This window comes from Streptococcus mitis, assembly GCF_002005545.1.
In the GTDB taxonomy this organism is placed as follows: domain Bacteria; phylum Bacillota; class Bacilli; order Lactobacillales; family Streptococcaceae; genus Streptococcus; species Streptococcus mitis_I.
Genome location: NZ_LBMT01000001.1, coordinates 463,951 through 579,293, shown reverse-complemented (window position 1 = coordinate 579,293; position 115,343 = coordinate 463,951). Strand labels below are relative to the sequence as shown.

Sequence of the window (115,343 nt, the reverse complement as noted above, 5' to 3'; positions counted from 1 at the left end):
CTTATGTTCTTTAAAGTGTTCGTCTTCCGTCGCAATGATAGCCTTCTTCAGATTTTCCGAAATTTGCTCAGATGAGATAGAAGTGCGCAACAAATCACTCTCTATGGAAGCAATCACCGTCCCATCCGCATAGGTAATCTCTGAAATAGAAGAGATGTCCTTGACCTGATGTACCAATTCTTCTGTCTGAGGCACCCGTACCTTGTCAAACAAGGCCACCCCGTACCCCAAAGCAATCCCAGCTCCCAACATTCCTCCTAGAAAACCGAGCACAAAGAGTAAGTTAAATAGGGCTTTTATACTCAATAAAATAGCTGGAAAAATGGCTGGCCTATCTAGGGATTTAGATTTTTGGGCACTTGAACCTTTCTTGCCAGGGCTAGCTGATTTTTTATTTTTTTGTTTTTGCTGGAAAAATTCCAGCATTTTTCGTTTTAATTCATTTAATTGATTTTGCATGGATTTCCTCACTCTATCTATTATACCACAAAAGGGAAACTTTCAATAAAATAGCCACTTTCTTCCCTATTCTGCTAGGCTATTGCCCAAGTTTGTGATACAATAGTTAGAAACAATAATTTTAAAAAGGAGAAAAGACACATGCACATTTTTGATGAGCTAAAAGAGCGTGGTTTGATATTTCAAACGACTGATGAAGAAGCTTTGCGTAAAGCCCTAGAAGAAGGTCAAGTTTCTTATTATACTGGCTACGATCCAACTGCTGACAGCCTTCACCTAGGCCACCTTGTCGCAATCTTGACAAGTCGTCGCTTGCAACTAGCAGGTCACAAACCTTATGCGCTCGTTGGCGGTGCTACAGGTCTCATCGGAGATCCGTCCTTCAAAGATGCTGAACGTAGTCTCCAAACAAAAGACACAGTAGATGGCTGGGTCAAGTCTATCCAAGGACAACTTTCTCGTTTTCTTGACTTTGAAAATGGCGAAAATAAAGCTGTCATGGTCAACAACTACGACTGGTTTGGCAGCATCAGCTTCATTGACTTCCTCCGTGATATTGGAAAATACTTCACGGTCAACTACATGATGAGCAAGGAATCTGTGAAAAAACGGATCGAAACAGGAATTTCATACACTGAGTTTGCTTACCAAATCATGCAAGGTTACGACTTCTTCGTTCTTAACCAAGACCACAACGTAACGCTACAAATCGGTGGTTCTGACCAGTGGGGAAATATGACAGCTGGTACTGAATTGCTTCGTCGTAAGGCTGACAAGACTGGCCACGTTATCACTGTTCCATTGATCACAGATGCAACTGGTAAGAAATTTGGTAAATCAGAAGGAAACGCAGTCTGGCTCAATCCTGAAAAGACTTCTCCATACGAAATGTACCAATTCTGGATGAACGTGATGGACGCTGACGCTGTTCGCTTCTTGAAGATCTTTACTTTCTTGTCACTTGATGAGATTGAAGACATCCGCAAACAGTTTGAAGCAGCTCCACACGAACGCTTGGCTCAAAAAGTCTTGGCTCGTGAAGTCGTAACACTTGTTCACGGAGAAGAAGCTTACAAAGAAGCCCTCAACATCACTGAACAACTCTTTGCAGGAAACATCAAAAATCTTTCTGTAAAAGAGCTCAAACAAGGACTTCGTGGTGTACCAAACTACCAAGTTCAAGCAGATGAAAACCACAATATCGTGGAACTGCTCGTCTCATCTGGTGTAGTTAACTCAAAACGCCAAGCCCGTGAAGACGTCCAAAACGGAGCTATCTACGTCAACGGCGACCGCATCCAAGACCTTGACTATGTCTTGAGTGACGCAGATAAGTTAGAGAACGAACTGACTGTTATCCGTCGTGGGAAGAAAAAATACTTTGTATTGACTTACTAAACTGTTCAACATTGATCTATAAATAAAGGAGTTAACCTCGAGAAAGGTAACTCCTTTTTGTTGTTGATAAGCACATCTATCTAGGCTTAATAGACAGGCTACGCAGTACAATACGTAAGGTTGTTAGATTATGTAAGATAGAGAGATTTGAAGGACTGAGCCAATTAAACAAGCCAAAGCCAATCAAACTACTATTTACGACAACGGTATCTTGAATATTCTTCTTAATGAGTGTTTGCAAAGATGATGATAGCGAATCCAACTCTTGGAAGAAATCCAAGCGATTATCTAACAATAAGATATCGCTCATCTGCTTAGAAATATCTGCACTCTCATTCATCACCACACCGATATCTGATAGGGTTAGAGCCGCTGAGTCATTCAATCCATCTCCAACCATCAAAATAGTGTGACCTGCTTTCTGCAGTTCCTCTACTAGCTCAAATTTCCCATCAGGTTTCAAGTCTGTATAGACCTGATCAAAGGGCAAATCCTTGACTAATTCCTCTGTTCTAACCAAGGTGTCCCCTGTTGCCAGAATCAATTTTTTCCCTTGTGCCTTAAGTTTCTCCAAGGCTGCTTTTGCTTCTTTTCTCAAAGGAGTATGGATGCAGAACATTCCAATCAATTCATTCTGATAAGCCAAGAACAAGAGATTGTAGTGACTCTTGTACTCTTCAATTAAAGCATTTTGTTCTGAACTGATATGAATCTGCTCATCCTGCATCAAAACATAATTCCCAATAAAAACTGGTTGCCCATCTATATGAGATTTGATCCCCTTGCTTGCAATATATTGGAGTTTCCCATGCATTTCCTCATGTTCAATCCCCTCTATCTCAGCTTGCTTGACGATGGCATTAGCAATAGGATGATAAATGTGTTCCTCAAGACAGGCACTGATTCTGAGAATATCTTCCTCACTATAGTCCCCAAAAGGTAACACCTTTTCAACTATAGGATAACTAGTTGTGATTGTTCCTGTCTTATCAAACAAGAAAGTATCAACTTCCAGATATTTCTCCAGAACATCTCCATCCTTAATTACCATTTCACGATTCAACCCCTCCTTGATAGCTGCCAAATAAGCTACAGGAGTAGAGATTTTCAAAGCGCAGGAGAAATCGACTAATAGAAAAGAAATAGCCTTAGAAAAAGAGCCTGTTAATAGGTAAGTCAACCCCGCCCCCAAGAAATTATATTTGACGACCTTGTCCGCCATCTTGATGAAATAGCGTTGTTTCGTTTTCTTGTTTTCTTCAGATTTCTTCATTAACTCAATCAGTTGTAAAATCCGGCTGTTCATCTGATTATCGGTTACACGAATGCGCAACTCTCCAGTTTCTAATACTGTATTTGCACAAACCAAATCAGACTCTCTTTTTTCAACTGGAAAACTCTCTCCCGTCAAGGAACTTTCGTTGACCATACCTAAACCTGAAACTACTTGTCCATCAAACAGAATTTCATTTCCTTGAGATAGGACCAAAACATCTCCTATTTGAACATCGGAACTCTTGATACTAACAATCGTATCCCCCTGTACTAAGAATACGTCGCTCTCTTTTGCAAGAAGGCTTTGTTCTAAATCTGTTGCCGTTTTTTTCAAGGACCACTGATCTAAATGATTCCCCAAATCAAGCATAAACATGATATTGCTAGCCGTCTTGGATTGGTTCATAAACAAGGACAATAAAATCGCCGAACAGTCCAAGACCTCCATCGTTAGTTCCTTACGCGCTAGTGTTTGATAGGCTTCTCTAATATAACCCAAAGCCTGATAACAAGTCCATATATAACGAATAGGATACGGCACAAAACTACGAAAAAGTATACGCTTAATCGCTGCACCTGAAACAATAGAATAAGCACTCTCTTCTCTACGAATGGGAAGAGTCATCAACTCAGAAACTTTCCCTTTATCAATTCTTTTTAAAAAGGCTTCTGCATTATCTAATACAGAAAAGCCTTCTTTTATGCGTAGAGTAAAGTGCTGTTGATCCATGTAAAACTGGATAGACTCAATCCCCTTTTCATCTCTCGCCAAGGAACGAAGATAGTCTTGAATATCCAAGGTGAGTGAAAAAGAAGATGATAGTCGGATATGTTGGTATCCTCTATGTAGCACTTTAAAAGACATATTATTCTCCTATAAGGCTATCTAATTGCTCTTCTTTTTTCTCTTGCTCGTACAAATATTTGGCATCTTGCAAGACATCGTCTCCATGTTGCTTCACGACAGAAACAGATGCATCTAGCCCGTCTTTCAACTTGTAAGCCTTAGCCAAAGCTTTAGAATAACCTTTTTTAGCTTCCTTACTTGCCAAGATTTTCAAACCAAGGGTACCAAATGCGACACCACCCAAAAAGAGTGATGATTTTTTCGCAACTTTTGCAACGGTTAGTACTTCTTTTAACATACTTATTTCCTCCTTATCATTATTATATAGCAATTTAGATATAAAAGCAATTTCATTCTATAAATTGGAGTATTAGTTTTATTTCTACTGAATCTCCCATCTACTTACTCCTAAAGTTGCTTTCATTTGCCTCTTTTGATACACTTAAACTATGAATACAAATCTCAAACCTAAACTCCAGCGTTTTGCTTCTGCGACTGCCTTTGCCTGTCCTATCTGCCAAGAAAATCTGACTCTGGTAGAGAGCAGTCTCAAATGCAACAATCGCCATTCTTTTGACTTGGCTAAATTTGGCTATGTCAATCTGGCACCTCAAATTAAGCAATCTGCCAACTACGACAAGGAAAATTTTCAAAACCGCCAACAAATCCTAGAAGCCGGCTTTTACCAAGCTATCTTAGAGGCCATCTCTGATTTACTTTCAAACTCAAAAAATGCCAAAACAATTTTAGATATCGGTTGTGGCGAAGGTTTCTATTCTCGTAAGCTCCAAGAAAGTCACTCTGAAAAAACTTTCTATGCCTTTGACATCTCCAAAGATTCAGTCCAAATCGCTGCCAAGAGCGAACCCAACTGGGCAGTCAATTGGTTCGTTGGCGACCTGGCTCGTCTCCCTATAAAAGACGCTAGCATGGATATCCTGCTTGATATCTTTTCACCTGCCAACTATGGAGAATTTCGTCGCGTTTTATCCAAAGACGGTATCTTGATCAAGGTCATCCCAACCGAAAATCACCTCAAGGAAATCCGTCAGAAGGTACAAAACCAGCTGACAAAGAAGGATTATTCTAATCAAGATATCAAGGAGCATTTCCAGGGACACTTTACCATCCTATCTAACCAAACGGCCTCTCTGACTAAGACTATCACACCAGATCAGCTCCAAGCCCTACTCAGTATGACTCCTCTCCTCTTTCATATCGACCAGAGCAAGATTGACTGGAGCCAACTGACAGAGATTACCATTGAGGCTGAGATTCTGGTTGGGAAAGCATTCTAAACTAGACTTCCCAAAGGTAGACAACTTACCGAAAATCTTCAATATTACAAAAACGCATAAGAACAGGTACTCACAAAAACCTTAATCTTATGCGTTTTATTATAGTTTCCATACATATTAAGTGGAAATATTTGAAATCAGTTCTCTTAATAACCATTGAATACCATATAGTACATTTACCCCAAATATGATATAGGCCGTATAAATCAAGTATTTCGATTTCTCCCGCCTCAAAGAATAGATCTTGTACAAAATAGATAAATTTAAAATAATGAATAACAGAGACAAAATCTTCCCTCCAAAATCAATCATAAAAGTAGGCAGTCAAGCATAGTTCTAATCTTTATTTTCGATTCGAAATAACAAACTTATCAATGAACAGTAAGTGATATAAGGCCAGTACCAACCCCCACAAGCTACCACGAAAAGAGATTTCTTGATGATTGAGAGGAAACAAATCATGGTTACCTATATAGAGGCAGGTCAAAATGATAAATAAAATCCAAAATAAATCAGTCCATCTATATTTTGAAAAATATTTTTTCCACATAAAAACACCTTCTTTCCTATAATCATATTATAATACTTTATGTAAGCGAATACAAGGAATACGAGGTAATCAACTAAGAAGAAACATGAGGTTGAAGACAGTAAAAACCAGTATTTAAATCCTTCACTGTATCTAGGATTTCCCTATTTTTAGACAAGATTGACCCAAATCCACAGCATTCAAAAAAGCGAATTTCAATCGAAACTCGCTTTTTTACAAAATGTATTAGTATAAATTTGTATCTTAGTTCAAGTGCCAGATATCTTCGTTATACTGAGCGATTGTACGGTCAGATGAGAAGAATCCTGCTTTAGAAATGTTAACGATAACTTTATCCAACCATGCGTCACGGTCTTCGTAGTCAGCCAACATTTGCTCTTTGACTTTGATGTAATCTTCTAAGTCAAGAAGAGTCATGAACCAGTCTTTGTTAATCAATTCATTGTAAAGACGTTCCAAACGCTCTTTGTTTCCAGCTGCAAGAACTGCATCGCTAACGATGAAATCAACCAATGGTTTGATAGCTTTACGAGCGTAGAATTCGCTTGATTTGTAAGCTGCTTTTGCGTAAAGATCGATAACAGTTTCTGAATCTTCACCAAAGATGTAGATGTTTTCGTCACCAACCAACTCAGCGATTTCCACGTTAGCTCCGTCCATAGTACCAAGAGTCAAAGCTCCGTTCAACATGAATTTCATGTTACCAGTACCTGAAGCTTCTTTAGAAGCAAGTGAGATTTGTTCTGAGATGTCACATGCTGGGATAAGGAAGCTTGCTGCAGTAACGTTGTAGTTTTCAACCATAACTACTTGCAAGTGTGGAGCTACTGCTGGATCGTTAGCAATCACTTCTGACATACAAAGGATCAAGTGGATGATGTCTTGAGCGATTGTGTAGGCTGGAGCTGCTTTACCACCAAAGAAGATTGTGATTGGGCGAGCAGGGATGTTCCCAGCTTTGATGTCAAGGTATTTGTGGATCACGTACAAAGCGTTCATTTGTTGGCGTTTGTACTCGTGAAGACGTTTGATTTGGATATCAAAGATAGAGTTTGGATTGATTTCCACACCTTGGTGTTCTTTCAAGTGACGAGCCAATTTACGTTTGTTGTGAGCCTTGATACTTTCCAATTTTTCTTTGACAGCTGCTTTGTCTTCATAAGACAAAAGTTTTTCAAGCTCATCTGCTTCATGGTGCCAACCTTCTCCAATAATCTCATCCAAGTAGTGAGATAGTCTTGGGTTAGCATGCATGAGCCAACGACGGAAAGTGATACCGTTTGTTTTGTTGTTGAATTTTTCTGGGTAAAGGTCGTAGAAGGCTTTCAATTCAGAGTTCTTCAAGATTTCAGTGTGGAGTGCTGCTACCCCGTTAACACTGTATCCGTAGTGGATATCCATGTGAGCCATGTGAACACGTCCGCTCTCATCGATGATTTGAACAGCTGGATCTTTGTATTCTGCTTTCACGCGACGGTCCAATTCTTCGATGATTGGAACCAAGTGAGGAACCACTTCTTGCAAGAATTCAAGAGGCCATTTTTCAAGGGCTTCAGCAAGGATTGTGTGGTTAGTATAGGCAGTCATGCTACGAACGATTGAGATTGCTTCGTCAAGTTCGATACCACGAGCAGTCAAAAGACGGATCAATTCAGGAATAACCATTGATGGGTGAGTATCGTTGATTTGTACAACTGCGTAATCAGCAAGGTCATGCAAGTTGCTTCCTTTTTCGATTGCTTCGTCGATAATCAATTGCGCACCGTTTGAAACCATGAAGTATTGTTGGAAGATACGGAGCAATTCACCTTGACGGTCACTATCATCTGGGTAAAGGAAGAGAGTCAAGTTGCGAGCGATATCTGTCTTGTCAAAGTTGATACCATCTTTAATAATAGAAGAATCAACTGAATCCAAGTCAAACAAACGCAAGCGATTTTTAGTTGCTGTTTCATAACCAGTAACATCAATATCGTAAAGAGTTGATGTCAAAGTAAAGTCTGCAAATGGTACTTGGTAGCTACGGCTTGAACGAACCAACCAGTTTTGCTCTGTCAACCATGCATTTGGAATTGTTTCTTGTTGGTTGTTTTTAAGAACTTGTTGGAAAAGACCAAAGTGGTAGTTAAGACCAACACCGTCACCGTTCAAACCAAGAGTCGCAATTGAGTCGATAAAGCAGGCAGCCAAACGTCCCAAACCACCATTACCAAGAGATGGTTCCAATTCAACTTCTTCAACTTCGATCAAGTCTTTACCTGCAGCAGCAAGTTCTTTTTTGACATCGTCGTAAAGACCAAGGTTGATCAAGTTGTTTGACAAGAGTTTACCAATCAAGAACTCAGCTGAGATATAGTAAACTTTCTTTTTACCAGTGTTGACTGGTTTTTGGCTGCTTGCAAGCTTGCTGTAGTTAAGAAGAGCAAGGTAAAGCTCTTCATTGCTACATTCTGCAATGGTTTTATTGTAACGATTTTGTACAAATTCTTGTAGTGATAACATGTTTAAGGTGTCTCCTGATATTGTATTATTTCTTTAATTCTACCAAATTTTCATTAATTCGTCGATAGATTGTTGTCAAGTCAAGTAAGCCTTCCTCGACGGCTGGTGTCAATTGATCTTCAGTCATACGCCAAGACCAGTTTCCACCAAGGGTAGATGGGAAGTTCATACGAGCTGTCTCATCCAATTCTAGCAAATCTTGCATAGTTGCAATTGCCATGAAGCTAACTGATGAAAAGACTGTACGAAGCATAGCGTGTGGAACTGTTTCGTATTCTTTACGGTTAGTATAGCGAGCCATGTACTCACGAGTCGCATCATCAATCTCGTTACGGTACCAACCAAGGACCGTGTTGTTATCGTGTGTTCCTGTGTACATAACTGAGTTAGCAGGTGCCAAGTGTGGGCTATCGATACTTTCGTCTTCTGGATTGAAAGCAAATTGAAGAATCTTCATTCCTGGGAAGCCAGTACGTTCACGCAACTCAATAACTTCATCTGTCATGAAGCCAAGGTCTTCTGCGATGATGTTTAGCTCACCAAGTTCTTCCTTAACGGCTGCAAAAAGCTTGTAGCCCGGACCTTTCACCCACTCACCAGGTGCTGCTGTATCGGAACCAGCAGGGATTTCCCAGTAAGATTCGAAACCACGGAAGTGGTCGATACGAACGATATCGTAGATTTTGAAGCTTTCACGCAAGCGTTCAATCCACCATTTGTATCCGTCTTTATCCATTGCTTCCCAGTCATAGATTGGGTTCCCCCAAAGCTGACCAGTTGCAGAAAACTCATCGGGTGGGCATCCTGCGATACAAGTTGCCTTACCGTTGACATCTGTCTTGAAGAGATGTGGATTTGCCCACATATCGCTTGAATCTTCCGCTACGTAGATTGGCATGTCCCCAACGATTTCGATGTGGTTGTCGTTAGCGTAAGCTTTCAATTTCAACCATTGTTGGAAGAAGAAGTACTGAGTCACACGGTGGTAAACCAACTTGTCTGCCAATTGCTCACGATAGTTTTCAAGTGCTGAAGCTTTACGAGCACGAGCATCAGCATCTGGCCATTCAGTCCAAGCAAGATTTTCAAAATGCTCTTTGATAGCCATATACTCAGCAAAGAGCTCAAGCCATGATTGGTTGTCTTGAGCAAATTTCTCAAAATCTTTAACATCTCCGACTTCAAAGAAACGTTTCACCGCTTTTTCTAAAAGAGGACGACGTGCATAGTAAATCTTAGCATAATCAACTTCAGACGCATCGCTACCAAAGTCAACTCCTTCAAGGTCACTTGCTTCCAATAAACCTTGTTCCACCAAGATATCTAAATCGATAAAATGAGTATTCCCTGCGAAGGCTGAGAAAGATTGGTAAGGAGAGTCTCCGTAACTAGTTGTTCCTAGTGGAAGGATTTGCCAGTAACGTTGTTTTGTGCGAACCAAGAAATCAACGAAGTCGTAAGCACTTTGACCAAATGATCCGATTCCGTAGGCTCCTGGGAGAGAAGAGATGTGCATCAACACACCACTTTGACGTTTTTTCATAAACAACACCTCGTGTATTTGTAGTTTAATTTTTCATTTTTGGGCGCAAACGTTTGCGTTAATATAAGTATACTTCATTTTTGGAATAATTGCAAGCGGTTTTAAAAAAACTTTTTGATTATTTTTTAAAAAAACTTGTCCTTATTTATGTATACATATACATTTTTTCTTTTCTATTTGCAAAATCTTCTTCAACTACAAATAGAAGGGGCAACTTAGTCTACTTTTGGTCTAGAGCAATTTATTTTTTGTTCAAAATTTAGGCAATCGTTTCCCTAAATAATTTCAGTAAAATCGTGAAAATATATTTTCTGACTTTTCTTCTATTATAAATAAATAAAACGCTTACCATTCCCGTGAAATTTTTTTAAAATTTTTACAAAAAACACTTGCAACCGTTTTCTATTTGTGCTATACTAGTCCCATAAAGGAAAACGTTTGCGTTTCCTCATTATAAAATTTGTTATTCTTTAGGAGGAATACACTATGTCATCTAAATTCATGAAGAGCACTGCTGTGCTTGGAACTGTTACACTTGCTAGCTTGCTTTTGGTAGCTTGCGGAAGCAAAACTGCTGATAAGCCTGCTGATTCTGGTTCATCTGAAGCAAAAGAACTCACTGTATATGTAGACGAGGGATATAAGAGCTATATTGAAGAGGTTGCTAAAGCTTATGAAAAAGAAGCTGGAGTAAAAATCACTCTTAAAACTGGTGATGCTCTAGGAGGTCTTGATAAACTTTCTCTTGACAACCAATCTGGTAATGTCCCTGATATTATGATGGCTCCATACGACCGTGTAGGTAGCCTTGGTTCTGACGGACAACTTTCAGAAGTGAAATTGAGCGATGGTGCTAAAACAGACGACACAACTAAATCTCTTGTAACAGCTGCTAATGGTAAAGTTTACGGTGCTCCTGCCGTTATCGAGTCACTTGTTATGTACTACAACAAAGACTTGATAAAAGAAGCTCCAAAAACTTTTGCTGACTTAGAAAACCTTGCTAAAGATAGCAAATATGCCTTCGCTGGAGAAGATGGAAAAACTTCTGCTTTCCTAGCTGACTGGACAAACTTCTACTATGCATACGGACTTCTTGCTGGTAACGGCGCTTACGTATTCGGTCAAAACGGTAAAGACGCTAAAGACATCGGTCTTGCCAACGACGGCGCTATCAAAGGTATAGAGTACGCTAAATCTTGGTATGAAAAATGGCCTAAAGGTATGCAAGATACTGAAGGTGCTGGTAACTTAATCCAAACTCATTTCCAAGAAGGTAAAACAGCCGCTATCATCGACGGACCTTGGAAAGCTCAAGCCTTCAAAGATGCTAAAGTAAACTACGGTGTTGCGACTATCCCAACTCTTCCAAACGGAAAAGAATATGCTGCATTTGGTGGTGGTAAAGCTTGGGTCATCCCTCAAGCCACTAAGAACCTTGAAGCTTCTCAAAAATTTGTAGACTTCCTTGTTTCAACTGAACAACAAAAAGTATTATACGATAAGACTAACGAAATCCCAGCTAACACTGAGGCTCGTTCATACGCTGAAGGTAAAAACGATGAGTTGACAACTGCTGTTATCAAACAGTTCAAGAACGCTCAACCAATGCCAAACATCTCTCAAATGTCTGCGGTTTGGGATCCAGCGAAAAATATGCTCTTTGATGCTGTAAGTGGCAAGAAAGATGCTAAAACAGCAGCTAACGATGCTGTAACATTGATCAAAGAAACAATCAAACAAAAATTTGGTGAATAAGAAATTTGTTCAAGGGGGGTGGAAATCAAATCCCCCTTTGAATTTATCAACGAAAACACAAATAGTTTAGGTTTTATCTAGAAACCAGTATCCTATGAAAGGAGTTATTATGGAAAAGCAACAACCTAGTAAAGCAGCCCTGCTGTCTATCATTCCTGGGTTAGGACAGATTTACAATAAACAAAAAGCCAAAGGTTTTATCTTCCTTGGTGTAACCCTTGTATTTGTCCTCTACTTCCTAGCACTTGCAGCCCCTGAATTGAGCAATCTCATCACTCTTGGTGACAAACCAGGTCGTGACAATTCCCTCTTTATGTTGATTCGCGGTGCCTTCCATTTAATCTTTGTAGTTGTTTATGTACTCTTTTATTTCGCAAATATCAAAGATGCACATACAACTGCCAAACACATTAACAATGGCATACCAGTAGCACTTACCTTTAAAGAAATGGTCAAAGGAATCTATGAAAATGGCTTCCCTTACCTCTTGATTATTCCATCTTATGTTGCCATGACTTTTGCGATTATCTTCCCAGTTATCGTAACCTTGATGATCGCCTTTACCAACTACGACTTCCAACACTTGCCACCAAACAAATTGTTGGACTGGGTTGGTTTGACCAACTTTACGAACATCTGGAGTTTGAGTACCTTCCGTTCTGCCTTCGGTTCCGTTCTTTCTTGGACTATCATCTGGGCTTTGGCTGCCTCAACTTTACAAATCGTAATCGGTATCTTCACAGCTATCATTGCTAACCAACCATTTATCAAAGGAAAACGTATCTTTGGTGTTATTTTCCTTCTTCCTTGGGCTGTCCCAGCCTTCATCACTATCTTGACATTCTCAAATATGTTTAATGATAGTGTCGGTGCTATCAACACTCAAGTCTTGCCAATCTTGGCTAAATTCCTTCCTTTCCTTGATGGTGCTCTTATTCCTTGGAAAACAGATCCAACTTGGACAAAGGTTGCCTTGATTATGATGCAAGGTTGGCTTGGATTCCCATACATCTACGTTTTGACTTTAGGTATCTTACAATCTATCCCTAACGACCTTTACGAAGCAGCTTATATTGACGGTGCCAATGCTTGGCAAAAATTCCGCAACATCACTTTCCCAATGATCTTGGCCGTTGCGGCACCTACTTTGATCAGCCAATACACTTTCAACTTTAACAACTTCTCTATCATGTACCTCTTCAATGGTGGAGGACCTGGTAGTGTCGGAGGTGGAGCTGGTTCAACCGATATCTTGATCTCATGGATCTACCGTTTGACAACAGGTACATCTCCTCAATACTCAATGGCGGCAGCTGTTACCTTGATTATCTCTATCATTGTCATCTCAATCTCTATGATCGCATTCAAGAAACTACACGCATTTGATATGGAGGACGTCTAAGATGAATAACTCAATTAAACTCAAACGTAGACTGACTCAAACCCTTACTTACCTCTACTTAATTGGCCTATCAATCGTGATTATCTATCCACTTTTGATTACCATCATGTCAGCCTTTAAAGCAGGTAACGTCTCAGCCTTTAAACTAGATACTAATATCGACCTCAATTTTGATAACTTTAAAGGCCTCTTCACTGAAACCTTGTACGGTACTTGGTACCTCAACACTTTGATTATCGCCTTAATTACTATGGCTGTTCAAACAAGTATTATCGTACTTGCTGGTTATGCTTACAGCCGTTACAACTTCTTGGCTCGTAAACAAAGTTTGGTCTTCTTCTTGATTATCCAAATGGTGCCAACCATGGCCGCTTTGACAGCCTTCTTCGTTATGGCACTTATGTTGAACGCCCTTAACCACAGCTGGTTCCTCATCTTCCTCTACGTTGGTGGTGGTATCCCGATGAATGCTTGGCTCATGAAGGGCTACTTCGATACAGTGCCAATGTCTCTAGACGAATCTGCAAAACTAGACGGTGCAGGACACTTCCGCCGCTTCTGGCAAATTGTTCTTCCACTTGTTCGCCCAATGGTTGCCGTACAAGCTCTCTGGGCCTTCATGGGACCTTTTGGAGACTATATCCTCTCTAGTTTCTTGCTTCGTGAGAAAGAATACTTTACTGTTGCCGTAGGTCTCCAAACCTTCGTTAGCAATGTGAAAAACTTGAAGATTGCCTACTTCTCAGCAGGTGCTATCCTCATTGCCCTTCCAATCTGTATTCTCTTCTTCTTCCTACAAAAGAACTTTGTTTCAGGACTTACAAGTGGTGGCGACAAGGGATAATATATCCCCGCCACCCTTTTTCATTTTATACTCTTCGAAAACCTCTTCAAACCACGTCAGCTTCACCTTGCCGTAGTACGGTTACTGACTTCGTCAGTTCTATCCACAACCTCAAAACAGTGTTTTGAACAACCTGCGGCTAGCTTCCTAGTTTGCTCTTTGATTTTCATTGAGTATTAGCGATTGCTACTGTAAATAATATTCTTGCAACAAGCAATTTTTCTCCTAGACTTGAAATAAAGCGCATTTCTCTATATAATAATACTCATATAGAAAACACCTTTTAGAAAGATACCTATGCTTCCATATCCATTTTCCTATTTTTCAAGTATTTGGGGATTTCGTAAGCCCCTGTCCAAACGTTTCGGACTCAACTGGTTTCAACTTCTCTTTACCAGTATCTTCCTTATCAGCTTGTCTATGGTACCCATTGCCATTCAAAACAGCTCTCAGGAGACTTATCCGCTAGAAACCTTTATCGATAATGTCTATGAACCATTGACAGATGAGGTTGTCCAGGATCTCTCTGAGCATGCTGCAATTGTTGATGGTAAATTAACTTATACAGGAACAGCTAGTCAAGCCCCTTCTCTTTTAATCGGTCCAAGTCAAAGCAAGGAATTGCCTAAGGACTTGCAACTGCATTTCGATACGAATGAGCTAGTCATCAGTAAGGAAGGTAAGGAACTGACCCGCATTTCTTACCGAGCCATTCAGACCGAGAGTTTCAAAAGCAAAGACAGCTTGACCCAAGCGATTTCTAAAGACTGGTACCAACAAAATCGTGTCTATATCAGTCTCTTCCTAGTTCTCGGTGCAAGCTTCCTCTTTGGTTTGAATTTCTTTATCGTCTCTCTAGGAGCTAGTCTTCTCCTTTATATCACTAAGAAATCACGCCTCTTTTCATTTAGGACCTTTAAAGAGTGCTACCATTTTATCTTGAACTGTTTAGGATTGCCGACTCTGATTACGCTTATTTTGGGATTGTTTGGCCAAAATATGTCAAACCTCATCACTATACAAAACATTCTTTTTGTCCTTTATCTGGTCACTATCTTTTATAAAACGCATTTCCGTGATCCAGATTACCATAAATAGGAGATTTTTATGCCCGTTACGATTAAAGATGTGGCCAAGGCTGCTGGTGTTTCGCCTTCAACCGTAACCCGTGTTATTCAAAATAAATCAACCATTAGCGACGAAACTAAAAAACGCGTTCGCAAGGCTATGAAGGAACTCAATTACCACCCCAACCTCAATGCTCGCAGTTTGGTAAGCAGTTATACGCAAGTTATCGGCTTAGTTCTTCCTGATGATTCAGATGCCTTCTACCAGAATCCTTTCTTTCCATCAGTCCTACGCGGCATCTCTCAAGTCGCATCTGAAAACCACTATGCCATTCAGATAGCAACAGGGAAAGATGAGAAGGAGCGTCTTACTGCCATCTCACAAATGGTCTATGGTAAACGTGTAGACGGTTTAATTTTCCTTTATGCCGAAGAGGAAGATCCTTTAGTCAAACTGGTGGCTGATGAGCAGTTCCCCTTCCTCATCCTCGGAAAATCTCTGTCCCCCTTCATTCCACTTGTCGATAATGACAACGTTCAAGCTGGCTTTGATGCGACTGAATATTTCATCAAAAAAGGCTGCAAACGAATTGCCTTTATTGGAGGGACTAAGAGACTCTTCGTAACACAAGACCGTTTAACAGGCTATGAGTCAGCACTCAAACAGTACCAACTGCCTCTTGATAGTAACTTGACCTATTTTGCGAACGAATTCCTAGAAGAAAAAGGTTATCAATTCAGTAAGCGTTTGTTTAAACACGATCCTATGATTGATGCTATCATCACAACTGATAGCCTCCTAGCTGAAGGGGTCTGTGACTACATCGCTAAGCACCAGCTAGATGTCCCTGTTCTCAGCTTCGACTCAGTCAATCCCAAGCTCAACTTGGCAGCCTATGTCGATATCAATAGCCTAGAACTTGGTCAAACATCATTTGAAACGATTCTTCAGATTATCAACGACGCTAAGAGCAATAAACAAATTTGTTACCGTCAGTTAATCGCCCACAAAATTATCGAAAAATAAAAACCAGCTCGCGCTGGTTTTTTTAGTCACTAATTTTCTGTTTCAACGAATCGTCCCAGAATATGAACATTCTCCGATACAGAGACAAAGGCGCCTGGGTCCACCTGTTTCATAATCTGTTTAAATTCATTAAACTCTGCACGTGTAATGACAGTAATTAAAACTGCCTTTCTCTCGTGATTATAGGTTCCTTCTGCATCGTGGATCATGGTTGCTCCGCGGTGCAATTTTTTATGGATTTTCTCAATTACTTTATCTGGATGATTGGTCACAATCATAGCCTGCATCCGTTTTTGCTTGGTAAAGACAGCGTCTGTCACACGGCTAGAGACAAAGATGGTAATCATAGAGTAGAGAGCGTATTTCCAACCAAAGGTCAAACCTGCTATCAGCATGATGGTCCCATTTACCAAGAAAGAAATACTACCGACATTCTTACCTGTTTTCTTGCGAATGGTCAGACTGACAATATCCGTCCCACCACTGGAGATATTGTTGCGAAGAGCAAAACCAATCCCCAAGCCCATGACAACACCCCCAAAAAGGGCATTGATAATGGGATCCTCCGTCAAGGTCGCCACAGGGACAAACTGGATAAAGAAGGAACTCATAGATACCGTGATAAAGGTAAAGACGGTGAACTTATGGCCAATCTGATACCAAGCCAAGACCATCAAAGGAAAATTAATGGCATAGAAGGTCAGCGAAATCGGAATATGAAAACCAAACCAGTGATTACTCAAGGCAGAGATAATCTGTGCCAGACCTGTCGCACCACTCGAATACACATGACCTGGTTGGAAAAAGAAATTGACCGCTACTGCTGATAAAAAACCATAGACCAGAGAAGCCGAAATCTTCTCATCGTATTTTTCACGAGAGATGCTTTGTAAGACACGTAAAATTTTTATCTGATGAGCAAAGCGGCGCAGATAATAGCGCCACCGCTTAATTCGTTTTGCTTGTTTCATCTTCTTCTACTTGTAAGCTGAGTTCCTCTAGTTGTTTGAGAGCTACTGTTGAAGGAGCTTGTGTCATTGGGTCACTTGCCTTGTTGTTCTTAGGAAAGGCAATGACTTCACGGATATTTTCTTCTCCTGCTAAGAGCATGACAAATCGGTCAAGCCCGATAGCCAAGCCACCGTGTGGTGGGAAACCATAGTCCATGGCTTCAAGAAGGAAGCCAAACTGGTCATTTGCTTCTTCAGCTGAGAAACCAAGAGCCTTAAACATACGTTCTTGAAGGTCTTTTTGGTTGATACGAAGGCTACCACCACCAAGCTCATAACCGTTCAAGACAATATCGTAAGCAATGGCACGAACCTTAGCCAAATCACCTTCTAATTCGTGAGCTGTTTCTTCCTGTGGAAGGGTGAACGGATGGTGGGCGCTCATGTAGCGACCTTCTTCTTCAGACCATTCAAACATTGGCCAATCAACCACCCAAAGGAAGTTGAATTTATCATTGTCAATCAAACCAAGCTCTTTGGCAATACGTCCACGAAGGGCACCAAGAGTTGCATTGGCCACTTCAAGCGTATCCGCCACAAAGAGAACGAGGTCCTTATCTTCAAGTGCAAGCGCTGTTGTCAATTCTGCTTGGATGCCTGTCAAGAACTTGGCAACTGGTCCGTTTAGTTCTCCATCAACTACCTTGACCCAAGCAAGACCTTTGGCACCGTACTGTTTGGCTACTTCCGTCATCTTGTCGATGTCTTTACGTGAATAGTTGTCCGCAGCGCCTTTGACCACAATGGCTTTTACAGCAGGTGCTTCTGAAAAGACTTTAAAGTCTACACCTTTGACCACTTCTGTCAAGTCCTGAAGCAACATGTCAAAACGAGTATCTGGCTTGTCAGAACCGTAAAGAGCCATAGCGTCATCGTATTTCATACGAGGGAATGGAAGAGTTACCTCAATTCCTTTTGTTTCCTTCATCACGCGCGCAATCAAGCCTTCTGTGATATCTTGGATTTCTTGCTCAGTAAGGAAGGACGTTTCCAAGTCGACCTGAGTAAACTCAGGCTGGCGGTCACCACGCAAGTCCTCGTCACGGAAACATTTAACAATTTGGTAGTAACGGTCAAAACCAGCATTCATCAAGAGCTGTTTCGTGATTTGTGGACTTTGAGGAAGAGCGTAAAAATGCCCTTTATTAACACGAGACGGCACCAAATAGTCACGCGCCCCTTCAGGAGTTGACTTAGAAAGGAATGGTGTCTCCACGTCGATAAACTCCAACTCATCCAAGTAGTTGTGGATAGAGTGGGTCACCTTAGCACGAAGTTTAAGATTTTCCAACATTTCTGGACGACGCAGGTCAAGGTAACGGTAACGCAAACGTGTATCGTCATTGGCCTCAATGCCATCTTTAATCTCAAATGGTGTTGTTTTAGCTGTATTAAGCACTGTCAGAGTTGTCACGTTTAACTCAACTGCACCAGTTGGCAACTTATCATTGGCTTGCTCACGCGCAGCGACCTGTCCAGTCACCTCGATAACAAATTCGCTACGAAGGCTTTCAGCTGTTGCCATAACCTCTGCAGATACTTTTTCAGGATTGATAACCAACTGCATGATTCCTTCACGGTCACGAAGATCGATAAAGATTAAACCACCAAGGTCACGACGACGGCCAACCCATCCTTTCAAGGTCATTTCTTGTCCGATGTGTTCCTCACGAACACGACCAGCATACATACTACGTTTCATGTTTTCTCTCCTCTTTTATTCTGTTACTATTTTACCATAAAAGCGCAGGCTCTTCATGAAAATCATCAGAAAAGTTTGCCTGACTTTAAAAATCAGGTAAAGTCCCTAAAAATTAACGCACATACAAAAATCCGATGAACTTCACCGGACTCTTTTATTTTGAATTTTTGCCTGCTTTACGCTTTTCAGCAATTTCAGCTGCCTTTCGAGGCAAGACAATCTCCGTTGTGTAAGCTGTCCCAAAACGCCAGATACCAGCAATAGGGGCAAAGACCACTGCTAGGTGGCTATAGAAGAAATCACCTTTGAAGGCATAAGCTAATCCCCCAATGATGAAAAATAGAACGACTGCTTGAATCACTGCTAATAAAATTACTCGTTTCATGTGACCTCCTGACTCTATTATAGCATGAGTATCATCAAAAAGCCGACTAAATTATTCAAAGCGTGGAGAGAAATACTGTAGACCAGACCTTTTCTGCTAATATAGGCCAATCCCAAACTAAAACCAAGGCTAAAATAGACAAAAAATTGTTGCACATCACCTGGGAAATGAATCAAGGTAAACAGAACACTGGATACCAGAAGAAAAATCAGAGTTTGTTTACTATTGTCCTGCTTAGGAAAGAGATAGCGTGCCAGCATCCCTCTAAAGATAAGTTCTTCCGTCAAAGGAGCAAAAATAACGACCGCAAAGAATGAGAAAAGTGGTTGAGACAAGGTCAAGTCTATCGCTATTTGCTGATTTACTGAAGGATCATTTGGCAAGAAAAACTGGACAACCAGAGATAAGAACCAAACCAAGGCAGGAAGCCAAATAAATCGGTTGAAGCCACTCTTCTCAATACGAACAGGACCTTTCTGATACCATTTGTAAATGCCGTACACATAAACTCCAGCCAAGGCCACATAGAGCAAGGTCACAGCATAGGGTGAAGCGCCTAAGGCAAGCGACGTAGTCGCGAGCACCTGAATGAAGCCATAGATGAATAAAAAGGATAGAATGGCTAGAAGAAACCAGCCAAGGTTTTTAAGTAGTTTCATAAAGTTCTCCTATCTTGCTTTATAGCTATTTTTCAATACAAAGAGGTTCGCTATTCCTAACACAAGTACCCAGGCAAGTAACATACCGATGTTAGAAAAAGATATTTCCCCACCTTTTTTATTTAAAAGATTTACAATAGGACCAACGAACGAGTAATCCAACACTTTTTGAACCGTATCATTTTGAGAAGCAATCATAGGTAAAAAAGAGACAATTAATATAGGGAAGATACTATAAACTTGCGCTTTAGATTGAGTATCTGACACCGCACCAATTAGAAGGTTGAGAAAAATAATACTAATAGTTGCTAGGAGCAAATAGATAACGTAGGCAACTAAATAACCTGATAGATCTACTTTAAGATAGATGGGAAGCACAATCATAGCAAGTAACATTATCAGAATAGGGAGAACGAGCATACTGAAAGTATATTCTGTTGCTGTCACACCACTTAGGAGGAGTGATTTAAGATTTCGTTTTTCCTTATCTTCTGCCATCATAATCGATACCATATAACCACTTCCCATGCTCAAGACCATCGTCAAGCTAGCAGATAGAAAAAATAGGCTCAATTGTCCATTCTTATTTAAAAATTCATTATATAAAACAGTCAGTCCAAAAGGAAACAATAGAGTCGCCAACAAAGATGAATTGCTAATAAGGACTTGTAATCTTAACCATAGTAGGGCATTTAATTTTCTAAACATCTAACTTTTCTCCTGTCAATCTGATAAAGATATCTTCTAAAGTCGGCTCACAAGAGTGAACCACCATCAAATCTGTCGTGTCTAAATGTGGCAATTCTTCAAATGGAACTATCTGTTCTCGTCCATCATTATAAACCACACGTACTTTCTTATCCACATGGTACTTCTGGATAATATCTTGCGGACTTCCATACTCTATTAAGTTTCCCTTATTCAAAAGAGATAAGCGATCACAAAGCAGAGTTGCTTCATGCATATCATGCGTGGTCAAAAAGATAGTTGTCCCCGCATGCTTTAATTCTTGTAGTAGGGTATGAATCATCTTAGATGTTGTAGGGTCTAAGCCACTGGTTGGCTCATCTAGAAAGAGAATCTTAGGAGCATTCAGAAGGGCACGAGCCAAGAACATTCGTTGTTTCATTCCTGTAGATAGTTTTTCTGCGATAATATCTTTAGCATCTGCCAATCCAACCTGTTGGAGCACCTGATTTACTCTGTCTGACTTGAGACCATATAACTTAGCATAGATGAGAAGATTTTTGTAAAGACTCATCTTTTCATAAAAACCACTGCCATCACTAACTATACCGATTTGTTCCAAATCATTTGAAGTTAAATCTTGAGAGTTCTTGCCTAACAAAACTGTGTTACCTTGATCTGCAGCCAACTGACCTGTTAAGACATTGATCATGGTTGTTTTACCTGAACCAGAAGGCCCAAGAAAACCAAAGATCTCACCTTCCTTAATCTCAAAAGAAATCTGGTGAAGAGCTTTTTTGCTCCCAAAACTTTTGCTTACATTTTCAACACGAATCATAGAAACTCCTTTATTTGAAATAGCGTTTTACCATAGGTAACTGCATCACATTGATATAAACATGGATTGCTCCTACAAGCAAGAAGGCTAGTAGCTGAATCTCTCCTGTCAAGACAGAAATGATAAAAAGAAAAATATATAAGCCTGGTAAGACATACTGATTTAATTGGAATAAAATCCGAAAACTCTGTTCCAAATTAGCCTGACGCTCGCCTTCATCGTAAGAATTGATATAGTCCAATACATCCTTTGGTGTAGCGAAAAGTTCCAAATCAAACTGACGAACAATCGCAATTGTTTTAGAAAGATATTTTTGACTCTGCAAGAACAGCACTAATTCCAAAAAGGAAAGGGAAAATGTTATACGACTTACATCGAGTACAATTACTTCACTACCTGAGATGACAAGAGCCAATAAAATCGCTACACTTGTAATGTTAGAAGTAATGTTTCCAAACTCAAGATCACGATACATTTGCACATAATAGGTTTCATTCAGATCATCATCCATTTCCTCTTGATACAAGGAGTGAAATTTTCTGCTTTTCTTTAAGAAATTGAACGTCAAAACAATGCCAACGAAACCTAATAGTAAACAAATGGCTGATAGCCATGGTATCAAGACTTTTACATCTAAAATAATTCCATGGGATTCGGCACCAGCCTTCAACATATCTACAAACATATACAAGAAAGCTCCTAAGACAACAGGAATTAAAAATAACAAGACACGTTTATTTTTCTTTTTCATATTCATTCTCCTTTTTCACTTGCTAGATTTTTGGATTTCTTTTCAATCCAGTCAACGACTGGGATAAGAGCAAAGTAGGCCCAAATAAATTGGTCACTTTGATAGGGATTAAACCAGCCTAAGTCCATCCCAATCAATAGAAATACGCTGACTAATAAAGCTATGGCAACTACATAATAAACCACTTTATACTTGTTCATCATTTTTCTCCTTTTTCTTCAACCGATTGAAAATGGACACGAGGGCTAAATTAAGCCAAAACAAATACTTACTTTCAACAAAATAGAACCACCCCAGTAATGTTCCAATCATAGCGAAAGCATTCACAATGAGGGCAAGAACACTCATGTAATAAATCACTTTAAACTTATTCATCACTCGTCCTCCTCCAAACGAAATACCGATTCGACTGTTTCGTTGAAAATTTGAGATATTTTCAGGGCAATGATAATGGATGGGGTGTACTCATCCCGTTCTAGTAGACTAATGGTCTGTCTGGAAACCCCTGCTAGCTTAGCTAGGTCGGTTTGATTGAGGCCATCGCGAGCCCGCAGCTCTTTTAGACGATTTTTTAGTTGCATGTTACACACCTACTCTCCGTCAAATTCAACGGTTTGGATATCCTCAATGCGTTGTAGTTTGAATTTTTCTTTTCCCTTTTTATCAACACGACGTAGCTTGACCCATTCCTCATCTACATCTACAACTTCCCAGTTGTCTGTTCCAAAAACTTGTCCAACGATTGTCGGTGTTTTCCCAATCAATTCTTTTAAAATTCTTGACATTTCTTTATTTCCTTTCTGTTTTTGCTCAATTCTTTTGATTTTATTCTCTAGTTTCTTGACCTTTTGGGAATGGTAGATATAATACATAATCACAAGAGGTACAAATCCTAATGCCCACATAATCGTTCCTTTCTCCTTTTCTCTTAACTTGCTTATATTGTAACACATCTTTTTCTTTTTGACAAGCATATTTGTCAAAAAGTTTATTATTTTTGTCATTTTGCAAAAGAAAAAGGTCAGGATTGGGTTCCTGACCAGTCTTTCTGTTATTAAAATCCTAGTTTTTCAAAGATTTCTGAGAAGTTTTGGCTGATTGTCTCAAGTGACACTTGCAATTCTTCTCGGGTTTGGTTGTTCTTGACCGTTACTTGTCCGCTTTCGACTTCGCTCTCTCCTAGGGTGATGAGGGTCTTAGCCGCAAAGACATCGGCTGACTTGAATTGAGCTTTGAGCTTACGGTTGAGGTAATCACGCTCTGCTTTGAAGCCTTGTTGGCGAAGAGCTTGTACCAACTCCAAGGCCTTGACATTTGCTCCATCACCCAAGACTGCGATATAGACATCTAGGGCGTTTTCGATAGGGAGAGCCACACCTTGCTTTTCAAGAATGAGAAGCAGGCGCTCTACACCAAGTCCAAAACCAAAGCCAGCAGTTTCAGGGCCACCAAAGTAAGCAACCAAACCATCGTAACGACCACCTGCACAGACTGTCAAGTCATTGCCCTCAATCTCTGTGATAAACTCGAAAATGGTGTGGTTGTAATAGTCCAGACCACGCACCATATTGGTATCGATGATATAGTCTACTCCAAGATTTTCCAACATCTGACGGACAGCATCAAAATGAGCTTGACTTTCTTCATCAAGGAAATCCAAGATAGACGGCGCATTCTCTACTGCTACCTTGTCTTCTTTTTCTTTAGAGTCCAAGACACGGAGAGGATTTTCCTCCAAACGACGTTGGCTATCCTTAGACAAGGTCTCCTTGAGCGGTGTCAAATAGTCAATTAAGGCTTGACGGTAGGCCGCACGGCTCTCAGGATTTCCAAGAGTGTTGAGGTGCAATTTGACACCTTGGATGCCGATTTCTTTCAAGAAATGGGCTGCCATCGCGATTGTTTCCACATCGGTAGCTGGATTGCTAGAGCCAAAACACTCAACACCAATCTGGTGGAACTGGCGCAAACGCCCTGCCTGTGGACGCTCATAGCGGAACATAGGGCCCATGTAGTAGAACTTACTTGGCTTTTGCACTTCTGGGGCGAAAAGTTTATTTTCCACATAGGAACGGACAACGGGCGCTGTTCCTTCTGGACGGAGGGTAATATGACGGTCACCCTTGTCATAAAAGTCGTACATTTCCTTGGTTACGATATCCGTTGTATCTCCGACAGAGCGACTGATAACCTCGTAATGCTCAAAAATAGGCGTGCGCACTTCTGCATAGTTATAGCGCTTGAAAATTTCACGGGCAAAGCCCTCAACGTACTGCCACTTGGCAGATTCAGCAGGTAAAATATCCTGCGTTCCTTTTGGTTTTTGTAATTTCATAGGGAATCCTCTTTAAACTTAATAGTCTTATTTTACCATAAATAGAGGGATTAAAACAGTGAGAATAAAATTAGGATTTAGATATCATTTTTGAGATTAATAACTGTCAAAAGAATAGCTAGCAAGGAAAGACCAACAAATAGCATCCAAGTCAACTGTATATTCCATACGGCTACAAGTGAAAAACAGGCTGTTCCCACAGGTATGGATAAGGTAAACAAGAGACCTAAAAAATTACTGGTACGAGCTAGAACCTCTGGAGCTAGATTTTTCATGAGCATGGCACTAATCTTTGGTTGAACTTTACCAGACACATATAGAGTTGAAAAGAGAAATAGCAAACCAAGTACGACTTGATTGAATACGTTAGCCAGACCAATTAGAGTGAGCCCTACGGTAGCCCACATCATCAATCTAGGCAGGGACTGCTTCCCAAAATAATCATTGCCCGTAAGGCTACTGATGATGACTGCTACTAAAGCACCGACTTGACTGATAAATAACGCCTCTGTGTAAGAAAAATTCAAGGGAGAATGGCTCAAAAAGAAGATATTGTAGATGCCTCCTAAGGAACCACCCAAGGCATTGATAAGCAAGACAGCAAAGATCATGAATCCAAAGTTTTTCTGTCCACCTTTAAGAAAAACAAGGCGTAAATTTCGGTAAATTGTTAGGAACTGGTCTTTGATAGAAAGCTTCTCATTTTTTAGGTTTTCACCATCAGCAGCTGACATTGACAGGCTTAATTTACTTCTTCCTAGAAAGAGAACAAAGGCTGATACGAGGAAAAAACAGGCATTGATTCCCGCAACGAGGGAAAAATTGTTGACCGATAAACCTAAGAGCCATACTCCAAAAGCTTGACCACCAATAGCTGAAATATAGGTGATGAACTGGGAAAAAGAATAAGCCTCCATCAAATCCTCTTCAGCTACTTTTTCCTTAATAAGAGGCATGCGCAAGCCACCTGCAAAATCACTGATGACATCACTAATGACATTGATTAAACACAAGCTAGAAAAGGCAAATAGACTAGCTTGCTGGACAACTAGGGCTGCCAGAAAAAATAAAACCGCCTGAAACAAACCGCTATAGACCATCCATTTGACCTTGGCTCTCGTGTAATCTGCCCGAATCCCTACAAAAACTGTAAAGAGAGTCGGAAGAAGCATGACAATATTCGCCATAGCAACAGCAAAGGAGGCTTGTGGTAAGGTCGATGCATAGACGATAAATACCAGGTTAAAAATCGAAGCACCAAAAGCATTGAAGAAGCGTGACAAAGTCAAGAGTCGATAAGCTTGATTTCTAAACAATAGTTTCATTGGTAATCTCCCTTCTTGTTAGAAGTTTTATGTGAAGTATGACTATAGTATAGCACTTAGAAATTCTAGAGAAAAAACTTTTGAATATATGCAACAAATGAAATGAGCAAAAAGAAACGATAGAATTTCTTTGATGACCTGAGAGAACTCAACAATTCTATCACTTAAAATTTCAAATAATTTTCTTAGTTTGCAGATATTCAACAATCGGTCGTTTTTCTATAGTATTCGGCAGATTTATTACAGCCAAGCATCTCAAAAATACGGACAGCATCCTCCATCTTTTTCTGACCTTCCTTGACTCTACCCTGCTTGCTATCAAGAAGACCTTCCGCCCACAAATAGACAATTCGGAAATAGGTTTCATTTTCATTGTAGAAATGCTCTTCGATGACACGTTTAAAATAAGAGGCATTGGTAAATTCTTCACACTCAATGCTAGCTAAAAAGCCATTCAATAGTATAGTGTGAAACAGGTTTCGATTGCCAGACACTTCCATTAGAAAATCAGATTTACGTACCATTTCTCTAACATACCTAGTGAAAAGAGAAACAGATAAAAATGGTGAACTGACTGAAAATAAATTGAGTTCATAGATTCCCCAAATCTCGGTAGAAAACAAGTACTCATGAAGGACTTTCCCTTCCTCTGCTGTTAACTCTACCCTTTCATCCATGCTCTTCATGTAAGACTTGATAAGAATGGCATTTAGGATATGTTTCTGTTTGTTGTGAGAATGGGCATGCTTTTGATACTCCCTGCGATACAAGTCCTCAAGCGGAGCTATGTTCTTTGGATCCAAGACATCTTTGATTTCTTTTCTCAACTCAGAATCTGTATCATACTGAAAACCTCTCGCTAGAAAGAGGATTTCCTCCACACTAGCAGATATATTTTCTAGGGCAAATAAAAACTTTTCCACCGAAAGCTCACTCTGACCTGTTTCAAAGCGAGATAACATAGACGGCGAAAATTGTCCCCCAGTTGCTTGTCTCAGCGAGATATTTCTTGACTCTCGTAATTGTCTAAAGACTTTTCCAATCTTCTCCATAGGCTTCCCCTTGATTCAGCATTTTCTTTATATTATCATATTTTTTCGGAAAATTCATCAAAAACTTGCCAAATTGTCAGAATTATGAGAAAATAGAGGATATTTATCACGTGGAGGGACTGTAATGAGAGAGGATATCAAAATCAATGACCGTGCTTTGGCCTTACAAGACCAAATTATCGAAAAACTAGAGAAGGTTTTTGATACAGATGTGGAATTGGATGTTTACAATCTAGGGCTGATTTATGAAATTAATCTAGACGAAACAGGCCTCTGTAAGATTGTCATGACCTTCACCGATACTGCCTGCGATTGCGCCGAAAGCCTGCCTATCGAAATCGTTGCAGGTCTCAAACAAATCGAGGGTATCCAAGATGTCAAGGTTGAAGTTACCTGGTCGCCTGCCTGGAAGATTACACGAATCAGTCGCTATGGCCGTATTGCCCTTGGACTGCCACCTCGTTAAGCAGGCAAATCACTTTTGAAGATGAAAAGAAGCAAGCCGAGATTGGCTTGCTTTTTAAGTTTATTTTTTACCTGACTTGTCCATATTCCAGAAGTCTGTCACGGCTCCGCGTGAAGCAGATGATACGATATGGGCATATTTACCAAGGACACCACGGCTATAAAGTGGTGGCAAGGTAGTTTCTGCCTTACGTTTTTCAAGTTCTTCTTCGGATACGGCCATGGAAATTTCTTTGGTATCTTGGTCAACCGTAACGATATCGCCTGTACGAAGGTAGGCAATTGGTCCACCATCCTGAGCTTCAGGAGCGATATGTCCAACAACCAGACCATAAGTACCACCAGAGAAACGTCCGTCTGTCAAGAGGGCAACCTTGTCTCCTTGACCTTTACCAACAATCATTGATGAAAGTGAGAGCATCTCAGGCATACCAGGACCACCCTTAGGTCCAACAAACCGAACAACGACAACATCGCCATCAACGATTTCATCTGTCAGAACGGCCTGAATCGCATCTTCTTCTGAGTCAAAGACCTTAGCTGGTCCAACGTGACGACGAACTTTAACACCTGATACCTTGGCAACTGCACCGTCAGGAGCAAGGTTCCCGTTCAAGATGATAAGCGGACCGTCCGCACGTTTTGGATTTTCAAGTGGCATGATGACTTTTTGACCTGGTGTGAGGTCTGCAAAGTCAGCCAAGTTCTCAGCTACAGTCTTACCAGTACATGTGATGCGGTCTCCATGAAGGAATCCATTTGCCAAGAGGTATCTCATAACCGCAGGCACACCACCGACTTCGTAAAGGTCTTGGAAGACATACTGACCAGATGGTTTCAAGTCAGCCAAGTGAGGCACACGTTCTTGAATTGTATTGAAGTCCTCAAGTGACAAGTCAACATTTGCGGCATGGGCAATGGCAAGCAAGTGAAGAGTGGCATTTGTAGAACCACCGAGAGCCATAGTTACAGTGATAGCATCTTCAAAGGCTTCACGAGTCAAGATATCTGATGGTTTGAGACCAAGTTCCAACATCTTAACAACAGCACGTCCTGCTGCTTCGATATCTTCTTTCTTATCAGCTGATTCAGCTGGGTGAGAGGATGAACCTGGCAAACTCATACCCAAAACTTCGATAGCGGTCGCCATGGTATTAGCAGTATACATACCACCACAGCCACCAGGGCCAGGGCAGGCATTACATTCAAGACGTTTTACGTCCTCAGCTGTCATGTCACCGTGGTTCCATTTTCCGATACCTTCAAACACAGAAACCAGGTCAATGTCTTTTCCATCAAGATTTCCCGGTGCAATGGTTCCACCATAGGCGAAAATTGCTGGAATATCCATATTAGCAATGGCAATCATAGATCCAGGCATGTTCTTGTCACAGCCACCGATAGCGACGAAGGCATCGACGTTATGACCACCCATAGCCGCCTCGATTGAGTCCGCAATGATATCACGAGATGTCAAAGAGAAACGCATACCAGGCGTTCCCATGGCAATCCCGTCCGCTACAGTGATAGTCCCAAACTGCACAGGCCAAGCGCCTGCAGATTTGACACCTTCTTTAGCTAATTTCCCAAAATCATGCAAGTGGATGTTACATGGTGTGTTTTCCGCCCAAGTCGAAATCACTCCCACAATCGGTGTTTCAAAGTCCTTATCTGTCATACCGGTCGCACGAAGCATGGCACGGTTTGGTGATTTAACCATGCTATCATAAATGCTACTGCGATGACGTTTATCTAATTCAGTCATTTGTTCCCTCCCATTTCAGTTTTTACTATTATAGCACATTTTAAAAGCAATGAACAGAAGAAAATTCTTGAATTTTCAGAAAATTCTATACGCATATAAACATTTTAAATTAAAAACAACAAAGCGGATCAGGGCACTTTCTGATTACCAGAATATGCTTTTAATCCGCTTACTTTAAATAACGTAATGTAATTTTTACAGAAGTTCTTTCAGATAAGTGTATTTAACATCTATCTTGCATTATAAAACGCTAAAACTTTCTCTTTTATATTCGATTCACTCAAACCATACTCATTAAGAAGATAATCCATTTTCCCTACTTGACCGAATCTTTCTTGAACACCCATCCGATGAATTTTTGTTATTCCATCATCAGAGAATAATTCACATAAAGCACTGCCAATTCCACCTATCTGATTGTGGTTTTCTACAGTAAATATAGTTTTTCCACTTAACATTGTTTTTATCTGTTCTGGTATCGGTTTGATTCTAAATAAATCTATCACACCTACTGAATAACCTAATTTAGACAGTTCATCCGCAACTCGAATACTTGGAGCAACCATTATGCCAGAAGCAACTATTACAACATCTTCACCGTGTCTTAACTCAATGTAGCCTTTAGAAAAATCTTCTCCACCTTGATATACAGCCTCTGGAGCTTTTCTAATTGTTCGAATATATTTTAATCCTTTTAATTCTAATGTCTGGTTCAAGATTTCACGAAATTGGATATCATCAGTTGCTTCAAAAATGATCGATTTAGGAATTAAACGTAACAATCCAATTTCTTCAAATGGCATATGTGTTCCACCATTCATCTCTGCCGTTACTCCTGCATCTGATCCAATCACAGTGGCATCCAATTGTGCGTATCCAAGAGAAATAAATAATTGATCAAATACTCTTCGTGAAGCAAAAGGGCCAAATGTATGAAGATAAGGTCTAAACCCCTGAATTGATAAACCTGCTGCAAGCCCGACCATTTCTGCTTCCATGATTCCAACATTCACATAACGGTCTCCAAAGTCCTTTTCAAGATTATTAGTAGCCATCGAACTTGACAAATCTGCTTCTAAAACTACTATATCAGAATAACTTTGGTTAGCCTCTAAAAGGAAGTCTCTATATACATGCCGTAATTCCTTCGTACTTCTCATCATTCTGTTTCCTCCAATTCCTGACTTAATCTTTCTACAACTGAAGTTAACATTTGTTTCTCCTCTACAGTAGGGCGAAGATGATGATTGGATTTCATTTCTTCCAGCTCTTGAACCCCTTGACCTTTAATAGTATCTAATACAATGCACTTAGGTGATGAATTATTTGACTGTTTTAATTGGACAATCCCTTCATAAATTTCTCTAATATCTGAACCCTTGACCCTAATGGATTCAAATCCAAATGCTGAAAATTTTTCTACGAAATCACCTGGATTACAAATATCCTTTGTAAAACCATCTAATTGTTTTTTGTTATCATCAACAAATACAATTAAGTTGGATAACTGTTGATGAGAAGCAAACTGTATAGCCTCCCAACATTGTCCCTCATTTAACTCACCATCTCCAACAATGGCATATGTATAAAAGGGACTTTTTCTTATTCTCTGACCATATGCAAGTCCGGTTGCAACACTAATTCCCTGTCCTAAAGAGCCAGTTGTCATATCTATGCCCGGCGTTAGATTTCTATCAGGATGAGACGGTAATTTGGTTCCATTTGTATTTAAAGAATGTAAGAATTCTTTGTCAAAGAAACCATTCAAATAGAGTGTGCTGTACAAAGCAGGTCCAGCATGTCCCTTGGATAAAACAAAATAATCTCTATCTCGTGATGCAAATATTTCTGGAGTCATCGGCATTATTTCACCATAAAGCACTGCTAAAACTTCTACTATAGACAGACTCCCTCCATAATGGCCGAATCCAAGATGATTTAATGTTCTAAGAGTATTTAATCGGATTTTTGTTGCAAATTTTCTTAACTCATCTTCTCTGTTTTCACTTAAAATCATCCCTTATTCCTCCTTTGCAGATGGCTTTTTAATAAAGGATACTCCAAACATAACTGCTAGAATAAGAACAAGACCAATAACAATGCCTGCTTGTGAGCCAAATTGATTCAACATTCCTAAAATAATTCCTGATAGACCAAAATCTGCATCTGAGAAAGTTGATCCTTGGAAACCAAGTCCTCCCAAAACTGGCATTAAAAAGACTGGAAGAAAACTAATTAAAATACCTTGTAAAAATGCTCCAATAGTGGCTCCACGAACACCACCAGATGCATTCCCAATAACACCTGCAGTCGCTCCACAGAAGAAATGAGGCACAACACCTGGTAAAATAACAACCGTTCCTGAAGCAATCATAATTGCCATACTCACTAAACCACCAACAAAACTAGAGATAAATCCAATTAGAACTGCATTGGGTGCATAAGTATAAACAATCGGACAATCCAAAGCAGGTTTTGAATTAGGTACAAGACGCTCTGAAATACCTTTAAAGGCTGGAACAATTTCACCCAAAATAAGGCGAACACCTGCTAAAATAACAAATACCCCTGCTGCAAATTGACCTGCTAATTGTAAAGCATAAACTAGACCACTTGTACCATTACTGATTTCTTTTTCTATATATTCTGACCCTGCAAAGATAGCTACAATAATGTAAATAACTGCCATAGATAAAGTAATGCTAACAGTACTATCACGTAAAAAAGCTAAACTCTTTGGAAATTTAATGTCCTCTGTTGATTTTGATTTGTCACCGATAAGGCTACCAGTAAAACCACTCAACCAATATCCCAAAGAACTGAAATGACCTAAAGCCACCTTGTCATTTCCAGTTAATTGAACCATATATTTTTGCACAAATGCTGGGGAAATACTCATAATAATACCGAGCGCTAATCCTCCTAGTAAGATAAGAGGCAAACTTGTAAAGCCAGCAACTGATAAAATGACCGCAATCATACACGCCATATATAGAGTGTGGTGCCCTGTTAAAAAGATATATTTGAATCGAGTAAAACGAGCAATTAAGATATTGAATACCATACCTGCAAACATAATCATTGCAGTAGCTGAGCCATATGTTGTTAAAGCTACAGCTACAATTGCTTCATTATTCGGTACAACTCCAGATAAATGAAAAGCATGTTCAAACATGGTACCAAATGGATTCAAAGAATTTTGTACAATTCCTGCACCACCAGATACAACTAAGAAACCAACAAAAGTCTTAATTCCACCTTTAATAATATCAGGTAATTTCTTCTTCTGAAGAACTAATCCTAAGATTGCAATTAAAGCTACTAAAATAGCTGGTGTACTAACAATATCCAATATGAACTTCATCATGACGCTAGCCTCCTAAATAAGTCCTTTTTCTTCACAAAGTTTAGTAATTAATTCTCGTAGTTCATCCATATCAATAATACTATTTAAGATACGAACATCTCCAAGATGACTAGCTGAATCAGCTAAATCACGACCAACAATCCAAATATCAGCTGCATTTGGATCTGCTCCACCTAAATCATAGTGTTCAACTTCTACATCTGAAACATTCAAATCACTCAATACAGATTCAATATTCATCTGTACCATAAAACTTGAACCTAATCCTGAACCACAAGCTGTACCAATTTTTAACATTATCTAATCCTCCTGTTTAATTATCATTTCAATATCATCATAGTTTTTTGATGATATTAAAGTTTGAACATGATTTTTATCTCTTAAAATTGTTGTTAAATGTGACAAAGCCTTTAAATGACTCTCATTATCAATGGCTGCAATACAAATCAACAATCTTACCTCTTGTTCTGGATTATCCAATAAATAAATCGGTTCTTCCAAAACTAACATTGACATTCCTATTTCATTCACACCTTCATCTGGCCGAGCGTGAGGAATTGCTACTCCCTTCCCTAAATTAATAAAAGGCCCAAACTCTTCTACTTTTTGAATCATTGCCTCAGGGTAGTTCTCAGTTATCTTATGTTGATCCAAAAGCGGTTTAGCTGCTAAACGAATTGCCTCCTTCCATCCTAATTTTTCCGAACTAACCTGATAAGTTTCTTTTGTAATTAATTCTTCTAACAATGGTAACACTTCCTTTCTGTTCATTTCTTGATAGAGATACCTCTTTAATGCTAATTTTAACTCTAATTCTTGTGTGATTACACTATATCGTCTTACTATGCTAATTATCTGATTAAGCTCAATATCTCGATAACCTGTATCTGGGAAATCTTTTGATACCAATTCAACTAACTGTGTTGTTTGTTCTTCCGTCATCATAACAGAAACTAGATAATTTGGCTTCTCTGTATCCACCTTTATAGTAGAAAAAACCATATCATAGTCACTACTAGTTTTCGCGTATAAATCATCAATCTTTGAGGTTCCTATAAACTCAATTTGAGGGAATAATGCTAATAGATTCTCTTTTATCATCAATGAAGAACTAATTCCATTAGGACAGATAATTGCTGCTTTATAACATTTTTGAGGCAAATTGTCTGCTTTCTTTAAATATCCTCCAAAATGGATAACAAAATATGCTGTTTCACTATCAGGTATGGGCTTGTCAATAGCGTCCATCAAGGGAGTCAAAGAATCTTTTACTAGTTCAAATAAATCAGGATACTGTTCTTTAACATGCAACACATATTCATTTGAACTAGGTAAGCCGAACTTTAATCTATAGTAAGCCGGTATAAGGTGGCGGCGAAGATTTTCTCTCAATACTTCTCTTTGTTTAAAATGTAACAAAGAAATATCTTCCATTCTACTTATAATAGCCTCTGTTAATTGATTAAAGTAAACCGGAGCAACATCTACTTCACCTTCAAAGCAACTTGATAATAAAACTGTGATATAGCGATAATCATCCTCTGAAAATACCGTATCTATAATTCCCAAATCAACTACTGTATCCAATAAAATAGTCGTTATATCTTCAATAATAGGAGATACTAATGTCTCTGAAAGACATACTCTTTCAACATCCCTTTGATACCTACATATAATGAATACTAAACCGAAAAGGCAAACTTTTAATTGATTAACAATAGGTACTATCTGTAGCTTTTCATAATAATCTTTAACTACCTGATCAATCAAATCATAAGTTAATGAATACCCCCAACTGGATAAAACATAATCCAACCCCCAAATCCCTATGGAGGATTCCAGCAACTCACTAACCATTTGAAAAGCTAAACGGTGCTTATTCCACTCTGAACCGTGTAAAGTATAACCTTTTGCTCTACTGTACCCTAGCTCCAAATCATTATCTAACATAATCTTTCTTAATGATTGAATATCAGATAAGGTTGTATTCTTACTTACTTTCAAAAAGTCTTGGTAATGATTATTCGATATAAAATCTAATCGGCAAAAAGTGTAAAGATAGATTAATGCTAAGCGAGTCGACTTTGGTAAAACCAATTCATCCGACTTAATAATATCTGTCAAAGACTGCTTCGTACGATTTGATAAACTATAGCGACCTTGTTTTTTATCCAGCACTATCCCTTTATTAGCTAGATAAGGCACTAAATAATCTATTCCTTCTTTGACTTCCTTTATAGGTAAGCTCACCTTAACAGATAATTCATATAATGATAGCTCACAATGATCCATCAAAGTCATCAAAATAACTAGTGCTCTATAATCAAACATTTCTCTTCCTTTCTAACTACAATTATAGTGTAAAAGTTATAAGAATAAAAGAGTATTTCAGCACAATATAATCTCACTTCCTACAAGTAATTATTGGGCTGAAACTTTTTAGTGATTATTTGTCAACTTTCTATTAATTTTTAAAAACAAAATGATATCATTTAGATATCAAATAACAGAGATCATTCTTATGACTGAAAAACTAATCAATTCAAAACCAAATGGTGTATTAGCATTGATTCTCATTGAGTTGACAATCGTACTTGGTATCTTTATATTTATAATGGGTGTTGGTTCGGAAAACATTTTTGGAATTATTATCGGACCTTTACTAATCGTAATTGCAGCACTAACTCATGCTGGTTTAAAAGTTGTCAAACCTCAGGAGGCTATGGTTCTGACACTCTTTGGTAACTATACAGGTACCATCAAAGAACCTGACTTTTACTTTGTCAATCCCTTCAGCGTAGCAGTCACCCCTGCAAACCACACTCGACTTGGACAAAGTGGTGACGTTAGCACGAAATCTCCTTTTTTAGGAGCTAAATCATCAAATGACAATGATGTAAATATTGAAATTGGCAATAAGCACATTTCCCTCAAAGTCATGACCTTGAGCAATTCTCGCCAAAAAATCAATGATTGTCTAGGAAACCCTGTAGAAATCGGTATCGCGGTAACTTGGAGAGTTGTCGATACCGCTATGGCAGTTTTCAACGTTGATAACTACAAAGAATATCTTTCATTGCAATGTGATAGCGCCCTCCGAAATATTGTCCGCATCTATCCTTACGATGTGTCTCCTAACGTGGATACTACGGGTGACGGCCAAGCAGATGAAGGTAGTCTCCGTGGCTCTAGCGAAATTGTGGCTAATCGTATTCGTGAAGAAATCCAAAGTCGTGTTGAGGATGCTGGCTTGGAAATCCTTGAAGCACGTATTACTTACCTAGCTTACGCTCCAGAAATTGCTGCTGTCATGCTTCAACGCCAACAAGCATCTGCCATTATTGATGCCCGTAAGATGATTGTGGATGGTGCTGTAGGAATGGTTGAAATGGCACTAGAACGACTCAATGAAGGGGAATTGGTAGAGCTTGACGAAGAACGAAAAGCTGCCATGGTTTCAAATCTCCTAGTCGTCCTCTGTGGCAATCATGATGCACAACCAATTGTCAACACAGGAAGTCTTTACTAAAGATGGTTGAAGCTAAAAAAAAGCAGATCCCCCTTCGACTCTCAACAAAGTTATACGCTGCACTCGCATCATGGGCAGAAGACGACTTTCGTTCAGTCAATGGGCAAATCGAATATCTCCTCACAGAATGTGTCAAACAACGGAAGAAAGACGGAAAATACGTATCAGAAACCATTGACGAACCATTTGAGATTGATATTTAACACCTTCTCCTGTCTGCTAGGTCTTACAGGAGAATTTTTTCATCTTTTTTTGTCAAGTAACTTTACTTTACAAAAAAAATGTGTTATCCTAGTATGGTTGATGAAAATCAGTAGATTGAATCGAATATAAATACCTAAAGGAGAAATCAAAATGGCAGTACCTGCACGTCGCACTTCAAAAGCGAAGAAAAACAAACGTCGTACACACTACAAAGTAACAGCTCCATCTGTAAACTTTGACGAAACTACTGGAGATTACTCACGTTCTCACCGTGTATCACTTAAAGGATACTACAAAGGACGTAAAATCGCTAAAGCTGCATCAGCTGAATAATAGAAGGGAGATACCATGCGCGTAAATATTACACTTGAACACAAAGAATCTGGTGAACGCTTGTACCTTACTTCTAAAAACAAACGTAACACTCCAGACCGTCTTCAATTGAAGAAATACTCACCAAAACTTCGCAAACACGTTGTGTTTACAGAAGTTAAGTAAGCATTCAATACGAATCAATACAGAAGAAAAACGCATTCATGCGTTTTTTCTTTTTGTTAATTTCAGTACATTGCAATCAAAATCATTCGAATGACTACATTTTTCACTACCTCTTTTTGAAATAAGAATAATGATTCGGACGATTAAAAGCAAGAGAAACTTCATTATGAGGTTTCTCTTTTTTTATATTTTCATTCCTAAAAATTTTTGAAATAGAGTAATCTTTTCTAAAATTTTTGGAATCCAAAACACAGTTCAATAATATGCACTATTTTTTCTTGAACAAACGGATGTAGTCCTGTTTACTATGAATAATATCTGATACAAAGACAGCTTTTCTGTCCTCTAAAATATGATAGAAGGCTAGGTAATCGCCTAAAATGATGCATCGAGTTTTGTGGGGTGGGTATATAATAACTCCTACTCTTTCATCAGCATCAAATCCTGCTTCTGGAAAAACTTCAAGCCGCTTCAAACCATAAAGAATATTCTTAACTGTGTTTGCTCCTGCCTGTTCTGAAAAGTAGTTAGCTGAGATATAATCTTTAATACCTCTTAGCTGTTCTTGTACCGTTTCGGAGATAATAAGGCTATATACGTTCTCGTTAGATTCCAAGGTTAGCCCTCACTTCATCAAGGCTGTAAGTTCTTCCATGTTCTAAATCGTCAAAGCTACGGGCAATTTCAGCACGCAACCCTGATAGAAGTTCTTCTCTTTCTTTATCTACTTGAGTTTCAAATGGCAAAGCTTTATTTTCTACAATGTGTTCTAAAAACAAGTTAAAACTAGCTGTCATATCAAGATTTTGCGCTGTGATAATAGCTTTAGCCTTCTCTAACAAGTCTCTGTTAGTCTTAAAGTTTACCTGTGTATTTTTTTCTAAAACATTCATAGTAGTACCTCCTTTTAGACTATTATATCACTTTAAACTATACAGGTCTAGTCGCATATAGATACTTATAGCTGTATGCTTAAAAGCTATTGTAAAAACAAAAAAAGCACTAAGGGAAAGCGCCCCAAAGTGCTTAATATCAAGGCTCTAAAGCCTATTTTATTTAATAAAATATTACAACATCTTGTTGTAGAATTCAACGACAAGTGCTTCGTTGATTTCTGGATTGATTTCATCGCGTTCTGGCAAGCGAGTCAATGAACCTTCCAATTTTTCAGCATCGAATGATACGAATGCTGGACGTCCAAGAGTAGCTTCTACTGCTTCAAGGATAGCTGGAACTTTCAATGATTTTTCACGAACTGAGATCACTTGACCTGGAGTTACGCGGTATGATGGGATATCAACGCGTTTTCCGTCAACAAGGATGTGACCGTGGTTTACGAATTGACGAGCTTGACGACGAGTAGTCGCAAGACCAAGACGGTAAACAACGTTATCCAAACGACGTTCCAAAAGAAGCATGAAGTTGAAACCTAGGATTCCGCCTTTGATTTTTGTAGCTTGTACGAACAAGTTACGGAATTGTTTTTCACCTACACCGTAAGTGAAACGAAGTTTTTGTTTTTCAGCCAATTGCAAACCGTATTCTGACAATTTTGAACGGTTGTTTGGTCCGTGTTGTCCTGGTACATAGTTACGACGTGCCAATTCTTTACCTGTACCTGTAAGTGAAAGGCCAAGGCGACGAGCTTGTTTCCAAGATGGTCCTGTATAACGTGACATCTGAATGTCCTCCTGATATAAATAATATTTCGGTGGAAATAGTCACTTAGAAAGCCCTGATTCGTGCAGATGCCCTTCGCCTAAACAGCCAAGGTTACTTATCATAAGACACCTGTTGACGAGCTTCATGCTTTCCTGCTGATATTTCACACAAAATCCATTCTACCATGAATGACTAGATTTGTAAAGGGGTTTTAGGTTTTATTTTCATTGCCAGAGAGATTGAGAACAAGGGTAAAGGTGCTTCCTAGACCGTACTGACTAGTAACTGTGATTTCCCCACCCAATTGATGGGCCAATTCACGCGCAATCGCAAGACCCAAGCCATGACCACCTGTTTTCATGTTACGAGAAGTTTCTACACGATAAAGGCGTTTGAAAATATTCTCCAAATCCTCTGGGGCAATCCCCTGTCCCTCATCGGTCACACTGATTGAAAGCTGGTTATTTTCCAGCTTAGCCACCACTTCCAGCTTGGTTCCTGGAGCAGAATATTTAAAAGCGTTATTGACCAGATTCACCAAGATACGAGAAAGTTTGGCATAATCTCCTTCAATCCGGGCAGACTCTGGGATTACCTGCAAATGGACATCTCGCTCCTCCTGCTCAATCAAGAACTGAAATTCACTCATGCACTCAATCAAAAGCTGATCCAGAAAAATGCTGTCTTTGCTGGTCGTTTCGACCTGATTTCTAGCTGTGTTTAGGGTCAAAAAATTCAACTCCTCAACCAGTTTATTGAGTCTTTCAGTCTGGCGTCCAATGGTTGCTAGATAATGGGCTTGTTCTCCTTCCTTGATAACCCCATCCAAAATCCCTTCTACCGTCGCTTGGATTGAAGTGATGGGGGTCTTGATATCATGCGATAGCTGGGCAATCATCAAGCCCTTTTCTCGTTCGCTTTCTTCCAAGGAATCAAAGGTGGCCTGCAAATCATGGGACATTTCATTGAAAGCTTGGCCTAATTGCTGAAATTCTACAGGGCCTTGAACCTCCAGATTTGATGGAAAGTCCTTGTCCGCTACCCGCTTGGCATGTTCCTTGAGTTTGCCCAATGAAGTAAAGACAGGCGATAGGAGAAAGAGACTAATCCCAGCACCGATAAAACTAGCCACGAGAGTCATCCCCACTAGGAAATAAATCTCTCTTTCTTCAATTAGCATGCGCTGGATGGCCCAAAAAACCACGATAATCGTTAGGAGTGTTGAAATGACATACCCCACTAAAATATAACTTTTTAATTTCATTAACTACCTCGTGCTTTCTCAATTTTGTAGCCCAAGCCCCAGACAGTTTTGATGGTAGGCGTTTCTGCACTAGCATGTTTAGCCAACTCCTGTCGAAGAGCATGAATATGAACATTCAAGGTATTGGTGTCATCCACATAGTCTTCCTGCCAGACCTTTTCATAGAGGTCTGTCTTAGAGAAAACCCGCTCTGGATTGCTGGCTAGAATCCATAGAAGTTCGAAGGATTTGACTGTCAAATCAAGCGCCACATCTCCGACTTGGACCTCATGACTACCGTGATTCATCCGTAAATCCCCGAGACTGACGACCTCTGTCTCACCTCCACGATGAAGGCGACGCAAGATATTGTGGACACGCAAAACCAGCTCACGAGGGCTAAAAGGCTTGGCAATAAAGTCATCTGCCCCCAAGCTCAAGCCATAAATCTTGTCCTGCTCACTGGTCTTAGCTGTGATAAAGAGAAAAGGCTGATCTGGAGATTGATACTGAACCTCACTAATCAAATCATAACCATCCATCCGAGGCATCATGATATCTGTAATAATCAAATCAATCGCTTTTCGCTTGAAGATTTCTAAGGCCTCTACTCCATCATGAGCCACCAAAACCTGATACCCTGCCTGAACCAGATAGCGTTGATGAATATCTGTGATTTCTACCTCGTCGTCAACGAGTAAAATTGTCTTTCCCATCTGTCTCTCCTTTGAAAAAAACAGTGCTATACTACAATAGTATAACACTATTTTAATCGCTTTACGAACATTCTAAACGATATCTGGATTTTTCAAATCCTAGATAGAAAGTCTGTAGCTAGACTAGTCATTTTCCTCTTTTTTAGCTTTCAAACCGATTCCACCTAGAAGTCCGGCCAAGGCTAATCCAAAGAATCCAAGAGTAGCCATTGATGTTTGGGCTTCACCAGTATATGGAAGCATGTCTTTTTGGTCTTTCATTTGATTATCCATCATTGGACTTGACACCTTGTTAGTAGATGCCATCTTGCCTTCATCAGACATTTTGCTTGAGGTTGCTGGAGCTTGATCTTGTTTCATGCTTGGTGTTGCCATTGACTGGCTAGCATTCATGGTTTTGTCTTGCTCTTTGTTAGGCATCATCTTATCCTGACTAGCAGCTGGCATTTTAGATTTCATCTCATCCTGATTGGCACTTGGCATTTGAGCGTTCATCTTAGACGCATCTTGATGACTATTCATCATTGGAGCCGGCATAGCTGAACCATTAGAAGATGGGACGAAACCTGACTGCATCGGAATCATAGACTGATGTCCATTCAAGTTCACTGTCAAATCCTTAGTCGCTACAAGGTTGCTCAAATCAGCCTTACCATCTTTTACACCGTAAACTTTGATGGTAGCTTTATAGCTTTGAGTGCCGTTTTGTTTCAAGAGGTCAAGAAGCTCTTTATCAGATTTGCCTTGAGTACCTGCCAAGTCCACTTCATAGAAGTAGAGGCCTTTGCCCAATTTTTCTACTGGTGGAAGGGCAGGATTTTTAGCTGAGCCGTTGTCTGACCACGGAGCCTTGTCTGATGCTTTCAAGATAAGGCGGGTTAACATACCATCTCCGGCAAAGAATTCATATGGAATAACTTGGTTGACACCAGCTGTGAATGGGCCTGGGAAATTTGCTTTATCCAAGTAAGTAGCTGGAACATCTACTGTGTCTTTGGTGTTGTCGGCTACACCTTTTTGCACTTCAGCTGGAGTAGTTAAGCCATTCAAATTGACATCCAAATCCTTAGTCGCTACGAGGTTGCTTAAATCGGCCTTACCATCTTTAGCACCGTACACCTTGATAGTTGCTTTATAGCTTTGAGTGCCGTTTTGTTTCAAGAGGTCTAGAAGCTCTTTATCAGATTTACCTTGGGTACCTGCCAAGTCCACTTCATAGAAGTAGAGACCTTTGCCTAATTTTTCTACTGGTGGGAGAGCTGGATTTTTAGCTGAACCGTTGTCTGACCATGGGGCTTTGTCTGATGCTTTCAAGATAAGGCGAGTTAACATACCGTCACCAGCGAAGAATTCATATGGAATAACTTGGTTGACACCAGCTGTGAATGGACCAGGGAAGTTAGCTTTGTCCAAATATGTAGCTGGAACATCTACTGTGTCTTTAGTGTTGTCGGCTACACCTTTTTGGACTTCGGCTGGGGTGGTCAAGCCGTTCAAGTTGACATCCAATTCTTTTGTCGCTACTAGGTTGCTCAAATCAGCCTTGCCGTCTTTCGCACCGTACACCTTGATAGTTGCCTTGTAACTTTGAGTGCCATTTTGTTTCAAGAGGTCAAGAAGGTCTTTATCAGATTTGCCTTGAGTGCCGGCCAAGTCCACTTCATAGAAGTAGAGACCTTTGCCCAATTTTTCTACTGGTGGAAGGGCGGGATTTTTTGCTGAACCGTTGTCTGACCATGGAGCCTTGTCTGAGGCTTTCAAAATCAGACGAGTCAACATACCATCTCCGGCAAAGAATTCGTATGGAATGACTTGATTGACACCGGCTGTGAATGGGCCTGGGAAATTGGCCTTGTCCAAGTAAGTAGCTGGAACATCTACTGTGTCTTTGGTGTTATCGGCCACGCCTTTTTGCACTTCAGCTGGAGTGGTTAAGCCATTCAAGTTGACATCCAAATCCTTTGTCGCTACGAGGTTGCTCAAATCCGCTTTGCCGTCTTTGGCACCGTACACTTTGATAGTTGCTTTATAGCTTTGAGTGCCGTTTTGTTTCAAGAGGTCAAGCAACTCTTTATCTGATTTACCCTGAGTACCTGCCAAGTCTACTTCGTAGAAGTAGAGACCTTTGCCTAATTTCTCTACTGGTGGAAGAGCGGGATTTTTAGCTGAACCATTGTCTGACCATGGAGCCTTGTCGGATGATTTCAAGATAAGGCGAGTCAACATACCGTCACCAGCGAAAAATTCGTATGGGATGACTTGGTTAACACCGGCTGTGAATGGACCTGGGAAGTTAGCTTTGTCCAAGTAAGTGGCTGGGACGTCTACTGTGTCTTTGGTATTGTCAGCCACACCTTTTTGGACTTCGGCTGGAGTTGTTGCTGGCTGAGCTTCATTTGCTTCACGGTCTTGTCCAGCAACTGTAGGCGCAGGATTTGTCGCAGGTTTAACCGCATCCTCTGCTTCTTTCTTAGATTCTGGTTTTGCTTGCACTTCTTCTTTTGGCGCTACCACTTGGTCTTTATCAGCAACATCCACTTTTTCTGGAGAGCTTGTAGCATCCAAGCTTGCTTTAGGTGTTGAGTCTACCTGTTCTGAAGGAAGAGCAGTATCGACTGCTTCTTTGAGAAGTTCTACTGGTAAGTCGCTCTTTTCACTCACCGAAGTAGCATCTGGCACAACTTGAGCAGGGGTCGGATTGAGCCCATCGGCACGTACAGAACTTGGTTGCCCAACTAGGACAAAGAAGCCACTGGCCACAACAACTGAGGCAACACCGACACTAAGACGGCGAATAGACCAACGAGTATATCTTTGATTTGGATTGAATTTCATAGGATTCTCCTTAGAGTTTTTCTTTATTTGATGACTCTAGTATAATCTCCTAAAATTAAAAAGGATTAAGAAAAAGTTAAAATTTTTCTTAAATCCCTCTTATAAAATACTTATATTAATTAAAGCCATAAACAGATTTGGTGATTTGATAGACAACATTGGACAGTTTGCGAGCTGGCAAGACTGAATGTTTAGTCAAACGGCTCAACATGGTCTTGCGGATAGCCTGAAAGACCTCTGGATTTTCCTGCTGAATATAGGTCCACAGCTCCCGTTTTTTGGCCAGATGCTCCGCTGTGCCTGCTCGGTTGAGCAAGGCACTGGAAATCACCGTCGTGATTTCAATATGATTCAGCAAGTATTCTCGCATTTTGGGGTGGCTTACTTTGGATAAATCAAGCTGGTCTACCAAAAGTCGATTGACCTTGAGTTGCTGGTCAATGCGCTTAATCATCACTTGCTCATTGACAGACTGGTCCTCACGCCCAATCAAATAACGATAGAAATCGACAGGCAAATAGTACATGGTCTTGACCTGCTGAAGGGGGGTAAAGACAAAGAGATTATCGACATAAAAGGTATGCTCAGGCAGTTGGAACTGGCTCGCTCGCAACAAATCTGTTCGGTAAATCAGCGAGTGCATCATGATATACTGGCCTTTTGAGAAATTTCCGACCTGATCCCAGCCAAAAATCTGTTGGACAGGCAAGACTGACTCATAACTCATACTCTTCTTACGAGACTGACCTTCCTTTTCATAGACAAAATTGGTCACAAAGGCATCCACCTCTTGACCTTCACTCTCTAGTTCCTGCAAGGTCTCCAAAATTTTCAGGTAAGCACGAGGATCCACCCAGTCATCACTATCCACTACTTTAAAATAGCGTCCAGAAGCCTCTGCCAAGCCGCGATTGACCGCACCACCATGACCTTTATTTTCCTGATAGATGGCTCTAACAATGCTAGGATACTTGCTGGCTAAACGCTCAGCGATTTCCTGAGTCTGGTCCTGAGACCCATCATTGATAATCAAAATCTCAACTTGCTCACCACCAATCACTAGCGACTCCACACAGTAATGAAGATAGGCAGCGGCATTGTAGCTAGGGATGACGATAGACAATAACTTCATAATCTACTCCTTTAGGGGACTGATTTTTTCTTATACTCAATGAAAATCAAAGAGCAAACTAGGAAACTAGCCGCAGGCTGCTAAAACACAGGTTTGAGGTTGTAGATAAGACTGACGAAGTCAGCTCAAAACACTGTTTTGAGGTTGTGGATAGAACTGACGAAGTCAGTAACCATACCTACGGCAAGGCGACGTTGACGTGGTTTGAAGAGATTTTCGAAGAGTATTACTCTCTCTTGTCACTTCTTTCTATTTTACCATAAAGTCCAGTTTTTGAAGGACTTTTACTAGAATACAAGGCTTGCTATCTCTATTTGCTATTTTGGACATCAAAAAAGAGGGGATCCCCCTCCTTACGAATTTAATTCTGCCAAGTCATCTAGATACTGGTTGTTAATGACCGCCAAGATATAGGCATCTGACCTCAAGAGATCATTAGGGCCAAACTGGACATCCAAGGGTGAATTTTCTTGTTCACGAAATCCTAGGACATTGAGGTTATATTTGCCACGTAAATCTAGCTGGCTCAGGCTTTGACCTGCCCAAACACTCGGAATTTTCATCTCCACGATAGACACATTTTTGTCCAGCTGGAAGACATCAACATTGTTATGAAAGAGAATGGTCTGCGCTAGAGACTGCCCCATTTCATACTCTGGTGAAATCACCGAGTCAGCACCGATTTTTTCTAGTACCTTCTTAGCTGTCTGGCTTTTGACCTTGGCAATAACCCTTGGTACCCCTATACTCTTACAATGCATAACTGCAAGCACACTCGACTCTAGATTTTCCCCTGTTGCCACTACAACCGTATCACAGGTATCAATTCCTGCGGTTCTGAGAAGTTCCTCGTCTGTAATATCGCCAACAACTCCACGCGCCAAAACAGGCTCAAATTGATTGATATGCTCGGCGTGGTCGTCAATGGCAATGATATTCATATCTTGCTTGGCAAGGGCCATCAGGACACTACTCCCGAAAATCCCCAAACCTAAAATTCCAATCGTACGATCTGACATCGTTCTTCCTTTCTTATCCAATACTAATATCTGCTTTCATATACTGAATCAAATCTTTCTTATCAGGCTGGTAATCCGCTAGACTAACCAGCAAGGTCAAGGGACCGATACGGCCAATAAACATGAGCACCATGACAATGCTAAGAGCTAGCTTGCCCAATTCTGGTGTCAGATTTGCCGTGACCCCAACTGTCGCAAGGGCTGAAATGGTCTCAAACATAAGATAGATAAATCGCGGTGTTCCTTCTGCTGTAATTCCCAACAACATCAAGCCCAACAAGAAGGTCATCAAAAAGATAATGAAGACACTAAAGGATTTTTGGACTGTTCGCGCCTCAATGGTTCTCTGCGCAACATTAGCATGAGGCAAGCCCAGCAATTCACTACGCGCAAAAACCAACAAGACAAAGAAAGTCGTAATCTTGAGTCCCCCAGCCGTTCCTCCAGGCGCCCCACCCAGAAACATCTGTAGGATATAGATAAACAAGGTCACAGGCCGAGCTTGAGTGTAGTCAATAGAGGCAAAGCCAGCTGTTCTCATGCTGACGGTTTGGAAAAAGCTGACCAACACTTTTTCTGGAACACTGAGATTGCCAATCGTTCCTGGATTGTGCCACTCCGTAAAGAGTGTGGATACTGTCCCAAACAGCAAAATCCCTGCAGTCAAGAAGAGGACTAGCTTGGTGTGGAAACGCAGACGGCGTTTTTTCTTCTTGTCAAACTGGGTTGCCAAGTCAAACCAGACCATAAAGCCGAGACCACCCGTGATAATCAAACCAGCAATGACCAGATTGATCAAGGGATCCGTCTGAAAAGCCACTAAACTGCTACTGCCGAAATTATCAAAACCAGCATTACAAAAGGCTGAAATAGCTAAAAAGATAGAAGTAAAAATGCCTCGTCCCCAGCCAAACTCAGGAATAAAACGGAAACTTAGCAGGAAGGCACCCAAACCCTCTACCAGAAAAGTCGTCAAAAAGATGGAACGCATAAAAGACTTCAAAGACTTAGTTTCCCCGTAACTAAAACTCTCCTGAATGGTTTCACGACTGCGAAGACTGAGTTTTTGCTTCCCCTGAATATAAAAGACCCCGATAAAGGTCATGAGCCCCAGACCACCAATCTGTATCAAAAGCATACAAATCAACTGCCCCCAGACATTATAGGTAGTAGCCACTGGTTGCGTAAAAAGGCCAGTCACACAGACCATGGACACCGTCGTAAAAAGATGGTCAAAATAAGTAGCCTGCGAACCACTCGCCTGAACAAAAGGCAAACTCAAAAGAAGAGAGCCTATCAAAATAACTCCAGCGAAACTCAGAAAAATTCGACGAGCGGGCGAAAGTCCGCCCAAGGCTCTTTCAATTTTTTTAACAAATAATTTGAATAACATACATCCATTGTACCATAAAAAGTAGGAGAGTAGCTAGATCTGAAAGGCAATTTCAAGGCAGAGTTCCAAGGCCTTCTCGAAAGCTTCTGAACCCCAGTCACGACTATCGTACTGGTCCAAGTCTGCTAAGGAATCAGCTGTAAACAACAACTCTCCCCAGAGAACCCCACGCAGTTGGGCTACTGCCGCAAGCGCAGAACACTCCATCTCCACAACAGCACAGCCTTCTTCCTTACGATAGGCCACCTTTTCAGCCGTTTCTCGGTAAAAACCGTCTGTCGTCCAGGTCATGACTTCTTCATAGGGAATCCCTCTGGCTTCCAACACTCCCTCAATAGCAGTAATAGCATCTGGCTGAATTTCCATATAACGAGAAGGTGCCACATAGTGATAACTAGCTCCTTCATCTCGCAGAGCGCGAACAGGGACTAAAAAGGCATTTTCTTCTATATCAGCTAGCACACCACAGGTTCCAGTGGAAATAATCTGCTCCACACCGTAACCAATCAACCAATCCATAAACTGGGCTGCTGGAGCGGAACCGACAGGAGCCTGAGCCAGACAAATTTCCTCGCCTTTGTAGTTCACGACATAGACTGGATAGATCTTGGTGGCAGAAATAAATTCACTGACACAATCCGCCCCTACTTCCCTCGCATAGCAGTCAATCTCCTCACCTAAAAAAGCATAGACACACTTCTTAGGCAAGTGCAAGTCCAGCCCCTCGTGATCAGGCATGATGACCGCCTGAGTATTGTCATCAAACTCTAAAATAGGAATCGCATGTTTCTGAATCATAACCCACCTCCTCTAATTTTGTACTATTGTATCAAAAGCTGACAAAGTGTCAAGGAGGAAGCTGAGGAGAAAAAAGCATCCCAGTTACGAGATGCTTTGCAATTGCTTAATGAAGTAGACTTACTAGGATATAAAGTAGGTAAATGTGGGCTGGGTAAAAGATGATGAAACCTACAAAAAAACCTCCGCTGTTCCTTTTTACTTCTATTTCACAGGTATCTCCTTAATCACGCGCGCAGGATTACCAGCTAGGACAACGTTGTCGCCAAAGGACTTAGTGATTACAGCCCCTGCTCCAGCAACAACATTATTACCCAATGTCACTCCAGGAAGGACAATGACACCACCTCCAGCCCAGAAATTGTCACCGATGGTAATGGGCTTTCCGTATTCCACACCTGAATTGCGCTCCTCCGGGTCCAATGGATGGAGGGGAGTCAAGAACTGACAGTTGGGACCAATCATAGCATTGTCACCGATGCGAATCGGACAAACATCCAGCATGGTCAAGTTCCAATTAGAATAAAAATTTTTCCCTAGATGGATATTGACCCCATAATCGACCACCAGTCGTGGATTGACATAGAGATTTTGCCCAGTCGAGCCGAACCAATCCTTGATGATTTCGACTCCCTTCAAGGGATCTTCTTCCTTGTTAAAGGCAGACTGTTTTTGGCGAGAAGCCTGAGCCAAGGCACGCAGTTCTGGGTCCGATGGACGGTAAACCTCTCCCGTTATCATTTTCTGGTATTCACTGGTCATTGTATTCTTCTCCTTGTTCCCTACTATCATATCAAAATTTCTACGTGTCTGACTAGAATAAGGAGCACTTTCTACAATTGATACTCTTCGAAAATCAAATTCAAACCGCGTCAATGTCGCCTTGCCGTACTCAAGTACAGCCTGCGGCTAGTTTCCTAGTTTGCTCTTTGATTTTCATTGAGTATTAGATGCTTGTCTTTATCACATCCTATCTAGCTAAGCGAATACGGGTCACGATTCCATCTGGGTCTGTGATTTCCAACTGGCTCGATGTCAGCCATTTGATTGGTGCATCAACTTCTTGTGCTCGCAGGGCAATCGTTAACAATTCTTCTTTATGTGCGACTTCGATGACATAGTAGGCCAAACCTGGCAAGCCTTGCTTACGCGGAGCCATACCTTTTCCTCCCCATTCGTTGACTGCTAAATGATGATGGTAATCCCCTGCCGCAATCCAACTAGCGCTAGGCACACTGAATTTATCCTCTAGCTCTAACGCCTTCTGATAAAACTGGCTGGACTTTCGACCATCCTTGACGGAAAGATGAATATGCCCCATTCTCGTACCATCTGCTAGGATAAAGGGCTCGACTCTTTCCCCAAACTCATAGATGTCCTGCGCCACAAGAGCCTCCGTCACTCCGATAATGCGTCCATCTTCTCGAATATCCCATGTGGAAACCGGCTTATCTCGATAGAGTTCAATGCCATTTCCCTCCAAATCCTCTAAGTAAAGGGCCTCACTGTAACCATGGTCTGCACCGCCCACAAGAGGAATCTGTAAATCTGTCAAGTGCTTCAAGACATCCGCCAAAGCCCTGCGTGTCGGCAAGAGAATAGCCAGATGGTAAAGACCATAATGTTCCCTTACTTCTCCACTCTCTTGTGCTTGAATCAGCTGTACCAAGGCTTTTCCACCAAGTCCTAGAATGGACTCTGTCTCAGTTTGAGATAGGATTTCTAAACCAAGCACTTGCTGATAAAAGGCTGTTTGACTGACCAAATCCTTTACATTCAAAGCTGCCTCTGCCAAATAAATGTGCCTCTTATATTCATAGGTCATAAATGGTCCTCTTTTTGTTGTAATTATTGTTATTACAACCATTATATAATTTCCATCAAGAAAGTCAATTCAGACAACTTGAAGCCTCTATTCTAACAAAAAGAGGCCAATGTTCGTCATCAACCTCTTTCTTATCGTTCATTCTTTTTGCTAAGTACGATAAATACTTTACCTATGACTTACTATCTTCAGCCTAGTTTACCCATTCACCATTGCCATTTACTTTATAACCGTCAGGTGTCGTTGTGCTGACTGCCAAAGCTCCTGAACCATATGCATAGTACCAGTACTTGCCTACTTTAAACCAACCTGTCTTCATGACACCTGATTGATCAAGATAATACCAAGTACCATTTTCCTTATACCAGCCTGTCTTCATAGCTCCTGAGCCATCAAAGTAGAACCATCTACTACCATCTGTTCCCCAGCCTGTAAACATCGCGCCTGAACTATCAAGGAAATACCATGTTCCATCAACTTCTACAAATCCAGTCTGCATGACACCTAAATCATTCAAGTAGTACCATTTGCCACCCGTTTTCACCCAGCCTGTCTTCACATCACCAGACTCATAAAAATACCATTTACCATTAGATTGTACCCAGCCAGACTGACTAGATGTAGATGTTCTAAAATCTTTCAACGATTTTTCTACAACTGTAGCTTTACTTTTAACGGTTGAAAGGTTTGAGGCAGTCACTTCTGTATACTGAATAGCAGAACCATATCCACCAGCCAATTCCTCTGAAGAAGCATCATCACCTAAAGCTAAAGAAATCGTCGCTACTTGCTGAGAGCTAGCTGCATTTTTAAAGGCTGCGAGACCCACATAGGTAAATTTAGAATTGATCAAAACCTCATAATAACCTGTAAATTCTTTAGAGGTTCCACCCTTCTTTTTCGCTACATAATTCGCCTTCTCAGCATGCCAGTTTTCAATTGCTTTTAGAAAACCTTCATAGTTCACATCTAAAGCTTCTCCTCTTATACTATTACTAGATGGAAAAGCAGTCCAGATTTCTTTTGTAGAAAGACGCTCAGGTTTTAAAGCTACTGACACCTCAGTAGCTCGTACAAAAGCAGTTTTCTCAAGATCAGTAGACCATTTAATAGGGACATACTTATCTACCAAACCTTCATCAGCTGCTTCCTTACGAATCTTATTAATCGCGTCCAAAATAGATTGTTTATTTGGAGTTAAAAATTCTCCCTTGATTCCAACCAAAACGTTGCCACTAGAAGGTTTTAGCACCTCTGAGGTCAATACATTTTCATTTTTACCATTAATAGATTGTGTTGCCACCAGTCTGTCATTCGCAAAAACATCAGTTGTCAAAACTGCTCCTGCCAAGGTCAAAGCCAAGGCACTAGCAAATACAATTTTCTTCATCTTTTTCTCCTTTTATCCTTTAGATAGGACAGGTATTTTCGATATTAAATTATATCATATTTTCCTATTCTTTGCCCGTTTCTACCAATGTCATGCGGTAAATAAAACTCACCCCGAAAAGTAGAATCTTCATCCTTTATTTCACAACAAGCTCATAACGTGTCTTACTAGTGAAGGTTTGACCGGCTTTAAGAATGACTTGGTCTTTGAGGTCACTGTGAATAGCATCTGGTAAAGCTTGCGCTTCAAGGGCAATCCCATTGTGCTGTACCATTGGCCGACCTCCTATGATGACACTCTCATCCACAAAGTTTGCTGTGTAGACCACAAAGCAAGGAGCCTCTGTCTTGAAAAGCAGGAAGCGACCTGAATTTTGGTCATAAAGGAATCCAGCATTGTCATGACCTGCAGGAAGGGCAAATGGATGATCCAAACCAGATACCAGCTGGATTTGCTCATCTTCTTCTGCAAAGATATCCTTCAACAAGGCACCATTGTAGATGTGTTTAATCACATCACGATTGGCGTCTGGAGTTTTGGCAGGAACACCATCGGGAGCGATTGGGTAAATGCCCTCTGTGTTTAGTTGGAAGACATGACGGTCAATCGTCTGCGTGAAATCACCAGACAAGTTGAAATAGCTGTGGTTGGTTGGATTGACCAGCGTATCCTGATCTGTTGTTACCTTGTAGCTGATTTCATAGGCACCAGTTTCTTCCAAGTGATAACTGATCCAAATCTTGAGATTTCCAGGAAATCCTCCTGTCCCATCTGTACGCTCTGTATAGAGGGTCAGACCATGGTCGCTCACTTCAACTAGTTCAAACAAGCTGGAATCCCAACCAGTTGAACCACTGTGGTTACAATTGCTAGCATTGTTGACTTCAAGGTCATAGATCTTGCTATTTAATTCAAAGGTCGCACCTGCAATACGTCCCGCCACAGGACCTACGCTAGCTCCATGCTTGGGACTATTGCCTACATAGCTATCAAAATCATCAAATCCCAAGATAACATTGGCAAAATTTCCAGCCTTGTCAGGCGTGACATAACGCAAGATAGTCGCACCATAAGTCATGACTTCAAGCTGGTAGCCACCGTCCGTCTCAAAACGATAGGCCAAGACATCCTTACCCTCAACATTTCCAAATACACGCTCTGTGTATGCTTTCATTCTGTTCTCCTTTTACTATTTCTCTCAAGCAAACAAACCATAGAAAGCGAATTGACAATCTATGGTTTATCTGATAGTTTACAAATCCTCTTGTCAAGAATTCATAAACATTTCCTTACTTTTGATATTCGTGGATGATAACACCTTGTACCACACGGTTTACGGTACCTGTAGGAGACGGTGTATCAGGTTTATTTTCTACCTTGAGTGAAGTCAATAGGGCAAAGAGTTGGGCATAAACGATGTAAGGGAAGACACGGTAAATATCATTCAATACACCGCCACAACCAAGGGCCACTTCTTTGACATTTTCAAGACCAAAGGCTTGATCACTCAAAAGCACAACACGTCGAGCAATCTGGTCACCAGCAACTTCACGAACCAAGTCCAAGTCGTACTTGCGAGTGTAGTCTGTCGTTGTACCAAATACCAAAACAACTGTATCTTCGTTGATAAGAGATTTTGGACCGTGACGGAAGCCGACTGGACTTTCATACATGGTCGCCACTTGGCCAGCTGTCAATTCCAAAATCTTGAGCTGAGCTTCATGAGCAAGACCGAAGAAAGGACCAGCTCCTAGATAGATGACACGGTTAAAGTCTAAATCAACAAGTTCTTTGACATCTTCTGCATTGTCTAAAACTTTACGGGCAAGACTAGACACAACTTTAAAACGTTCAGCTTTCACAGCAAATTCTGTAGGATCAAAGACCAAGAGAGCTGTTAGCATCATAGAGGTAAAGCTAGAAGTCATGGCAAAGCCAGCGTCATTAGAAGCAGCAGGTTGTAACAGCAAGAGATTGCGTTCATCGCCATGAGCTTGGAGAGCCAATTTACCGTCCGCTGCACAAGTAATCGTCACTTGATAAAGCTCATCCACCAAGGCCTTGGCCAAATCAACAGTCGCAACACTTTCAGGTGAATTTCCACTACGAGCAAAAGATACAAGGACAGTCGCCACATCTTTTTTCAAATAGGTTTCTGGATTGGCAACGATATCTGTTGTCGCAATAGCATTGAAATTCCATTTGCGTTCGTCATAGACTTCCTTAAAGTAAGGCACCAAGGTATCTCCTACATAGGCAGAAGTCCCCGCACCTGTCAAGATAACCTTGATATAGTCATGTTTATCAGCAATCCCTTGTAGGAAGGCTGCAATTTCTTCACCTTGTTCTTGATAAGATTCAAAAGCTTCTTTCCATACATCAGGCTGTTGGTAGATTTCACGTGTCGTGATTTCTGCACCCAATTCGAGTAAGTCTTCTTTTGTATAATGTAGCATTGAGTTCCTCTTTTTCTATCAAATATGGGAATGGGAGTAAGCCCCATTCCCATGTATATTCTATATAAAATGCTCTAACGATTTTTACGTTGTCACATGAATTGAATCGAGTTCCAACTAAAATCTTTGGGGAAAAAGACCGATTATCGTCGGAGCATCGCTCCATCCTCCTATCGCCTATTTTCCCTATGATTTTCACGTTGTCACATCTTATTCATCTTCATCATCATCGAAGCCCGCTAATAAATCATTGACTTTTACAATACTTTCTGCAGCACGGTTCTTATAGTCCGCATCTGCGCCTGTAAGGCTCGCATTGATAAATTCAATCACCATTGGAAGATTCATCCCTGCGTAAAGTTCGATGTCACGACCTTCCATAATCAAACGGCTTACCACGTTACATGGTGTTCCACCGAGAAGATCCGCAAAGACTAGGAAATCATCCAATCCTTCAATAGCGGCTTCAAATTTTACAATAAAGTCTTCTGGGCCATCTTCTGGAAGAAGAGCTACTGTATAGATATTGTCTTGTGGCCCCATAATCATTTCAGTGCTACCTTTAAGTTCTTCACAGAAACGACCATGGCTCACCAAAATTAATGATTTAGCCATAAATTATGCGCCCATTCCAAGTACAAATTTACCAAAGGCAGAAAGAGCCAAAGCAAGTACGATAATAATACCGATAGCTTTAGTAGAGTTCATACCTTTCTTACCAAGCAACCAGAAGATAAAGGCAGTAAAGATTGCTGGAAGCAAGCGCGGGAAGATTTGGTTCAAGATGTCTTGGAAGTCAATCATCTTCTCACCGATTGCCCATTTGTAAGAAATTTCAAAGTTGATCATTGTTGCTACAAGAGCACCCATCATGAAGACACCAAGTACAGATGCCGCGTCAATCAAAGCTGTCAAAGTACTTTGCATGTTGTTGATAAGGTTAACCCCTTCTTTGTAGGCAAATTCCAACTGTTTCCAACGGAAGATGTCATAAGCAACTGCAACTGCGATCCAAAGGAAGATACCCCAAGGTTGACCACCGATAGCCATAGTTGCTGCGATAGATCCCATGATAGCAGGTACAAGTGAACCAAAGATTGTATCTCCAAGAGGAGCGAATGGTCCCATCAAACCTGTCTTGATACCGTTAACAGCATCTTTTGAACCTACACCATCTTTTTCTTCCATGGCAAGGTCAAAACCAGCGATAATGGTGTGGAAGAATGGTGAAGTATTGAAGAATTGAGTATGAACTTTCATCATTTCTTTCAATTCAGGAGTTCCATCCCCATACATTTTACGCAATTGAGGCAAGATCATGTAAAGGTAACCAGAAGCTTGCATACGTTCGTAGTTCCAACCCAATTGGAAAGTAAACAAGCTACGTTTGTTGATTTGATTAAAATCTTCTTTTGTAAGTTTGTAATTAGAATTCGTCATCTTCGATTTCCCCACTTTCTGATGGTGTAGAAGGTGCTGCTACAGCCACTTTTTGGCTATTTTTGAAGTGAAGCACTGCAAGGAAGATACCTACGATAGAGATACCAATCATAGACAAGCCTTTGAAGTTGTTCACGAAACCAATTTTTTCCGCAACTTCAGCAGGAAGAGTACCTACGATACCAGCAACAGCGCCGCCAAGACCTGTTACATATGAGTAAAGAACAGTCAACATAGCTGTCAAACCAAATCCCATTGCAAGGTAGTGAAGGTTACGTTTAACTGGAAGGTAACGAAGCAAGATTGCAAATCCAAGACCTGGAAGCATACGTCCTGCGAGAGTCAAACCATCTGCAACCCATTGGTATTTTGTAACGAAATCTACTACGTGTTGTACAAATTCACCACCAAAAGCAAGCGCAAAGAAGACTGGAAGGGCACGAGATAGAGCCCAAGGAATCGCACCAAGTAGGTAGTTGCGTTCAATACCTTTATAGTCAAAGCGTTCGATTGCAGCATCCACACGGTGAGCAAAGAAAGTAGTTGTCATACGTCCAAGAACGTCGAAGTAAGTCAAGAGAGTTGCTACTGGCACAGCGATTGTTGTAATCGCAAGTGCTGTATCAATTCCTTGTGAAACAGAGAAGGCTGTCGCAAGAACCGCACCAGAAGTTGCGTCGATACGAGAAGCACCACCGAAGGTACCAACCCCAAGAACGAATAGTTGCAAGTTACCACCGATAAGTAGACCAGTAGTCACATCTCCCATGATTAAACCAGTAATGAAACCAGCAAATACAGGGGAACCTGCAGATGAAACGATCGTCAACTCATCACAGATTTGATAAGCTGAGTACAAAGTGAGAAGTAAAATTTGCCACCATTGTATCATAACAATGACCTCCTAAAAATTTTTTCCTATTTTAATAAGCTCAAAAAGTCTGAAATTGGATCATTTGGAACCATTTGAGCAGTAAGTTTAACACCTTTTTCTGCCAGTTTGTGGAAGTCTTCCACATCCTTGTCTACTACGTTGATAGAACGTGTGATGGCGCGAGTTTCTGGTGTTTGAGACATATTCCCAACATTAAGGGTTTCAAGTGGTACACCTGCTTCTACCAAACCAAGGAAGCGGTCTGGTTTGCGAGCCACAATAAAGAGACGTTGGCTATCGTATTTTCCAGCAAGAATATTGGCTGCCGCTTTTTCAATTGGCAAAATACTCAATTTTACACCTGGTGGTGTCGCAAGTTTCAAACCACTCTTTTCAACGTCGTTGTTGACAACTTCGTCATCTACAACCATAATACGTGAAACATTTAGTTTTCCAGCCCATAGATTGGCTACTTGTCCGTGGATCAAACGTCCATCGATACGGCATCCTACAATTGTCATAAGTTTTCCCCCTTTATATGTTTTAGTGTAGGTTTACGAGTTAAATGAATCTCTTCTTTATATTGGCCCTCTGTCTCAAAGATGATGATACGATTGGCACCTTCCTTGAGATAGCTATGAGGGATATAAAGAGAGAGGGTTGGGCCGACGTTCCAAAAACGTCCTAGATTCTGCCCATTGACAAAGGCAACCCCCTTACCAAACTCAGACAAGTCTAGGTAAGTATCTTTTGGCTCTTGGACTGTAAAGTCATAAGCGTAAAAAGCTGGTTGTCCTTCTGTCCATCCTTTTGAAAAATCAATTTTCTCAGGATTATCTAGTGGAAGTGGATAGTGTTTCCAGTTTAGTAAGAAGTGCAAATCCTTACAAACCCCTGTCCGAATTCCCTTACGTTGCGTATCCGCTAAGAACTTATGCCCATAGTTGACACGTCCCATATTTTCTACCAAGATATCCAATCTAGATAGCGCTTTCTTTTTACCTTGATAAAAAATATCTTCCCCAATCTCTGTCTGATATTGGGTTTTAACCCACTGACCATCGACATAAAGCTGGGCCCTATCTCGACCATCAATGATACGAAGTCTTTCTTCTTCTGCATCCCAGCTTGTCTCTGTTCGATAGAGTAGATAGCCATAACTTTGTCCCAACTCCTCCATCTTTTTAGGATAAAGGCTTTCTACAGGACTGGACAAGCTATCTAAGGTTTCAAACAAGGAAACTTTTTCAACTAGTGGAATAGCATCCAACTCCATACTCTCTTTGTAGAGGGGTTCCAACTGCGGATACTCTGGGAAATGGGTCGCCATCATCTTCTTGACTGCCAGATATTTGGCAGTTGGATTTCCTTCTTCATCTAGAAGAGCATCGTAATCGTAAGATGTAACTTGTGGTAAGTCCAAAGTCCCTCGAGCCGAACAACCATTCATGAAACCAAAGTTTGTACCACCGTGGAACATGTAAAGATTGATAGAGCCTTGTTCCAAAACCTCTCGAACTGCATCTGCCAACTCTTTCGGATCCCGTGTGATAATCGGTTCCTTCCAACGGTTGAACCATCCATCCCAGAACTCCATACACATGAGGGGCCATTTTTTGCCATGTTCATCAAAGAATTCCTGCATCTGTGAAAAGTTGTACGGAGCTTTAGAACCAAAGTTTCCTGTTACAAAGATGTCATCTTCGATTAAGGTTCCAGCTTTCAGAGTAGCTCTCCATGGACCATCGGATGTAAAGAGAGGACAGGTTACCCCACGCTCTTCCATCAACTGTCGAATTGCTCTCAGATAAGCCTTATCTTCTCCATAAGAACCATACTCATTTTCAACCTGCATCATGAGGATATTGCCACCATTGTCCAACAAATGTGGAACCAATCGTGGCAAGAGCTGGTCATAGTAGTGAGCTACAGCTTCAATATAAGCAGGATCTGAGGAACGAATCCTCATATCTTTGGTTAAGAGCCAAGCTGGTAAACCACCGAATTCCCACTCTGCACAGATGAAGGGTGACGGACGAACGATAGCGTAGAGACCCAAATCTTGTGCCGTTTGGAGAAATCGCTCCAAATCCAGAGCTCCTTCAAAGTGAAACTCACCCTCACGAGGCTCATGTAAATTCCAAGCCACATAAGTCTCTACTGTATTAAAACCAAGAGCCTTCAAGTTATAGAGCGAATGATACCAATCTTCTGGAGGAACCCTAAAATAATGAATGGCGCCAGATAAAATCTTAAATGATTTTCCATCGAGATAGAAATCATCTCGTATCTCAAATCGTGTCATATTCTTACCTTCTGACAACTAAAGTTTACGCTTTCATTTGTTGATATATTGAATATAACTCAATATACCACATTTGTCAATAGCTTTTCACAATTTTTTTCATTTTTCCCCAACTTTTACACAAAAAACTTATAAAGATATAGAATTTACAGACATATAGCTTCAAACAGATGGCATGTATAAAAATGTATAAAATCTCCTATTTTTTATGTAAATTAACCTTATAGCCTATTATTCTAATTTTTTTATTCAAAAGACTACTATTCTTTCCGGTTTTATGGTAAAATCTTTAACGGAGAAGGAAAATCGAGGTGAAATTATGGCAATTCCAAAGTATCAATATATAAAAGATGAATTAAAGAACAAAATCATTTCTGGCCAATTCGCTAGTGGAGATAAATTTTACACTGAAGCTGAATTGATCGCTATGTATGATGTAAGTTCTATCACAGTTGTCCGCGCCTTAAACGACCTTGCCAAAGACGGCTATATTGTCCGCCAACAAGGAAAGGGTACATTCGTTTCACGCGCACGCAAACACAAACTCGTAGAGTTTTCTGATGTAGAAGTTTTTGAAACTAAAGATGATAAAGTGACCGTCCTTTCTATTGAGCGTGGAAACAAACTAAGCTACTTAGAAAAACTTGGACTACGCGGTAACCAATTCTACTACAAGATTGAACGTGTACGCGAAACAAATGGTGTCGTATACATCTATCACACATCTTATATTCCAGAACAATACATCAACGCAAATTATCCAAATCTTGAATATTATAGCTCTATCTATAACCGTTTCAAATTGGATTATCACATCCACATGAATGATGAACATTTTGAAGAAATCAATGAAATAGCATTTCCAACTCCAGAACATGCGGCTTCAGTCCTCGGAGTCGATGAACAATTCCCTAGCGTTTTACAAACCAAGACTACTAAATTAGAGTCTACTGGTCAGGTTCTCGCTTACAGCGAAACTTATAAACGAGCGGATTACTACAAAATCAAATTCATTTCATGTGACCGTGATCACTAAGAAGAAAGCCTGAGCCTAATCGCTTAGGCTTTTTTCTATGATTATTATATCCCATCAAAACTGTATTTTCTATATGTCAATGAAGATCGATTAAATTTGTTTAAATTTTACTAAAATATTGGGAATCTTTTTATAAAAATATCTTTAATAAAAAAGAAAAATCGAAGTTCTTCTACTCCAGTAAATAGAGTAATAGAACTTCGATTTTATTTTAATTATCCTAAACCAAGACGTTCAAAGATATCATCCACTCGTTTAGTGTAATAAACTGGGTTAAAGATCTCATCGATTTCTTCTTGTGTGAGGCGTGATGTCACCTCTGGATCTGCTTCTAGCAGTGGTTTGAAGTCTACTTGGTTGTCCCAAGAGTAGGCTGTTTTTGGTTGTACCAAGTCATAAGCTTGCTCACGGGTCATCCCTTTTTCAATCAAGATCAACATAGCACGTTGGCTAAAGATAAGACCAAACGTAGAGTTCATGTTGCGGATCATGTTTTCTGGGAAGACTGTCAAATTCTTGACAATATTTCCAAAACGGTTGAGCATGTAGTCAATCAAAATGGTCGTATCTGGTGTGATGATGCGCTCAGCTGATGAATGGGAAATGTCGCGTTCGTGCCAGAGAGCGACGTTTTCATAGGCTGTAATCATATGACCACGGATAACACGCGCAAGACCTGTCATGTTCTCAGAACCTATAGGGTTGCGTTTGTGAGGCATTGCTGAAGACCCTTTTTGCCCTTTAGCAAAGAACTCTTCCACTTCGCGTTGTTCTGATTTTTGAAGACCACGAATCTCAGTCGCCATACGTTCAATAGAAGTCGCGATGCTGGCAAGAACTGCAAAGTACTCAGCGTGAAGGTCACGAGGAAGGACCTGTGTTGAGATTTCTTGGGCACGGATACCAAGCTTGTCGCAGACATATTTTTCAACAAATGGTGGGATGTTGGCAAAGTTACCAACCGCACCAGAAATCTTGCCAGCTTCCACTCCAGCAGCCGCATGCTCGAAACGCTCGATGTTGCGCTTCATTTCGCTATACCAAGTCGCCAATTTAAGACCAAAGGTTGTAGGTTCAGCGTGCACACCGTGGGTACGACCCATCATGATGGTGAACTTGTGTTCCTTAGCCTTATCAGCGATGATGTTGGTGAAGTTTTCAAGGTCACGACGGATGATGTCGTTGGCCTGCTTGTAAAGGTAACCGTAGGCCGTGTCCACCACATCAGTAGAAGTCAATCCATAGTGGACCCACTTGCGCTCCTCACCAAGCGTTTCAGAAACCGCACGTGTGAAAGCCACCACATCGTGACGAGTCTCTTGCTCGATCTCCAAAATGCGGTCGATGTCAAAGTCCGCTTTCTCACGAATCAAAGCCACATCTTCCTTAGGGATTTCCCCCAACTCAGCCCATGCCTCGTCAGCCAAGATTTCTACCTCAAGCCAAGCACGGTATTTATTTTCTTCACTCCAAATGTTCGCCATCTCAGGGCGAGAGTAACGGTTGATCATTGTTTTATTTTCCTTTCTTTTAATGTTTCACATCAGATAAGCAACCAAGGGGTATCTTATTAAAATTGTTTATCTTCAATAACCTTGGTTTGTCTCTATTCAAATGCTTCAGCTTTTTCATTTTATTCTATAGTTAACTCTTATGAATACTTTCTAATTTTTATAGATATATAACCTTAAAATCCTTTACGTTAGAACTACTTACATCAATCTTCAACTTTGGATACTCACTTCCTAGATTTGTTAGTGAATTTTTATAACCTATTAACATTTTAGAATTAAAAATACCAAAAATATCAATCCTCACATAAATTTTATCACCCTCTCCTTCAAACTCAACCATTATTTCATTTGAAGGTTTATCCCCCATATATAAATTGGTATCTGTGGGGACTTTGATTAGTGTATTTCCTTGACATAATTGAACTAGAACTTTCTGTATATCTTTTGAAATCGTTTGGTTTAACCATTGCTCTCCTAGATATTTATATGCATATTCAAATGATATTTTCAAAGATAAAGGAAAGAATGCATACTTTAAGTACCCTTCTACTGCCTCATGAGGAAGACTAATATTATCAATTCGTGGAAAAAGCGGGACGTTATCAAAATCAATAATTCTAGTTTTTATCTCTTCATCACTGCAAGATTTTACATGATTTTTAAAATATCCTAAATTAACATTTTTAGGAGCAAAAATAAAATTTTTGCTTTTTCCATATTTTGCTCTGAAGCCAGTTATATCTCCTGTATTGCTATCAGTCACCAGATTTCCTATAATTTCTGGAATCCAAAAGGGAATATCTAATTTTTCTAAACCAGGGACTCCGTTCCTTCCTTTAATACCTTTCCTATTACGAATAAACTCTAGTAATGGACTGTTTACAAATCTCGAATCAACATGCATTCCTAATTTTGAATTACAACCCACACATACATCGTTAAGTGTATTCTCCGAAAATCTTTTTCCACCTAAACTCTCAAGAATTATATGTTCTGTATTAAAGTCTTTTCCCGATTTTTCAATCGCACATATTATACATTTTTGATTTTTTTCATTCATCTCTGTTTCCCAAATCTCTTTTATGACTTATGAAATTATATATCACATACAAACGATAAAATAAGCAATATCAAATAAACCATTTTTTATTTCATAACACCCAAATCTTCTCTGATTACCCTTTCAAGTTCCCAACGAATATCATCCAATTTATTATTTCTACCATCGTTATATTCTAAAAATCTACCTGCAATAAAAGCGTTGTGCCAAGTAACATCAAACTTGACTAAGCAATTTTTTACGTCTTGACTGGCATACAGTTCAATAATTTTATCGTTTCTTCTAAATTGTTCATATCCTTTCTTAGCTAAAAAATACTGATTTTTGATTTTTTCTATTTCTTTGATATAGTATTCTCTATTCCAAATTTCTGTTTTGATATCTTCTTCATCTTGATAAGTAAGACCTTCTCGCTCTAATCGTTTTTGATAATCTTCCTTAATCTGAATTTCCAAAATTCTATTTACCGTATCAAAATCTTCTCGGTTAAATACTGGGGAAAACGGTAGGTTAGTCATAATATCATAGGGCGTTTTATTAGGAAATAAAGCAATAATCTTAAGTAGCTCATTGTAGGTTTCTGTTAACTTCTCTCCTTTATTTCTTTTTTCCTCTATATATTGTTCATACTTCTTATCTTTTTTCTCACTAAAATATTTAATAACTCCCCCGATCGCAACAATAATTGCTAATAGAACTCCAACTATCGTAGCGATGTGAGACAAATTTTCTAACTGATTATCTTTTTTTACAAAAGTGTTGACAAAGAGTTGAATCATAAATTCTCCCCATTCAATTTAAATACTATTCTTCCTCAAGATCTTCGTAAGCAAAAAATTCAATCGAAAGTTTTATAGGACGGCTCGTTAATCCAAAACTCTTTATATAATCATAGACCTCATCATCATCGCGCGTATGCTCTATTATTAGTTGATTATTTATTCTCTCTACAATATGAATCCCTTCTGCATCTGGAATTTCTGGAATGACTACATCATCCGCATAAGTAAATGTTAGAGTAGTAATATCATCTTCAAATACATCATCAAATTCTTCTGTCATTTCAAAAATCAATCCCCTCCCCAAACTCAACCATACTATCCGGTACATCACTAAACAAAGTCACATGTCCCATCTTGCGGTTGTGCTTTGCTTCTATTTTACCATACATGTGGAGGTGGGCGCTTGGATTTTCTGCGACATATTTTTCAGCGGCCTCGACATGCTGGCCGAGAACATTGAGCATGACGGCAGGTGCATGTAATTTAATTTCTGGCAATGATGCTCCCAGAACACCTAAAATGTGGGTGTCAAACTGGGAGAAGTCGCAAGCTTCAATTGAGTAGTGTCCTGAATTGTGGGGACGTGGGGCAATCTCATTAACGATGATGTCATCAGCAGTCGCAAACATTTCCACACAAAGTGTTCCAGACAAGTTCAGTTGTTCTGCGATTCGCACTGCCATGGCTTTGGCCTTGTCTGCTAAACTTTCAGAAATTCGAGCAGGCACAATGGTTTTTGAAAGAATGTTGTTTCGGTGAATATTTTCCTGAACTGGGAAAACCGTAACATCCTTGCCATTCCCTGATACAATGACAGAAATTTCAAGGTCAAAGTTGACGAATTCTTCCAAGACGCAGTCAGCTGAATCTGCTAGTTCATATGCTTCTTCCAAGTCTGCTTCTGAGCGAATGACCTTTTGCCCATGCCCATCGTAGCCACCAGTCGCTGTCTTGAGGACATAATTTTTCGACAGGTCCATATCTGCCAAGTCTCGACTAGAAGTCACAACCTTGTAAGGTGCCACAGTAACTTGAGCCTTGTTTGAGAGAAAGTCCTTTTCAAAGATGCGATTTTGGGAAATGCGAAGCAGGTCGGTTCCTTGAGGAAGTTGACCATCCTTGATAACAGCATCCAAACCGTCAGCATCGACATTTTCAAACTCATAGGTGAGGACATCGCAACGCTCAGCCAACTGACGCAGAGCATCCACGTCATTATAAGGCGCCACGATGATCTCCGCTACGCGAGAGGCTGGGCAATCAGCCGCAGGATCCAGCGCGATAACCTTGTGGCCCATGTAGATAGCAGAAATGGCCATCATTTGACCCAGCTGGCCGCCACCGATAATTCCGATTGTTTTAGATGAGCTCATTTGTTGACTCCTCTGCGATTTTTCCTTGTTCTTCTGCGAAATCTGCCAATGCTGTCGCGATAGCCTGATCCTCTACTGAGAGGAGACGGAGAGCGAAGAGGGCAGCGTTGGTCGCGCCTGCTTCACCGATGGCCATAGTTGCGACAGGCACTCCACCTGGCATCTGTACGATAGAGTAGAGCGAGTCCACACCACTAAGGGCACGCGATTTGACAGGTACCCCAATGACAGGAAGGGTTGTTTTCGCTGCTACCATTCCTGGCAAGTGGGCTGCGCCTCCAGCACCTGCGATGATGACCTTGATGCCACGGCTACGAGCCTCCTCCGCATGTCTGAACATGAGGTCTGGAGTACGGTGTGCAGAGACAACCTTCTTTTCGTAGGCTACACCGAAACGGTCTAGGACTTCTGCTGTTTTTTGCATGGTTGCCCAGTCGGATTTTGAGCCCATGATGATGGAAATAATTGGTCTAGTCATAATTTTTCCTTTTTTCTTCTTTTTTGATAATGGTCTTAGGTGGTGAGGAAGGAAGTAGCCACCAAAGGTGTCTCATGCCTAAATCGGAAGCCCAAAGTCTTCCAATTTCCCTGAATGATTGGATTATCATCCAATCGTTCTTTCACAGCGGAGGTGATTGTTCTATATTAGCTCTCTAACGCTCGCAAGTTATGCGACCATTAACGTATTTTGTGAATTTTTCCTTTTTTTCTTTTTAATAATCGTCTAGTGTAGTGCGGACGTAAGCGACCGCCTATGGCGCTCCATTACTAAAACTAGAGCCTAGGTCTCCAGTTTTCCGCTCCTAGTAGCTTTGCTACTAGGAGTTCCACTACCGCGACGATTATTCTATAGTGGTTCGCTTTCGCTCGCCATGATTAATTTAGTGTCTTTTAATCTTTTATCGCCTTACTCCCAATATCGGTTCGGTAAAAGAGGCCTTCTGTGTTTTGTTTGTCAAGTTCCTTGTAGATAGTGGTTTGGGCTTCTTTGACGGTTTCTGCTGTGTTGACGAGCATATAGACACGTCCGCCGTTTGAAAGAAGGCCTTGCTCATTTTCAGCGAATTTCGCACCTGCATAGTAGGTTATGATGTCGCCTTCTGTCTTGGCTGGCAACTTGACACCTTTTTCATAGTCTAACGGATAACCCTTGGATGCGACAACCACACCCAGAGTCACACCCTTGTCCGTCCAGGTGATGTTTGGCTCCTTGCCATCGATGATATCCGTAATATTTTGTGCAAAGTCAGATGTTAAACGAGGCAAGATGATTTGCGTTTCAGGATCTCCAAAGCGAGCGTTAAACTCGATAACCTTAGGTCCATCAGCTGTCAAGATAAGCCCCGCATAAAGAACACCCAGATAAGGGCGACCTTCTTTAATCATCCCTTCGAGGACTGGCTTGACAATGGTGTCAACCGCTGTATAAACTACACTATGTGGTAAGTGTGGAACTGGCGCATAGGCACCCATACCACCTGTGTTAGGCCCTTTGTCTCCATCGTAGGCACGTTTGTGGTCCTGAGCCGTTGGCATGATGTAGAACTTATCACCATTGACAAAGGCAAAGAGTGAAAATTCCTCACCTTCAAGAAACTCCTCGATAACCACACGCGCACCTGAGTCACCAAATTTATTGTCCAAAAGCATCTCGTGAGCTGCTTCGACTGCTTGCTCGACTGTCTCAGCAACGACAACACCCTTCCCAAGCGCCAAGCCATCCGCCTTGACTACGATAGGTGCACCCTGCTTTTCGATATAGGCCTTAGCTTCCTCGAAATCTGAGAATGTGCCATAGGCTGCTGTCGGAACGCCGTATTTGACCATGATTTCCTTGGCAAAATCCTTGGACCACTCCAGCTCAGCTGCCAATCTTGTCGGACCAAAGGCTTTGAGACCAGCTGCATGGAAATCATCCACGATACCAGCCGCAAGGGCGTCATCTGGCCCTATAAAGGTCCAAGCAACATCGTTGGCTTTTACAAACTCAACCAATTTAGAATGTTCGGAAATAGAGATATTTACCACCTCCAAACCATCCAGAGTCATCCCATCATTCCCAGGAGCAACAAAAACCTTTTCTACCTCTTTTGACTCAAGCAACTTCTTAGCAATCGCATGTTCACGACCACCCGAACCGACAACCAACAGCTTCATCTTACAACCTCTTTTGCGAATTATTTACTAACATTATACCACAAACGTTCGTTTTAATCTTGTTTCACTCCGCGTTTTTACGCAAAAAAAGGAAAGAAACTGTTTTCTCTCCTTTACGTTCTTAATGTCTAAAATGTCTCACGCCTGTGAAGACCATGGTCAAGCCATATTTGTCAGCAGCTTCGATGGATTCTTGGTCACGGACGGAGCCTCCCGGCTGGATGATGGCCTTAATACCTGCTTTAGCGATTTCTTCCACGTTATCGGCAAATGGGAAGAAGGCATCGGAAGCAAGCACAGCTCCGTCAAGACGATTTTTAGCTTGTTCAATGGCAATACGCACAGAGGCCACACGATTGGTTTGACCCGGGCCAACACCAAGTGTCATGTGGTCGTTGGTCACAATGATACCGTTTGATTTCACGTACTTGATGGCCTTCCAAGCAAATTCAAGAGCAGTTGCTTCTGTCTCAGTTGGTTGGCGTTTGGTCACCACTTGCCAGTCAGCTGGACTTTCTTTGATAACGTCTTGGTTTTGCACCAGAAGTCCACCAACTACACCTGTGTATTCTGCTTCCACTTCACTGGCCTCTTGAGCATCAAATGGCAAGGCAAGGATACGCAAGTTTTTCTTTTTGTTGGTCAAAATGGCTAGCGCTTCATCCGTATAGCTTGGTGCAATGATGATTTCAAGGAATACACCATGCATCTTCTCAGCTGTCGCAGCATCCACCTCACGGTTAAGAACAACGATACCACCAAAGATAGACACTGGGTCAGACTCATAAGCGTAGTCCCAAGCAGTCTCGATGTCATCAGCCTGACCGATTCCACATGGGTTCATATGTTTGAGAGCCACAACGGTTGGACGGTCTTTGAAGTCACGGATGATACGAATGGCCGCATCAGCGTCACGGATATTGTTGAATGACAATTCTTTCCCATTGAGCTGTTCGGCTGAAGCAATGGAATAGTCTGTTGGCAAAGCTTTTTGGTAGAAATCCGCGTCTTGTTGAGGGTTCTCACCGTAACGCATGGCTTGCTTGAGGTCATAAGTCAAGGTCAACTTTTCAGGCTTGCTTTCACCCACTTGAGCTGTGAAGTATTCTGCAATCAAGGCATCATAAGCCGCAGTGTGGCGGAAAACCTTGGCTGCTAAACGTTGGCGAGTTTCGTAAGTCGTTTCACCATTGGCTGACAACTCATCCAAAACCACTGCATAGTCAGCAGGGTCTACCACAACCGTCACGCTGGCATGGTTTTTAGCTGCTGAACGAAGCATAGATGGCCCACCGATATCGATATTCTCCACCGCATCAGCATAAGTCACATCTGGTTTGAGAATGGTTTCCTTGAATGGGTAGAGGTTGACCACAACAAGGTCAATAAGCTCAATTTGGTTCTCCTTAGCAGCCTCTAGGTGGCTATCCAAGTCACGACGAGCGAGGAGCCCACCATGGATATTTGGGTGAAGAGTCTTGACGCGACCGTCCATCATCTCTGGAAAACCAGTCACGTCATCGATGACAATAGTCTCTATCCCAGCATTGTCAAGGGCAACCTTTGTCCCACCTGTCGAGATAATATCCCAACCAAATTTTTTAAGTTCTTGGGCAAATTCAACAATGCCCGCTTTGTCTGAGACGCTGATTAAGGCGCGTTTAGTCATTATATTCTCCTTTTTAATCATTAGTTAAACACCAATTAAATGCAGTAACAGTAAAACAAAATAAGCAAAACCAAGGCTAAGCATACCTAAGATATTGACCCATTTTCTAGTCTGTGATTTGAACACTCTTATAAAAATTTGATAAATCAGTAAGCCTACACAAACACCTAGCGTATTTAAAGCCAAATCCGTTATATCTGTTATCCCTATTGCTAAAATATACTGTAAGCACTCAAACAATAGACTAATCAAGAAACCTGTCCCGATTATTTTTAAACTAGATAAATTAGTTTTTATCAGAGGGAAACAAACACCTAATGGAATAAAGGAAATCAGATTAAATAACATCTCAGCAAAAACAATTTTTCCATCTACTATTAATGGTTCTGAAAATGGAATCCAATTGATGTACCTTGGAGCTAAGAAAAATGCTATAAATTCAGGATTAGTTTCAAACTTAAATAAGATTCCCCAAGTTAATAACATCAGATAGACATAAAATACATATCGAGTTGTTTTTTTAGATTCTAACATTACAAATACCTCCGTTTGAAGCCGTCTTCAACAAGCACTGACTCCAATTTAAAAGCAAAGATATCATATGAATCATCAATGGCAATGGTGCTCACCCCAGCATTATCAAGGGCAACCTTGGTTCCACCTGTTGAGATGGTGTCCCAACCGAGTTTTTTTAAGTTCTTGGGCAAATTCAACAATGCCCTCTTTGTTTGAGACACTGATTAAAGCTTTTTTCGTCATTCTATTCCTCTTTCTTTAGGTCCAAGCGCATAGCGACTTCATTATTTTCTTCTATAAATCCTGTTTCCTGAAAACCCAAACTAGTCAACAGGTGCTTCATTTTTTCATTTCCAACCACATAATCTGCGATAATATGATTGCAAGCGCTATCCATCTGAGCCTTTTTGATCAGAACTTCCACGGCTTTTCGTCCATAACCTCTTCCTTGGTACTGCTGACCAATCATTATCCGCCAGATAAAGTATTCCGCTTCATCCTTATCTATTTCCAACAGGAGAAAACCAACCACAAGCTCATTCCAATAAATTGCCATTGGAAACACATCCCCATTCTCTCGGTAGAGCCATGCGTCAGCTAAAGAGCGTACATTTGGAGACACGAAACGTGCTCGTTCATCAGCTTCAGATATTTTCAAATCCAGCACTGCCTGAAAACTGCTCTCATCTACTAATTTTATCTCAATCATTTTTTCTCCTAGCAAGATTGCACAATCAAAATTTGATTTACTTCTTATCTTCTCCCTACTCCCAAACATTCCAACACTTGAGGATAGAGCTGATATTCCGCTTCATGAATCCGTTCTTCAAAACTGTCAATGGTATCATCAGCTAGTCGTGGCACACGCACTTGTTTGATAACCTTTCCTGTATCCACACCTGAATCCACCCAATGAATGGTCACGCCGCTCTCAGCAACGTTAGCATTCCAAGCATCCTCAATCCCATGAGCTCCTGGAAATTCTGGCAAGTAGGCTGGATGAATGTTGATAATCCTGCCTTCATAAGCTGCCAGTAAAGTAGGCCCAACAATTTTCATGTAGCCTGCTAGACAAACCAAGTCAATCTGGTGTTCTTCCAAGAGTTCGACAAGGGCCGCTTCGTAGTCTGCCTTGCTCTCAAACTCCTTGAGTTCAAAAGCATAGGACAGAACGCCGAGCTTGTCTGCACGTTCGAGCACATAGGCGTCACGATGGTCTGAAAAGACAAACTCTACTGGAAATTGTTCCGCTATCACCTGAAAATTTGAGCCATTACCAGAGGCAAAAACCGCTATTTTTTTCATTTGATGATGACACTTTCGTTTTCTTTCTTGACGATGCGACCAATTTCATAGACTGGTTCATCCAACAATTCTTTGACACTACCTACATTTTCAGGGCTAACTGCCAGCATGAGCCCCACACCCATATTGAAGATTTCAAACATTTCTTCATGTTTGATTTTACCATATTTTTCAAGAGCTTTGAAGATTGGCAAGACTGGAACCTTGTCTTCTTCAATCTCAGCAGCCAAGTCAGCTGCAAACATACGAGGGACATTTTCGATAAAGCCACCACCAGTGATGTGGGCAATGCCGTTGACCAACTCTTCTTTGATGAGCGGCAAGACAGCCTTGACATAGATACGAGTCGGCTCAAGAAGGACTTCTTTGAGTTGCTTGCCTTCCAATTCTGGCAAGACTTCCTCACCTGTATAGTCCGCAAAGACACGACGGACGAGTGAGTAACCATTGGAGTGAATCCCACTTGAAGCAAGTCCGAGCAGAATATCTCCCTCTGCCACCTTTGAGCCGTCAATAATTTGAGATTTTTCAGCCATCCCGACCGCAAAACCAGCCAAGTCATAGTCATCTTCGCCGTACATGCCCGGCATTTCAGCTGTTTCCCCACCGATGAGGGCAGCGCCTGCCTGCACACAACCTTCTGCCACACCAGCAACCACTTGTTCTAGCTTAGCTGGTTCATTCTTCCCTGTCGCCACATAGTCGAGGAAATAGAGAGGCTCCGCACCTGCAGCGATGATATCATTGACACACATGGCCACACAGTCCTGCCCAATCGTGTCATGCTTGTCGTACTTGATAGCCAACATGAGCTTGGTTCCGACACCATCAGTTCCTGAAATCAAGACGGGTTCTTTAACCCCAGTCTTTGAAAGGTCAAACATACCACCAAAGCCTCCCAGAGCTCCCATGACACCTGCACGCTCCGTACGAGCCACGTGCTTTTTAATCCGTTCAACAACTTCATAACCCGCTTCAACATCCACACCAGATTGAGCGTACGCATTTTTATTTGCCATTTTATTTTTCCTTTTCTTTTTTTGGGAAAGACTGCGACGTATTTTTAGATAAACAATTATTTTATCTAATACTCAATGAAAATCAAAGAGCAAACTAGGAAGCTAGCCGCAGGCTGTACTTGGGTACGGCAAGGTGAAGCTGACGTGGTTTGAATTTGATTTTCGAAGAGTATAAAAATACTAGTCAGGGTTCTAGCTTTGCCCCACAGGAGAAAGCGTCTACTGACAAATGCTTTAGCTTTTAGTCAGTAGTGAGACGTGGAGCATAAGCATTTTTATTTGTCATTTTTATATTCCTTTTCTTTAATGGAGGATCTATTGTCTATTTGTAAAAACTAGTCTTTTCTTCCAAACTTCGACGATAATCTTCTTCATAGTCGTAGAGAGGCGTTGGGTAATCACCATCAAAATAAGCGACACAGAGACCGCCATTTGGCGCATCTGTTTCGATCCCAATTGAGTCAATCAAACCTTCAACAGACAGATAGGTCAGACTGTCCGCACCAATGATTTGGCGAGTTTCTTCGACCGTATGATTGGCCGCAATCAGCTCCTGACGGGTCTGGATATCAATCCCGTAGAAGCATGGATAAGCTAGCGCTGGACTACCAATGGCAACGTGAACCTCAGTCGCACCAGCTTCTTTCAAGAGCTGAACGATCCGACGAGAGGTTGTTCCACGTACAATAGAATCATCAATCATAACTACACGCTTGCCTTTGACAACACCAGAAACAGCAGACAGTTTCATCCGCACCCCTTGCTCCCGCAATTCTTGAGTCGGTTGGATAAAGGTACGTTGGGTGTATTGGTTCTTGATGAGGCCCATTTCATTTGGTAGCCCGGACTCTTCCGCAAATCCCATAGCCGCACTGAGGGAAGAATTGGGCACACCGACCACGATATCTGCCTCATGCTTGAATTCACGCGCCAATTGGGCACCCATACGTTTGCGAGCCGTATGGACATTGACACCATGAATGTTAGAATCAGGGCGAGCAAAATAGATATACTCCATAGAACAAATCGCTAACTGAGTATCGTCTGTATAGCTATCATACTGGATGCCCTTGTCATCAATGATGACAATCTCACCTGGCTTCAAATCACGAATCCATTCTGCACCAATGACTTCAAAAGCGCAGGTTTCAGAGGAAACAACCACCGCTCCATTAGCCATTTTCCCGATAGAAAGTGGACGGAAACCATTTGGGTCAAGAGCAGCAATCAACTTATCTTCAAATAGCAAGATGTAAGCAAAGCCACCTTTGACAAGACTGAGTGCCTCCTTGATTTTGCCCATCAGACTAGGATTATGACTACGACGAATGAGATGAGCCAAGATTTCCGAGTCCGAAGTCGCACTGAAAATCGCTCCTCTATCTTCCAGTTCTTTCTTGAGAGAGGCTGCATTGGTCAGATTTCCATTATGAGCCAACCCAAACTGCATATCGTGAAAACGGAAGAGGAAGGGCTGGATATTATCTACAGAAGCTTCGCCAGCAGTCGCGTAACGCACATGCCCAATCGCACCAGTTCCTGTCAATTTATCTAAGTTAGCAGGATTTCTGAAGACTTCTGATAAAAGTCCCATGTCACGATGGCGCTTCAATTGCCCCTGATCATTGGAGAGGATTCCTGCCCCCTCCTGACCACGGTGCTGAAGACTATGGAGACCAAAATAGGTCAACTTAGCAGCATCTGGATGTCCCCAGATACCGAAAACACCACATTCTTCATTAAGAGATTTTACTTCGTATGTCATTTTATATACCTAATTTTTATTTGTGTAGCACCAAGAGCTAAATCTACATGACTTTTACATTACTAATACTATCTATTAGAAAATCTGTAAGTCTTATTTTCCAGTAAAGTATTTAACCGCCGACGCAAACAGGTGCTGGTCTTTATTTCCTGGGATATTTTGGAAAAGACCATCCTCATAACGTTCTGAGTGTCCCATTTTACCGATGATTTGACCATTCTTGCTGGTAATTCCTTCGATGGCATGGACAGAACCATTCGGATTGTACTTAGAGTCCATACTTGGTTTTCCATCAAAGTCAACGTATTGGCTAAAGATTTGACCATTGTCACGGAGCTCCGCAAATTCCTCAGCCGTCACGACAAACTTCCCTTCACCGTGTGAAACAGGAATAGCATGGATATCGCCCACTTGCACTCCAGCTAACCATGGTGAGTTGATGTTGGCAATGCGAGTTTCCACCATCTTGGCCACGTGTTGGTTGGCATCATTGTAAAAGAGGGTTGGGCTAGTACTAGTAGCATCTTCAAAGTTTCCGTATGGTAGGAGGCCTGATTTTACCAAGGCCTGGAATCCATTACAGATACCGATAATCAAGCCACCACGGACGATAAAGCTATCAATAGCTACACGCACTTTTTCATTGAGCAGGATGTTGACGATAAACTTAGCTGAACCATCTGGTTCATCCGCAGCCGAGAAACCACCTGCAAAGAAGAGAATGTTAGCCTTACCGATGTTGTCAACCATAGTTTCGACTGACTTGACAATAGCTTCTTCATTAAGTGTCACGAATGGCACCAAGTTAACCTCTGCACCTTCTTTTTCAAAGGCCTTGGCTGAATCATATTCTGAGTTGGTTCCTGGAAAGACTGGGATGTAAACCACAGGTTTTTCAACCTTTTCTTTGGCTTTAATCACAACATCTGATGCCACAGCTGGAACTTCTTCCAGTTCTTTCGCTTGGGCAAATTCTGTTGGGTAAACTTTTTCCAATTTGCCTTGGAAGGAACTGTCAAGTTTGTGTCCATCTAGCTTCACACCGTTGACAAGGAGTGTAAAGTCTGCACTTGTTTGTCCAATCTTCTCTACTCCAGCAATTTCTTCAGGAGATGTGAAGACAAATCCACCTAATTGAGCTGTCAAAGCTGTTTCAAGTTCAGACAAGATCACCTCTGCACCGATATGATTTCCAAAAGTAGCAAGTGCCAAACTTTCAAGCACACCGCCGTATTTAACAGCTGAAGCTGCTGTTACTTTGTGAGCCTTTTGAAGGGCTTCAAACTGAGCAAAGTTAGACTTAATCAAGTCAAAATCAATCTCTGCTGAGAGTGCTTGACCTGGGATGTAATAGATGTTTTCACCAGCACCCTTAAACTCAGGAGAAAGCACCTTACGGCTATCTGCCGTGGTCACCCCAAAGGCAACCAAGGTTGGTGGTACGGTCAATTCTTCAAAGGTACCAGACATAGAATCCTTACCACCGATAGATGGCAAGCCAAGCTGAATTTGTGCTTCGATAGATCCTAGAAGAGCTGCTACTGGCTGACCAAAACGCTCTGCTTGTTTATCCATGCGCTCGAAATACTCTTGATAAGAGAAGCGAGCCTTAGACCAGTTGGCACCCGCAGCAACCAAACGAGCAGTCGCTTCGATAACTGCATAAGCCGCACCGTGATATGGAGACCATTCCGCCACATATGGATTGAATCCTTGAGCCATGACGGATGCGGTATGAGTTACACCATGTTGAACTGGCAATTTCTGCACAGAAGCCTCAGTTGGTGTGAGTTGGTAACGACCACCAAGTGGGTGATTGACCGTTGAACGACCGACCGAACAGTCGAAGATGGTCTGCAAGCCTTTTTGACTCGCATGGTTGAGGTCAGATAGAACCGCAAGGGTATCTGCTTTAAGTGTGTCAGCGCTTGTTGTACGTTCTTCTGGAAGCTTGACATCCTTGTCCACAACCTTGGCATCAACGACCACGCGCACACCGTTGGTATCAAGGAAACGACGTTCCAAGTCGACAATGGTTTCACCATTCCAGTGCATGACAAGATTTGGTTTTTCAGTAACTGTCGCAACGACAACAGCATCAATATTTTCTTTGTTACATTCGTCAACGAAAGCATCCACATCTTCAGGACGAACCACGACCGCCATCCGTTCTTGTGATTCAGAGATGGCAATTTCGGTACCATTCAAGCCTTGGTATTTAAGAGGCACCTTATTAAGGTCGATTTCAAGACCATCTGCCAATTCGCCAATAGCTACACAGACACCACCAGCGCCAAAGTCGTTGGATTTCTTGATAAGACGTGTGACATCACCATTACGGAATAGACGTTGAATCTTACGTTCTTCGATAGCATTCCCTTTTTGGACCTCAGCTCCAGCAGTCTCTACAGACTCAACCGTTTGAACCTTAGAAGACCCTGTCGCACCACCGACACCATCACGACCAGTCTTACCACCGAGCAAGATAATCACATCACCCGCTTCTGGTTTTTCACGAACCACATTTTCCTTAGGAGCCGCACCAACAACTGCACCTAGCTCCATGCGTTTGGCTACAAAGCCTGGGTGGAAGTATTCACGAACATAAGTCGTCGCCAGACCAATTTGGTTCCCATACGAAGAATAACCATGAGCCGCTGTTTTAGAAATGACCTGTTGTGGCAATTTCCCAGCGCGAGTTTCCGAAATCGGTGCTGTAATATCACCCGCACCAGAGATACGCATGGCTTGGTAAACATAGGAACGACCTGACAATGGGTCACGAATGGCACCACCGATACAAGTAGCCGCGCCACCAAATGGTTCGATTTCCGTTGGGTGGTTGTGGGTTTCATTTTTGAACATGAGAAGCCATGGTTCTTTCACACCATTGACATCCACTTCAATTTCAACAGAGCAAGCGTTAATCTCGTCTGACACTTCCATATCGTCCAAACGACCATTAGCACGTTCATAACGACCGAAAATAGTCGCCATATCCATCAAGGTTTGTGGTTTTTCAGAACGCCCTAACTCCTCACGCATGGCAATATACTTGTCATAAGTCGCCTGCAATTGCTTTTGGAATTTAGAAGCTGAGAAATCAATATGTTTCAACTCTGTCTCAAAAGTCGTGTGACGGCAGTGGTCAGACCAGTAAGTGTCCAAAACCTTCAACTCAGTCTCAGTTGGCACACGTCCAATAGACTTGAAATAGTCTTGGATAAAGAGCAAATCATCCACTTCCATTGCCATGCCCTGCTCGGCCTTGTAGCGACCAAAGTCTTCTGCCCTATAGCTTTCAAAGAAAGTCAATTTCGGAATGGTCTTGTCCGACTCTGAAAATTCCTGCTTGGCAATCCCTGTTGTGATGTCCTTGAAACGAGAATCCACTGGATTGAGCAGGTAGTTCTTGACCGCTTCCAACTCAGTCGCATCAATATCTTTATTCACCAAGTAAAGTTGGGCTGTATTGACCGTCACATCACTCGAACTTCCTAGTAAAAGCAAGGCTTCCTGTGAAGATGCTGCACGCTGGTCAAACTGCCCTGGTAGGCTTTCAATGGCAAAGAAAGCATAGTTGGCAAGATCCGCCTGCACAGCAGCTTCATCCAAGACATGGTCTGTCACCTGCTCAGAGAAGATATGTTTCTCTGCAGGCGCAAACAAGTCCTCTGCCAAATCAAAGACATCATACACTTGCACGATGCGAATACTTTTCAAGCTTGAAAGTCCCAAGTTATGCTGGAGTTCTCTCACCAAACTCTCTGACTTGACCTGAAAATCAGCCTTTTTTTCAACAAAAATACGTTTATCCATCAATCCTTATTCCTTTATTTCAGCTCTTGCAATGGTTCCAAACGACCTTGAGATTGTTATTTCAATTCCTGCAATTTCTCCCAAACAATTTCGTAAACATCTGTTAATTCACCTAGACCTCTACGGAAAACATCCTTATCCATGTGGTTGCCATCTGCATCCCACAAGCGGCAATTATCTGGTGAAAATTCATCTGCCAAGATAATCTTGCCATCCTTGTCAAAACCGAACTCTAGCTTAAAGTCAATCAACTTAAGCCCAATCTCAGCAAACCAGGCTTTCAAGAGTTCATTGATTCGACGAGTTTCTTCCTTCAAGTAGGCGATTTGCTGGTCATCCGCAATTTGTAGGAATTTCACATGCTCATCATTGATGAATGGATCATCCAAATCATCATTTTTATAGTAAAATTCGACAATCGGAGTCTCCAAGGCGATTCCCTCATCCACACCAAAACGTTTTGAAAAGGAACCAGCAGTATAGTTGCGGAGCACGACTTCCAAAGGAATAATCTCAACCTTTTTATTGAGTTGTTCTGTATCTGAAAGCTTCTCCACAAAGTGAGTCACCACACCAGCCGCATTTAATTTCTCAAAAATAAAAGATGAAATCTGATTATTCAACACTCCCTTACCCGCAATCTGCTCCTTCTTAACACCATTGAAAGCAGTCGCCTGGTCCTTGTAAGTTGAAATAATAAGATTTTCATCCTCAGTTGTATAGATATCTTTAGCTTTTCCCGAATAGATCAATTGTTTTGACATTTTAAAGTTCGCCTTTCGTATTACTTGAGCACATTCTACCATAAAAAACCAAAAAATACAAGAATTTAAACGAATAAATAATAGGTTCGTTTCAAAAATTGTAAAGAAAAAAACTGCAAGAAGGATCTTTCTCACAGTTTAAAAATTATTTAACTCTAAAAACACGAACATTACTCTTTGTTCAAAAATTGATCCAAATAATAACGTAGATAACTTTTCTTGCCCGTAATCATCTGTAGACGGCCTTCCACCCCATATCGAAGTTTTTCAGCCTGCTCCGAAGTTAGATTAGTCTCCGCCTCGATTTTAAAGAAATTCCCTTTCTCAGTCTTAGTAGCTGTCGCATCAATACTTGTAATAGTAGAATCTAGGAAAAGTTGATTCTTGACATCATGAGTCGTAGTATAGCGAACAGAATCACCGACCTTGATTCTTGCTACATCCTTTGAACTAAGATAAGCTGTTAGTTTAGCTTTCCCTTCTTTTTCCAAGGATGGATAGAGTTGGGCTAGTAGGGTACCTTCTGCAACCATGGTAGAATCACTGGTCTCAGGATTAAGATGAAGCACCCCATCCTCACTCGCCGTAATTTTCCCCTTGTCTAAAAGATTTCCCTGTACCTTCTTACCTGACTCCACCTCCAAGATTTTCTGGTCTAGAAGGGTCAATTCCTGACCAACCTTAGCCAAGTGTTGTGATTTAAGAGATTCCAATTGACTACTTAAGCCTGACGTATAGGCTTGCTGGGTACCTGAACCTGCATACTGGACACGGTAAGTAGCAAGACTAGATTCTAACTGAGAAAGCTGCGCTTCAATCTGCGCAACCGCTTGTGCCTTAGATTGCGGATTTTCCTCGCCCTGAGACTTGTAGGACTGGTAGAGAGAGTAGGCTAGATTCTGACTGGCCAAGGAAGCGCCTGTTTCAATAGCTGACTTAGCTGTCTGGTAATCGCGAATTTTAGCCTCTGTTTGACTGATGAGGTTACCGATTTCGGCTTGGGTTTGGCTAGCTGCTGCATTCTGGGACGCGATGGTCTCATTTTGTTGCGATGTACTAGCCCTAAGACTGCCTGCTTGACTGATGTAGTCGCGAAAGGTGGCTTGGTAGCCAAACTTATCCTCCTCTGGAAAGTGGTTCTCCCCTTCTTGCAGACTTTTTTGCAAATACTCCAATTGCTTTTTTTGATCCTTAAGCATGTCTAACTGACTAGCATAGGACTCCGCTTGGACACCTTCTGCCCCTTCCTGGTATTGAACAAGAAGCTCCCCCTTCTTGACTAGCTTATTTTCTTCCAAATGATTGACAAGAATACGATTATTGCTAGTTGACTGGATATTTGCAAGGATACGACTAGGCTCGACAGTAGCTCTAGTTGATAAACTTATCTCCTTCTCTGCAAATGTTGCAAAGCCAAGTAAAAACACGAGCAGAAGGGACATGGGTACAATCACCCGACTGGAAAAATTATGGTAACGACGATTATAAAACTCCGCACTTTCTAAAAATTCTGGTTTCATCCTCTCCTCTTTCTAGCTATTCACCAAATGGGCGTAAAAACCACCCTGTGCAAGTAAATCAGCATGATTCCCTTCTTCAACAATCTCGCCCTGATCCAAAACAACAATCTTCTCTGTCCGCTCAGCAATGGTCAAGCGGTGAGCAATGAAAATTAAGGTCTTGTCTAAAGCCATGAGATTATCGACAATTCGCTTCTCTGTCAAAATATCCAAACTGCTGGTCGCCTCATCCAAAATCAAGACCGGCGCATCTGTCAAGAGAGCACGCGCCAGAGCGATTCTCTGACGTTGACCACCTGAGATCCCTGCCCCATCCGAAGTCAACTCTGTCTGATAATTCAGTGGCATCCGCTCAATGTCGTCCCGAATCTCTGCCAATTCGACCGCCCGTAAGATATCCTCTTGAGTCGTCCCTTCCTTGGCTCCCAAAAGAAGATTGTCCAAAATCGTTCCGTTAAAGACATAGGGCTGTTGAGGCAGATAGTTGATATACTGGCGCAGGGCTTTTTTATCAATCTGATTGAGATTGACACCACCCAGACTAATCTCTCCCTGACTTGGGTCGTAAAAATTAACCATCATCTTGGCCAAGGTCGTCTTACCTGACCCCGAAATCCCCACAAAAGCCACCTTAGAACCTTTGGGAATAGTCAAATTGATATCTGACAAGACATCTCGACCATAGCCATACTTGTAATGAACCTGCTTGAAGGTCATATCTCCCTTCATCAAGCTTAGATCCTCAACTGTTTTCTTCTCCTCAAACTCAGAAGCTACCAGATAGACCTCATTCAGACGGTTATTAGCAACCTGCGCTGTCTGAAGCTTGGTTTGCAGATTGATGATATTCTCCAAAGGATTGGTAAAGTAAACAAGCAAGGTATTATAGGTAATCAACTGCCCCAAACTCATCTTGCCATCCATAACCAGAACAGCCCCCATCCAGAGAATTCCGACATTGAGCAAGAGATGGGCAACTTTTTTCAGAGCCTTTTGCTGACTCTCTGCTCGACTATAGGTAAAGGATTTTTTCAGATAATCCACAAATTCCTTGTCAATTTTTTGGTAACGCTGACTTTCACTGGTCAAGGACTTAATAGTCTCAATACCGTTGATGTCCTCGATGATAGAAGAAGACAGAACCGCATTGGCTTCCATGGTATCCCGATTCATCTTTTCAAACGGCTTCATAAAAGCAAAGATAATCACTGTGTAGATAGGAAGTGCCAATAAGGTCATGAAAAAGAGATTGGTATTTTGTGAAAATAAAACAAGAGAAATAATGACAACCGTTGACACATCTAGGAAAATCGAAAGAATGGTCGAAGCCAGCGCATCAATGATACTGTTAGCATCTGTAAAACGAGACACGATTTCCCCTGTCCTGCGTGTCGCAAAAAAGGACATAGGCAGGTGAAAAACATGCTTGATATAGGACAAAATCACATCAATCGACAAACGTTGCCCCAAAACAAGTAAGAGATACTCCTGAGCGTAAGACAAGATCTGCTGGAGGATATAGACGATAACCAGCCCAATAGAAATAATCCCCAGTGTCGAACGCATCTGATCTGGCACATAGGTATCAATGATAGACTGCAGATAATAAGAACCCACAATATTAATCACGGTTACCAAGAGTGTTGCCAAAACGATATTGGCAATCAAGCCACGCTGCTTCACTAATATAGGGATAAAAGAGAGCAAACCATTCTTTTGATCCTTATGAGGCTTGTAGTCTGGACTAGGTGCCATAAAAAGAGTCACTCCTGTCCATTCTTCCGCAAAACGCTCACGTGGCAGTTTGGTCAATTTCACCCCAGGATCTGGGTCGGCAATATGAATGCTATCCTTATCCTGCCCAGTCACCACATAGTAGTGGAGCAATTTCCCTTCCTTAAGCACATGGGCAACAAAAGGAAAAGTCAAATCTGGCAAGTCAAAGAGCGTCATATCCGCCTTAATCGCTCGCGTCTCAAAGCCAATCTCCTCTGCCACCTTGACCAAGCCCAAAGCCGTCGTCCCATCCATGGTCGTCTTGGCCAATTCTCGCAAGTGAGCTAAAGAATAGTAACTACCATAGTAGCCAAAAACCATGGCTAATGAAGCTACACCGCAGTCCATCTGATCCACCTGCGGACGATAGTGACGTTTCCCAAATTTCATATTCATCTCCTTTTTCTAATACTAAATGAAAATCAAAGAGTAAACTAGCCGCAGGCTGCTCAAAACACTGTTTTGAGGTTGTAGATAGGACTGACGAAGTCAGTCACATATATACGGCAAGGCGACGTTGACGTGGTTTGAATTTGATTTTCGAAGAGTATAAACTCATCTGATAATACCTATCTTACCCCAATCCCCAAACAAAATCTGGACTTCCTCCCCAAATGCGCCTATCTCCCTCCCAACTGCACTTTTAAGATAAAAAATAGGTAGAACAAACGTCCTACCTAAAATATATATTTATTTCTTTTTCTTCCTAATTCTTTTGTCAATCATATACAAAACGATAATCGAAAACAGCGGTGGTACAATATAACTCTTTTCACTCATTGTCAGCTGAAATCCCAGAGTTGCTAGTATCTTAAAGATAAAAATATTCATCAAAAATAGAAAAACAAATACTAAAAAATATCCTAAAACCTTCTTCATTTCTTTTATTCAACTTTCCTAATTTCTATAACTATTTTATCAAAAATATATGTAAAACTCTAAATAAACACCTCAACTGCACTTTTTGGGGCAAAAAATAGGCAGAACAAACGTCCTACCTACTAAAAATATGCTATTGAAAGGAAAATGATTTTTTTCTGACACCCTAGGCAAGCTTGGGACAAATAAATCATTGATAGTAACCTTTACGACATCCTATTTATTACTTCAATTTCTAATGTCCCTGTTATTTCTAAGCCACCTCTGGTATGATCTATTCATAGTCAGAATAGATAACACCGTTCTAAATTACGATTCATAGTTACTCCTTTTTTGATTCGTTACTATAAGACACCTATTCCCTATAGAGCGTCTACTGCCTCAAATTTATCCATTCTTTTTTTCTTTACTTCTATATAAAAGAATGAATACCATCACAAATAATGCAATCGTTGGTATATTGAAACTATCAAGCCAAGTAGGTAAAGATACTTTATTCATATCAGCTACTAATCTGATGATGATATAAGACATTGAACTAAGTAATACCATAATTTCAGGCCAAACTTTCAGTATTGATTTAACAAATTTCATATTAAACTCCAATGTGATGCATTCTTAGATTATACTCTAGTCATTTTAGCACAGACTAACAAGTCATTCCTAACTGCTCACTCTACTTGCTTTTTATTGACCTTATATCCTAGATAAAAGAGTCCAAATAAAACGGGGTAAATTTCTGGATAAAATAGGGTATTGATTGGATTTCTCAAAATCAAATACGTTGCGATGTAGATTATGAACGATACGGTAAAATAACCCTCAGCAAAACCTAATAAAAATGTTTTCATAGAAAGCTCCTATTTACCTGACAAGAATGGCGGAAAAACGCTACCATTCATATACACAAAATCCTTTTGATTCATGTTCTTCATTTATAGTTTTGATTATTTTTTGACAAATCTTTGCGAAAAATACCAAAATATCCTGCGAAAAGCAAACCAACTAAAGTCCATTGCCAATTAAAGGATACTAACGAACCTGTACGAATCACATGAAGCGCGACATTAAGAGCTATTCCCAACAAAGGACATATCGTGGCTAATTTAGGTAACAATGTATTGAGATTAAGGTTGCGATTATTCATTATCTAACGCCCACGACGAGCCAAATCTGAACCAAATTTGTAACCAGCATTAAAAATTTGTACAGCAGCATTCAGTACTCCTGCAATCCCAACTGCTTCCGCAAGACCAAAACCACCTTTTGTTCCCACTAATTCATCGTCAGATAATTGATAAAATTGTTCTAAGTTCATATTCGTCATTACTCCTTTGTATTATATTTTATTGCTATGTAAATAATTAAAATGAGTATTGGATAAGTAAATACTTCTGAAATATCCATAAAATTTACACTATACTGTCCTGATAATATTTTATAGTCAATTAAAATTTGAACGATAGTAAAAATAATACGTAGCGATAACAATACCCCTAATAATATCACTTCTTTTTTTAAAAACATAGAAATGCCTCTCTGACTACAATCAGATTATGGTCTATTCGCATAATACCCTAAAGCTGCTCCACCAGCAAAAAGCGCTGCTGCTCCACCTGCTACTGCTGCACCTATCTTCCAAATAGATACTCCAGCGACTACAAGAGGTAATGCTCCCCCATCTACATTCACCAACTCTTCTTCTGTAAGAGCTACAAAGTTCTGCTCCATTTTGTCAAAATTTGTCATCTTTTTCTCCTATTGTTCTATTTTTTCTAAATCTTATCTTCTAAAAAATGGGGTTCCAATAAATACACCGCGTATCAATAGACCTGTAATTAGACCCCGTTGATAACTTTCCTTGCTACCACCCACCAGCAAAGCTAAGTCGCTTTCCTTTAATACTTCAATAGTATACTTATCATTCATTTCATTCATCGCTTATCCTCCTAAAAACCTAAACCTCTACGAAATCCAATGTACCAATCTGCAAGGGTCTTCGCCCAATTTTCTCCACCTTGAATATCGGTCAATTCTTCCGACGTTAGCTCAACAAATCCATAGTAATGTTCTTTCATTATTTTATTCCTTTCTTTTTTCTTCTCACTTATTTATTCGAAAAACAATTCGAAAATGTACAACTAAATTAAATTTTATTTGAAAATTTATGATTTCTCCAAAGTGTTTTATCTTAGATATAGTAATCCCATGTAACTAGATCTACAGCAGATAAACCTCCGGTAATATACCTTTTACGAGGCTCTGTGTCCTGTTCTTGTTTTCATTGATTATCGTTCTTTTTCTGTCATTACTGTAAACTGATGATCACTTCCTAAAATATTATTAGTATAATTCACTTTGGGTTTAAATGTTTCTTTTTTATTAATATAGTATGTCAATGCTACTAACAAAATACAGCTCTCCAACGATACCTTTTCTAAATTAAATAGAGAATAAATTAATAATATGCTGTAAGCTGTTAAAACAAAACCTAATAAAAATTTTTTCATAGCAAGCTCTTATTTTTCCTTCTGTCTGTCTAACCTTGTTATCATCTTGTTAATGAAGAACAACACAAGAGTAGAAAATAAAGGTGGCATGAGGTAACTATCCACACTGCCCGTCAAAGAAAAACCAAGCATAGCTAATATTCCAAGCAACATCAAATTCATGATAGCCATAGAGACAAACAATAAAACAATTTTTATTACTCTAGTTATTTCATTTTTCATTGAATCACCTCATAAGTATTAAAAAATTATCGCAATCTTGAAAGTCCCCAATCGCCTATTGCTTTAACGCTTTTTCCTGCAACGTAAACAGAAACAGCTGTACCACCAATGATTCCAAGCGCCTTGGTTACACCCCATGCTAACGCAAGAGCACCTACTACAGAGCCACCTGAAATTTTTTCCAATTCATCTGATTTCATATTTTCAAAGTTATAATTCATTATCTATCCCCTTCATCTATTAATTAGTAGCTAGAGCAGCAAAACCTACTGCTACACCTGCTGATAGAGCATGGCCGACTAATACTTTTGTTCCCCAAATAGTAAACAATACAGGACCAAAGAATCCTCCATCCACATTCATCAACTCTTCTTCTGTAAGAGCTACAAAGTTCTGTTCCATTTTGTCAAAATTTGTCATATTTTTCTCCTCAATTTGTATATATTTTTATATGTTTAATGTTTATCCTCTAAGCCACTTAAATAGCCAGATTGGATAAATAACTGAAATAATCATTTCTAATCTCCTTCCTTTTCCTCTTACTTATCTATTCGAAAAACAATTCGAAAATGTACAACGAAATTAAATTTTATTTAAAAAATAACTTAATAAACCACGGATAAAAACCAGTCACATACATAAATACTCCTCTTTTTCTTCCTCACCTATCTATTCGTAATTCCCACTAAAAGTTCTAAATTTTTTATTTTCCCTGACAATAAAAAAGCAACACGACTTGCATGTTGCTTCTTGCTATTCTTTACTTTTGACGACTTCTACCACATCTCCTACACTTTGGAGTTGGTCAATTTCCTCATCGCTGATTTCGATATTAAATTCATCTTCCAGTGTCAAGATAAACTCCATCAAGTCAACTGAGTCCGCATCCAAATCGTCTTTCAGACTCAAGGATTCTGTCACGACAAAGTCCTCTCCCTGTCGCTCTTGGATAATGGTCACAATACGGTCAAAAATTTCTTTTTCTGTCATCTCTTTTATTCTCCTGAAAATTCACGCGCAGTCTGGGCAACTACGTCTGTTTCTAGCATGGTACGAATCTGACGAATCGTACTATAAACAGCCTTGGCATCACTTGAGCCATGAGTCTTGACAACAGGTGCCTTGACACCAAACAAGACCGCTCCACCAACATCTGAGTAATTGAGCTGTTTTTTCAAACCTCTGAGGCTGTCCTTGAGAAGGAGGGCGCCTAGTTTCGCTCGGAGACCACCACCTGTAATAGCGGTCTTGAGCAAGCCCATGATTCCCATAGCTGCCCCTTCGATGGATTTGAGCACAGCGTTTCCCGTGAAACCATCTGCCACAACAACATCCGCAACGCCATTCATCAAATCACGCGCTTCCACGTTTCCGATAAAGTTTAAACTTTCATCAGTCACTAGTAATTCATAGGTTTCCTTACGAAGCGGGTCGCCCTTACTACTCTCTGTTCCGTTATTGAGCAAGCCAACGCGTGGTTGCGTAATGCCACGAACATTTTTAGCATAGAAAGACCCTAGAACCGCGTATTGATGGAGGTGCTGGGCTGTATTTTCCGCATTAGCACCGAGGTCAAGCATGTCAAAACCTCTCCCATCTACAGTCGGTAAGGTCGACATAAGCCCTGGTCGATCGATATTCTTGATACGACCCACGATGAAGAATCCAGCCGCCAACAAAGCACCTGTATTCCCAGCTGAGAGAACAGCGTCTGCTTCACCCTCTTTGACAGCCTTGGCCGCCAATACCATACTGGCATTTTTCTTCTTTCGAATAGCTCTCGTAGGTTCATCGTCTGAATCAATCTTCTCATCCGTATGGATAATGCTGACGCGCTCTGTCGCTGTCAGATATTGCTTGATTTTAGCTTCATCTCCGTAGAGTTGAACCTCAATATCTGAAAAGTCAGCCAGAGCTTGATTGACACCCTCAACGATGGCCTGAGGTGCGTAATCGCCTCCCATGGCATCTACTGCGATTTTTTTCATTTCTTTTCCTCTTTTAGTAATTGTCCCCAGTCTGCTAGGGAATCAATAAATTTCTTTGATTTTAGGTGAATCCCAACGTACTCTTCGTAGAGTTGATCCATAAATTGGCGTAGCTCTTGCTTGATTTCAGACTTGAGCGAAATGGTCTCCAAGGTCTCAAAATCAATGGCTTGAAATTGATTGAGCAGATAGGGGATATTGGGATTGAGATGGCAACGTCTCTCATCTTCATGATAATGATCTGGACAGAGGCAGGCTCCATATTTGAAAGAAAAGTCAAAAGCCTGACCGATCCGATGGCAGAAGACACACTCATTAAAATTGAGACTGATCCCAAATCGAGTCAAGATTTGGATTTCAAAAATATTGGTCAAGACTTGATAATCCAAGCCAGCTTCCATCAACTCCAAAGTCTTTTGCAAAAAAGCAAACAAGGGAGCATCCTGCTGATTGTCCTGCAAACTAGCATCTGCAAGAGCTGCCACGTAGGTCGCATAAGCCATGACAAAGAGATCGCTATTAATCTTGGGAAAAGTCATTACCTCATGATAGTCCTCGATGTAGCTAAGTCCGTCATCATTGATTCGTAAGAGAAATCGTGCCAACACTAAGGGCTGAATAACAGGTGCCAGCTTAGACTGGCCAGCATGTTTGACGAAAAACATCCGCTTACCAGCCTGCTCAGTAAAAATCTTGACGAGCTTATCATCCTCACGAAAATTGCGATTGTAGAGCACCAAGCCTTGACTCGTGATAGACTGAATCATGCTTCTCTCATATACTCCTCAAGTCGTTTCATGGCTTCTTTGATAGTCTCCATGCTCGCTGCATAAGACAGACGCACATAGCCTTCTCCGTAACGCCCAAAGGCAGCTCCAGGGATAAAGGCAACGGCCTTCTTCTGAGCAAAATCCTTTAGAAAAGCAAAGGAGTCTTGATTGTAGCCCGCTGGAATCTTAGCAAAGATATAGAAGGCACCGTCTGGTTTGATAATCTCAAAACCAAGAGCAGTCATTTTCTCGATAATATAGTCCCTACGCTGGATGTATTCCTTCTTCATAGGCTCCGCATCGTTTTTACCAGCTGTCAAGGCTTCCACGGCAGCATGTTGAGCCATGGTATTTGCGGCAGTCACCAAGTACTGGTGACTCTTGATTAACTGGGCTGTGAAGGCTGCAGGAGCAAAAATCAGCCCCAAACGCCAACCTGTCATGGCATGCGATTTAGATAGACCATTGATAATAATAGCTTGGTCTCTCAACATAGTTCCCAGAGACACATGGGCTTCGCCTGTGTAGGTCAATTCTGAGTAAACCTCATCACAGACAACGAAAATCTCGTACTTGCGTAAAACAGCTGCCAAGGCTTCCAACTGCTCCCGGCTATAGGTAATTCCTGTCGGATTTGCTGGATAGTTGAGAATAACCGCCTTGAGCTTGTCACCCTGCTCCAAAATGGCCTTCTCCAACATTTCAGGAGTCAAGACAAACCCATTTTCAGTTGTGTCAATCTCGACAATCTCTGCCCCAACTAGATTGACAATCGGTTCATAACCCGGATAAGCAGGAGCTGGCAAGAGCACCTTGTCTCCCTCTTCCAAAATAGCCGTCAAAGTAGCAGATAAAGCCTCTGTCGCCCCAATTGTAACCAAGATTTCATTTTCAGGAGCATAGTCCAGTTGGTACTTTTCCTTAACAAAGTCACTAGCTGCCTGACGTAGAGTCAGTAGACCACTCATCCCTGTATAGTAGGATTGGTTCTGGTCAATCGCTCGCTTGGCCGCCTCCTTGACATGATCTGGCGTTGTAAAATCAGGTTCCCCCAAGGTCAAACGCAAGACTCCAGGAATCTCAGAAATAGCCTGGTCAAACTGACGAATCAACGAAACTTGAATCTTATCTAACTGTTTATTAAAGCGCTTAGTTAAGTCCATAGATACCTCCTACTTTCAAAACGTATCTCTATTATACTACAAAAGCCCCCCGACCGCAAAAATACATGATAGAATAGCTTTTCCTCTTTCTACTTTACTTTTCCTGTTTATAGGTCTATAATGGTAAGGTATTTTATTTGGAGGTTTTTATGTCATTTCTATCAAAAAATGGAGCAGGTATCTTGGCCTGCCTTCTCATTTCAATCGTATCTTGGTACTTAGGAGGATTCTTCCCTGTTATTGGCGCGCCCGTTTTTGCCATTTTCATGGGAATGCTCCTACATCCCTTTCTCTCGTCCTATAAACAACTGGATGCTGGTTTGACCTTTAGTTCTAAAAAATTGCTCCAATATGCCGTTGTCTTGCTTGGTTTTGGTCTCAATATCTCGCAGGTCTTCGCAGTTGGCCAATCTTCACTCCCTGTCATCCTGTCCACTATCTCAATAGCTCTGATTATTGCCTACTTCTTCCAGCGCTTCTTTGCACTGGATACAAAACTGGCTACCTTGGTTGGAGTGGGTTCTTCTATCTGTGGGGGTTCTGCCATTGCGGCGACAGCGCCCGTTATCCATGCCAAGGAAAAGGAAGTAGCCCAAGCTATCTCTGTTATCTTTTTCTTCAATGTCTTGGCTGCGCTCATCTTTCCAACCCTCGGCACCTGGCTTCATCTATCCAATGAAGGCTTCGCCCTCTTTGCAGGGACTGCGGTCAACGACACTTCCTCTGTAACGGCTGCCGCCAGCGCTTGGGACAGTCTTTACCAAAGCAATACCCTCGAGTCTGCAACCATTGTTAAACTCACACGTACTTTGGCCATTATCCCTATCACGCTCTTTCTATCCTACTGGCAAAGTCGCCAACAAGAAAACAAGCAAAGCCTACAACTGAAAAAAGTCTTCCCACTTTTTATCCTGTACTTTATCCTTGCCTCTCTCCTCACTACACTACTCACCTCTCTCGGTGTGTCCAGTAGTTTCTTTACCCCTCTCAAAGAACTCTCTAAATTCCTTATTGTCATGGCCATGAGTGCTATCGGTCTCAAAACCAATCTGGTCGCTATGGTCAAATCCAGTGGAAAATCCATTCTTCTTGGAGCCATCTGCTGGATTGCCATCATCCTCACTAGTCTTGGTATGCAGACCCTTATCGGTATTTTCTAACACAAAAGGTAGCCCTCCAGCTACCTTTTCTTATGCTTCCTCAATCAAGCGTGTATGTTCTCTCTTGATGCAACGATTCATCACGATATCATCACATCCACCAGCACGCAAGATCTCTTCCGCTTCTAGACTTTCAAGTCCTAGCTGTGCCCAAAAAATCTTAGCATCAGCCTTGAGAAAATCACGCGCCACATCTGGCAAAAATTCACTGCGACGGTAAACATTGACAATATCTACAGGAAAAGGAATCTCTGCTAGACTAGCATAAGCCTTTTCACCCAAGATTTCACCACCTGCCGCCTTGGGATTGACTGGGATAATTTTATAACCCCGAGCCTGCATTTCCTTGGTCACTCGATTGCTAGTTGTTTCCTCACGGTCTGACAAGCCCACCACAGCAAGGGTTTTGCTCGTTGCTAGATACTGACGAATCATGCCATCACTTGGATTGATAAATTCTTGACTCATAGAAATCCTCCTTTTTCATCAGTATAGCACAATTTGAAAAGGCTTGCATAATTCTACTACAAAAAGGAGGACTAGCCCCCTTTTTATTTAGCCTCGTACCAAGTTGCCCCTTCATTTTCATCTGCGATGAGGGGAACACTGAGTTGAATAGCTTCTTCCATGGTTTGTTTGACCAATTTTTTCATCTCTGTCAATTCAGATTTAGGAACTTCAAGGACGATTTCATCGTGCACTTGTAACAACATCTTGGTCTGATAAGAACCTACAACCAAGGCTTTATCCAGCTGAATCATAGCAATCTTGAGAATGTCTGCTGCCGAACCCTGGATAGGTGAGTTGATAGCAGTTCGCTCCGCAAAACCACGAATGTTGAAGTTGCGCGAATTGATATCTGGCAACTCACGACGACGCTTGAAGAGGGTCTCTACATAGCCCTTATCACGCGCCTCACGCACCACTTCATCCATGTAGTTTTTAATACCTGGGAAGCGTTCAAAGTAGGTATCAATGTAGGCTTTGGCCTCCTTACGGCTAATGCCCAAATTATTAGACAAACCAAAGTCTGAAATCCCGTAAACCACTCCAAAGTTAACCGCCTTGGCATTACGACGGTCGTTTGGAGTCACATCCTCAGGACGCTCAATGCCAAAGACCCGCATGGCTGTCGAAGTATGGATATCTGCCCCCTCTTGAAAGGCCTTAATCAAGTGCTCATCCTTAGAGATATGCGCCAAAACGCGCAATTCAATCTGTGAATAGTCCGAGCTGAGAAGGACACTATCCTCCCACTCAGGCACAAAAGCCTTACGAATGAGACGTCCTTGCTCCAATCGCACAGGAATATTTTGCAAGTTTGGATCCACACTAGACAGACGCCCAGTCTGGGTCAAATCCTGAACATAGCGAGTATGAATCTTGCCATCAGCCAAAATCCAGTCCTGCAAACCAATTACATAAGTCGATTGAATCTTAGCAATCTGACGGTAGTCAAGAATTTTCTTAACAATCGGAGCAATAGGAGCCAAACGTTCCAAGACATCCACCGCTGTCGAATAACCTGTCTTGGTTTTCTTAGTGTACTCTAGAGGAAGTCCCAATTTTTCAAAGAGAAGCACGCCCAACTGCTTAGGCGAGTTGATATTAAACTCCTCACCAGCCAGTTCGTAAATCTCCTGAGTCAGTTTTTCAATAACAAGCTCATTTTCAGCCTGCATCTCAAGCAAGGTCTCTTTCTTAACCGTAATCCCAGCAATTTCCATCTTAGCAAGGACAAAAGCCAGAGGTTGCTCCATATCATAAAGAAGCCCTAATTGCCCATTTTCGCTGAGTTTTTCAAGCAAAACAGGCTCAGTCTCAACCAAAACTGCAATCTTACGAGCTAAGTGTTCCAAGAATTTCTCGCGTTCAGGAAGGGCCTTTTTGATTCCCTTACCATAGAAAGTCTCATCATCAACCAAATAAGTCTGACCATAAAGACTAGCAATAGTCGCAATTTCATTGTCCTCCACAGTCGAAAGGAGGTATTTAGCCAAACGGCTGTCAAAAGCAGGTGCCTGCAAATCCACACCCAAACGATGCAAGAGAACTTTAGCCTTCTTAAAGTCATAAACTCTCAGAGGTGTTTTTTCTAGAAAATCCTTGAAAATCGGGTCTTGCAAAAGCTCAAGCTTGTCTGTAGCATAGATCTTATCCCCACAAGACCAGGCAAAACCAACCAAATTATCCGTATGGTAATTCTCACCAAAAAGCTCAAAATGGAAGATAGACTCCTCACTCAGCATATCTTGACTGATTTGGTCAACAATAGTAAAATCCAAACTCTCAGCCACATCAGCTGACGACACATTTAAAGCCTGCTTGAGCTGTTTGAAACCCATCTCATCGTAGAATTTTCCAAGATTTTCCACATCTGGACCACTATAGACCAAATCCTCCAAACCAATCTCAATCGGTGCCTTGGTATCAATGGTCGCCAGTGTTTTCGACAAAAAGGCCTGTTCCTTATCATTGATGAGATTTTCCTTCATCTTAGAAGCCTTCATCCCATCGATATTTTCATAAATCCCCTCAAGCGAACCATGCTCCAGCAAAAGCTTGATACCTGTCTTTTCACCGATTTTGGTCACCCCAGGGATATTATCCGACTTATCACCCATGAGCGCCTTGAGATCGATAAACTGAGTCGGTGTAATGCCCATCTTTTCCATGAGATAGTCTGGCGTAAAGGCCTCAAACTCAGCCACACCTTTCTTGGAAATCTCAACCACCGTATGCTCATCCGTCAGCTGAATCAAATCCTTGTCCCCACTGACAATGGTAATATCAAAACCATCCTGCTCTGCTAGTTTATCCAGTGTCCCAATGATGTCATCCGCCTCATACTGAGCCAACTCATAGTGACGAATCCCCATATGATCCAGCAACTCACGAATGAAAGGAAATTGCTCACGAAACTCATCAGGAGTCTTAGCCCGACCACCCTTATAGTCCGCATACATCTCTGTACGGAAGGTCGTCTTTCCCGCATCAAAAGCCACCAAAATATGACTTGGCTCAACCCGCTCCAACAAATGGCTCAACATCAACTGAAAGCCATAAATCGCATTGGTATGCAAGCCAGCCGCATTCTTAAAACGGTCCAACTGCTGATAGAGCGCAAAAAACGCCCGAAAAGCAACAGAAGACCCATCAATCAATAATAATTTTTTCTTATCCATACACCCATTATAAAGGAAAGCACCAAAAAATACCATTAGGAAGAGCCAGACCAAGTATTTTTCAAACTTTTTCCGAATAAGTAGATAGAGCCAGAGAATCCAGTAAACCTAGATTTAAAAATGTGCTATAATGAAAGGAGAAAGAGTATGGCATTACGTCATCCGGGTATCAGCCCAACCAATGACTTGGTTGCTAAGAAAATTTTCAGCAATCCAGAAATCACTTGTCAATTTATACGCGATATGCTGGACTTGCCAGCAAAAAATGTGACCATTTTGGAGGGAAGTAACATTCACGTCTTGTCTTCCCTGCCCTACTCGGCCCAGGATTTCTATACCAGTATAGATGTCTTGGCGGAGTTGGACAACGGTACTCAAGTAATTATTGAGATTCAGGTGCATCATCAGAATTTTTTCATCAATCGCCTGTGGGCTTACTTATGCAGTCAGGTCAATCAAAACCTAGAAAAAATTCGTCAGCGTGAAGGTGATACTCACCAGAGCTACAAACACATTGCCCCAGTATACGCTATTGCTATTGTCGATAGTAATTACTTCTCAGATGACTTGGCTTTCCATAGCTTTAGTATGCGAGAGGACACGACAGGCGAGGTCTTAACCATCACAAATAACGGTCAAGAAAACCATCTGGTCAAGATGGCGTTCTTGGAATTAAAAAAATACAGAGAAACCAGCAAAGACGAGGTTCGCAAGCCGTGGTTGGAGTTTTTCGGTAATAAGCCCTTTACCCAAGAACCCGAGCGAGCCATCAGCCAGGCAGACCAACTGCTGGACTACAAGAGCTGGTCTGAGGAGGACAGGAAAATGTTTAGTCAACTACGTATGCGCGAAGAACAGGCATTGTTGGCACAGGACTATGCCTTGGAGCAAGCTGAGGAAAAAGGTTTAGAGCGTGGTCTTGAACGCGGTCGTGCTGAGGGTATTGAACAAGGACTTGAACGAGGACGATCTGAGGGTATTGAACAGGGTTTAGAACGTGGAAAACTTTTTGCCTTCTTAGACATGGTCCGCCAACATGTTTTAACTTCCGAATTTGCGAGTGAACAATTGGGTATGACCGTCGCTGAGTTTGAGAAGCTATTGAAAGATTATCACCAATAATGGACAAGAAAACCATCTAGTCAAGATGGCATTCTTGGAATTAAAAAAATATAGAGAAACCAGCAAAGACAAGGTTCGCAAGCCATGGTTAGAGTTTTTCGGGAATAAACCCTTTACTCAGCAACCCGAGCGAGCCATCAGCCAGGCAGACCAACTGCTAGACTATAAGAGCTGGTCCGAGGAGGACAGGAAAATATTTAGTGAACAACGCAGACGTGAAGAACAAGCCTTGTTAGCTCATGACTATGCCTTAGAGCAAACTGAAGAAAAAGGATTAGAACGTGGTCGAGCAGAAGGTATTGAACAAGGGTTAGAACGTGGCCTTGCAGAGGGCATTGAACAGGGGCTGGAGCGTGGGAAAGTTGAAGGAAAAATCTTTACCTTTCTAGATTTAGTACGCCAACATGTTTTAACTTCCGAATTTGCGAGTGAACAATTGGGTATGACCGTAGCTGAGTTTGAGGCACTACTAGATTATCACAAATAAAAGTCCAAAACACTATCTTTGGTTTTCGGTCATCCTTAGAGTGCTTCGTTTGGCAGTCTTCTCCTAGGATCTTTTACCATTCTTCTTTTAATTCCAGCTATACCGTTTAAAACGTCTATCGGAGAGCACTTGACTAGATTCATATTCATAATTCATATCTCTATTTCATCATTTTTTGTTTCGCAGGAAGTCTAATGAAATTCTATGTTTGTGACCTATATAGTCATAAATTTAATTAACTGAAAGTTTTTATATATTTGTAAGGAAATAATTAAATGGTAACAACAAAAGTTAATTTTTATTTGTTAAAACATTATTCCAACAAATAAAGTCATTTAATGAGATTGAATAATTAGTATGCTTGCCTTCTCTCTTTAATTCTTCTATTTTAGAGGTTATTATAGAGCGTAAGTTCTGACTAATATTTCGAGTCTTAAATGCTTGTAATTCGACAGTCTCATCCAATGCAATAGTATACGACTTGCTACAATCAATAAATGATGGTACTCTAAATCTATTGTTAGTTTGATCATCATTTATAATTAACACGATTTCTGGATTACTGAAACCATCAGGAAAATAAACTCTGTTTTCTTTACCGAGAATACTAGAAATAGAATAAAATTCAATGCTCGAATTGGAAATATAATTACCGACAAACAATTGATGAGGTACTATAGTCCCCGTAGGATCATTTGGAAATTTTACTCACGCAATAAGTATATCTATTTATGAAAACACCAACTCTCCATCCAATATTTCTAAAAAGATTGGGAATTCTGTTGGTGCCACCTGCTGAATTACATTCAAATAATCTTCCGATGTCAAATCCATATCATCGTAGTATAGATATGTGTTTCTGTTAATAACTTCTTTGTGTAGATTTTCCAAATCAACTGTCTGATAGACTGAGTATAAATTTTTCATATAAGCAATGATTGATGAATTCAATTTTTGAAAGTCTAAACGTTCATTTCGAGATGCAGCTCTCCAAATGTTGTGTAGATGCGTTTCTTCACTTAGCTCATTGGATGTTTTATTTCCATAAATAAAATTAACAATTTGAATAATTGTTTTTTCTTTGTCAGAAACTACATTTGTCTCACGCTCGCTATTAGAAATCAAATCATGATATCTAAATTCTATATAAACATCCCTAATAACCGGACCATTATCCCAACGCTCGAAAGAATTGTTAATTAGATTTTCTTTAAATACTGAAAAGTACATTAAGCTAGAGAAATATAGTAATTTATTAAGCTTCAAATTGTTATCATAATTCCCAACTTTTAGATCAGGATTGATTGAAAGAACATATTTGGCTAAAACAATTGTATCCATCATTCTCTGAACCTCCTTTAAATTTTTTGATCTATTTTAAATAGATTGTAAATTTGTAAAAATACCAATACCGCATTAACTCTTTATTTCCTCGGAATTACATCATATACCTGTTTCAAATGTACATTTTTTAACATTTTGTCAATTGTTTTATTTATTTTTATTTTAGATATTATGATATAAAGTTGTAAGAGAACCACATACAACAGCATTTATTTAGTTGTATCTGTCAAAAAAATCTACAAAACAATATCACTATTACATAAGATATGATTTACTCTAGTTATCTCGTAATTAAGGTAATGAGCTATTGATATAGGGTTAATCTCCCTAAACAAGAGTTTAAGCCGACAGAAGCTAGATGGACTAAAAGTCATATAACAAAGGAGGATGAGAAAAAGTCTTGGAAATCAGAAAAACACATAGTATCAGGTATTGAATAACCTTGTTATTATGCGTTCTATTGTGGGAAGATTTACCCCATTTTCGTCTGAAATTGACTTTTTGCCCAGCCTCCATAATAAACTATAAAACAAATTGAATTAATAAAATTATCATACTACTATTATAGAAAAAATGAAAACTAAAACTTTAATTGTTGTTATTTATTTCTTTCTTTAGTAGTTTTAATTTTTCTTTAATATTTACTTGGTGATGATCTTTTAATGTTATAATCCATTCTTTATCTTCATCTCTATATGGTTCTCTAAAAAATCTATTTATAAATTTTCTCAACTGAGAAATGAATGACCATCCTAAATTAGAAGTTTCATTTATAAGATTAAAATCATTGATTGTTTTATTTTCATTAACACCATTAAACAAGTATCTTAATATTAAAATGTCACAAAAGTTAAAAGGCATTACATCGTCTTTAAACTGCAATAAAGACATATATGGTCCACCTTGTTTAGTGTCATTAGTAATTAGTGAACATATCCCTAATGTCTGAGCTAAGGAAATCGCATAAACCTCACCTAAGTCACTAGTTCCATAGAGAATTCTATTTTCTTTAAAGTTATTTGTGAATACTTGAAAAACTTTTAAACTGTCCAAATCTTGGTCTCTATATAGTTTTATTTTTCCCCTTTCAATGTCCGAATCTACTAAACTTAGGATATCTTTACCATGATTATTTAATTCATGATTTCGTATGTATTCATGGATTAGTATTCCTTCTGAAAAAAAATCAAATAATATACTTTGACAATTTGCCCTATAAAGATGAATAATGACATTTGTATCTAAAGAGGCTTTCAATACTCTATACCTCCGATTAGTTCATCTATATCATCCAACTCATTTTCAGTTTCCGGTTTAATTTTCAATTCATCACTAATATCATCAAGTGTTAGATTATAGTATTGTAAAGTTTTTACTAACGTTTCTTGAGGGATTGCATTTTTATTGTAGTTAAAAATTGCGTAATCAATATATTCGTGAGGTAAATCAACGACATCACTTACATCATTAAGTTTTGAATTTCCTCCAACACTTCTCAATAGATTGCTAACTTTCTTCTCGATTTTTTCACTATCAAGTTGCAATTTTTGTTCAGACGTTATTATTTCTAAATTTTCAAGTCTATTCAGTGTCATATCAAAGCTGACATTAAATTCTGACATCATTCTTGCAATATCTTTTGCAGAAAGTTTTTCCTTAGATGTTTTATCCAACTCTATATCAAGAAAGCGTTCTATTTCATCTCTTGGCATCAATAAACAGGCAGCAAAATAATTGGCTTCTTGTTCATGCACATTCAATTTTTTCCCACCAAGAGTCTGTGAATTATCTATATAAGATGTACTCGTAGAAAAATGTAACTCAATATGTCCAATCTCATGAGCTAATGTGAAAATCTCTCGAGCTAGACGGACGCTGCTATTTGTAAATATAATCGTATCTTTGTTTCTTTGAACTGAAAAACCCAAATCAGAATCCTCTCCTAAAGGATATCTAATCACTTTATAGCCTAATCTTTCGCAATCCGTAAATAAATCAATAATACCATATCTACTCTTTATACATTTTTCTCTTACTATATCCACTTTTTTTCTAATTTGTTTTTTTCTACTATCTTCCATAAAAACACCTAATCTTCAAATCCAGTAAGTCGACTATACACGTTTTTATTCGCATAAAATAAATCTAACATCTCAAAAATTTTTTCTGAAGAGCCTTTTATATCACCCGATCTATATGCTACACTTGGTGATTCATCTAAAACTCTTGTTATATCTCCAACTGTTACATTAAAAACTTCAGCAATCTTTGTTAATACGTCCAGCGTAATTCTATTCGTTCCTTTCTCTATTCTTGCATATTTTTGACGACTTACACCTATTTTCTCGGCAACAAATTCTTGATTTAGTAGTTTTGCCTTTCTTAATGACCTGATGTGGTCACCTAATAATTCATTCATTTTACTCCTCCTTAATTTTCCAAAACTATTATATCAAAAAATATAACTTCATTCAACCTTAATGTTACAAAAACAAAACATTCTTGATGCTTTTTGGCGTTATTGGAGGAAGCTTTATATTCCAAAAAATTGACAAAGCAATATCATTATTACATAAGCTATGATTTACTTTAGTTATCTCGTAATTAAGGTAATTACCTATTTATTTATGGATAGTTTCCCTAAATAAAATCAAAGAATCTCAAAATCTACTCACTACAATTGAACAGAAAGCCTTTCCCTCACAATCCAAAAATAGGACACCGTCTTACCGCTGCCCCGTCAAAAATTTAAAATTTTTATTTGATGAATCTATTGTACCAATCTTTTTTTAATGTATAGTGAATTTTTTCCCAGCCTCTATATAATTACGCAAAACAATAATTACCTTTTAAGTCGGATTTAGATATTGCCCCTTCTTCGAAATCGATAGAATCTTTCTTGATTATATCTATATTATCGTGAGTTCGAAGAGTTGAGATTGTAATACAAGCTAAGAAATACCAATGCATTACTCGCAATAATTCAGGATTATTTTTGGATGCAATTATTTCATCTATTTCTTTATCTAACTGTTGCTTCAGAGAACCCTCAACTTTTTTAGAATTTTTCACTATCGTTGAAACATCTGACTTTGTCTCTACAAAAGACAATACAACTTTAGTTAAAGCTGGATATTTCTCTTCGTATTCACAAATCATGTCTTTTATTATATATTTTTCTTGGAAAAGTGTGTATAGAAGATTATATACAAACATTTTCTTATGTTTTTTTGTATCTTGTAGATAGAAAAAGAAACCAAGTAATACAACAATAATTAAAAATAAAATTGTACCCATATTATTCTACCTCTTTTTATTATGAAATATTTTTTCTAAATCGTTAATTCTCTTATCTCTATTAACAATTATTTTATTGAGCTCTTCAATAACCTTGGCTTGACTGTTAAAGGTCGTCTCATAATCTTTCCGTCTTTCTTCTTGTAATTTAAAAACAAAATGATAAGCACCTAACGCCACTATAATACAGACTCCCAATGGAACATTGTACCCAAAAAATTCTTTTAATGACTCAATCATATTCATTCATTTATTTAATCCTATTCAAAAAAATCGTGAGACTAAATATAATCCCTACCACCAGTATAGTAATCTTTTTGTATTTTTTCAACACATTTTTCAAGTTATTGTGATTCGAATGTGATAGGCGAATATGATATTCTTAAAATCAAAAAACAGGAGATTTCTCTCCTGCTTTACATCCTAGTTACAGAAAAACTACACCCACTCACCGTTGGCATTTACTGTGTAACCATTGATTGTAGTGCTGACAGCAAGGGCACCTGAGCTATAAGCATAGTACCATTTACCTCCAACTTGGAACCAGCCTGTCTTCATAGCGCCTGAGCCATCAAGATAATACCATGTACCACTTTGGTTCAACCAGCCAGTTTGCATTGCACCTGAATTATTAAGATAATACCACTTACCATCTACAAGTTTCCAACCTGTCTGCATAGCACCTGAGCCATCAAGATAATACCATGTACCATTTTCTTTTATCCATCTAGTACTCATTTTACCTAAACTGTCGAGATGGTACCAACTACCATTTATCAGTTTCCAGCCAGTTTGCATGGCACCTAAATCATTGAGATAGTACCAATTGCCATCAACTTGTTTCCAACCAGTTCCCATCACACCAGTTTCATCCAAGTAATACCATGAACCATCTTTGACCCAACCTGTCTTCATTCCATCTTCTTTAGAGAAATAATACCAGTCACCGTCAATTTTCTTCCATCCAACAGAACGGTTTCCTTCATTATCAATAAAGAATTTTTTACCATCAATTAAAACAATATTTGGTGTAAGAACACCATCTTTTTCATTTAGATAGTATTGTTTATCACCTAAGGTTAGTAGCCCTTTTTTCATTGCTCCATCAGTTTCAAAGTAGTAGGTCTTACCATCAATCTTTTGCCAGCCAGTAACTTTTTTACCATCCCTGATATAGTAGACTTTACCATTTTCGGTTTTGAACTGTCCCACGCTTGCATTCGTACCTTGATTTTGGTTATTGCCTGCACCATTATTGGCATTAGCATTATTTGGGTTGCTATTTCCACTATTATTCACATTACTATTGTTAGTCGTTCCAGTATCATCTGTAGATTTTTCTGGTGTATACACATGGAAAAGAACACCATCTACCAATTTACCAGTAGAGTATTTATATTTTGGAATATCTGGATGACTTGTATCTGATGCTGCAGTTCCTGTACGGGGAGCCTTAATATCAATAGGGATATCACTACCCTTTTTGTATTCTACAAAACGAACTGTCTTTATTATTGTAGAATTTGAGCTAGATGTTGAACCGTGATTATTATCAGTACTAGCACTATTGTTTTGGTTATTATCTCTATGATATGGATTTGTTGGAATACTATTCGTGCTACTTGTGGTATCAGTAGGAGCATACATATGGTAAAGAATACCCTCTTCCTCTCTACTGCTAGTATATTTATAATTAGCAATATCTGGATGACTTGTATTAGATGCAGCTGATCCTGCAAGAGCTTCTTTAATATCAACTAGTCTACCATTTTGGAATGTTACAAAATGAATTTCCTTAAATGATGAAGCCGATTGAGCACCTGTAGACGATGTACCAGTTCCTGTACTTTCAGCGTTCACTGGTTGAATTGCAGCCATAGCTAGCGCAGAAGTAGCTAGCAAGATACCTGTAAGTGTTTTCTTCATAAGAAAAACCTCCTTTGTTAACCTATTAAATTTATTTCATTATATTCCTTTTCTATAATTAATGCAATAAAAAACATAAAAAGTGTAGAAATATTTAAAGGTAAAAAGCTCTTCTTTATGTAGCATATATTTAATACAATTCCTCATGCCCCAATAACTAGACCTGTCAAAAAAAGAAAAAACTAGGAGATTGTTCTCCTAGTCTTATTTATATATCGGTATTATACCAACTCACCACTTGCGTTAACTGTGTAACCGTCAGGAGTAGTTGTATTTACAAGCAAAGCACCTGAAGCATTTAGGTAGTACCAGTGACCACTTACATATTTCCAGCCTGTTTGCATTGCACCTGCACCATCTAGGTAGTACCAGTGACCACCTACATATTTCCAACCTTTTTGCATTGCGCCTGAACCATCTAGGTAGTACCAAGTTCCGTTGTCTTTAACCCAACCTGTTTGCATGATACCATCTTTATCTAGGTAGTACCAAGTGTCGTTATCTTTAAGCCATCCAGTTGCTTTATTTCCTTGAGCATCTTTCAAGTAAGTCCATTGACCTTTAGCGTTTTTAGCCCAACCTTGAGTAGCTTGACCATGCTCTCTAAAGTAACGAGCATTTCTTTGCTCAGGTGTTTCATTCAAGATGTAGTACTTACCTTCTTTTTTAACAGCTGTATTCCAAACTGTTTGGAAATGTTTAATCGCTTCATTTCTAACCTTAGCATATGCTTCTTCATAAGCTGTCTTAGCTTTAACAACTGCTAATTTGTATGGAGCTAAACGTACATCACGGTCATGAGCAAAATTTTCTGGAGCATTTTCTGCTTTACCATACTCTGCTACAGTTTTATTAAATTCTGCCTCAGCGTTTGCTAATTCTGCTTGAACTTTTTCAAGTTCTGCTTTCTTCACTTTGAGGTCTTCATTGTGAGCTGCGATATATTCATTAACTCTATCAGCAGTAATAAATTCTGTTTGGCTGTTATAAACATCATACTTTCCACCACCTACTAATGGTTGATCGTATGCACCTGGAAGGTTAGCCCCACCATTAACGTCTGCTGAAACAGCTTGAACAGCACCAAATGCTGCAAGAGCGACTGCGCTTGTCAATAAAACTTTTTTCATCGTTTTATCTCCTTTGTTTTTCATTATATATTTTTTCGTAAGACTATCTTACTACCATACAGTATATAAATATTTGCAGGATTTGTCAAGAGTTTTCTTATGTTTTTTAAACTTTTTACCTATTTCTTCGAAAAAAGGAGAAGAAAACTAACTCGCGAAAAAATTCCCCCTGAAATACTCTAGCCTCCAAGTTGACATTTCGCAACTACTCATCCCTCAGATGATATCTTTTATATCTAAACTATATAGATAGTTAGACAGAACTTACTTCCTTGGTATTATCTTACAAACCCTTGTAAAAGTCAAGTAAAAACGGCAAGTATTTGGATAACACTTGCCATTTCATCAACTTTCTACTATATAAAGATTGAACTCATAATAAAGCCTCAAATTCAGCGACAGTCATGCCCAATTGCTGACTGGCAACCTCTGAACTCAGAAGACCTTGGCGTACCATATTCAGGAAAGCAAAGAGTTTTCCTTCTTCCCTCCCTTCAACTTTCCCACGTTCAAGTCCACGCTCCAGTCCCTGTTCAATACCTTGTTCAATTCCCTCAGCCCTAGCTGTTTCCAAGGCATAGTCCTGTGCTAACAAGGCTTGTTCTTCGCGCATACGTAGTTGACTAAACATTTTCCTGTCCTCCTCGGACCAGCTCTTGTAGTCTAGCAGTTGATCTGCCTGACTGATAGCTCGCTCGGGTTGCTGGGTAAAGGGTTTATTCCCGAAAAACTCCAACCACGGTTTGCGAATGCTATCTTTGCTGGTTTCTCTATATTTTTTTAATTCCAAGAATGCCATCTTGACTATTAGTGCTAGTCTTACAACAACGCCTCAAACTCAGCGACAGTCATACCCAATTGCTGACTTGCTATCTCGGAAGTCAGGAGATGTTGGCGAACGAGATTTAGTAGCATAGACAAACTTCCTTCAACTTTCCCACGCTCCAGTCCCTGTTCAATGCCCTCTGCACGACCACGCTCTAAACATTGTTCAAGACCTTGTTCGATACCTTCTGCTCGACCACGTTCTAAGCCTTTTTCTTCAGCTTGTTCCAAAGCATAGTCCTGTGCTAACAAGGCTTGTTCTTCTCGCATACGTAGTTGACTAAACATCTTCCTGTCCTCCTCGGACCAGCTCTTATAGTCTAGCAGTTGGTCTGCCTGGCTGATGGCCCGCTCGGGTTCTTGGGTAAAGGGCTTATTCCCGAAAAACTCCAACCACGGCTTGCGAACCTTGTCTTTGCTGGTTTCTCTGTATTTTTTAGTTCTTATTTATGATGCTCTTTCAATAGTTCTTCAAACTCAGAGACAGTCATACCCAGCTGCTCACTCGCAACCTCAGAAGGCAAAAGACCTTGGTGAACCATATCTAGAAAAGCAAAAAGTTTCCCTTCTTCCCTAGCTGTTTCCAAGGCATAGTCCTGTGCCAACAAGGCTTGTTCTTCGCGCATACGTAGTTGACTAAACATCTTCCTGTCCTCCTCGGACCAGCTCTTATAGTCCAGCAGTTGGTCTGCCTGGCTGATGGCTCGCTCAGGTTGCTGGGTAAAGGGTTTATTCCCGAAAAACTCCAACCATGGTTTGCGAATGCTATCTTTGCTGGTTTCTCTGTACTTTTTTAATTCCAAGAATGCCATCTTAACCAGATGGTTTTCTTGACCGTTATTGGTGATGGTTAAGACCTCACCTGTCGTGTCTTCTCGCATACTAAAGCTATGAAAAGCCAAATCATCTGAGAAGTAATTACTATCTACGATGGCAATAGCATATACTGGTGCGATATATTTGTAACTCTGGTGAGTATCACCTTCTCGTTGGCGAATTTTTTCGAGGTTTTGATTGACCTGACTGCACAGATAAGCCCACAAACGATTAATGAAAAAATTCTGATGATGAACTTGGATTTCGATAATAACCTGCGTGCCATTGTCTAACTCTGCCAAGACGTCTATACTGGTATAGAAATCCTGCGCCGAATAGGGCAAGGAAGGCAAGACGTGAATGTTACTTCCCTCCAAAATCGTCACATTTTTGGCTGGTAAATCCAGCATATCGCGGATAAATTGACAAGTGATTTCTGGATTGCTAAAGATTTTCTTAGCAACCAAATCATTGGTTGGGCTAATGCCCGGATGTCTTAGAATCATCCTTTTCCTCCTTTTATTATACCACAGTTTTAAATCTAGGTTTCCTAGATTCTCTGGCTCTATCTATTTATTCGGAAAAGAGACAAAAAAACCTGAGAATCATCTCAGGCTTGGTCATTAAATCTTTTTCTCAATACTGAAAAGTGGAGAAAGTGGGCGTTTTTCATGGATACGCACGATAGCATCCCCTAATAGGTGAGCGATTGAAATCTGCTCAATCTTATCAATCAAACGTTCTTCTGGCAGATAGATAGTATCCAAAACAACCAATTTCTTAATAGCTGATTTTTGGATATTGTCCATAGCAGGACCAGAAAGAACTGGGTGCGTACAGCTTGCATAGACTTCAACAGCACCAGCTTCTGCAAGGGCATCTGCCGCATGACAAATCGTTCCAGCAGTATCAATCATATCATCAATCAAGATACAAGTCTTGCCTTCGACCTTACCGATGATGTTCATGACTTCACTGGTATTCATCTTATCAACACTGCGACGTTTATCAATAATAGCGATAGATGTTTTCAAAAATTCTGCCAACTTACGAGCACGAGTCACCCCTCCATGGTCTGGGCTGACAACCACATAGTCAGAACCAACCATGCCACGACGCTCAAAATAATCCGCAATCAGAGGAGCACCCATCAAATGATCCACAGGAATATCAAAGAATCCTTGAATCTGCGCAGCATGCAAGTCGATTGTCAACAAACGATCCACTCCAGCTACTTCAAGCATATTTGCGACAAGTTTTGAAGTGATTGGCTCACGCGCTCTCGCCTTTCTATCCTGACGTGCATACCCATAGTAAGGCATGACAACATTGACAGATTCTGCACTCGCACGCTTCAAAGCATCCACCATAATCAAAATTTCAAGCAGATTGTCATTTACAGGCGAACTAGTTGATTGTAAGATAAAGACGTGTTTCCCACGGATTGATTCTTCGATGTTGACCTGAATCTCTCCATCTGAAAATTGGCGAACACTTGATTTCCCCAACTCTATCCCAATCTCCTGCGCCACACGTTCTGCCAATTCTTTATTAGAAGAAAGGGCAAACAGCTTTAAATCAGAAAAAGACATGATTTCCTCCGGTATATATGTATCGCTTGTGCTTTTCACAAGATTTTCCATCTACCATTGTAGCGCTTTTTACACTATTTTTCAATCAAAAATAAAAGAAGGGCACCATATTTGTACCCTTGCATCATTCTTTTGAAAAATATTCTAGTTCATTATCTCATCGTTCTTCTCAACAAAGCGATAAGCCTGATAAAAACCATAGAGAGTAATAGCTGTAACCACTGGAATCGCTAAGGGCAACTCTGTCTCCAATTCTACAAAAGGAGAGTTAAACAAGAAATGAGTTCCCAAGGCTAAACCTAGGAAAATAAGCCCCTCTTTCTTGCCAACCTTCTGCCCTTTATAGGCTCTGTAAAGCAAGTAAACACCTACTACAGCCAGACCTGAAAAAGCCCAGTGAGAGGCAATTCCTGAGATGATACGCTCTAAAATCCTCGAAATAGTAAAGTCAAATCCCTCTGGCAAATCCGTACGAATATAGCCAATATCCTCAATCATTTGGAATCCCAAACCAGAAGCAATCCCTAGTAAAAACAAAGATTTTAATTTTTGCACAGGAATCAAAGCTAAAACAAAGACAAGTGGCAACAATTTCAAGGGTTCTTCTACCAAAGGAGCCACAATAGCACTTTCAAAGGCATTTAAAAATGCACTATCTGGGAAAAGAACCCCCAATAAATCATGGATATAGGTATTAGCAAAGCTAGACAACCAACCTGAAAGGAACATCCCTCCCAATAAAGACAGAATCAAGGCCTTCTTTGGTAATTCCCATTTTTTCCCAATACGGAAAAGGAAATAAAGAGCCGGAATCATGTAAAAGAGAGCTAGAAAGATAGAAACTCCCATTAGTCCATATTCCGCACCTGACATCGAACCATCCGTATAGTAGATGGTTTCATACTGTACACCAATACATAGCAATAAGATAAAAATAAATAAAATACTGTTTTTCTTCATACACTTTCTTTCTAAATGAATTTTTTACAATTCTACGACTGTCATACTTCCTGTATCCACATCGTAAATAGCACCAGAGATAATGACATCATCTGGTATTAGGGGAGACTCGATAAGGAGTTGCATATCCTCGCGCACACTCTCCTCTATATTTTGGAAGGGCAAGAAGTCCTGGTCTGACACATCGACACCTAGTTCCTCTTTCAGATACTCCTGAAAAGGACCATTTTCAAAAGTCTGAGCACCACAGTCTGTATGGTGCAATACCACAATCTCTCTTGTCCCCATTTGTTGCTGGGAAATCACCAGCGAACGAATCATGTCTTCTGTCACTCGACCTCCAGCATTCCGTAAGATATGAGCATCCCCAAGTGCCAATCCCAAAGCTTGCGCAACGTGCAGACGAGAGTCCATACAGGTCACAATGGCAACTCTTGTTTTGGGTTTAAGTGGCAGATTTAACTGCCCATGTAGGGCAACATAAGCCTGATTGGCTTGCATAAACTGTTCAAAATACGACACGATTCCCTCCTCGAAAATTTGATAGTCAAATATTTCTCCTATCTTATCATTTTTAAGAAGATTTGTCACGGATTATGCAAAGACCTTTTTCAAAACTTCCTGAATCGTTGTCACCCCAATAACCTGAATTTCCTTGGGCGGAGTGATTCCTGTCAAGGAATTCTTGGGTACATAAATCTTAGTAAAGCCCAGTTTAGCAGCTTCGTTGATACGTTGTTCGATACGATTCACGCGCCGAATCTCTCCTGTCAAGCCCAGTTCTCCCACAAAACATTCCTGAGGATTAGTTGGCTTGTCCTTGTAGCTCGAAGCAATGGCAACTGCAACGGCCAAGTCAATGGCAGGTTCATCCAATTTGACACCGCCAGCAGATTTAAGATAAGCATCCTGATTTTGCAAGAGAAGACCTGCACGCTTTTCCAAAACAGCCATAATCAGACTCGCACGATTGAAGTCAAGCCCTGTCGTAGTACGCTTGGCATTTCCAAACATGGTCGGTGTTACCAAAGCCTGAACCTCCGCCAAAATCGGACGCGTCCCTTCCATGGTCACAACGATTGATGAACCAGTTGCTCCATCCAAACGCTCTTCTAGGAAAACTTGACTCGGATTGAGTACCTCAACCAATCCGCCCGACTGCATCTCAAAAATCCCAATCTCATTAGTGGAGCCAAAACGGTTTTTAACCGCTCTCAAAATACGAAAAGTATGGTGACGCTCCCCTTCAAAGTAAAGCACCGTATCCACCATATGCTCCAACATTCTCGGCCCAGCCAAGGTTCCTTCCTTGGTCACATGCCCTACGATAAAGATGGCAATGTTATTAGTTTTGGCCAGTTGCATAAGCTCAGCCGTCACCTCACGCACTTGAGAAACAGACCCCTGCACTCCTGAAATCTCAGGAGACATAATAGTCTGAATGGAGTCAATAATGAGGAAGTCTGGCTGGATGCGCTCCACCTCAGCTCGAACACTCTGCATATTGGTCTCTGCATAGAGATAAAACTCGCTATCAATATCTCCCAAGCGCTCTGCTCGTAGTTTAATCTGCTGGGCAGACTCCTCCCCACTGACATAGAGAACTGTCCCCACTTGAGACAACTGGGTTGAGACTTGTAGGAGAAGGGTTGATTTCCCGATTCCAGGATCCCCACCGATTAGGACGAGACTTCCTGGTACCACTCCGCCTCCAAGTACACGGTTGAATTCCTCCATCTCCGTCTTGGTTCGATTGACATTGATTGAAGTCACCTCAGCCAATTTCATGGGCTTGGTTTTCTCACCTGTCAAGGACACACGCGCATTCTTGACCTCGGCAACCTCAACCTCTTCTACAAAAGAAGACCAAGACCCACAGTTGGGACAACGTCCCAGATATTTAGGGGAATTATAGCCACAATTTTGACATACAAATGTCGCTTTTTTCTTTGCGATGATAAACCTCTTTCTATATCTCTAACTCACACTCAATCACTTGGCAAAAATCAATCTTCTCATTTGGCACAAACTGACGCATGAGCATTCGATGAGCAACAACTACCACAGTCTGGTGTTCTCGATACTTAGACATACATTCTAGAAAACGAGACTTCATTTCCGTAGCTGTCTCATATTGAATAGGACTATTAGGAAGTAACTCCCCCTTATTTTCTAGAAACATAGTACGAGCTTTTTCAAAATTATCTGTGCCACTTTCATAGACCTGCCATTCATGCAATAATGGCTCCACTCTTAAAGGAAGACCCGTAGCACAAACCACATAAGAAGCCGTTTCTAAAGCTCTTGTGACTGCAGAAGATATGATTATTTCAGCCGAAGGGAGTAAAGGATTGGTGCTCAGTTCCTGAGCTTGCTGCCGTCCCTTCTCAGACAAGGGTGCCAAATCTATCCCAAATCCCGTATAAGAACGCTTCTCTAACTCACAATAATCTGGCTCCCCATGACGTACAAAGATAATCTTCATTCTAGTGCCCTGTCGATCCAAATCCACCAGTTCGAATGCCATCAGCCACATCTCCATCTGCAATTAAGAAAGGAGCAAAGACAGCCTGGACAACACGTTCCCCAACTTCGAGAATTACTTCTTGGTCTGTGATATTCTTCATCTGCGCAAAAATATGCCCTTCATTCCCAGGATTTCCATAATAGTCCCCATCAATAACGCCAACTGAATTAATTAAAACCAAGCCCTTCTTACGAGGGTTTGAAGAACGATCATAGAGGTAGAGAACCTCAGTCGGTTGCATATAAGCCTTAACCCCTGTCGGAACCAAGACAATCTCTCCTGGAGCTATAACTGTACGCACAGCAACCTTTAAGTCGTAACCAGCCGCATGTGCTGTCTCGCGCTTTGGCAATAAATTTTCATCTGTAAAACTAGAAACCAATTCAAAACCACGAATTTTCATCATCTTCTCTTTTCTATTATCATTTATTCTAAATTATTCTATCTTATTTATTCGGAAAAAGCACGAAAAAAAGAGCACACAATTCAAATCGCTTAGGGCTGCTGGATTCCTCCCCTGACCCGCTTCACGCAGAACTGTTGCTCCACTATTTATTATATCACATTCCTATTCATTTTAAAAGTTAAAAGCAAAATTATTTTTTCCGTCTATTTCTAAAAAAGTCCTGCATAATAGCTGCGCATTCATCTTCCAAAATTCCCGTTTCAACCTCCACACGATGGTTGAGACGATCATCTGTCAAGATATCGTACAAACTCCCAGCAGCGCCAAATTTCTGGTTTTTAGCCCCATAGACCACGTTTGGAATACGGGCGAGTCCAATCGCCCCACTACACATGACACAAGGTTCAATGGTCACAAAAAGCATGCAATCCAGTAAGCGCCAACTCTCCTCGCTCAGATTCGCATTCTCTATGGCCATAATTTCCGCATGCATAACTGCTCGCTGCAGTTCCTCACGCGCATTATGCCCACGGCCAATGATTTCTCCGTCCTTGACAATCACACAACCAATTGGAATTTCATCGTGTTCAAGAGCAATCTCAGCCTCTCTCAAAGCCTCCCTCATAAAGACTTCTTTTTCTTCAACTGTATAATTCATCCGATTCTCTTTTCCTACTTATCGATTTTATTATTATATCATGAATCCCAAGACAAAAAAAGCCACCGAATGCGGTGACTTTATAGGGAGATTATTATGAAAAAGAAAAGTTTAGGATATTTGTTACAACAAGTTAGGAGGTCTTCTTGTAACTGTCTATAGTATAACTGACCTATCTTAAACAAATCTTAAAAATCTCTTAGGACCAAACACTTTCTAAAATATTTGTTTGTTCACGACCAGGACCTACTGAGAAAGTAGAAATACGAACGCCAACCAATTCACTCACACGACGAACATAGTTACGCGCATTCTCAGGAAGATCTTCCAAATTACGAACTCCAGTGATATCTTCTGACCAACCTGGCAACTCTTCATAGATAGGTTTGCAACGTTTCAATTGCTCAAGACTAGCCGGATAGTAGTCAATACGTTGACCGTCAAGATCATAGGCCACACAGATTTTCACTGTATCTAAACCACTCAAAACATCGATAGAGTTCAATGAAAGGTTAGTGATACCAGAAACACGACGACTATGACGCATCACAACTGAGTCAAACCAACCCACACGACGTGGACGACCAGTTGTTGTACCATATTCATGACCCACTTCACGGATACGTTCTCCTACTTCATCAAACAACTCAGTTGGGAAAGGACCGTCACCAACACGACTCGTATAAGCCTTACATACACCAACAACCTTGTCAATTTTACTTGGACCAACACCTGAACCAATCGTAACACCACCAGCCACAGGGTTTGATGACGTAACAAATGGATACGTACCTTGGTCGATATCTAGCATGACACCTTGTGCCCCTTCAAAAAGAACACGTTTACCATTATCAAGCGCATCATTCAAAATAACAGATGTATCGGTTACATATTTCTTGATTTGTTGACCATATTCGTAATACTCTTCAAAAATATCATCGAAAGCAATCGCTTTACTGTCATACAATTTTTCAAAAAGACGATTCTTTTCAGCAAGGTTACGTTCTAAACGCTCACGGAAAATATCTTTATCCAAAAGATCGGCAATACGAATCCCAACACGAGCAGCCTTGTCCATATAAGCTGGACCAATTCCCTTGATTGTAGTCCCAATCTTATTGTCGCCCTTAGCTTCTTCTTGCAAACGATCTAACTCGATATGGTATGGCAAAATAACATGCGCGCGATCAGAAATACGCAAGTTATCAGTTGTCACACCCTCCTCATGAAGATAGCTCAACTCTTTTACAAGAGATTTAGGATTTACAACCATACCATTCCCAATAACAGAGATTTTTTCAGGGAAGAAAATCCCAGATGGAATCAAGTGCAATTTAAACTTCTTACCATCAATCACAATCGTGTGACCTGCATTATCACCACCTTGGTAACGTGCAATCACTTCTGCATTCGCTGAAAGGAAGTCTGTAATCTTCCCTTTACCTTCATCACCCCACTGGGTACCTACAACAACAACTGAAGTCATAATCTTGTCTGAGCCCTCAGGCTCTTCCTTTCTCACATACATGGCAGGACTCTCACCTGCAATTATATCTTACAATTTATTATAAGAAAAAATCGCCTTTTTATCAAGAAGAAACAATAGAAAGATTTGCTATTTCCAACTATTAAAAAATGTTTTAGAAAAATTACCAGCTATTTATTGTTATATTGCCATAAAAAAGTAGGTTTGTTCGGAAATTAACTCAGACTATCTCAACAAGAAATAAAACCTTGTTTCATTATCATCTTTTCAAGATACAAACGATAAGCAACACGATAATGGTAAACGATAAAATCCCTACGACACCCAATACCATATCTAACTAAATAATAAATCAAAAATTTAAAATGAAAATGTTCCCAGTCCCAACTATTACCAAAGAAAGTAGCATACTCTTCTTCGATACTGTCATAGAAATCAGTCATCTGATCATAAATATTTTGTAGCATAAGCATACACTCCTTTACTTTTTATGATCTTATTCTAACAAAAAATTTTAATTAATCATTAATAATTCCTGAATTGTTAAAATACCAACCTCAACAATATAAAAGATGAGAAAGATGGACAGAATAGAAACAAATTTCCTATAAACAATTCATAAAAACTATTACTCTCACTAAAAATCATCCAGTACGGTTTTAATAGCATTGAATATTGCTCAGTCTAAACTATGAAGTGATTGAATAGAAATAAAATTCCTTAATAATATCAAAAAGAAAAAAGGTTCTCTATTGTGGAAGAAGGACTCGAACCCACGACCTTCATATAATATTTGTAGTGGGTAAATCCTCTATGGATCTCATGGAACAATTACACTTTATCACAAAATTACTAGAGCTTACAGACCCTAATTTCTAAATTATGGATATCATCAATAGAGATTCCCACAAAGAAATCATCGCTAAACTGGACTACGATGCCCCATCTTGCCCTGATTGCGGAAGTTAAATGAAGAAATATGACTTTCAAAAACATTCTAAGATTCCTTACCTCGAAACGACTGGTATGCCTACCAGAATTCTACTTAGAGAGCGTCGTTTTAAGTGCTATCAATGCTCGAAAATGATGGTATCTGAAACTTCTATCGTCAAGAAAAATATCTCGCTTCGTTAGGTGCGAGATAGATTATTAATTATATAACAAAAAAAGAGGTCAAAACCTCCTTTAATTAACTACTCCGCCAGTAGGACTCGAACCTACGACATCATGATTAACAGTCATGCGCTACTACCAACTGAGCTATGGCGGATTAAAGTTAAGCGACTTCCATATCTCACAGGGGGCAACCCCCAACTACTTCCGGCGTTCTAGGGCTTAACTTCTGTGTTCGGCATGGGTACAGGTGTATCTCCTAGGCTATCGTCACTTAACTCTGAGTAATACCTACTCAAAATTGAATATCTATTCAAATCAAGAAAACCTCTCGCTTTCATATTCTCAGTTACTTTGGATAAGTCCTCGAGCTATTAGTATTAGTCCGCTACATGTGTCGCCACACTTCCACTTCTAACCTATCTACCTGATCATCTCTCAGGGCTCTTACTGATATAAAATCATGGGAAATCTCATCTTGAGGTGGGTTTCACACTTAGATGCTTTCAGCGTTTATCCCTTCCCTACATAGCTACCCAGCGATGCCTTTGGCAAGACAACTGGTACACCAGCGGTAAGTCCACTCTGGTCCTCTCGTACTAGGAGCAGATCCTCTCAAATTTCCTACGCCCGCGACGGATAGGGACCGAACTGTCTCACGACGTTCTGAACCCAGCTCGCGTGCCGCTTTAATGGGCGAACAGCCCAACCCTTGGGACCGACTACAGCCCCAGGATGCGACGAGCCGACATCGAGGTGCCAAACCTCCCCGTCGATGTGAACTCTTGGGGGAGATAAGCCTGTTATCCCCAGGGTAGCTTTTATCCGTTGAGCGATGGCCCTTCCATACGGAACCACCGGATCACTAAGCCCGACTTTCGTCCCTGCTCGAGTTGTAGCTCTCGCAGTCAAGCTCCCTTATACCTTTACACTCTGCGAATGATTTCCAACCATTCTGAGGGAACCTTTGGGCGCCTCCGTTACCTTTTAGGAGGCGACCGCCCCAGTCAAACTGCCCGTCAGACACTGTCTCCGATAGGGATCACCTATCCGGGTTAGAGTGGCCATAACACAAGGGTAGTATCCCAACAACGTCTCCTTCGAAACTGGCGTCCCGATCTCTTAGACTCCTACCTATCCTGTACATGTGGTACAGACACTCAATATCAAACTGCAGTAAAGCTCCATGGGGTCTTTCCGTCCTGTCGCGGGTAACCTGCATCTTCACAGGTACTAAAATTTCACCGAGTCTCTCGTTGAGACAGTGCCCAAATCATTACGCCTTTCGTGCGGGTCGGAACTTACCCGACAAGGAATTTCGCTACCTTAGGACCGTTATAGTTACGGCCGCCGTTTACTGGGGCTTCAATTCATACCTTCGCTTGCGCTAAGCACTCCTCTTAACCTTCCAGCACCGGGCAGGCGTCACCCCCTATACATCATCTTACGATTTAGCAGAGAGCTGTGTTTTTGATAAACAGTTGCTTGGGCCTATTCACTGCGGCTGACTTAAAGTCAGCACCCCTTCTCCCGAAGTTACGGGGTCATTTTGCCGAGTTCCTTAACGAGAGTTCTCTCGCTCACCTGAGGCTACTCGCCTCGACTACCTGTGTCGGTTTGCGGTACGGGTAGAGTATGTTTAAACGCTAGAAGCTTTTCTTGGCAGTGTGACGTCACTAACTTCGCTACTAAACTTCGCTCCCCATCACAGCTCAATGTTATAGATATAAGCATTTAACTCATATCACACCTCACTGCTTAGACAGACTCTTCCAATCGTCTGCTTTAGTTAGCCTACTGCGTCCCTCCATCACTACATACTCTAGTACAGGAATATCAACCTGTTGTCCATCGGATACACCTTTCGGTCTCTCCTTAGGTCCCGACTAACCCAGGGCGGACGAGCCTTCCCCTGGAAACCTTAGTCTTACGGTGGACAGGATTCTCACCTGTCTTTCGCTACTCATACCGGCATTCTCACTTCTATGCGTTCCAGCACTCCTCACGGTACACCTTCTTCACACATAGAACGCTCTCCTACCATACCTATAAAGGTATCCACAGCTTCGGTAAATTGTTTTAGCCCCGGTACATTTTCGGCGCAGGGTCACTCGACTAGTGAGCTATTACGCACTCTTTGAATGAATAGCTGCTTCTAAGCTAACATCCTAGTTGTCTGTGCAACCCCACATCCTTTTCCACTTAACAATTATTTTGGGACCTTAGCTGGTGGTCTGGGCTGTTTCCCTTTCGACTACGGATCTTAGCACTCGCAGTCTGACTGCCGACCATAATTCATTGGCATTCGGAGTTTATCTGAGATTGGTAATCCGGGATGGACCCCTCACCCAAACAGTGCTCTACCTCCAAGAATCTTAATGTCGACGCTAGCCCTAAAGCTATTTCGGAGAGAACCAGCTATCTCCAAGTTCGTTTGGAATTTCTCCGCTACCCACAAGTCATCCAAGCACTTTTCAACGTGCCCTGGTTCGGTCCTCCAGTGCGTCTTACCGCACCTTCAACCTGCTCATGGGTAGGTCACATGGTTTCGGGTCTACGTCATGATACTAATTCGCCCTATTCAGACTCGGTTTCCCTACGGCTCCGTCTCTTCAACTTAACCTCGCATCATAACGTAACTCGCCGGTTCATTCTACAAAAGGCACGCTCTCACCCATTAACGGGCTCGAACTTGTTGTAGGCACACGGTTTCAGGTTCTATTTCACTCCCCTCCCGGGGTGCTTTTCACCTTTCCCTCACGGTACTGGTTCACTATCGGTCACTAGGGAGTATTTAGGGTTGGGAGATGGTCCTCCCAGATTCCGACGGGATTTCTCGTGTCCCGCCGTACTCAGGATACTGCTAGGTACAAAGACTATTTTAAATACGAGGCTATTACTCTCTTTGGCTGATCTTCCCAAATCATTCTTCTATAATCTTTGAGTCCACATTGCAGTCCTACAACCCCGAAGAGTAAACTCTTCGGTTTGCCCTTCTGCCGTTTCGCTCGCCGCTACTAAGGCAATCGCTTTTGCTTTCTCTTCCTGCAGCTACTTAGATGTTTCAGTTCACTGCGTCTTCCTCCTCACATCCTTAACAGATGCGGGTAACAGGTAGTACCTGTTGGGTTCCCCCATTCGGAAATCCCTGGATCATCGCTTACTTACAGCTACCCAAGGCATATCGTCGTTTGTCACGTCCTTCTTCGGCTCCTAGTGCCAAGGCATCCACCGTGCGCCCTTATTAACTTAACCTTATTTTTTGACCTTTCAGTCATAAACTCTTATTAATACTACAGCGTTTTCGGTTTATTTTCTTGTTACTATTTGATATAGATATTCAATTTTCAATGTGCATTACTTGGTGATCTCTCACCAATGGAGCCTAGCGGGATCGAACCGCTGACCTCCTGCGTGCAAAGCAGGCGCTCTCCCAGCTGAGCTAAGGCCCCACAAGACCTCTCAAGACTAAACAAGACCAATGCGCAGTTCCTTATCCTTAGAAAGGAGGTGATCCAGCCGCACCTTCCGATACGGCTACCTTGTTACGACTTCACCCCAATCATCTATCCCACCTTAGGCGGCTGGCTCCTTACGGTTACCTCACCGACTTCGGGTGTTACAAACTCTCGTGGTGTGACGGGCGGTGTGTACAAGGCCCGGGAACGTATTCACCGCGGCGTGCTGATCCGCGATTACTAGCGATTCCGACTTCATGTAGGCGAGTTGCAGCCTACAATCCGAACTGAGACTGGCTTTAAGAGATTAGCTTGCCGTCACCGGCTTGCGACTCGTTGTACCAGCCATTGTAGCACGTGTGTAGCCCAGGTCATAAGGGGCATGATGATTTGACGTCATCCCCACCTTCCTCCGGTTTATTACCGGCAGTCTCGCTAGAGTGCCCAACTGAATGATGGCAACTAACAATAGGGGTTGCGCTCGTTGCGGGACTTAACCCAACATCTCACGACACGAGCTGACGACAACCATGCACCACCTGTCACCTCTGTCCCGAAGGAAATCTCTATCTCTAGAGAGGTCAGAGGGATGTCAAGACCTGGTAAGGTTCTTC

115 protein-coding genes, 2 tRNA genes, 3 rRNA genes, 1 other RNA gene and 6 pseudogenes (2 of these 127 only partly in view) are annotated in these 115,343 nt (G+C 40.7%); 17 read left to right on the top strand and 110 right to left on the bottom strand.

Annotated elements, in window-relative coordinates; genetic code table 11:
- Positions 1 to 459, bottom strand: the 5' end (the start) of a protein-coding gene (pbp1b, locus tag QS39_RS02895; protein WP_077804585.1) for a penicillin-binding protein PBP1B. The gene continues 1,989 nt to the left of window position 1, outside the view; 459 of the gene's 2,448 nt are visible here — the first part of the coding sequence; the start codon lies at positions 457 to 459; its stop codon lies off the left edge, out of view.
- Between the two features lie 141 nt (positions 460 to 600).
- Between pbp1b and tyrS the strand changes: the two genes are divergently transcribed.
- On the top strand, positions 601 to 1,857 hold the full coding sequence (gene tyrS / locus QS39_RS02890) for a tyrosine--tRNA ligase (protein ID WP_000546884.1): 1,257 nt from the start codon (positions 601 to 603) through the stop codon (positions 1,855 to 1,857).
- 76 nt (positions 1,858 to 1,933) lie between these two features.
- On the opposite strand, the gene QS39_RS02885 is transcribed toward tyrS, so the two are convergent.
- Entirely contained in the window at positions 1,934 to 3,997 is a 2,064-nt protein-coding gene (locus tag QS39_RS02885) for a heavy metal translocating P-type ATPase (RefSeq protein WP_077804584.1), read from the bottom strand.
- A gap of 1 nt (position 3,998) precedes the next feature.
- Positions 3,999 to 4,277 carry a DUF6110 family protein gene (locus QS39_RS02880; protein ID WP_000910910.1) on the bottom strand — a complete coding sequence of 93 codons (279 nt, stop codon included), beginning with the start codon at positions 4,275 to 4,277 and terminating at the stop codon, positions 3,999 to 4,001.
- Positions 4,278 to 4,428: 151 nt separating this feature from the next.
- On the opposite strand from QS39_RS02880, the gene QS39_RS02875 reads away from it, so the two are divergent.
- Positions 4,429 to 5,277: a putative RNA methyltransferase gene (locus tag QS39_RS02875; protein WP_077804583.1), complete on the top strand. Its 849-nt coding sequence runs from the start codon at positions 4,429 to 4,431 to the stop codon at positions 5,275 to 5,277.
- A gap of 343 nt (positions 5,278 to 5,620) precedes the next feature.
- Here the strand turns inward: QS39_RS02875 and QS39_RS11495 are convergent, their stop codons facing one another.
- From QS39_RS11495 to malQ, 3 genes are all read right to left on the bottom strand, one after another.
- Complete coding sequence (locus tag QS39_RS11495; RefSeq protein WP_077804582.1) at positions 5,621 to 5,827, bottom strand: hypothetical protein; 207 nt, start codon at positions 5,825 to 5,827, stop codon at positions 5,621 to 5,623.
- Positions 5,828 to 6,070: 243 nt separating this feature from the next.
- The gene (gene glgP / locus QS39_RS02865) at positions 6,071 to 8,329 is read right to left on the bottom strand and encodes a glycogen/starch/alpha-glucan family phosphorylase (RefSeq protein ID WP_000950155.1); all 2,259 of its coding nucleotides are present in this window, start codon (positions 8,327 to 8,329) and stop codon (positions 6,071 to 6,073) included.
- A gap of 25 nt (positions 8,330 to 8,354) precedes the next feature.
- The gene (gene malQ / locus QS39_RS02860) at positions 8,355 to 9,872 is read right to left on the bottom strand and encodes a 4-alpha-glucanotransferase (RefSeq protein ID WP_077804581.1); all 1,518 of its coding nucleotides are present in this window, start codon (positions 9,870 to 9,872) and stop codon (positions 8,355 to 8,357) included.
- A gap of 486 nt (positions 9,873 to 10,358) precedes the next feature.
- Between malQ and QS39_RS02855 the strand changes: the two genes are divergently transcribed.
- The 5 genes from QS39_RS02855 (at position 10,359) to QS39_RS02830 (ending at position 15,970) form a co-directional block, all read left to right on the top strand.
- Complete coding sequence (locus tag QS39_RS02855; RefSeq protein ID WP_077804580.1) at positions 10,359 to 11,630, top strand: maltodextrin ABC transporter substrate-binding protein; 1,272 nt, start codon at positions 10,359 to 10,361, stop codon at positions 11,628 to 11,630.
- A 109-nt stretch (positions 11,631 to 11,739) separates the two neighbouring features.
- Positions 11,740 to 13,032 (top strand): carbohydrate ABC transporter permease, encoded by a 1,293-nt coding sequence (locus QS39_RS02850; protein ID WP_180374989.1) that lies wholly within the window; start codon positions 11,740 to 11,742, stop codon positions 13,030 to 13,032.
- Position 13,033: 1 nt separating this feature from the next.
- Positions 13,034 to 13,876: a sugar ABC transporter permease gene (locus QS39_RS02845; RefSeq protein WP_001065647.1), complete on the top strand. Its 843-nt coding sequence runs from the start codon at positions 13,034 to 13,036 to the stop codon at positions 13,874 to 13,876.
- A gap of 297 nt (positions 13,877 to 14,173) precedes the next feature.
- Positions 14,174 to 14,974, top strand: a complete 801-nt coding sequence (locus QS39_RS02835) for a DUF1189 domain-containing protein (RefSeq protein ID WP_077804578.1) — start codon at positions 14,174 to 14,176, stop codon at positions 14,972 to 14,974.
- A 9-nt stretch (positions 14,975 to 14,983) separates the two neighbouring features.
- Complete coding sequence (locus tag QS39_RS02830; RefSeq protein ID WP_033675771.1) at positions 14,984 to 15,970, top strand: LacI family DNA-binding transcriptional regulator; 987 nt, start codon at positions 14,984 to 14,986, stop codon at positions 15,968 to 15,970.
- 29 nt (positions 15,971 to 15,999) lie between these two features.
- On the opposite strand, the gene QS39_RS02825 is transcribed toward QS39_RS02830, so the two are convergent.
- The 14 genes from QS39_RS02825 to rgg form a co-directional block, all read right to left on the bottom strand.
- On the bottom strand, positions 16,000 to 16,941 hold the full coding sequence (locus QS39_RS02825; RefSeq protein WP_000806276.1) for a YitT family protein: 942 nt from the start codon (positions 16,939 to 16,941) through the stop codon (positions 16,000 to 16,002).
- Positions 16,919 to 18,682, bottom strand: coding sequence for an aspartate--tRNA ligase (gene aspS, locus QS39_RS02820; RefSeq protein ID WP_077804577.1), 1,764 nt, complete (start codon positions 18,680 to 18,682; stop codon positions 16,919 to 16,921). The genes QS39_RS02825 and aspS overlap by 23 nt, the downstream gene beginning before the upstream one ends.
- A gap of 154 nt (positions 18,683 to 18,836) precedes the next feature.
- Entirely contained in the window at positions 18,837 to 19,067 is a 231-nt protein-coding gene (locus QS39_RS02815) for a membrane protein (RefSeq protein ID WP_000832193.1), read from the bottom strand.
- A 17-nt stretch (positions 19,068 to 19,084) separates the two neighbouring features.
- Positions 19,085 to 19,726, bottom strand: coding sequence for a CPBP family intramembrane glutamic endopeptidase (locus QS39_RS02810; protein ID WP_000771203.1), 642 nt, complete (start codon positions 19,724 to 19,726; stop codon positions 19,085 to 19,087).
- Between the two features lie 9 nt (positions 19,727 to 19,735).
- The gene (locus tag QS39_RS02805; protein WP_077804576.1) at positions 19,736 to 20,434 is read right to left on the bottom strand and encodes an ABC transporter permease; all 699 of its coding nucleotides are present in this window, start codon (positions 20,432 to 20,434) and stop codon (positions 19,736 to 19,738) included.
- Complete coding sequence (locus tag QS39_RS02800) at positions 20,427 to 21,251, bottom strand: ABC transporter ATP-binding protein (RefSeq protein ID WP_077804575.1); 825 nt, start codon at positions 21,249 to 21,251, stop codon at positions 20,427 to 20,429. The genes QS39_RS02805 and QS39_RS02800 overlap by 8 nt, the downstream gene beginning before the upstream one ends.
- 10 nt (positions 21,252 to 21,261) lie before the next feature.
- The gene (locus QS39_RS02795; protein WP_077804574.1) at positions 21,262 to 22,008 is read right to left on the bottom strand and encodes a DUF3169 family protein; all 747 of its coding nucleotides are present in this window, start codon (positions 22,006 to 22,008) and stop codon (positions 21,262 to 21,264) included.
- Positions 22,005 to 22,202 carry a hypothetical protein gene (locus QS39_RS02790; RefSeq protein ID WP_077804573.1) on the bottom strand — a complete coding sequence of 66 codons (198 nt, stop codon included), beginning with the start codon at positions 22,200 to 22,202 and terminating at the stop codon, positions 22,005 to 22,007. The genes QS39_RS02795 and QS39_RS02790 overlap by 4 nt, the downstream gene beginning before the upstream one ends.
- Positions 22,189 to 22,377 carry a hypothetical protein gene (locus tag QS39_RS02785; protein WP_001031934.1) on the bottom strand — a complete coding sequence of 63 codons (189 nt, stop codon included), beginning with the start codon at positions 22,375 to 22,377 and terminating at the stop codon, positions 22,189 to 22,191. Before QS39_RS02785 ends, QS39_RS02790 begins: the two co-directional genes overlap by 14 nt.
- A complete protein-coding gene (locus QS39_RS02780; protein WP_001176227.1) occupies positions 22,377 to 22,583 on the bottom strand; it encodes a helix-turn-helix transcriptional regulator in 207 nt (68 codons plus the stop codon). The genes QS39_RS02785 and QS39_RS02780 overlap by 1 nt, the downstream gene beginning before the upstream one ends.
- 9 nt (positions 22,584 to 22,592) lie before the next feature.
- A complete protein-coding gene (locus QS39_RS02775) occupies positions 22,593 to 23,006 on the bottom strand; it encodes a hypothetical protein (RefSeq protein ID WP_226373101.1) in 414 nt (137 codons plus the stop codon).
- A gap of 50 nt (positions 23,007 to 23,056) precedes the next feature.
- On the bottom strand, positions 23,057 to 24,337 hold the full coding sequence (hisS, locus tag QS39_RS02770) for a histidine--tRNA ligase (protein ID WP_077804571.1): 1,281 nt from the start codon (positions 24,335 to 24,337) through the stop codon (positions 23,057 to 23,059).
- Between the two features lie 77 nt (positions 24,338 to 24,414).
- Positions 24,415 to 25,662, bottom strand: coding sequence for an MFS transporter (locus QS39_RS02765; protein WP_077804570.1), 1,248 nt, complete (start codon positions 25,660 to 25,662; stop codon positions 24,415 to 24,417).
- Positions 25,663 to 25,862: 200 nt separating this feature from the next.
- Positions 25,863 to 26,714, bottom strand: a complete 852-nt coding sequence (gene rgg / locus QS39_RS02755) for a quorum-sensing system transcriptional regulator Rgg (RefSeq protein WP_077804569.1) — start codon at positions 26,712 to 26,714, stop codon at positions 25,863 to 25,865.
- A 124-nt stretch (positions 26,715 to 26,838) separates the two neighbouring features.
- Between rgg and QS39_RS02750 the strand changes: the two genes are divergently transcribed.
- Positions 26,839 to 27,180, top strand: coding sequence for a metal-sulfur cluster assembly factor (locus QS39_RS02750; RefSeq protein WP_049492665.1), 342 nt, complete (start codon positions 26,839 to 26,841; stop codon positions 27,178 to 27,180).
- Positions 27,181 to 27,240: 60 nt separating this feature from the next.
- On the opposite strand, the gene ilvD is transcribed toward QS39_RS02750, so the two are convergent.
- From ilvD to QS39_RS02720, 6 genes are all read right to left on the bottom strand, one after another.
- Positions 27,241 to 28,944, bottom strand: coding sequence for a dihydroxy-acid dehydratase (gene ilvD / locus QS39_RS02745; protein ID WP_000137346.1), 1,704 nt, complete (start codon positions 28,942 to 28,944; stop codon positions 27,241 to 27,243).
- Between the two features lie 230 nt (positions 28,945 to 29,174).
- Complete coding sequence (locus tag QS39_RS02740) at positions 29,175 to 30,107, bottom strand: transketolase family protein (RefSeq protein WP_023947581.1); 933 nt, start codon at positions 30,105 to 30,107, stop codon at positions 29,175 to 29,177.
- Positions 30,104 to 30,961, bottom strand: a complete 858-nt coding sequence (locus QS39_RS02735; RefSeq protein WP_077804568.1) for a transketolase — start codon at positions 30,959 to 30,961, stop codon at positions 30,104 to 30,106. The genes QS39_RS02740 and QS39_RS02735 overlap by 4 nt, the downstream gene beginning before the upstream one ends.
- 3 nt (positions 30,962 to 30,964) lie before the next feature.
- The gene (locus tag QS39_RS02730; RefSeq protein ID WP_000975289.1) at positions 30,965 to 32,311 is read right to left on the bottom strand and encodes a PTS ascorbate transporter subunit IIC; all 1,347 of its coding nucleotides are present in this window, start codon (positions 32,309 to 32,311) and stop codon (positions 30,965 to 30,967) included.
- A 12-nt stretch (positions 32,312 to 32,323) separates the two neighbouring features.
- On the bottom strand, positions 32,324 to 32,608 hold the full coding sequence (locus QS39_RS02725; RefSeq protein ID WP_000912476.1) for a PTS sugar transporter subunit IIB: 285 nt from the start codon (positions 32,606 to 32,608) through the stop codon (positions 32,324 to 32,326).
- 3 nt (positions 32,609 to 32,611) lie between these two features.
- Positions 32,612 to 34,642: a BglG family transcription antiterminator gene (locus QS39_RS02720; RefSeq protein WP_000460908.1), complete on the bottom strand. Its 2,031-nt coding sequence runs from the start codon at positions 34,640 to 34,642 to the stop codon at positions 32,612 to 32,614.
- A gap of 190 nt (positions 34,643 to 34,832) precedes the next feature.
- On the opposite strand from QS39_RS02720, the gene QS39_RS02715 reads away from it, so the two are divergent.
- The 4 genes from QS39_RS02715 (at position 34,833) to rpmG (ending at position 36,542) form a co-directional block, all read left to right on the top strand.
- A complete protein-coding gene (locus tag QS39_RS02715; RefSeq protein WP_000136852.1) occupies positions 34,833 to 35,840 on the top strand; it encodes an SPFH domain-containing protein in 1,008 nt (335 codons plus the stop codon).
- A gap of 2 nt (positions 35,841 to 35,842) precedes the next feature.
- Complete coding sequence (locus QS39_RS02710) at positions 35,843 to 36,043, top strand: type II toxin-antitoxin system antitoxin (protein WP_000228847.1); 201 nt, start codon at positions 35,843 to 35,845, stop codon at positions 36,041 to 36,043.
- Positions 36,044 to 36,194: 151 nt separating this feature from the next.
- Complete coding sequence (rpmF, locus tag QS39_RS02705) at positions 36,195 to 36,377, top strand: 50S ribosomal protein L32 (RefSeq protein ID WP_000290417.1); 183 nt, start codon at positions 36,195 to 36,197, stop codon at positions 36,375 to 36,377.
- Between the two features lie 15 nt (positions 36,378 to 36,392).
- Positions 36,393 to 36,542 carry a 50S ribosomal protein L33 gene (rpmG, locus tag QS39_RS02700; RefSeq protein WP_001265622.1) on the top strand — a complete coding sequence of 50 codons (150 nt, stop codon included), beginning with the start codon at positions 36,393 to 36,395 and terminating at the stop codon, positions 36,540 to 36,542.
- A gap of 268 nt (positions 36,543 to 36,810) precedes the next feature.
- On the opposite strand, the gene QS39_RS02695 is transcribed toward rpmG, so the two are convergent.
- The 20 genes from QS39_RS02695 to QS39_RS02590 all read right to left on the bottom strand — a co-directional run bounded on the left by QS39_RS02695 (position 36,811) and on the right by QS39_RS02590 (position 57,630).
- Positions 36,811 to 37,158, bottom strand: coding sequence for a type II toxin-antitoxin system RelE/ParE family toxin (locus tag QS39_RS02695; RefSeq protein WP_077804567.1), 348 nt, complete (start codon positions 37,156 to 37,158; stop codon positions 36,811 to 36,813).
- On the bottom strand, positions 37,148 to 37,435 hold the full coding sequence (gene relB / locus QS39_RS02690) for a type II toxin-antitoxin system RelB/ParD family antitoxin (RefSeq protein WP_001101478.1): 288 nt from the start codon (positions 37,433 to 37,435) through the stop codon (positions 37,148 to 37,150). The genes QS39_RS02695 and relB overlap by 11 nt, the downstream gene beginning before the upstream one ends.
- Before the next feature lie 174 nt (positions 37,436 to 37,609).
- Positions 37,610 to 38,221: a 30S ribosomal protein S4 gene (rpsD, locus tag QS39_RS02685; RefSeq protein ID WP_000092756.1), complete on the bottom strand. Its 612-nt coding sequence runs from the start codon at positions 38,219 to 38,221 to the stop codon at positions 37,610 to 37,612.
- 194 nt (positions 38,222 to 38,415) lie between these two features.
- A complete protein-coding gene (locus QS39_RS02680; RefSeq protein ID WP_077804566.1) occupies positions 38,416 to 39,468 on the bottom strand; it encodes a sensor histidine kinase in 1,053 nt (350 codons plus the stop codon).
- Entirely contained in the window at positions 39,468 to 40,163 is a 696-nt protein-coding gene (locus tag QS39_RS02675) for a response regulator transcription factor (RefSeq protein ID WP_077804565.1), read from the bottom strand. The genes QS39_RS02680 and QS39_RS02675 overlap by 1 nt, the downstream gene beginning before the upstream one ends.
- 123 nt (positions 40,164 to 40,286) lie before the next feature.
- Entirely contained in the window at positions 40,287 to 42,998 is a 2,712-nt protein-coding gene (locus tag QS39_RS02670; RefSeq protein ID WP_077804564.1) for an SSURE domain-containing protein, read from the bottom strand.
- Positions 42,999 to 43,113: 115 nt separating this feature from the next.
- The gene (locus tag QS39_RS02665; RefSeq protein ID WP_077804563.1) at positions 43,114 to 44,130 is read right to left on the bottom strand and encodes a glycosyltransferase family 2 protein; all 1,017 of its coding nucleotides are present in this window, start codon (positions 44,128 to 44,130) and stop codon (positions 43,114 to 43,116) included.
- Between the two features lie 353 nt (positions 44,131 to 44,483).
- Positions 44,484 to 45,149: a potassium channel family protein gene (locus QS39_RS02655; protein ID WP_077804562.1), complete on the bottom strand. Its 666-nt coding sequence runs from the start codon at positions 45,147 to 45,149 to the stop codon at positions 44,484 to 44,486.
- A 13-nt stretch (positions 45,150 to 45,162) separates the two neighbouring features.
- The gene (locus QS39_RS02650; protein ID WP_077804561.1) at positions 45,163 to 46,542 is read right to left on the bottom strand and encodes a TrkH family potassium uptake protein; all 1,380 of its coding nucleotides are present in this window, start codon (positions 46,540 to 46,542) and stop codon (positions 45,163 to 45,165) included.
- A 33-nt stretch (positions 46,543 to 46,575) separates the two neighbouring features.
- On the bottom strand, positions 46,576 to 47,340 hold the full coding sequence (locus QS39_RS02645; RefSeq protein WP_077804560.1) for a nucleoside phosphorylase: 765 nt from the start codon (positions 47,338 to 47,340) through the stop codon (positions 46,576 to 46,578).
- 204 nt (positions 47,341 to 47,544) lie between these two features.
- The gene (locus QS39_RS02640) at positions 47,545 to 48,102 is read right to left on the bottom strand and encodes a sugar O-acetyltransferase (RefSeq protein ID WP_023944052.1); all 558 of its coding nucleotides are present in this window, start codon (positions 48,100 to 48,102) and stop codon (positions 47,545 to 47,547) included.
- A 208-nt stretch (positions 48,103 to 48,310) separates the two neighbouring features.
- Positions 48,311 to 49,165: a VOC family protein gene (locus QS39_RS02635; protein ID WP_077804559.1), complete on the bottom strand. Its 855-nt coding sequence runs from the start codon at positions 49,163 to 49,165 to the stop codon at positions 48,311 to 48,313.
- Between the two features lie 193 nt (positions 49,166 to 49,358).
- Complete coding sequence (locus QS39_RS02625) at positions 49,359 to 50,555, bottom strand: CAP domain-containing protein (protein ID WP_023944056.1); 1,197 nt, start codon at positions 50,553 to 50,555, stop codon at positions 49,359 to 49,361.
- Between the two features lie 136 nt (positions 50,556 to 50,691).
- On the bottom strand, positions 50,692 to 51,729 hold the full coding sequence (locus QS39_RS02620) for an aldose epimerase family protein (protein WP_077804558.1): 1,038 nt from the start codon (positions 51,727 to 51,729) through the stop codon (positions 50,692 to 50,694).
- 115 nt (positions 51,730 to 51,844) lie between these two features.
- Positions 51,845 to 53,011 carry an SIS domain-containing protein gene (locus QS39_RS02615; RefSeq protein ID WP_077804557.1) on the bottom strand — a complete coding sequence of 389 codons (1,167 nt, stop codon included), beginning with the start codon at positions 53,009 to 53,011 and terminating at the stop codon, positions 51,845 to 51,847.
- Between the two features lie 210 nt (positions 53,012 to 53,221).
- Positions 53,222 to 53,626 carry a PTS sugar transporter subunit IIA gene (locus tag QS39_RS02610; RefSeq protein ID WP_077804556.1) on the bottom strand — a complete coding sequence of 135 codons (405 nt, stop codon included), beginning with the start codon at positions 53,624 to 53,626 and terminating at the stop codon, positions 53,222 to 53,224.
- Positions 53,627 to 53,629: 3 nt separating this feature from the next.
- Positions 53,630 to 54,451 carry a PTS system mannose/fructose/sorbose family transporter subunit IID gene (locus QS39_RS02605; protein WP_000185294.1) on the bottom strand — a complete coding sequence of 274 codons (822 nt, stop codon included), beginning with the start codon at positions 54,449 to 54,451 and terminating at the stop codon, positions 53,630 to 53,632.
- Positions 54,438 to 55,343 carry a PTS mannose/fructose/sorbose/N-acetylgalactosamine transporter subunit IIC gene (locus QS39_RS02600; RefSeq protein ID WP_000617018.1) on the bottom strand — a complete coding sequence of 302 codons (906 nt, stop codon included), beginning with the start codon at positions 55,341 to 55,343 and terminating at the stop codon, positions 54,438 to 54,440. Before QS39_RS02600 ends, QS39_RS02605 begins: the two co-directional genes overlap by 14 nt.
- Before the next feature lie 26 nt (positions 55,344 to 55,369).
- Positions 55,370 to 55,846 carry a PTS sugar transporter subunit IIB gene (locus tag QS39_RS02595; protein ID WP_000156970.1) on the bottom strand — a complete coding sequence of 159 codons (477 nt, stop codon included), beginning with the start codon at positions 55,844 to 55,846 and terminating at the stop codon, positions 55,370 to 55,372.
- On the bottom strand, positions 55,843 to 57,630 hold the full coding sequence (locus QS39_RS02590) for a glycoside hydrolase family 35 protein (protein WP_077804555.1): 1,788 nt from the start codon (positions 57,628 to 57,630) through the stop codon (positions 55,843 to 55,845). The genes QS39_RS02595 and QS39_RS02590 overlap by 4 nt, the downstream gene beginning before the upstream one ends.
- Positions 57,631 to 57,949: 319 nt before the next feature.
- Here QS39_RS02590 and QS39_RS02585 point away from each other — a divergent pair, with 319 nt between their 5' ends.
- A complete protein-coding gene (locus QS39_RS02585) occupies positions 57,950 to 58,666 on the top strand; it encodes a GntR family transcriptional regulator (protein ID WP_001007194.1) in 717 nt (238 codons plus the stop codon).
- Between the two features lie 215 nt (positions 58,667 to 58,881).
- Here QS39_RS02585 and purB read toward each other — a convergent pair whose 3' ends face one another.
- The 36 genes and pseudogenes from purB to QS39_RS02400 form a co-directional block, all read right to left on the bottom strand.
- Positions 58,882 to 60,177 (bottom strand): adenylosuccinate lyase, encoded by a 1,296-nt coding sequence (purB, locus tag QS39_RS02580; RefSeq protein ID WP_077804554.1) that lies wholly within the window; start codon positions 60,175 to 60,177, stop codon positions 58,882 to 58,884.
- A 160-nt stretch (positions 60,178 to 60,337) separates the two neighbouring features.
- Positions 60,338 to 61,240, bottom strand: coding sequence for an HNH endonuclease (locus QS39_RS02575; protein ID WP_077804553.1), 903 nt, complete (start codon positions 61,238 to 61,240; stop codon positions 60,338 to 60,340).
- A gap of 86 nt (positions 61,241 to 61,326) precedes the next feature.
- On the bottom strand, positions 61,327 to 62,019 hold the full coding sequence (locus QS39_RS02570; protein WP_142761235.1) for a hypothetical protein: 693 nt from the start codon (positions 62,017 to 62,019) through the stop codon (positions 61,327 to 61,329).
- 25 nt (positions 62,020 to 62,044) lie between these two features.
- Positions 62,045 to 62,302 (bottom strand): hypothetical protein, encoded by a 258-nt coding sequence (locus tag QS39_RS02565; protein ID WP_142761234.1) that lies wholly within the window; start codon positions 62,300 to 62,302, stop codon positions 62,045 to 62,047.
- A 1-nt stretch (position 62,303) separates the two neighbouring features.
- Positions 62,304 to 63,395, bottom strand: coding sequence for a 5-(carboxyamino)imidazole ribonucleotide synthase (gene purK, locus QS39_RS02560; protein WP_077804551.1), 1,092 nt, complete (start codon positions 63,393 to 63,395; stop codon positions 62,304 to 62,306).
- Positions 63,382 to 63,873, bottom strand: a complete 492-nt coding sequence (gene purE, locus QS39_RS02555; RefSeq protein ID WP_077805508.1) for a 5-(carboxyamino)imidazole ribonucleotide mutase — start codon at positions 63,871 to 63,873, stop codon at positions 63,382 to 63,384. The genes purK and purE overlap by 14 nt, the downstream gene beginning before the upstream one ends.
- Positions 63,874 to 63,906: 33 nt before the next feature.
- Positions 63,907 to 64,019: pseudogene (locus tag QS39_RS11490) on the bottom strand (phosphoribosylaminoimidazole carboxylase); the annotation flags it as partial.
- A 267-nt stretch (positions 64,020 to 64,286) separates the two neighbouring features.
- Positions 64,287 to 65,552 (bottom strand): phosphoribosylamine--glycine ligase, encoded by a 1,266-nt coding sequence (purD, locus tag QS39_RS02545; protein ID WP_077804550.1) that lies wholly within the window; start codon positions 65,550 to 65,552, stop codon positions 64,287 to 64,289.
- 121 nt (positions 65,553 to 65,673) lie between these two features.
- Entirely contained in the window at positions 65,674 to 67,221 is a 1,548-nt protein-coding gene (purH, locus tag QS39_RS02540) for a bifunctional phosphoribosylaminoimidazolecarboxamide formyltransferase/IMP cyclohydrolase (RefSeq protein WP_077804549.1), read from the bottom strand.
- 24 nt (positions 67,222 to 67,245) lie between these two features.
- Positions 67,246 to 67,755 carry a VanZ family protein gene (locus QS39_RS02535; protein ID WP_077804548.1) on the bottom strand — a complete coding sequence of 170 codons (510 nt, stop codon included), beginning with the start codon at positions 67,753 to 67,755 and terminating at the stop codon, positions 67,246 to 67,248.
- Positions 67,756 to 67,826: 71 nt separating this feature from the next.
- Positions 67,827 to 67,980 (bottom strand): annotated as a pseudogene (locus QS39_RS10650) (bifunctional phosphoribosylaminoimidazolecarboxamide formyltransferase/IMP cyclohydrolase); the annotation flags it as partial.
- 1 nt (position 67,981) lies between these two features.
- Positions 67,982 to 68,446 (bottom strand): GNAT family N-acetyltransferase, encoded by a 465-nt coding sequence (locus QS39_RS02525; protein WP_077804546.1) that lies wholly within the window; start codon positions 68,444 to 68,446, stop codon positions 67,982 to 67,984.
- Positions 68,447 to 68,490: 44 nt separating this feature from the next.
- Positions 68,491 to 69,042, bottom strand: a complete 552-nt coding sequence (purN, locus tag QS39_RS02520) for a phosphoribosylglycinamide formyltransferase (protein WP_077804545.1) — start codon at positions 69,040 to 69,042, stop codon at positions 68,491 to 68,493.
- The gene (purM, locus tag QS39_RS02515) at positions 69,039 to 70,061 is read right to left on the bottom strand and encodes a phosphoribosylformylglycinamidine cyclo-ligase (RefSeq protein ID WP_077804544.1); all 1,023 of its coding nucleotides are present in this window, start codon (positions 70,059 to 70,061) and stop codon (positions 69,039 to 69,041) included. The genes purN and purM overlap by 4 nt, the downstream gene beginning before the upstream one ends.
- Positions 70,062 to 70,383: 322 nt before the next feature.
- Complete coding sequence (gene purF, locus QS39_RS02510; RefSeq protein ID WP_049522364.1) at positions 70,384 to 71,826, bottom strand: amidophosphoribosyltransferase; 1,443 nt, start codon at positions 71,824 to 71,826, stop codon at positions 70,384 to 70,386.
- Positions 71,827 to 71,919: 93 nt separating this feature from the next.
- Positions 71,920 to 75,645 carry a phosphoribosylformylglycinamidine synthase gene (locus QS39_RS02505; RefSeq protein ID WP_077804543.1) on the bottom strand — a complete coding sequence of 1,242 codons (3,726 nt, stop codon included), beginning with the start codon at positions 75,643 to 75,645 and terminating at the stop codon, positions 71,920 to 71,922.
- A 56-nt stretch (positions 75,646 to 75,701) separates the two neighbouring features.
- Positions 75,702 to 76,409, bottom strand: a complete 708-nt coding sequence (purC, locus tag QS39_RS02500) for a phosphoribosylaminoimidazolesuccinocarboxamide synthase (RefSeq protein ID WP_180374987.1) — start codon at positions 76,407 to 76,409, stop codon at positions 75,702 to 75,704.
- Between the two features lie 170 nt (positions 76,410 to 76,579).
- Positions 76,580 to 77,929: a competence pheromone export protein ComB gene (comB, locus tag QS39_RS02495; protein ID WP_077804542.1), complete on the bottom strand. Its 1,350-nt coding sequence runs from the start codon at positions 77,927 to 77,929 to the stop codon at positions 76,580 to 76,582.
- A gap of 12 nt (positions 77,930 to 77,941) precedes the next feature.
- A complete protein-coding gene (comA, locus tag QS39_RS02490) occupies positions 77,942 to 80,095 on the bottom strand; it encodes a peptide cleavage/export ABC transporter ComA (protein ID WP_077804541.1) in 2,154 nt (717 codons plus the stop codon).
- Between the two features lie 300 nt (positions 80,096 to 80,395).
- Positions 80,396 to 80,584: a hypothetical protein gene (locus QS39_RS11250; protein WP_000756559.1), complete on the bottom strand. Its 189-nt coding sequence runs from the start codon at positions 80,582 to 80,584 to the stop codon at positions 80,396 to 80,398.
- A gap of 387 nt (positions 80,585 to 80,971) precedes the next feature.
- Positions 80,972 to 81,178, bottom strand: a complete 207-nt coding sequence (locus QS39_RS02475; protein WP_077804540.1) for a bacteriocin immunity protein — start codon at positions 81,176 to 81,178, stop codon at positions 80,972 to 80,974.
- 77 nt (positions 81,179 to 81,255) lie between these two features.
- The gene (locus QS39_RS02470) at positions 81,256 to 81,435 is read right to left on the bottom strand and encodes a hypothetical protein (RefSeq protein ID WP_077804539.1); all 180 of its coding nucleotides are present in this window, start codon (positions 81,433 to 81,435) and stop codon (positions 81,256 to 81,258) included.
- Between the two features lie 80 nt (positions 81,436 to 81,515).
- The gene (locus tag QS39_RS11245; RefSeq protein WP_077804538.1) at positions 81,516 to 81,731 is read right to left on the bottom strand and encodes a bacteriocin immunity protein; all 216 of its coding nucleotides are present in this window, start codon (positions 81,729 to 81,731) and stop codon (positions 81,516 to 81,518) included.
- Positions 81,732 to 81,734: 3 nt separating this feature from the next.
- Entirely contained in the window at positions 81,735 to 81,902 is a 168-nt protein-coding gene (locus QS39_RS02460; RefSeq protein ID WP_001047583.1) for a class IIb bacteriocin, lactobin A/cerein 7B family, read from the bottom strand.
- 8 nt (positions 81,903 to 81,910) lie between these two features.
- Positions 81,911 to 82,111: a hypothetical protein gene (locus QS39_RS02455; RefSeq protein WP_023940558.1), complete on the bottom strand. Its 201-nt coding sequence runs from the start codon at positions 82,109 to 82,111 to the stop codon at positions 81,911 to 81,913.
- Positions 82,112 to 82,138: 27 nt separating this feature from the next.
- Entirely contained in the window at positions 82,139 to 82,333 is a 195-nt protein-coding gene (locus tag QS39_RS02450; RefSeq protein ID WP_000180831.1) for a class IIb bacteriocin, lactobin A/cerein 7B family, read from the bottom strand.
- Positions 82,334 to 82,366: 33 nt separating this feature from the next.
- A complete protein-coding gene (locus QS39_RS02445) occupies positions 82,367 to 82,522 on the bottom strand; it encodes a hypothetical protein (protein WP_001004583.1) in 156 nt (51 codons plus the stop codon).
- Between the two features lie 11 nt (positions 82,523 to 82,533).
- Complete coding sequence (locus QS39_RS02440) at positions 82,534 to 82,662, bottom strand: smi_0059.1 family bacteriocin-like peptide (protein ID WP_000658219.1); 129 nt, start codon at positions 82,660 to 82,662, stop codon at positions 82,534 to 82,536.
- A gap of 210 nt (positions 82,663 to 82,872) precedes the next feature.
- Entirely contained in the window at positions 82,873 to 83,094 is a 222-nt protein-coding gene (locus QS39_RS02435) for a hypothetical protein (protein ID WP_077804537.1), read from the bottom strand.
- A 9-nt stretch (positions 83,095 to 83,103) separates the two neighbouring features.
- Positions 83,104 to 83,316: a hypothetical protein gene (locus QS39_RS02430; RefSeq protein WP_077804536.1), complete on the bottom strand. Its 213-nt coding sequence runs from the start codon at positions 83,314 to 83,316 to the stop codon at positions 83,104 to 83,106.
- A 26-nt stretch (positions 83,317 to 83,342) separates the two neighbouring features.
- Positions 83,343 to 83,537 (bottom strand): ComC/BlpC family leader-containing pheromone/bacteriocin, encoded by a 195-nt coding sequence (locus QS39_RS02425; RefSeq protein ID WP_001108707.1) that lies wholly within the window; start codon positions 83,535 to 83,537, stop codon positions 83,343 to 83,345.
- 19 nt (positions 83,538 to 83,556) lie between these two features.
- On the bottom strand, positions 83,557 to 83,736 hold the full coding sequence (locus QS39_RS02420) for a class IIb bacteriocin, lactobin A/cerein 7B family (RefSeq protein WP_077804535.1): 180 nt from the start codon (positions 83,734 to 83,736) through the stop codon (positions 83,557 to 83,559).
- A 333-nt stretch (positions 83,737 to 84,069) separates the two neighbouring features.
- Positions 84,070 to 84,306, bottom strand: coding sequence for an acyl carrier protein (locus QS39_RS02415; RefSeq protein ID WP_000136444.1), 237 nt, complete (start codon positions 84,304 to 84,306; stop codon positions 84,070 to 84,072).
- Between the two features lie 5 nt (positions 84,307 to 84,311).
- Positions 84,312 to 85,304 (bottom strand): phosphate acyltransferase PlsX, encoded by a 993-nt coding sequence (gene plsX / locus QS39_RS02410; protein ID WP_077804534.1) that lies wholly within the window; start codon positions 85,302 to 85,304, stop codon positions 84,312 to 84,314.
- Positions 85,301 to 86,071 carry a DNA repair protein RecO gene (gene recO, locus QS39_RS02405; RefSeq protein ID WP_077804533.1) on the bottom strand — a complete coding sequence of 257 codons (771 nt, stop codon included), beginning with the start codon at positions 86,069 to 86,071 and terminating at the stop codon, positions 85,301 to 85,303. The genes plsX and recO overlap by 4 nt, the downstream gene beginning before the upstream one ends.
- A complete protein-coding gene (locus QS39_RS02400) occupies positions 86,068 to 87,237 on the bottom strand; it encodes a pyridoxal phosphate-dependent aminotransferase (protein WP_000366342.1) in 1,170 nt (389 codons plus the stop codon). Before QS39_RS02400 ends, recO begins: the two co-directional genes overlap by 4 nt.
- 149 nt (positions 87,238 to 87,386) lie before the next feature.
- On the opposite strand from QS39_RS02400, the gene QS39_RS02395 reads away from it, so the two are divergent.
- A complete protein-coding gene (locus QS39_RS02395) occupies positions 87,387 to 88,397 on the top strand; it encodes a YeiH family protein (protein ID WP_077804532.1) in 1,011 nt (336 codons plus the stop codon).
- A gap of 30 nt (positions 88,398 to 88,427) precedes the next feature.
- Here the strand turns inward: QS39_RS02395 and QS39_RS02390 are convergent, their stop codons facing one another.
- On the bottom strand, positions 88,428 to 88,865 hold the full coding sequence (locus QS39_RS02390) for a CoA-binding protein (protein WP_077804531.1): 438 nt from the start codon (positions 88,863 to 88,865) through the stop codon (positions 88,428 to 88,430).
- An 83-nt stretch (positions 88,866 to 88,948) separates the two neighbouring features.
- A complete protein-coding gene (gene polA / locus QS39_RS02385; protein WP_077805505.1) occupies positions 88,949 to 91,582 on the bottom strand; it encodes a DNA polymerase I in 2,634 nt (877 codons plus the stop codon).
- 147 nt (positions 91,583 to 91,729) lie between these two features.
- Here polA and QS39_RS02380 point away from each other — a divergent pair, with 147 nt between their 5' ends.
- Complete coding sequence (locus QS39_RS02380; protein ID WP_077804530.1) at positions 91,730 to 92,704, top strand: Rpn family recombination-promoting nuclease/putative transposase; 975 nt, start codon at positions 91,730 to 91,732, stop codon at positions 92,702 to 92,704.
- Positions 92,694 to 93,191, top strand: a pseudogene (locus QS39_RS11150) (RpnC/YadD family protein); the annotation flags it as partial. The gene QS39_RS02380 and the pseudogene QS39_RS11150, both read left to right, overlap by 11 nt.
- A gap of 729 nt (positions 93,192 to 93,920) precedes the next feature.
- Here QS39_RS11150 and QS39_RS02370 read toward each other — a convergent pair.
- The 21 genes and pseudogenes from QS39_RS02370 to comW form a co-directional block, all read right to left on the bottom strand.
- Positions 93,921 to 94,535 (bottom strand): Panacea domain-containing protein, encoded by a 615-nt coding sequence (locus QS39_RS02370; protein ID WP_077804528.1) that lies wholly within the window; start codon positions 94,533 to 94,535, stop codon positions 93,921 to 93,923.
- A gap of 588 nt (positions 94,536 to 95,123) precedes the next feature.
- On the bottom strand, positions 95,124 to 95,792 hold the full coding sequence (locus QS39_RS02365) for a PIN domain-containing protein (protein ID WP_077804527.1): 669 nt from the start codon (positions 95,790 to 95,792) through the stop codon (positions 95,124 to 95,126).
- Complete coding sequence (locus QS39_RS02360; protein ID WP_077804526.1) at positions 95,789 to 96,616, bottom strand: ImmA/IrrE family metallo-endopeptidase; 828 nt, start codon at positions 96,614 to 96,616, stop codon at positions 95,789 to 95,791. Before QS39_RS02360 ends, QS39_RS02365 begins: the two co-directional genes overlap by 4 nt.
- An 8-nt stretch (positions 96,617 to 96,624) precedes the next feature.
- Entirely contained in the window at positions 96,625 to 96,954 is a 330-nt protein-coding gene (locus tag QS39_RS02355; RefSeq protein ID WP_077804525.1) for a helix-turn-helix transcriptional regulator, read from the bottom strand.
- Positions 96,955 to 97,361: 407 nt separating this feature from the next.
- Positions 97,362 to 97,832, bottom strand: a complete 471-nt coding sequence (locus tag QS39_RS02350; protein ID WP_077804524.1) for a hypothetical protein — start codon at positions 97,830 to 97,832, stop codon at positions 97,362 to 97,364.
- A gap of 6 nt (positions 97,833 to 97,838) precedes the next feature.
- Positions 97,839 to 98,078, bottom strand: a complete 240-nt coding sequence (locus QS39_RS02345) for a hypothetical protein (protein WP_077804523.1) — start codon at positions 98,076 to 98,078, stop codon at positions 97,839 to 97,841.
- A 192-nt stretch (positions 98,079 to 98,270) separates the two neighbouring features.
- Positions 98,271 to 99,758: a PspC family transcriptional regulator gene (locus tag QS39_RS11610; protein WP_077804522.1), complete on the bottom strand. Its 1,488-nt coding sequence runs from the start codon at positions 99,756 to 99,758 to the stop codon at positions 98,271 to 98,273.
- Positions 99,759 to 99,979: 221 nt separating this feature from the next.
- Positions 99,980 to 100,888: a PspC-like choline-binding domain-containing protein gene (locus QS39_RS11545; RefSeq protein WP_000757035.1), complete on the bottom strand. Its 909-nt coding sequence runs from the start codon at positions 100,886 to 100,888 to the stop codon at positions 99,980 to 99,982.
- 373 nt (positions 100,889 to 101,261) lie between these two features.
- Positions 101,262 to 101,696 (bottom strand): annotated as a pseudogene (locus QS39_RS02330) (Rpn family recombination-promoting nuclease/putative transposase); the annotation flags it as partial.
- 11 nt (positions 101,697 to 101,707) lie between these two features.
- Positions 101,708 to 102,160: pseudogene (locus QS39_RS11145) on the bottom strand (Rpn family recombination-promoting nuclease/putative transposase); the annotation flags it as partial.
- Complete coding sequence (locus QS39_RS02320; RefSeq protein ID WP_077804520.1) at positions 102,157 to 103,035, bottom strand: Rpn family recombination-promoting nuclease/putative transposase; 879 nt, start codon at positions 103,033 to 103,035, stop codon at positions 102,157 to 102,159. The gene QS39_RS02320 and the pseudogene QS39_RS11145, both read right to left, overlap by 4 nt.
- 117 nt (positions 103,036 to 103,152) lie before the next feature.
- Positions 103,153 to 104,121, bottom strand: a complete 969-nt coding sequence (locus QS39_RS02315) for a ribose-phosphate diphosphokinase (protein ID WP_000010158.1) — start codon at positions 104,119 to 104,121, stop codon at positions 103,153 to 103,155.
- Positions 104,122 to 104,265: 144 nt separating this feature from the next.
- Positions 104,266 to 105,081 carry a PrsW family intramembrane metalloprotease gene (locus tag QS39_RS02310; protein ID WP_077804519.1) on the bottom strand — a complete coding sequence of 272 codons (816 nt, stop codon included), beginning with the start codon at positions 105,079 to 105,081 and terminating at the stop codon, positions 104,266 to 104,268.
- 24 nt (positions 105,082 to 105,105) lie between these two features.
- Positions 105,106 to 105,603, bottom strand: coding sequence for a beta-class carbonic anhydrase (locus tag QS39_RS02305; protein ID WP_077804518.1), 498 nt, complete (start codon positions 105,601 to 105,603; stop codon positions 105,106 to 105,108).
- 72 nt (positions 105,604 to 105,675) lie between these two features.
- On the bottom strand, positions 105,676 to 107,037 hold the full coding sequence (gene radA / locus QS39_RS02300) for a DNA repair protein RadA (protein ID WP_077804517.1): 1,362 nt from the start codon (positions 107,035 to 107,037) through the stop codon (positions 105,676 to 105,678).
- 13 nt (positions 107,038 to 107,050) lie between these two features.
- On the bottom strand, positions 107,051 to 107,608 hold the full coding sequence (locus QS39_RS02295; protein ID WP_180374984.1) for a histidine phosphatase family protein: 558 nt from the start codon (positions 107,606 to 107,608) through the stop codon (positions 107,051 to 107,053).
- On the bottom strand, positions 107,568 to 108,011 hold the full coding sequence (locus QS39_RS02290; RefSeq protein WP_000701985.1) for a dUTP diphosphatase: 444 nt from the start codon (positions 108,009 to 108,011) through the stop codon (positions 107,568 to 107,570). The genes QS39_RS02295 and QS39_RS02290 overlap by 41 nt, the downstream gene beginning before the upstream one ends.
- Positions 108,012 to 108,067: 56 nt before the next feature.
- Positions 108,068 to 108,165: signal recognition particle sRNA small type (gene ffs, locus QS39_RS02285), an RNA gene on the bottom strand.
- Between the two features lie 39 nt (positions 108,166 to 108,204).
- Entirely contained in the window at positions 108,205 to 108,672 is a 468-nt protein-coding gene (tadA, locus tag QS39_RS02280) for a tRNA adenosine(34) deaminase TadA (protein WP_077804515.1), read from the bottom strand.
- Between the two features lie 199 nt (positions 108,673 to 108,871).
- Positions 108,872 to 110,158 carry an adenylosuccinate synthase gene (locus QS39_RS02275; RefSeq protein WP_001832534.1) on the bottom strand — a complete coding sequence of 429 codons (1,287 nt, stop codon included), beginning with the start codon at positions 110,156 to 110,158 and terminating at the stop codon, positions 108,872 to 108,874.
- Positions 110,159 to 110,388: 230 nt separating this feature from the next.
- Positions 110,389 to 110,625, bottom strand: coding sequence for a sigma(X)-activator ComW (gene comW / locus QS39_RS02270; protein WP_000940045.1), 237 nt, complete (start codon positions 110,623 to 110,625; stop codon positions 110,389 to 110,391).
- A gap of 415 nt (positions 110,626 to 111,040) precedes the next feature.
- Between comW and QS39_RS02265 the strand changes: the two are divergent.
- Positions 111,041 to 111,277 (top strand): annotated as a pseudogene (locus QS39_RS02265) (transposase family protein); the annotation flags it as partial.
- Positions 111,278 to 111,354: 77 nt separating this feature from the next.
- Here QS39_RS02265 and QS39_RS02260 read toward each other — a convergent pair.
- From QS39_RS02260 to QS39_RS02240, 5 genes are all read right to left on the bottom strand, one after another.
- Positions 111,355 to 111,428, bottom strand: a tRNA-Asn gene (locus tag QS39_RS02260).
- A 5-nt stretch (positions 111,429 to 111,433) separates the two neighbouring features.
- A 5S ribosomal RNA gene (rrf, locus tag QS39_RS02255) occupies positions 111,434 to 111,549 on the bottom strand.
- A 76-nt stretch (positions 111,550 to 111,625) separates the two neighbouring features.
- Positions 111,626 to 114,526, bottom strand: a 23S ribosomal RNA gene (locus tag QS39_RS02250).
- Between the two features lie 124 nt (positions 114,527 to 114,650).
- A tRNA-Ala gene (locus QS39_RS02245) sits at positions 114,651 to 114,723 on the bottom strand.
- A gap of 51 nt (positions 114,724 to 114,774) precedes the next feature.
- Positions 114,775 to 115,343, bottom strand: a 16S ribosomal RNA gene (locus QS39_RS02240); it runs 977 nt beyond the window's last position.
- The 16S, 23S and 5S rRNA genes sit together here with 2 tRNA genes alongside, the layout of an rRNA operon.

Excerpts from the sequence above, each read along its gene's own strand:
- QS39_RS11545 (WP_000757035.1), bottom strand. The coding sequence starts at position 100,888 with ATGAAAAAAGTTTTATTGACAAGCGCAGTCGCTCTTGCAGCATTTGGT.
- comA (WP_077804541.1), bottom strand. The coding sequence starts at position 80,095 with ATGAAATTTGGGAAACGTCACTATCGTCCGCAGGTGGATCAGATGGAC.
- aspS (WP_077804577.1), bottom strand. The coding sequence starts at position 18,682 with ATGAAACGTAGTATGTATGCTGGTCGTGTTCGTGAGGAACACATCGGA.
- purH (WP_077804549.1), bottom strand. The coding sequence starts at position 67,221 with ATGACTAAACGCGCCTTAATCAGCGTCTCAGACAAAGCGGGCATTGTT.
- QS39_RS02670 (WP_077804564.1), bottom strand. The coding sequence starts at position 42,998 with ATGAAATTCAATCCAAATCAAAGATATACTCGTTGGTCTATTCGCCGT.
- plsX (WP_077804534.1), bottom strand. The coding sequence starts at position 85,304 with ATGAAAAAAATCGCAGTAGATGCCATGGGAGGCGATTACGCACCTCAG.
- QS39_RS02640 (WP_023944052.1), bottom strand. The coding sequence starts at position 48,102 with ATGACCAGTGAATACCAGAAAATGATAACGGGAGAGGTTTACCGTCCA.
- relB (WP_001101478.1), bottom strand. The coding sequence starts at position 37,435 with ATGAATGTTTTAGAAAAAAATACACAGGTAAACTTTAAGACTAACAGA.
- hisS (WP_077804571.1), bottom strand. The coding sequence starts at position 24,337 with ATGAAATTACAAAAACCAAAAGGAACGCAGGATATTTTACCTGCTGAA.
- QS39_RS02735 (WP_077804568.1), bottom strand. The coding sequence starts at position 30,961 with ATGATTTTAAGTGAAAACAGAGAAGATGAGTTAAGAAAATTTGCAACA.
- purN (WP_077804545.1), bottom strand. The coding sequence starts at position 69,042 with ATGAAAAAAATAGCGGTTTTTGCCTCTGGTAATGGCTCAAATTTTCAG.
- QS39_RS02615 (WP_077804557.1), bottom strand. The coding sequence starts at position 53,011 with ATGCTACATTATACAAAAGAAGACTTACTCGAATTGGGTGCAGAAATC.
- QS39_RS02625 (WP_023944056.1), bottom strand. The coding sequence starts at position 50,555 with ATGAAGAAAATTGTATTTGCTAGTGCCTTGGCTTTGACCTTGGCAGGA.
- QS39_RS02825 (WP_000806276.1), bottom strand. The coding sequence starts at position 16,941 with ATGAAACAAGCAAAACGAATTAAGCGGTGGCGCTATTATCTGCGCCGC.
- QS39_RS02765 (WP_077804570.1), bottom strand. The coding sequence starts at position 25,662 with ATGAAACTATTGTTTAGAAATCAAGCTTATCGACTCTTGACTTTGTCA.
- QS39_RS02815 (WP_000832193.1), bottom strand. The coding sequence starts at position 19,067 with ATGAAACGAGTAATTTTATTAGCAGTGATTCAAGCAGTCGTTCTATTT.
- QS39_RS02775 (WP_226373101.1), bottom strand. The coding sequence starts at position 23,006 with ATGACAAAAATAATAAACTTTTTGACAAATATGCTTGTCAAAAAGAAA.
- QS39_RS11250 (WP_000756559.1), bottom strand. The coding sequence starts at position 80,584 with ATGAAGAAGGTTTTAGGATATTTTTTAGTATTTGTTTTTCTATTTTTG.
- QS39_RS02350 (WP_077804524.1), bottom strand. The coding sequence starts at position 97,832 with ATGGGTACAATTTTATTTTTAATTATTGTTGTATTACTTGGTTTCTTT.
- QS39_RS02565 (WP_142761234.1), bottom strand. The coding sequence starts at position 62,302 with ATGACAGAAGAATTTGATGATGTATTTGAAGATGATATTACTACTCTA.
- QS39_RS02780 (WP_001176227.1), bottom strand. The coding sequence starts at position 22,583 with ATGCAACTAAAAAATCGTCTAAAAGAGCTGCGGGCTCGCGATGGCCTC.
- QS39_RS02620 (WP_077804558.1), bottom strand. The coding sequence starts at position 51,729 with ATGAAAGCATACACAGAGCGTGTATTTGGAAATGTTGAGGGTAAGGAT.
- ilvD (WP_000137346.1), bottom strand. The coding sequence starts at position 28,944 with ATGACTGAATTAGATAAACGTCATCGCAGTAGCATTTATGATAGCATG.
- QS39_RS02440 (WP_000658219.1), bottom strand. The coding sequence starts at position 82,662 with ATGAAAGAACATTACTATGGATTTGTTGAGCTAACGTCGGAAGAATTG.
- QS39_RS02420 (WP_077804535.1), bottom strand. The coding sequence starts at position 83,736 with ATGACAAATTTTGACAAAATGGAACAGAACTTTGTAGCTCTTACAGAA.
- rpmF (WP_000290417.1), top strand. The coding sequence starts at position 36,195 with ATGGCAGTACCTGCACGTCGCACTTCAAAAGCGAAGAAAAACAAACGT.
- QS39_RS02610 (WP_077804556.1), bottom strand. The coding sequence starts at position 53,626 with ATGGCTAAATCATTAATTTTGGTGAGCCATGGTCGTTTCTGTGAAGAA.
- QS39_RS02680 (WP_077804566.1), bottom strand. The coding sequence starts at position 39,468 with ATGAAATTAAAAAGTTATATTTTAGTGGGGTATGTCATTTCAACACTC.
- QS39_RS02525 (WP_077804546.1), bottom strand. The coding sequence starts at position 68,446 with ATGATTGAGATAAAATTAGTAGATGAGAGCAGTTTTCAGGCAGTGCTG.
- polA (WP_077805505.1), bottom strand. The coding sequence starts at position 91,582 with ATGGATAAGAAAAAATTATTATTGATTGATGGGTCTTCTGTTGCTTTT.
- QS39_RS02320 (WP_077804520.1), bottom strand. The coding sequence starts at position 103,035 with ATGATTCTAAGACATCCGGGCATTAGCCCAACCAATGATTTGGTTGCT.
- QS39_RS02415 (WP_000136444.1), bottom strand. The coding sequence starts at position 84,306 with ATGACAGAAAAAGAAATTTTTGACCGTATTGTGACCATTATCCAAGAG.
- QS39_RS02425 (WP_001108707.1), bottom strand. The coding sequence starts at position 83,537 with ATGAATTATAACTTTGAAAATATGAAATCAGATGAATTGGAAAAAATT.
- QS39_RS02885 (WP_077804584.1), bottom strand. The coding sequence starts at position 3,997 with ATGTCTTTTAAAGTGCTACATAGAGGATACCAACATATCCGACTATCA.
- QS39_RS02475 (WP_077804540.1), bottom strand. The coding sequence starts at position 81,178 with ATGAAATTTGTTAAATCAATACTGAAAGTTTGGCCTGAAATTATGGTA.
- purF (WP_049522364.1), bottom strand. The coding sequence starts at position 71,826 with ATGACATACGAAGTAAAATCTCTTAATGAAGAATGTGGTGTTTTCGGT.
- QS39_RS02470 (WP_077804539.1), bottom strand. The coding sequence starts at position 81,435 with ATGAAAACATTTTTATTAGGTTTTGCTGAGGGTTATTTTACCGTATCG.
- QS39_RS02730 (WP_000975289.1), bottom strand. The coding sequence starts at position 32,311 with ATGATGAAGTTCATATTGGATATTGTTAGTACACCAGCTATTTTAGTA.
- comB (WP_077804542.1), bottom strand. The coding sequence starts at position 77,929 with ATGAAACCAGAATTTTTAGAAAGTGCGGAGTTTTATAATCGTCGTTAC.
- QS39_RS02360 (WP_077804526.1), bottom strand. The coding sequence starts at position 96,616 with ATGGAAGATAGTAGAAAAAAACAAATTAGAAAAAAAGTGGATATAGTA.
- purC (WP_180374987.1), bottom strand. The coding sequence starts at position 76,409 with ATGTCAAAACAATTGATCTATTCGGGAAAAGCTAAAGATATCTATACA.
- QS39_RS02810 (WP_000771203.1), bottom strand. The coding sequence starts at position 19,726 with ATGAAACTACTTAAAAACCTTGGCTGGTTTCTTCTAGCCATTCTATCC.
- QS39_RS02715 (WP_000136852.1), top strand. The coding sequence starts at position 34,833 with ATGACTGAAAAACTAATCAATTCAAAACCAAATGGTGTATTAGCATTG.
- QS39_RS02435 (WP_077804537.1), bottom strand. The coding sequence starts at position 83,094 with ATGAAAAAATTTTTATTAGGTTTTGTTTTAACAGCTTACAGCATATTA.
- QS39_RS02605 (WP_000185294.1), bottom strand. The coding sequence starts at position 54,451 with ATGACGAATTCTAATTACAAACTTACAAAAGAAGATTTTAATCAAATC.
- QS39_RS02575 (WP_077804553.1), bottom strand. The coding sequence starts at position 61,240 with ATGAATGAAAAAAATCAAAAATGTATAATATGTGCGATTGAAAAATCG.
- tyrS (WP_000546884.1), top strand. The coding sequence starts at position 601 with ATGCACATTTTTGATGAGCTAAAAGAGCGTGGTTTGATATTTCAAACG.
- QS39_RS02855 (WP_077804580.1), top strand. The coding sequence starts at position 10,359 with ATGTCATCTAAATTCATGAAGAGCACTGCTGTGCTTGGAACTGTTACA.
- QS39_RS02805 (WP_077804576.1), bottom strand. The coding sequence starts at position 20,434 with ATGTTTAGAAAATTAAATGCCCTACTATGGTTAAGATTACAAGTCCTT.
- QS39_RS02665 (WP_077804563.1), bottom strand. The coding sequence starts at position 44,130 with ATGAAGTTATTGTCTATCGTCATCCCTAGCTACAATGCCGCTGCCTAT.
- rpmG (WP_001265622.1), top strand. The coding sequence starts at position 36,393 with ATGCGCGTAAATATTACACTTGAACACAAAGAATCTGGTGAACGCTTG.
- QS39_RS02790 (WP_077804573.1), bottom strand. The coding sequence starts at position 22,202 with ATGAACAAGTATAAAGTGGTTTATTATGTAGTTGCCATAGCTTTATTA.
- QS39_RS02850 (WP_180374989.1), top strand. The coding sequence starts at position 11,740 with ATGGAAAAGCAACAACCTAGTAAAGCAGCCCTGCTGTCTATCATTCCT.
- QS39_RS02310 (WP_077804519.1), bottom strand. The coding sequence starts at position 105,081 with ATGAAGAAAAACAGTATTTTATTTATTTTTATCTTATTGCTATGTATT.
- QS39_RS02650 (WP_077804561.1), bottom strand. The coding sequence starts at position 46,542 with ATGTTATTCAAATTATTTGTTAAAAAAATTGAAAGAGCCTTGGGCGGA.
- glgP (WP_000950155.1), bottom strand. The coding sequence starts at position 8,329 with ATGTTATCACTACAAGAATTTGTACAAAATCGTTACAATAAAACCATT.
- QS39_RS02725 (WP_000912476.1), bottom strand. The coding sequence starts at position 32,608 with ATGTTAAAAATTGGTACAGCTTGTGGTTCAGGATTAGGTTCAAGTTTT.
- QS39_RS02740 (WP_023947581.1), bottom strand. The coding sequence starts at position 30,107 with ATGATGAGAAGTACGAAGGAATTACGGCATGTATATAGAGACTTCCTT.
- QS39_RS02785 (WP_001031934.1), bottom strand. The coding sequence starts at position 22,377 with ATGAATAAGTTTAAAGTGATTTATTACATGAGTGTTCTTGCCCTCATT.
- QS39_RS02450 (WP_000180831.1), bottom strand. The coding sequence starts at position 82,333 with ATGACAAATTTTGACAAAATGGAGCAGAACTTTGTAGCTCTTACAGAA.
- QS39_RS02590 (WP_077804555.1), bottom strand. The coding sequence starts at position 57,630 with ATGACACGATTTGAGATACGAGATGATTTCTATCTCGATGGAAAATCA.
- purD (WP_077804550.1), bottom strand. The coding sequence starts at position 65,552 with ATGAAGCTGTTGGTTGTCGGTTCGGGTGGTCGTGAACATGCGATTGCT.
- QS39_RS02800 (WP_077804575.1), bottom strand. The coding sequence starts at position 21,251 with ATGATTCGTGTTGAAAATGTAAGCAAAAGTTTTGGGAGCAAAAAAGCT.
- rgg (WP_077804569.1), bottom strand. The coding sequence starts at position 26,714 with ATGGAGAAGATTGGAAAAGTCTTTAGACAATTACGAGAGTCAAGAAAT.
- QS39_RS02505 (WP_077804543.1), bottom strand. The coding sequence starts at position 75,645 with ATGGATAAACGTATTTTTGTTGAAAAAAAGGCTGATTTTCAGGTCAAG.
- QS39_RS02445 (WP_001004583.1), bottom strand. The coding sequence starts at position 82,522 with ATGAATGAAATGAATGATAAGTATACTATTGAAGTATTAAAGGAAAGC.
- QS39_RS02845 (WP_001065647.1), top strand. The coding sequence starts at position 13,034 with ATGAATAACTCAATTAAACTCAAACGTAGACTGACTCAAACCCTTACT.
- QS39_RS11245 (WP_077804538.1), bottom strand. The coding sequence starts at position 81,731 with ATGAATAATCGCAACCTTAATCTCAATACATTGTTACCTAAATTAGCC.
- QS39_RS02655 (WP_077804562.1), bottom strand. The coding sequence starts at position 45,149 with ATGTCAGATCGTACGATTGGAATTTTAGGTTTGGGGATTTTCGGGAGT.
- QS39_RS02635 (WP_077804559.1), bottom strand. The coding sequence starts at position 49,165 with ATGACCTATGAATATAAGAGGCACATTTATTTGGCAGAGGCAGCTTTG.
- rpsD (WP_000092756.1), bottom strand. The coding sequence starts at position 38,221 with ATGTCACGTTATACAGGACCATCTTGGAAACAAGCTCGTCGCCTTGGC.
- QS39_RS02380 (WP_077804530.1), top strand. The coding sequence starts at position 91,730 with ATGGCATTACGTCATCCGGGTATCAGCCCAACCAATGACTTGGTTGCT.
- QS39_RS02675 (WP_077804565.1), bottom strand. The coding sequence starts at position 40,163 with ATGGGAAAGACAATTTTACTCGTTGACGACGAGGTAGAAATCACAGAT.
- purK (WP_077804551.1), bottom strand. The coding sequence starts at position 63,395 with ATGAGCTCATCTAAAACAATCGGAATTATCGGTGGCGGCCAGCTGGGT.
- QS39_RS02585 (WP_001007194.1), top strand. The coding sequence starts at position 57,950 with ATGGCAATTCCAAAGTATCAATATATAAAAGATGAATTAAAGAACAAA.
- QS39_RS02455 (WP_023940558.1), bottom strand. The coding sequence starts at position 82,111 with ATGTTTTTAAAAAAAGAAGTGATATTATTAGGGGTATTGTTATCGCTA.
- QS39_RS02835 (WP_077804578.1), top strand. The coding sequence starts at position 14,174 with ATGCTTCCATATCCATTTTCCTATTTTTCAAGTATTTGGGGATTTCGT.
- QS39_RS02880 (WP_000910910.1), bottom strand. The coding sequence starts at position 4,277 with ATGTTAAAAGAAGTACTAACCGTTGCAAAAGTTGCGAAAAAATCATCA.
- purE (WP_077805508.1), bottom strand. The coding sequence starts at position 63,873 with ATGACTAGACCAATTATTTCCATCATCATGGGCTCAAAATCCGACTGG.
- QS39_RS02395 (WP_077804532.1), top strand. The coding sequence starts at position 87,387 with ATGTCATTTCTATCAAAAAATGGAGCAGGTATCTTGGCCTGCCTTCTC.
- QS39_RS11495 (WP_077804582.1), bottom strand. The coding sequence starts at position 5,827 with ATGTGGAAAAAATATTTTTCAAAATATAGATGGACTGATTTATTTTGG.
- QS39_RS02830 (WP_033675771.1), top strand. The coding sequence starts at position 14,984 with ATGCCCGTTACGATTAAAGATGTGGCCAAGGCTGCTGGTGTTTCGCCT.
- malQ (WP_077804581.1), bottom strand. The coding sequence starts at position 9,872 with ATGAAAAAACGTCAAAGTGGTGTGTTGATGCACATCTCTTCTCTCCCA.
- QS39_RS02570 (WP_142761235.1), bottom strand. The coding sequence starts at position 62,019 with ATGATTCAACTCTTTGTCAACACTTTTGTAAAAAAAGATAATCAGTTA.
- purB (WP_077804554.1), bottom strand. The coding sequence starts at position 60,177 with ATGATCAACCGTTACTCTCGCCCTGAGATGGCGAACATTTGGAGTGAA.
- QS39_RS02875 (WP_077804583.1), top strand. The coding sequence starts at position 4,429 with ATGAATACAAATCTCAAACCTAAACTCCAGCGTTTTGCTTCTGCGACT.
- QS39_RS02720 (WP_000460908.1), bottom strand. The coding sequence starts at position 34,642 with ATGTTTGATTATAGAGCACTAGTTATTTTGATGACTTTGATGGATCAT.
- QS39_RS02795 (WP_077804574.1), bottom strand. The coding sequence starts at position 22,008 with ATGAATATGAAAAAGAAAAATAAACGTGTCTTGTTATTTTTAATTCCT.
- QS39_RS02600 (WP_000617018.1), bottom strand. The coding sequence starts at position 55,343 with ATGATACAATGGTGGCAAATTTTACTTCTCACTTTGTACTCAGCTTAT.
- QS39_RS02275 (WP_001832534.1), bottom strand. The coding sequence starts at position 110,158 with ATGACTTCAGTTGTTGTTGTAGGTACCCAGTGGGGTGATGAAGGTAAA.
- QS39_RS02750 (WP_049492665.1), top strand. The coding sequence starts at position 26,839 with ATGAGAGAGGATATCAAAATCAATGACCGTGCTTTGGCCTTACAAGAC.
- QS39_RS02290 (WP_000701985.1), bottom strand. The coding sequence starts at position 108,011 with ATGAAAATTCGTGGTTTTGAATTGGTTTCTAGTTTTACAGATGAAAAT.
- QS39_RS02535 (WP_077804548.1), bottom strand. The coding sequence starts at position 67,755 with ATGTTAGAATCTAAAAAAACAACTCGATATGTATTTTATGTCTATCTG.
- QS39_RS02295 (WP_180374984.1), bottom strand. The coding sequence starts at position 107,608 with ATGGCATTCGAACTGGTGGATTTGGATCGACAGGGCACTAGAATGAAG.
- tadA (WP_077804515.1), bottom strand. The coding sequence starts at position 108,672 with ATGAATTATACAGTTGAAGAAAAAGAAGTCTTTATGAGGGAGGCTTTG.
- purM (WP_077804544.1), bottom strand. The coding sequence starts at position 70,061 with ATGGCAAATAAAAATGCGTACGCTCAATCTGGTGTGGATGTTGAAGCG.
- QS39_RS11610 (WP_077804522.1), bottom strand. The coding sequence starts at position 99,758 with ATGAAGAAAACACTTACAGGTATCTTGCTAGCTACTTCTGCGCTAGCT.
- QS39_RS02370 (WP_077804528.1), bottom strand. The coding sequence starts at position 94,535 with ATGATGGATACAATTGTTTTAGCCAAATATGTTCTTTCAATCAATCCT.
- recO (WP_077804533.1), bottom strand. The coding sequence starts at position 86,071 with ATGATTCAGTCTATCACGAGTCAAGGCTTGGTGCTCTACAATCGCAAT.
- QS39_RS02390 (WP_077804531.1), bottom strand. The coding sequence starts at position 88,865 with ATGAGTCAAGAATTTATCAATCCAAGTGATGGCATGATTCGTCAGTAT.
- comW (WP_000940045.1), bottom strand. The coding sequence starts at position 110,625 with ATGCTACAAAATATTTATGATCAGATGACTGATTTCTATGACAGTATC.
- QS39_RS02645 (WP_077804560.1), bottom strand. The coding sequence starts at position 47,340 with ATGATTCAGAAACATGCGATTCCTATTTTAGAGTTTGATGACAATACT.
- QS39_RS02710 (WP_000228847.1), top strand. The coding sequence starts at position 35,843 with ATGGTTGAAGCTAAAAAAAAGCAGATCCCCCTTCGACTCTCAACAAAG.
- QS39_RS02355 (WP_077804525.1), bottom strand. The coding sequence starts at position 96,954 with ATGAATGAATTATTAGGTGACCACATCAGGTCATTAAGAAAGGCAAAA.
- QS39_RS02430 (WP_077804536.1), bottom strand. The coding sequence starts at position 83,316 with ATGAAAAATGAAATAACTAGAGTAATAAAAATTGTTTTATTGTTTGTC.
- QS39_RS02315 (WP_000010158.1), bottom strand. The coding sequence starts at position 104,121 with ATGTCTTTTTCTGATTTAAAGCTGTTTGCCCTTTCTTCTAATAAAGAA.
- QS39_RS02400 (WP_000366342.1), bottom strand. The coding sequence starts at position 87,237 with ATGGACTTAACTAAGCGCTTTAATAAACAGTTAGATAAGATTCAAGTT.
- QS39_RS02345 (WP_077804523.1), bottom strand. The coding sequence starts at position 98,078 with ATGAATATGATTGAGTCATTAAAAGAATTTTTTGGGTACAATGTTCCA.
- QS39_RS02595 (WP_000156970.1), bottom strand. The coding sequence starts at position 55,846 with ATGACAATTGTAGGATGCCGTATCGATGGACGTTTGATCCACGGACAA.
- QS39_RS02460 (WP_001047583.1), bottom strand. The coding sequence starts at position 81,902 with ATGAACTTAGAACAATTTTATCAATTATCTGACGATGAATTAGTGGGA.